Source organism: Planktosalinus lacus (genome assembly GCF_014640155.1).
Taxonomy (GTDB): domain Bacteria; phylum Bacteroidota; class Bacteroidia; order Flavobacteriales; family Flavobacteriaceae; genus Planktosalinus; species Planktosalinus lacus.
Genome location: NZ_BMGK01000002.1, coordinates 115,343 through 230,685 on the forward strand (window position 1 = coordinate 115,343; position 115,343 = coordinate 230,685).

Annotated in this window: 114 protein-coding genes, 2 tRNA genes and 1 pseudogene; 58 read left to right on the forward strand and 59 right to left on the reverse strand. The window is 38.7% G+C overall.

Translation table 11 applies throughout. The features are described 5' to 3' along the window. Positions 1-363 precede the first annotated feature (363 nt). The 4 genes from kaiC to IEV69_RS02705 are packed head-to-tail and all read left to right on the forward strand — an operon-like array spanning position 364 to position 3,696. Positions 364-1,794 (forward strand): circadian clock protein KaiC, encoded by a 1,431-nt coding sequence (kaiC, locus tag IEV69_RS02690; protein ID WP_188439228.1) that lies wholly within the window; start codon positions 364-366, stop codon positions 1,792-1,794. 7 nt (positions 1,795-1,801) lie between these two features. Further along, positions 1,802-2,092 (forward strand): circadian clock KaiB family protein, encoded by a 291-nt coding sequence (locus IEV69_RS02695; protein ID WP_188439230.1) that lies wholly within the window; start codon positions 1,802-1,804, stop codon positions 2,090-2,092. Between the two features lie 10 nt (positions 2,093-2,102). Continuing rightward, positions 2,103-2,423: a circadian clock KaiB family protein gene (locus IEV69_RS02700; RefSeq protein ID WP_188439231.1), complete on the forward strand. Its 321-nt coding sequence runs from the start codon at positions 2,103-2,105 to the stop codon at positions 2,421-2,423. Between the two features lie 7 nt (positions 2,424-2,430). Beyond that, the gene (locus tag IEV69_RS02705; RefSeq protein ID WP_229741284.1) at positions 2,431-3,696 is read left to right on the forward strand and encodes an ATP-binding protein; all 1,266 of its coding nucleotides are present in this window, start codon (positions 2,431-2,433) and stop codon (positions 3,694-3,696) included. A gap of 171 nt (positions 3,697-3,867) precedes the next feature. Here the strand turns inward: IEV69_RS02705 and IEV69_RS02710 are convergent, their stop codons facing one another. Further along, positions 3,868-4,800, reverse strand: a complete 933-nt coding sequence (locus tag IEV69_RS02710) for a peptidylprolyl isomerase (protein ID WP_188439235.1) — start codon at positions 4,798-4,800, stop codon at positions 3,868-3,870. A 102-nt stretch (positions 4,801-4,902) separates the two neighbouring features. On the opposite strand from IEV69_RS02710, the gene IEV69_RS02715 reads away from it, so the two are divergent. The 3 genes and pseudogenes from IEV69_RS02715 to IEV69_RS02725 all read left to right on the forward strand — a co-directional run. After that, a complete protein-coding gene (locus tag IEV69_RS02715; protein ID WP_188439237.1) occupies positions 4,903-5,526 on the forward strand; it encodes a DinB family protein in 624 nt (207 codons plus the stop codon). A gap of 47 nt (positions 5,527-5,573) precedes the next feature. Continuing rightward, positions 5,574-5,930, forward strand: coding sequence for an IS630 transposase-related protein (locus IEV69_RS02720; RefSeq protein ID WP_188439239.1), 357 nt, complete (start codon positions 5,574-5,576; stop codon positions 5,928-5,930). A 29-nt stretch (positions 5,931-5,959) separates the two neighbouring features. Then, a pseudogene (locus IEV69_RS02725) lies at positions 5,960-6,811 on the forward strand (IS3 family transposase); the annotation flags it as partial. Between the two features lie 71 nt (positions 6,812-6,882). On the opposite strand, the gene IEV69_RS02730 reads toward IEV69_RS02725, so the two are convergent. Next, positions 6,883-8,169, reverse strand: coding sequence for a Y-family DNA polymerase (locus tag IEV69_RS02730; protein ID WP_188439243.1), 1,287 nt, complete (start codon positions 8,167-8,169; stop codon positions 6,883-6,885). After that, complete coding sequence (locus IEV69_RS02735) at positions 8,169-8,528, reverse strand: S24 family peptidase (protein ID WP_229741287.1); 360 nt, start codon at positions 8,526-8,528, stop codon at positions 8,169-8,171. Before IEV69_RS02735 ends, IEV69_RS02730 begins: the two co-directional genes overlap by 1 nt. A 158-nt stretch (positions 8,529-8,686) precedes the next feature. On the opposite strand from IEV69_RS02735, the gene IEV69_RS02740 reads away from it, so the two are divergent. Then, positions 8,687-10,321, forward strand: a complete 1,635-nt coding sequence (locus IEV69_RS02740; RefSeq protein WP_188439247.1) for a serine hydrolase — start codon at positions 8,687-8,689, stop codon at positions 10,319-10,321. 132 nt (positions 10,322-10,453) lie between these two features. Further along, a complete protein-coding gene (locus IEV69_RS02745) occupies positions 10,454-12,514 on the forward strand; it encodes a S9 family peptidase (RefSeq protein ID WP_188439249.1) in 2,061 nt (686 codons plus the stop codon). A 238-nt stretch (positions 12,515-12,752) separates the two neighbouring features. Here the strand turns inward: IEV69_RS02745 and IEV69_RS02750 are convergent. After that, positions 12,753-12,826, reverse strand: a tRNA-Pro gene (locus IEV69_RS02750). 442 nt (positions 12,827-13,268) lie between these two features. Then, positions 13,269-13,343 (reverse strand) — tRNA-Pro (locus IEV69_RS02755). A gap of 280 nt (positions 13,344-13,623) precedes the next feature. Here IEV69_RS02755 and IEV69_RS02760 point away from each other — a divergent pair. The 11 genes from IEV69_RS02760 (at position 13,624) to IEV69_RS02810 (ending at position 21,910) form a co-directional block, all read left to right on the forward strand. After that, entirely contained in the window at positions 13,624-14,742 is a 1,119-nt protein-coding gene (locus tag IEV69_RS02760) for a PQQ-dependent sugar dehydrogenase (protein WP_188439251.1), read from the forward strand. 2 nt (positions 14,743-14,744) lie between these two features. After that, positions 14,745-15,209, forward strand: coding sequence for a c-type cytochrome (locus IEV69_RS02765; RefSeq protein WP_308420125.1), 465 nt, complete (start codon positions 14,745-14,747; stop codon positions 15,207-15,209). A 99-nt stretch (positions 15,210-15,308) separates the two neighbouring features. Further along, positions 15,309-15,920 (forward strand): uridine kinase, encoded by a 612-nt coding sequence (udk, locus tag IEV69_RS02770; protein ID WP_188439252.1) that lies wholly within the window; start codon positions 15,309-15,311, stop codon positions 15,918-15,920. A 1-nt stretch (position 15,921) separates the two neighbouring features. Beyond that, a complete protein-coding gene (locus IEV69_RS02775; protein ID WP_188439253.1) occupies positions 15,922-16,254 on the forward strand; it encodes an FtsB family cell division protein in 333 nt (110 codons plus the stop codon). Further along, positions 16,247-17,596, forward strand: coding sequence for a methylmalonyl-CoA mutase subunit beta (locus IEV69_RS02780; protein WP_188439254.1), 1,350 nt, complete (start codon positions 16,247-16,249; stop codon positions 17,594-17,596). The genes IEV69_RS02775 and IEV69_RS02780 overlap by 8 nt, the downstream gene beginning before the upstream one ends. Positions 17,597-17,637: 41 nt before the next feature. Further along, complete coding sequence (locus IEV69_RS02785) at positions 17,638-17,868, forward strand: hypothetical protein (RefSeq protein WP_188439255.1); 231 nt, start codon at positions 17,638-17,640, stop codon at positions 17,866-17,868. Further along, entirely contained in the window at positions 17,858-18,154 is a 297-nt protein-coding gene (locus IEV69_RS02790; RefSeq protein WP_188439256.1) for a type II toxin-antitoxin system RelE/ParE family toxin, read from the forward strand. The genes IEV69_RS02785 and IEV69_RS02790 overlap by 11 nt, the downstream gene beginning before the upstream one ends. 14 nt (positions 18,155-18,168) lie before the next feature. Beyond that, a complete protein-coding gene (scpA, locus tag IEV69_RS02795; protein ID WP_188439257.1) occupies positions 18,169-20,298 on the forward strand; it encodes a methylmalonyl-CoA mutase in 2,130 nt (709 codons plus the stop codon). 63 nt (positions 20,299-20,361) lie between these two features. Beyond that, positions 20,362-20,565 (forward strand): hypothetical protein, encoded by a 204-nt coding sequence (locus IEV69_RS02800; protein ID WP_188439258.1) that lies wholly within the window; start codon positions 20,362-20,364, stop codon positions 20,563-20,565. Beyond that, positions 20,543-21,025, forward strand: coding sequence for a nucleotidyl transferase AbiEii/AbiGii toxin family protein (locus tag IEV69_RS02805; RefSeq protein ID WP_188439259.1), 483 nt, complete (start codon positions 20,543-20,545; stop codon positions 21,023-21,025). The genes IEV69_RS02800 and IEV69_RS02805 overlap by 23 nt, the downstream gene beginning before the upstream one ends. Positions 21,026-21,034: 9 nt before the next feature. Beyond that, a complete protein-coding gene (locus IEV69_RS02810; protein WP_188439260.1) occupies positions 21,035-21,910 on the forward strand; it encodes an SDR family oxidoreductase in 876 nt (291 codons plus the stop codon). 4 nt (positions 21,911-21,914) lie between these two features. Here IEV69_RS02810 and IEV69_RS02815 read toward each other — a convergent pair whose 3' ends face one another. Continuing rightward, positions 21,915-22,382 (reverse strand): DUF4442 domain-containing protein, encoded by a 468-nt coding sequence (locus tag IEV69_RS02815; protein ID WP_188439261.1) that lies wholly within the window; start codon positions 22,380-22,382, stop codon positions 21,915-21,917. A 209-nt stretch (positions 22,383-22,591) separates the two neighbouring features. Here IEV69_RS02815 and IEV69_RS02820 point away from each other — a divergent pair, with 209 nt between their 5' ends. The 17 genes from IEV69_RS02820 to IEV69_RS02900 all read left to right on the forward strand — a co-directional run bounded on the left by IEV69_RS02820 (position 22,592) and on the right by IEV69_RS02900 (position 38,900). Then, entirely contained in the window at positions 22,592-22,756 is a 165-nt protein-coding gene (locus IEV69_RS02820) for a hypothetical protein (RefSeq protein ID WP_188439262.1), read from the forward strand. 1 nt (position 22,757) lies between these two features. After that, on the forward strand, positions 22,758-23,090 hold the full coding sequence (locus IEV69_RS02825; RefSeq protein ID WP_188439263.1) for a PadR family transcriptional regulator: 333 nt from the start codon (positions 22,758-22,760) through the stop codon (positions 23,088-23,090). A gap of 2 nt (positions 23,091-23,092) precedes the next feature. Next, entirely contained in the window at positions 23,093-24,865 is a 1,773-nt protein-coding gene (locus tag IEV69_RS02830) for a PspC domain-containing protein (protein ID WP_188439264.1), read from the forward strand. A gap of 10 nt (positions 24,866-24,875) precedes the next feature. Then, positions 24,876-25,598, forward strand: coding sequence for a head GIN domain-containing protein (locus IEV69_RS02835; RefSeq protein ID WP_188439265.1), 723 nt, complete (start codon positions 24,876-24,878; stop codon positions 25,596-25,598). Positions 25,599-25,729: 131 nt separating this feature from the next. After that, the gene (gene hemN / locus IEV69_RS02840) at positions 25,730-27,091 is read left to right on the forward strand and encodes an oxygen-independent coproporphyrinogen III oxidase (protein ID WP_188439267.1); all 1,362 of its coding nucleotides are present in this window, start codon (positions 25,730-25,732) and stop codon (positions 27,089-27,091) included. 18 nt (positions 27,092-27,109) lie between these two features. Then, entirely contained in the window at positions 27,110-27,940 is an 831-nt protein-coding gene (locus IEV69_RS02845) for a universal stress protein (RefSeq protein ID WP_188439269.1), read from the forward strand. A gap of 364 nt (positions 27,941-28,304) precedes the next feature. Then, on the forward strand, positions 28,305-28,811 hold the full coding sequence (locus IEV69_RS02850) for a c-type cytochrome (RefSeq protein WP_188439271.1): 507 nt from the start codon (positions 28,305-28,307) through the stop codon (positions 28,809-28,811). Between the two features lie 19 nt (positions 28,812-28,830). Further along, entirely contained in the window at positions 28,831-29,409 is a 579-nt protein-coding gene (locus IEV69_RS02855) for a fasciclin domain-containing protein (RefSeq protein ID WP_188439273.1), read from the forward strand. Between the two features lie 16 nt (positions 29,410-29,425). After that, positions 29,426-31,378, forward strand: a complete 1,953-nt coding sequence (nosZ, locus tag IEV69_RS02860) for a Sec-dependent nitrous-oxide reductase (protein WP_188439275.1) — start codon at positions 29,426-29,428, stop codon at positions 31,376-31,378. Positions 31,379-31,519: 141 nt separating this feature from the next. Continuing rightward, positions 31,520-32,140 carry a hypothetical protein gene (locus IEV69_RS02865; RefSeq protein WP_188439277.1) on the forward strand — a complete coding sequence of 207 codons (621 nt, stop codon included), beginning with the start codon at positions 31,520-31,522 and terminating at the stop codon, positions 32,138-32,140. After that, positions 32,140-32,577, forward strand: a complete 438-nt coding sequence (locus IEV69_RS02870; protein WP_188439279.1) for a nitrous oxide reductase accessory protein NosL — start codon at positions 32,140-32,142, stop codon at positions 32,575-32,577. Before IEV69_RS02865 ends, IEV69_RS02870 begins: the two co-directional genes overlap by 1 nt. Next, positions 32,574-33,809 carry a nitrous oxide reductase family maturation protein NosD gene (locus IEV69_RS02875; protein ID WP_188439281.1) on the forward strand — a complete coding sequence of 412 codons (1,236 nt, stop codon included), beginning with the start codon at positions 32,574-32,576 and terminating at the stop codon, positions 33,807-33,809. The genes IEV69_RS02870 and IEV69_RS02875 overlap by 4 nt, the downstream gene beginning before the upstream one ends. Further along, on the forward strand, positions 33,803-34,510 hold the full coding sequence (locus IEV69_RS02880; RefSeq protein ID WP_188439283.1) for an ABC transporter ATP-binding protein: 708 nt from the start codon (positions 33,803-33,805) through the stop codon (positions 34,508-34,510). Before IEV69_RS02875 ends, IEV69_RS02880 begins: the two co-directional genes overlap by 7 nt. Further along, the gene (locus IEV69_RS02885; RefSeq protein WP_188439285.1) at positions 34,503-35,285 is read left to right on the forward strand and encodes an ABC transporter permease; all 783 of its coding nucleotides are present in this window, start codon (positions 34,503-34,505) and stop codon (positions 35,283-35,285) included. The genes IEV69_RS02880 and IEV69_RS02885 overlap by 8 nt, the downstream gene beginning before the upstream one ends. A 281-nt stretch (positions 35,286-35,566) precedes the next feature. Further along, the gene (ric, locus tag IEV69_RS02890) at positions 35,567-36,289 is read left to right on the forward strand and encodes an iron-sulfur cluster repair di-iron protein (RefSeq protein ID WP_188439287.1); all 723 of its coding nucleotides are present in this window, start codon (positions 35,567-35,569) and stop codon (positions 36,287-36,289) included. A gap of 230 nt (positions 36,290-36,519) precedes the next feature. Next, entirely contained in the window at positions 36,520-38,364 is a 1,845-nt protein-coding gene (locus tag IEV69_RS02895) for a glycyl radical enzyme family protein (RefSeq protein ID WP_188439289.1), read from the forward strand. A 101-nt stretch (positions 38,365-38,465) separates the two neighbouring features. Then, a complete protein-coding gene (locus IEV69_RS02900) occupies positions 38,466-38,900 on the forward strand; it encodes an RrF2 family transcriptional regulator (protein ID WP_188439291.1) in 435 nt (144 codons plus the stop codon). Positions 38,901-38,984: 84 nt separating this feature from the next. Here IEV69_RS02900 and IEV69_RS02905 read toward each other — a convergent pair whose 3' ends face one another. Beyond that, a complete protein-coding gene (locus IEV69_RS02905) occupies positions 38,985-39,479 on the reverse strand; it encodes a hypothetical protein (protein ID WP_188439293.1) in 495 nt (164 codons plus the stop codon). Between the two features lie 188 nt (positions 39,480-39,667). Between IEV69_RS02905 and nadA the strand changes: the two genes are divergently transcribed. From nadA to IEV69_RS02925, 4 genes are all read left to right on the forward strand, one after another. Continuing rightward, positions 39,668-40,606 (forward strand): quinolinate synthase NadA, encoded by a 939-nt coding sequence (nadA, locus tag IEV69_RS02910; RefSeq protein WP_188439295.1) that lies wholly within the window; start codon positions 39,668-39,670, stop codon positions 40,604-40,606. Continuing rightward, complete coding sequence (gene nadB, locus IEV69_RS02915) at positions 40,603-42,093, forward strand: L-aspartate oxidase (RefSeq protein WP_229741289.1); 1,491 nt, start codon at positions 40,603-40,605, stop codon at positions 42,091-42,093. The genes nadA and nadB overlap by 4 nt, the downstream gene beginning before the upstream one ends. Beyond that, entirely contained in the window at positions 42,086-42,490 is a 405-nt protein-coding gene (locus IEV69_RS02920) for a c-type cytochrome (RefSeq protein WP_188439296.1), read from the forward strand. Before nadB ends, IEV69_RS02920 begins: the two co-directional genes overlap by 8 nt. A 67-nt stretch (positions 42,491-42,557) precedes the next feature. After that, positions 42,558-43,874, forward strand: a complete 1,317-nt coding sequence (locus IEV69_RS02925) for a cbb3-type cytochrome c oxidase subunit I (RefSeq protein WP_188439298.1) — start codon at positions 42,558-42,560, stop codon at positions 43,872-43,874. 8 nt (positions 43,875-43,882) lie between these two features. On the opposite strand, the gene IEV69_RS02930 is transcribed toward IEV69_RS02925, so the two are convergent. Then, a complete protein-coding gene (locus IEV69_RS02930) occupies positions 43,883-45,640 on the reverse strand; it encodes a tetratricopeptide repeat protein (RefSeq protein WP_188439300.1) in 1,758 nt (585 codons plus the stop codon). Between the two features lie 276 nt (positions 45,641-45,916). Between IEV69_RS02930 and IEV69_RS02935 the strand changes: the two genes are divergently transcribed. The 7 genes from IEV69_RS02935 to upp all read left to right on the forward strand — a co-directional run bounded on the left by IEV69_RS02935 (position 45,917) and on the right by upp (position 51,001). Continuing rightward, positions 45,917-47,470 (forward strand): thiol-activated cytolysin family protein, encoded by a 1,554-nt coding sequence (locus IEV69_RS02935; protein WP_188439302.1) that lies wholly within the window; start codon positions 45,917-45,919, stop codon positions 47,468-47,470. Positions 47,471-47,594: 124 nt separating this feature from the next. After that, a complete protein-coding gene (locus IEV69_RS02940) occupies positions 47,595-48,053 on the forward strand; it encodes a hemerythrin domain-containing protein (RefSeq protein ID WP_188439305.1) in 459 nt (152 codons plus the stop codon). Between the two features lie 38 nt (positions 48,054-48,091). Next, positions 48,092-48,400, forward strand: coding sequence for a phosphoribosylpyrophosphate synthetase (locus IEV69_RS02945; RefSeq protein WP_188439307.1), 309 nt, complete (start codon positions 48,092-48,094; stop codon positions 48,398-48,400). Positions 48,401-48,415: 15 nt separating this feature from the next. Next, a complete protein-coding gene (locus IEV69_RS02950) occupies positions 48,416-48,694 on the forward strand; it encodes a hypothetical protein (protein ID WP_188439309.1) in 279 nt (92 codons plus the stop codon). A gap of 11 nt (positions 48,695-48,705) precedes the next feature. Further along, positions 48,706-49,929, forward strand: coding sequence for a hypothetical protein (locus IEV69_RS02955; protein ID WP_229741291.1), 1,224 nt, complete (start codon positions 48,706-48,708; stop codon positions 49,927-49,929). Continuing rightward, on the forward strand, positions 49,926-50,333 hold the full coding sequence (locus IEV69_RS02960; RefSeq protein ID WP_188439312.1) for a hypothetical protein: 408 nt from the start codon (positions 49,926-49,928) through the stop codon (positions 50,331-50,333). Before IEV69_RS02955 ends, IEV69_RS02960 begins: the two co-directional genes overlap by 4 nt. 11 nt (positions 50,334-50,344) lie before the next feature. Then, a complete protein-coding gene (upp, locus tag IEV69_RS02965; protein ID WP_188439314.1) occupies positions 50,345-51,001 on the forward strand; it encodes a uracil phosphoribosyltransferase in 657 nt (218 codons plus the stop codon). Positions 51,002-51,817: 816 nt separating this feature from the next. Here upp and IEV69_RS02970 read toward each other — a convergent pair. The 27 genes from IEV69_RS02970 to IEV69_RS03100 all read right to left on the reverse strand — a co-directional run bounded on the left by IEV69_RS02970 (position 51,818) and on the right by IEV69_RS03100 (position 79,304). Further along, positions 51,818-52,531 (reverse strand): ABC transporter ATP-binding protein, encoded by a 714-nt coding sequence (locus tag IEV69_RS02970; protein WP_188439316.1) that lies wholly within the window; start codon positions 52,529-52,531, stop codon positions 51,818-51,820. A 184-nt stretch (positions 52,532-52,715) separates the two neighbouring features. After that, positions 52,716-54,185: a DUF5687 family protein gene (locus tag IEV69_RS02975; protein ID WP_188439318.1), complete on the reverse strand. Its 1,470-nt coding sequence runs from the start codon at positions 54,183-54,185 to the stop codon at positions 52,716-52,718. Between the two features lie 98 nt (positions 54,186-54,283). After that, entirely contained in the window at positions 54,284-55,354 is a 1,071-nt protein-coding gene (locus IEV69_RS02980) for a glycosyltransferase (protein ID WP_188439319.1), read from the reverse strand. A gap of 137 nt (positions 55,355-55,491) precedes the next feature. Continuing rightward, positions 55,492-55,875, reverse strand: coding sequence for a GxxExxY protein (locus IEV69_RS02985; protein ID WP_188439320.1), 384 nt, complete (start codon positions 55,873-55,875; stop codon positions 55,492-55,494). Between the two features lie 98 nt (positions 55,876-55,973). Then, positions 55,974-57,086, reverse strand: coding sequence for a glycosyltransferase family 4 protein (locus tag IEV69_RS02990; protein WP_188439321.1), 1,113 nt, complete (start codon positions 57,084-57,086; stop codon positions 55,974-55,976). 1 nt (position 57,087) lies between these two features. Further along, positions 57,088-57,639 carry a serine O-acetyltransferase gene (locus IEV69_RS02995; RefSeq protein ID WP_188439322.1) on the reverse strand — a complete coding sequence of 184 codons (552 nt, stop codon included), beginning with the start codon at positions 57,637-57,639 and terminating at the stop codon, positions 57,088-57,090. Between the two features lie 275 nt (positions 57,640-57,914). Next, positions 57,915-58,721 (reverse strand): class I SAM-dependent methyltransferase, encoded by an 807-nt coding sequence (locus tag IEV69_RS03000; RefSeq protein ID WP_188439323.1) that lies wholly within the window; start codon positions 58,719-58,721, stop codon positions 57,915-57,917. A gap of 5 nt (positions 58,722-58,726) precedes the next feature. Next, on the reverse strand, positions 58,727-59,875 hold the full coding sequence (locus tag IEV69_RS03005; protein ID WP_188439324.1) for a glycosyltransferase family 4 protein: 1,149 nt from the start codon (positions 59,873-59,875) through the stop codon (positions 58,727-58,729). Then, entirely contained in the window at positions 59,875-61,260 is a 1,386-nt protein-coding gene (locus IEV69_RS03010; RefSeq protein ID WP_188439326.1) for a CDP-glycerol glycerophosphotransferase family protein, read from the reverse strand. The genes IEV69_RS03005 and IEV69_RS03010 overlap by 1 nt, the downstream gene beginning before the upstream one ends. 319 nt (positions 61,261-61,579) lie before the next feature. Continuing rightward, complete coding sequence (locus IEV69_RS03015) at positions 61,580-62,809, reverse strand: hypothetical protein (RefSeq protein ID WP_188439328.1); 1,230 nt, start codon at positions 62,807-62,809, stop codon at positions 61,580-61,582. Continuing rightward, positions 62,799-63,929, reverse strand: a complete 1,131-nt coding sequence (gene rffA / locus IEV69_RS03020; protein ID WP_188439602.1) for a dTDP-4-amino-4,6-dideoxygalactose transaminase — start codon at positions 63,927-63,929, stop codon at positions 62,799-62,801. The genes IEV69_RS03015 and rffA overlap by 11 nt, the downstream gene beginning before the upstream one ends. Further along, entirely contained in the window at positions 63,926-64,612 is a 687-nt protein-coding gene (locus IEV69_RS03025) for a GNAT family N-acetyltransferase (protein ID WP_188439330.1), read from the reverse strand. Before IEV69_RS03025 ends, rffA begins: the two co-directional genes overlap by 4 nt. After that, positions 64,609-65,535, reverse strand: a complete 927-nt coding sequence (locus tag IEV69_RS03030) for a glycosyltransferase family 2 protein (protein ID WP_188439333.1) — start codon at positions 65,533-65,535, stop codon at positions 64,609-64,611. Before IEV69_RS03030 ends, IEV69_RS03025 begins: the two co-directional genes overlap by 4 nt. 89 nt (positions 65,536-65,624) lie before the next feature. Beyond that, positions 65,625-66,335 (reverse strand): acylneuraminate cytidylyltransferase family protein, encoded by a 711-nt coding sequence (locus IEV69_RS03035; RefSeq protein ID WP_188439335.1) that lies wholly within the window; start codon positions 66,333-66,335, stop codon positions 65,625-65,627. A 67-nt stretch (positions 66,336-66,402) separates the two neighbouring features. Then, positions 66,403-67,560: a UDP-N-acetylglucosamine 2-epimerase gene (neuC, locus tag IEV69_RS03040; RefSeq protein WP_188439337.1), complete on the reverse strand. Its 1,158-nt coding sequence runs from the start codon at positions 67,558-67,560 to the stop codon at positions 66,403-66,405. A gap of 377 nt (positions 67,561-67,937) precedes the next feature. Next, positions 67,938-68,573: a CatB-related O-acetyltransferase gene (locus tag IEV69_RS13975; RefSeq protein ID WP_308420126.1), complete on the reverse strand. Its 636-nt coding sequence runs from the start codon at positions 68,571-68,573 to the stop codon at positions 67,938-67,940. 3 nt (positions 68,574-68,576) lie between these two features. Further along, on the reverse strand, positions 68,577-69,479 hold the full coding sequence (locus tag IEV69_RS03050; RefSeq protein ID WP_188439339.1) for a sulfotransferase domain-containing protein: 903 nt from the start codon (positions 69,477-69,479) through the stop codon (positions 68,577-68,579). Continuing rightward, entirely contained in the window at positions 69,476-70,480 is a 1,005-nt protein-coding gene (locus tag IEV69_RS03055) for a glycosyltransferase family A protein (protein ID WP_188439341.1), read from the reverse strand. Before IEV69_RS03055 ends, IEV69_RS03050 begins: the two co-directional genes overlap by 4 nt. A gap of 180 nt (positions 70,481-70,660) precedes the next feature. Continuing rightward, entirely contained in the window at positions 70,661-71,551 is an 891-nt protein-coding gene (locus tag IEV69_RS03060; RefSeq protein WP_188439343.1) for a glycosyltransferase family 2 protein, read from the reverse strand. Between the two features lie 4 nt (positions 71,552-71,555). Continuing rightward, positions 71,556-72,326 carry a glycosyltransferase family 2 protein gene (locus tag IEV69_RS03065; RefSeq protein ID WP_188439345.1) on the reverse strand — a complete coding sequence of 257 codons (771 nt, stop codon included), beginning with the start codon at positions 72,324-72,326 and terminating at the stop codon, positions 71,556-71,558. 4 nt (positions 72,327-72,330) lie between these two features. Beyond that, the gene (locus IEV69_RS03070) at positions 72,331-73,413 is read right to left on the reverse strand and encodes a GDP-L-fucose synthase family protein (protein WP_188439347.1); all 1,083 of its coding nucleotides are present in this window, start codon (positions 73,411-73,413) and stop codon (positions 72,331-72,333) included. Positions 73,414-73,416: 3 nt separating this feature from the next. Continuing rightward, a complete protein-coding gene (gene gmd / locus IEV69_RS03075; RefSeq protein WP_188439349.1) occupies positions 73,417-74,538 on the reverse strand; it encodes a GDP-mannose 4,6-dehydratase in 1,122 nt (373 codons plus the stop codon). Then, a complete protein-coding gene (locus tag IEV69_RS03080; RefSeq protein ID WP_188439351.1) occupies positions 74,525-75,772 on the reverse strand; it encodes a glycosyltransferase in 1,248 nt (415 codons plus the stop codon). Before IEV69_RS03080 ends, gmd begins: the two co-directional genes overlap by 14 nt. A 3-nt stretch (positions 75,773-75,775) precedes the next feature. Then, positions 75,776-76,522 carry a glycosyltransferase family 32 protein gene (locus tag IEV69_RS03085; protein ID WP_188439353.1) on the reverse strand — a complete coding sequence of 249 codons (747 nt, stop codon included), beginning with the start codon at positions 76,520-76,522 and terminating at the stop codon, positions 75,776-75,778. Further along, the gene (locus IEV69_RS03090) at positions 76,519-77,463 is read right to left on the reverse strand and encodes a glycosyltransferase family 2 protein (RefSeq protein ID WP_188439355.1); all 945 of its coding nucleotides are present in this window, start codon (positions 77,461-77,463) and stop codon (positions 76,519-76,521) included. The genes IEV69_RS03085 and IEV69_RS03090 overlap by 4 nt, the downstream gene beginning before the upstream one ends. A gap of 29 nt (positions 77,464-77,492) precedes the next feature. Beyond that, positions 77,493-78,170 carry a glycosyltransferase gene (locus IEV69_RS03095; protein WP_373283648.1) on the reverse strand — a complete coding sequence of 226 codons (678 nt, stop codon included), beginning with the start codon at positions 78,168-78,170 and terminating at the stop codon, positions 77,493-77,495. A gap of 255 nt (positions 78,171-78,425) precedes the next feature. Continuing rightward, entirely contained in the window at positions 78,426-79,304 is an 879-nt protein-coding gene (locus tag IEV69_RS03100) for a class I SAM-dependent methyltransferase (protein WP_188439359.1), read from the reverse strand. 491 nt (positions 79,305-79,795) lie between these two features. Here IEV69_RS03100 and IEV69_RS03105 point away from each other — a divergent pair, with 491 nt between their 5' ends. Next, positions 79,796-80,890, forward strand: a complete 1,095-nt coding sequence (locus IEV69_RS03105; protein WP_229741307.1) for an OmpA family protein — start codon at positions 79,796-79,798, stop codon at positions 80,888-80,890. Positions 80,891-81,190: 300 nt separating this feature from the next. On the opposite strand, the gene IEV69_RS03110 is transcribed toward IEV69_RS03105, so the two are convergent. After that, positions 81,191-81,595: an endonuclease domain-containing protein gene (locus IEV69_RS03110; protein WP_229741295.1), complete on the reverse strand. Its 405-nt coding sequence runs from the start codon at positions 81,593-81,595 to the stop codon at positions 81,191-81,193. A gap of 440 nt (positions 81,596-82,035) precedes the next feature. Here IEV69_RS03110 and IEV69_RS13980 point away from each other — a divergent pair, with 440 nt between their 5' ends. Further along, complete coding sequence (locus IEV69_RS13980) at positions 82,036-82,674, forward strand: type II toxin-antitoxin system RelE/ParE family toxin (RefSeq protein WP_308420127.1); 639 nt, start codon at positions 82,036-82,038, stop codon at positions 82,672-82,674. A gap of 850 nt (positions 82,675-83,524) precedes the next feature. Next, positions 83,525-84,148 (forward strand): DUF6266 family protein, encoded by a 624-nt coding sequence (locus tag IEV69_RS03125; RefSeq protein WP_188439361.1) that lies wholly within the window; start codon positions 83,525-83,527, stop codon positions 84,146-84,148. A gap of 705 nt (positions 84,149-84,853) precedes the next feature. Here IEV69_RS03125 and IEV69_RS03130 read toward each other — a convergent pair. Then, entirely contained in the window at positions 84,854-85,720 is an 867-nt protein-coding gene (locus tag IEV69_RS03130) for a hypothetical protein (protein WP_188439363.1), read from the reverse strand. A gap of 161 nt (positions 85,721-85,881) precedes the next feature. On the opposite strand from IEV69_RS03130, the gene IEV69_RS03135 reads away from it, so the two are divergent. Next, the gene (locus tag IEV69_RS03135; RefSeq protein WP_188439365.1) at positions 85,882-86,193 is read left to right on the forward strand and encodes a helix-turn-helix domain-containing protein; all 312 of its coding nucleotides are present in this window, start codon (positions 85,882-85,884) and stop codon (positions 86,191-86,193) included. A gap of 917 nt (positions 86,194-87,110) precedes the next feature. Here the strand turns inward: IEV69_RS03135 and IEV69_RS03140 are convergent. After that, entirely contained in the window at positions 87,111-87,323 is a 213-nt protein-coding gene (locus tag IEV69_RS03140; protein WP_188439367.1) for a helix-turn-helix domain-containing protein, read from the reverse strand. A 174-nt stretch (positions 87,324-87,497) separates the two neighbouring features. Here IEV69_RS03140 and IEV69_RS03145 point away from each other — a divergent pair, with 174 nt between their 5' ends. Next, a complete protein-coding gene (locus IEV69_RS03145; protein ID WP_188439369.1) occupies positions 87,498-88,469 on the forward strand; it encodes a hypothetical protein in 972 nt (323 codons plus the stop codon). A 316-nt stretch (positions 88,470-88,785) separates the two neighbouring features. Here IEV69_RS03145 and IEV69_RS03150 read toward each other — a convergent pair whose 3' ends face one another. Together IEV69_RS03150 and IEV69_RS03155 are read right to left on the reverse strand one after the other, a co-directional pair. Beyond that, positions 88,786-89,709, reverse strand: coding sequence for a glycosyltransferase family 2 protein (locus IEV69_RS03150; RefSeq protein WP_188439371.1), 924 nt, complete (start codon positions 89,707-89,709; stop codon positions 88,786-88,788). Then, positions 89,706-90,512: a glycosyltransferase family 2 protein gene (locus tag IEV69_RS03155; RefSeq protein WP_188439373.1), complete on the reverse strand. Its 807-nt coding sequence runs from the start codon at positions 90,510-90,512 to the stop codon at positions 89,706-89,708. The genes IEV69_RS03150 and IEV69_RS03155 overlap by 4 nt, the downstream gene beginning before the upstream one ends. Before the next feature lie 109 nt (positions 90,513-90,621). On the opposite strand from IEV69_RS03155, the gene IEV69_RS03160 reads away from it, so the two are divergent. After that, positions 90,622-91,452 carry a sulfotransferase family 2 domain-containing protein gene (locus tag IEV69_RS03160; RefSeq protein WP_188439375.1) on the forward strand — a complete coding sequence of 277 codons (831 nt, stop codon included), beginning with the start codon at positions 90,622-90,624 and terminating at the stop codon, positions 91,450-91,452. Here the strand turns inward: IEV69_RS03160 and IEV69_RS03165 are convergent. The 6 genes from IEV69_RS03165 to IEV69_RS03190 are packed head-to-tail and all read right to left on the reverse strand — an operon-like array spanning position 91,430 to position 96,968. After that, positions 91,430-92,326: a glycosyltransferase gene (locus tag IEV69_RS03165; RefSeq protein WP_188439377.1), complete on the reverse strand. Its 897-nt coding sequence runs from the start codon at positions 92,324-92,326 to the stop codon at positions 91,430-91,432. The genes IEV69_RS03160 and IEV69_RS03165 overlap by 23 nt on opposite strands. After that, positions 92,323-93,027, reverse strand: coding sequence for a methyltransferase (locus IEV69_RS03170; protein WP_188439379.1), 705 nt, complete (start codon positions 93,025-93,027; stop codon positions 92,323-92,325). The genes IEV69_RS03165 and IEV69_RS03170 overlap by 4 nt, the downstream gene beginning before the upstream one ends. Further along, positions 93,021-93,893 (reverse strand): sulfotransferase family protein, encoded by an 873-nt coding sequence (locus tag IEV69_RS03175; RefSeq protein WP_188439381.1) that lies wholly within the window; start codon positions 93,891-93,893, stop codon positions 93,021-93,023. The genes IEV69_RS03170 and IEV69_RS03175 overlap by 7 nt, the downstream gene beginning before the upstream one ends. A gap of 2 nt (positions 93,894-93,895) precedes the next feature. Continuing rightward, positions 93,896-94,972, reverse strand: a complete 1,077-nt coding sequence (locus IEV69_RS03180) for a DegT/DnrJ/EryC1/StrS family aminotransferase (RefSeq protein ID WP_188439383.1) — start codon at positions 94,970-94,972, stop codon at positions 93,896-93,898. After that, positions 94,969-95,757, reverse strand: coding sequence for an FkbM family methyltransferase (locus IEV69_RS03185; protein WP_188439385.1), 789 nt, complete (start codon positions 95,755-95,757; stop codon positions 94,969-94,971). The genes IEV69_RS03180 and IEV69_RS03185 overlap by 4 nt, the downstream gene beginning before the upstream one ends. Continuing rightward, positions 95,751-96,968 (reverse strand): ABC transporter ATP-binding protein, encoded by a 1,218-nt coding sequence (locus IEV69_RS03190; protein ID WP_188439387.1) that lies wholly within the window; start codon positions 96,966-96,968, stop codon positions 95,751-95,753. Before IEV69_RS03190 ends, IEV69_RS03185 begins: the two co-directional genes overlap by 7 nt. A gap of 410 nt (positions 96,969-97,378) precedes the next feature. On the opposite strand from IEV69_RS03190, the gene IEV69_RS03195 reads away from it, so the two are divergent. Next, positions 97,379-98,359 carry an ABC transporter permease gene (locus IEV69_RS03195; RefSeq protein ID WP_188439389.1) on the forward strand — a complete coding sequence of 327 codons (981 nt, stop codon included), beginning with the start codon at positions 97,379-97,381 and terminating at the stop codon, positions 98,357-98,359. 489 nt (positions 98,360-98,848) lie between these two features. On the opposite strand, the gene IEV69_RS03200 is transcribed toward IEV69_RS03195, so the two are convergent. The 7 genes from IEV69_RS03200 to tnpA all read right to left on the reverse strand — a co-directional run bounded on the left by IEV69_RS03200 (position 98,849) and on the right by tnpA (position 104,660). Then, positions 98,849-100,105, reverse strand: coding sequence for a sulfate adenylyltransferase subunit 1 (locus IEV69_RS03200; RefSeq protein WP_188439391.1), 1,257 nt, complete (start codon positions 100,103-100,105; stop codon positions 98,849-98,851). Positions 100,106-100,248: 143 nt separating this feature from the next. Next, positions 100,249-100,656 (reverse strand): endonuclease domain-containing protein, encoded by a 408-nt coding sequence (locus IEV69_RS03205; protein WP_229741297.1) that lies wholly within the window; start codon positions 100,654-100,656, stop codon positions 100,249-100,251. Positions 100,657-100,799: 143 nt separating this feature from the next. Continuing rightward, entirely contained in the window at positions 100,800-101,705 is a 906-nt protein-coding gene (cysD, locus tag IEV69_RS03210) for a sulfate adenylyltransferase subunit CysD (protein ID WP_188439393.1), read from the reverse strand. Position 101,706: 1 nt separating this feature from the next. Further along, positions 101,707-102,303: an adenylyl-sulfate kinase gene (cysC, locus tag IEV69_RS03215; protein ID WP_188439395.1), complete on the reverse strand. Its 597-nt coding sequence runs from the start codon at positions 102,301-102,303 to the stop codon at positions 101,707-101,709. Continuing rightward, positions 102,293-102,736, reverse strand: a complete 444-nt coding sequence (locus IEV69_RS03220; RefSeq protein ID WP_188439397.1) for a DUF2061 domain-containing protein — start codon at positions 102,734-102,736, stop codon at positions 102,293-102,295. The genes cysC and IEV69_RS03220 overlap by 11 nt, the downstream gene beginning before the upstream one ends. After that, entirely contained in the window at positions 102,729-103,520 is a 792-nt protein-coding gene (gene cysQ, locus IEV69_RS03225; RefSeq protein WP_188439399.1) for a 3'(2'),5'-bisphosphate nucleotidase CysQ, read from the reverse strand. The genes IEV69_RS03220 and cysQ overlap by 8 nt, the downstream gene beginning before the upstream one ends. A 669-nt stretch (positions 103,521-104,189) precedes the next feature. Further along, entirely contained in the window at positions 104,190-104,660 is a 471-nt protein-coding gene (gene tnpA, locus IEV69_RS03230; protein WP_188439401.1) for an IS200/IS605 family transposase, read from the reverse strand. A 760-nt stretch (positions 104,661-105,420) separates the two neighbouring features. Here tnpA and rluF point away from each other — a divergent pair. Further along, positions 105,421-106,197 carry a 23S rRNA pseudouridine(2604) synthase RluF gene (rluF, locus tag IEV69_RS03235; protein ID WP_188439403.1) on the forward strand — a complete coding sequence of 259 codons (777 nt, stop codon included), beginning with the start codon at positions 105,421-105,423 and terminating at the stop codon, positions 106,195-106,197. A 101-nt stretch (positions 106,198-106,298) separates the two neighbouring features. Beyond that, positions 106,299-107,039: a T9SS type A sorting domain-containing protein gene (locus IEV69_RS03240; RefSeq protein ID WP_188439405.1), complete on the forward strand. Its 741-nt coding sequence runs from the start codon at positions 106,299-106,301 to the stop codon at positions 107,037-107,039. Positions 107,040-107,125: 86 nt separating this feature from the next. Here the strand turns inward: IEV69_RS03240 and IEV69_RS03245 are convergent, their stop codons facing one another. The 3 genes from IEV69_RS03245 to IEV69_RS03255 all read right to left on the reverse strand — a co-directional run bounded on the left by IEV69_RS03245 (position 107,126) and on the right by IEV69_RS03255 (position 110,549). Further along, a complete protein-coding gene (locus IEV69_RS03245) occupies positions 107,126-107,593 on the reverse strand; it encodes an Hsp20/alpha crystallin family protein (protein WP_188439407.1) in 468 nt (155 codons plus the stop codon). 193 nt (positions 107,594-107,786) lie between these two features. Next, positions 107,787-108,977: an ADP-forming succinate--CoA ligase subunit beta gene (gene sucC / locus IEV69_RS03250; protein ID WP_188439410.1), complete on the reverse strand. Its 1,191-nt coding sequence runs from the start codon at positions 108,975-108,977 to the stop codon at positions 107,787-107,789. Positions 108,978-109,094: 117 nt separating this feature from the next. Then, a complete protein-coding gene (locus tag IEV69_RS03255; RefSeq protein ID WP_188439412.1) occupies positions 109,095-110,549 on the reverse strand; it encodes a T9SS type A sorting domain-containing protein in 1,455 nt (484 codons plus the stop codon). Between the two features lie 159 nt (positions 110,550-110,708). On the opposite strand from IEV69_RS03255, the gene lysA reads away from it, so the two are divergent. Next, the gene (gene lysA, locus IEV69_RS03260; protein ID WP_188439413.1) at positions 110,709-111,917 is read left to right on the forward strand and encodes a diaminopimelate decarboxylase; all 1,209 of its coding nucleotides are present in this window, start codon (positions 110,709-110,711) and stop codon (positions 111,915-111,917) included. Positions 111,918-111,967: 50 nt separating this feature from the next. On the opposite strand, the gene IEV69_RS03265 is transcribed toward lysA, so the two are convergent. The 3 genes from IEV69_RS03265 to IEV69_RS03275 are packed head-to-tail and all read right to left on the reverse strand — an operon-like array spanning position 111,968 to position 115,323. Continuing rightward, positions 111,968-112,720 carry a DUF481 domain-containing protein gene (locus IEV69_RS03265; protein WP_188439415.1) on the reverse strand — a complete coding sequence of 251 codons (753 nt, stop codon included), beginning with the start codon at positions 112,718-112,720 and terminating at the stop codon, positions 111,968-111,970. Between the two features lie 54 nt (positions 112,721-112,774). Next, positions 112,775-113,719: an NAD(P)H-dependent flavin oxidoreductase gene (locus IEV69_RS03270; RefSeq protein ID WP_188439417.1), complete on the reverse strand. Its 945-nt coding sequence runs from the start codon at positions 113,717-113,719 to the stop codon at positions 112,775-112,777. Next, a complete protein-coding gene (locus tag IEV69_RS03275) occupies positions 113,719-115,323 on the reverse strand; it encodes a S8 family serine peptidase (RefSeq protein ID WP_188439419.1) in 1,605 nt (534 codons plus the stop codon). Before IEV69_RS03275 ends, IEV69_RS03270 begins: the two co-directional genes overlap by 1 nt. Positions 115,324-115,343: the final 20 nt, after the last annotated feature.

The window sequence follows — 115,343 nt, forward strand, 5'->3', positions numbered from 1 at the left end:
AACAACTTAATGGCAACTCTATAAAGACAGTACCTGTAAAAAACTCACTGACAAAATAAAAATTACATAACTATTTGCTTATTAGCCGTGTTTGAATGAGATAAAAAAGGGCTTATAATTAAAGTAATCTTGTTTAAGATTTTCATATACTTATCCTCTTAATAGAAAACTAAATTAGTCTCAGAAAGCCGGCAGCGCACTACTACATTGAAAAGCTTACAGTTTTTTGAATATCAGCAACTTATTCATTTTAGTGTGAATATCAATTACCAAAAAAATTAACTAAGTGATAATAAAAGCTAAGTGTTTTTAATCTACCTTGTGGTATATATTTTTCATTAATTTGAAAAATATTAAACTCTCATGGCAAAAAACAAAAAGGAAGCATTACTTAAAACGCCAACAGGCATAAACGGGCTGGATGAAATCACAAACGGAGGGTTTCCCAAAGGTCGCCCTGTTCTTATTTGCGGCAGTGCAGGATGTGGCAAAACTTTATTTGCCACCCAGTTTCTGGTAAAGGGAATTACAGAATACAATGAGCCGGGAGTATTTATGAGTTTTGAAGAATCTGCAAGCGACCTCACCCAAAATTTTAATTCATTAGGTTTTGATTTTGAAAAATTAAAAGCAGATAAAAAACTATACGTTGACCATGTGCGCATTGAGCGTTCTGAAATAGAAGAAACAGGTGAGTATGATTTAGAAGGACTCTTTATTCGTCTCAATTATGCCATTGATACCGTTGGTGCAAAACGAGTTGTGCTTGACACCCTTGAGTCTTTGTTTTCAGGAATGGAAAACATGGCACTACTCCGTTCCGAAATCCGCAGATTATTTACCTGGCTCAAGGAAAAGGGTGTAACAGCAATTATTACAGGTGAAAGAGGTGAAAGTTCGTTAACACGTCAGGGTTTGGAAGAATATGTTTCTGATTGTGTGATACTTCTCGATTTTAGGGTGATAGAACAAATTGCAACCCGCAGATTGCGTATAGTAAAATACCGTGGCAGTACACATGGCACAAACGAATATCCCTTTATCATTGATGAAGATGGTATTTCTGTTCTCCCAGTAACTTCATTAAAGTTAGATTACAAATCATCAACAGAAATTATCTCTACGGGATTAGCTGCATTAGACAACGCATTTTCCACTGGCGGGATTTATTGTGGAAGCAGCACGCTCTTAACGGGTCAGGCAGGTACTTCAAAAACAATTCTTGCCGCTCATTTTGCAATGAGCAGTTACAAACGAAAAGAGTCCACTCTCTATTTTTCTTTTGAAGAATCTCCAGACCAATTGTTAAGAAATATGGCAACTATTGGAATTGATTTAAAGCAAGCCATTAAATCAAAATTGCTTCACATTCAAGCCTCACGGCCATCACTGCAAGGTTTGGAAATGCATCTGCTGGTTTTTAATAAATTATTAGAGGAGCTCAAACCGCGCACTGTCATCATTGACCCCATAAGTAGTTTAATCACAATTGGCAACAATAATGAGGTACGGGCAATGTTGGTCAGGTTAATGGATACCCTCAAAATGAAACAGATTAATGCACTGTTCACATCGCTCACTCATGACGGTCCTTCAGAATACAACAATCCCACTGTAGATGCAGTATCTTCTCTCGCAGACACCTGGATAGATTTAAAGAACGAAGAACGAAACAATGAGAGGGTGCGCAGTTTGCTCATTGTAAAATCTCGGGGAATGGGTCACTCAAACAACCAACAGGATTTTACTATTACTGATAAAGGAATTAATTTCACAACCTCAAACAAAAAATAAAAAATACATGATAAATGAAGAAAAATGGGAACTGCGTTTATACATAGCAGGACAAACCCCTAATTCAATACTTGCTTTAAAGAACATCACTAAGTATTGTAAGGAGCATCTGGAAGGCAGGTATGTTATCGAAGTAATTGACCTCCTGAAAAACCCTCAGTTAGCTGAAGGTGACCAAATATTTGCTATACCCACCCTGGTTCGTAAAGTTCCTGAACCATTAAGAAAAATAATTGGAGACCTCTCCAATGAAGAAAAAGTTTTGGTGGGTTTAAATATCCGACCAGTATCTAATTAATTAATTTAAAATGAAAGAGAAAGAGAAAGAGAAAGCAAAAGGCAAATTAATTATCGAAGGTAAGTTGATTCTAAAACTCTATGTTTCAGGCATGTCACAAAAATCAATGAAAGCAATTGAAAATATTAAGTTGCTGTGTGACGAACATTTAAAAGGTTCTTTTGAGCTTGAAATCATAGATATTTATAAAAACCCCAAGCTTGCTTCAGAAAAACATATTGTTTTTAGCCCTTCACTTCTGAAAATATTACCCTTGCCAAAGAAAACTTTGGTGGGAACATTATCTGACACCAAAAAAGTATTGAAAGGATTAGGCATCACAATCGAATAAAGATTTTATGGAAATGGAATTATCTGTCAAACAATCCGCATTAAAAATCTCAGAGCTGCAAAGCCGCGTGGATGAATACGAGCAGTTAATTGAAGCCATTAAAAGTGGTGAAGTAGATGCCTTTGCAATAAAGACAAATAACCAATCTGAAATTTTTACACTTCGATCAGCAGATTATGCTTATAAAATGTTAGTTGAAAATTTTGGTGAAGGAGCACTTAACTTATCAAAAGAAGCACTAATTATTTACACCAATAATTATTTTACTGATCTTTTAAACCTTCCTTATGAAAACGTAATTGGAAACTCTTTTAGTCAGTTTATACATCCCGAATCAAAAAAAACATTCAATAAACTTTTAAAAAAAGGATTAAAAACCAAAGCAAAAGGTGAAATAAATTTATTAATTGCCAATAAAACAATTCCTGTTTATATTTCTCTCACATCATTATTTCCTTCAATTCCAATGATTGGTGTGATTATAACCGATTTAACCGAAAAAAAAAAGGAAGAAGAAATACTCAAAATTAAAAATGCTGAATTAGAAAAATTAAATAGTGAACTTGAAGCATTCGCTTACATTACAAGTCACGACCTTCAGGGACCGCTTCGGAAAATTCAAGTTTTTATATCACTTCTCATAGAAAAAGAAAGAAATAATTTATCCAAAAACGGTAAAGATTATTTGATGAGGGTGGAGGATACAGCAAATCGTATGCAGATACTCATTAAGGATTTACTTGCCTATTCACAAACCAATACAACAGAACTCAAATTTGAATATACTGACCTCAATCAAGTTATTGATGAAGTGAAGGATGATTTAAAAGAAGAATTGAATGATAAACACGCCACCTTTGAAACAACAGAATTATATAAGGTCAAAATCATACCTTTTCAATTCAGTCAACTCATGCACAATCTGATAGGCAACGCATTAAAGTTTTCCAATCCTTTACAACCGCCACACATAATTATTAAAAGTGAAATAGCCAATGGCATAACATTTAGCAACGTCACACTTTCCCCTCAAAAAAAGTATTGTCACATTTCTGTTTCCGATAACGGCATCGGCTTTGAATCAGAATACAATGAAAAAATATTTGAAATATTCTACCGCCATCATGGTGTAACCGAATACAATGGAACAGGGATTGGACTTGCTATCGTAAAGAAAATTGTAGATAACCATGGTGGAATTATTACTGCTAACAGCAAATTAAATCAAGGCACAACATTCGATATTTATATTCCTGCAACATTTGAAGATTAAATACCCTAAACTCCCGCGCAAGTTCTTATTGTTAAAAGAGAGAGTAACAGTACACCTGGCAGTTTATACACTTCTTTTATTCTAGTCGTGCATTACCTAAGGAAGTGAGTAGAACAAAAGATAACGAACTATTTACACTTGTCGCAACACATTAAACTAACCACTCCCTCCCTACTTAACTTTTACCAACTCCACATCAAACACCAGTGTAGCGTTAGGAGGAATCACTCCGCCTGCACCAGAAGCTCCGTAAGCCAAGTGTGACGGGATCACAAACCGGGCTTTGGCACCTTCGTTTAAAAGCATAATACCTTCATCCCAACCGGAGATGACCCTGCCCTTTCCAACCGGGAAGTCAATGGGGTTCTTTCGTTCAATTGAAGAATCAAAGACCTTGCCGTCGGTGAACATTCCGGTATAATGCACCACCACTACATCGCCCTTTTTGGGTTGGGCTCCGGTTCCTTTTTCGGTGATTTTATAGCGCAACCCACTGTTGGTTTTTTCAAAACCCTCCCCCAGGCTTCCCAGCAATTCTTCTTGTTGCTTTTTTGCGGCCGCTTCACGCTTTGCTTTTGCTCCTTCAAACTGCCTGAAGGCTTCAACGGCATTCCAGTTTTCAGCAGCATCGCCCACTCTTATGATTTCCAGTTTCTCTATTGTATCTCCTTGTGCGATGGCATCAACTACATCTTGTCCTTCAATTACTTTTCCAAAAACCGTGTGATTATCGTCCAGCCAGGGTGTCGCCACGTGGGTAATAAAAAACTGACTTCCGTTTGAAGCGGGACCGGCATTGGCCATAGACAACACACCCGGGCTATCGTGACGCAACTCGGGGTGAAACTCATCGTCAAACTGATAACCGGGGCCGCCGGCTCCGGTGCCTGTGGGGTCTCCACCCTGCACCATAAAATCGGGTATCACGCGGTGAAATGAAATCCCGTCATAATAAGGTGTTCCCTGAGGTTTGGCAGAGTTTTCAAGGGTTCCTTCGGCCAAAGCCACAAAGTTCCCCACCGTTCCCGGGGTGAGCTTGTATGTTAAATTGATGGTGATTTCACCTTTGGATGTCACTATTTTTGCGTAAATTCCGTCTCCCATTGTAAGTTTTTTTAATTAGGTGCAAAGTTACACAATTGTGTTTGTTTGTGAAACTTAATTTTTAACTATAACCGAATACATCAACCAATTAAATTGAATCGTATGAACACTCTTTTTACCACCGCCATCGCATTTTTGCTGATTGGTTTTCAGTCATCAAATGTGTATTCCCAAAAGACCACTGCCGAAGAAAATGACCAGTCATTTCTTTTGGAGTATTATCAACAAAACATCAATCAACTGAGAGCAAAAACCACCCGCCTTTCTGAAGCACAGTTGGCCTATCAGCCTTCTCCCGAAAGTTGGTCTGTAAGTATGTGTTTGGAACATATTTACCTTACAGAAAAATCGTTGGCCGAGTCTGTTCAGGCACTCTTTGAGCAGCCTGTCAACCCGCAAGACAGGGAGTTGCTGGCAGCCTCAGATGAAGACATCATGAACAACCTTGTAGATCGATCTGCCAAGTTTAAAGCCCCTGAAGTTTTACACCCCACCGGTGAATTCAAAACAGCCGAACAAGCGCTGGAAGCCATAATTGACAATCGCGCAAAGATTTTTCAGCTGATTGATGCACACTCAGTAGAAGAGATGCGCAACAGGGTGGCTGATGCCCCCTTTGGAAAAATGGATGGCTATCAGTATATACTCTTTATAGCCGCCCATGCCGAAAGACACCGCCTTCAGATTGATGAAGTGATCGCCTCAGAAGGCTTCCCGGCGAAGTAGATTGACTAAGCCTAAAATAGGTTGCCTTTTTTTCTAAATTTTTATTTATGAAAAAAAGCAATGTACAACGTGTATTTGATTTAGAGTTAAAGCTTAAATTAGTAAAACAGATAGAGAAAGGCGAACTTCGTGTCTTAGATGTTTCAAGGATTTACGGAGTAAGCCTCACAGCTGTTTACAAATGGTTAAGAAAATATTCCGAACTTTATGCCAACAAAAATCGAGTAATCGTGGAAAGTAAAAGTTTGTCAAAGAAGAACAAAGAGCAATTAGAGCAGATTAAAGAGCTTGAGCGAGCTTTGGGTCAGAAACAAATGCGTATTGATTATTTGGAGAAACTGGTCGAGACGACCTCAGATCGTATAGGGGTGGATATTGAAAAAAAGATCAAACGGCTGTCTTAGAATGGTTCAGGAAAAATAAGCAAGCTCACTGCTATAAAATGAAGGATATGTACCAGATGATAGGCCTTAGCAAGCAAGCCCACTATAAACGGGTAAGTCAATTTAAAAAACTGGATAATATCTCAAAAGAAGTTGTGGCTGCAGCACAAATACTCCGTACAGAACACAAGCGTATGGGTTGTAGAAAGATTTATGATGAGATAAAACCTATCGCCATAGGCAGGGATAAAACAGAAGCGTTACTTTTAAAAAATGGTTTTAGGATAAAACGCAAGCGAAATTATCGTCGTACCACATATGCTGGCAAAAAATGGTATCCTAATTTAATTTCCAATCTAGAAGTAACCGATGTCAATCAATTATGGGTAAGCGATATGACTTATATTTCAGTAGGAGTCAAAAAACATTATTACCTTACGTTGATACTTGATGTTTATAGTCGTAAAATTAAAGGATGGAGCTTGTCTGACAACCAGACAGCCCAATGCACTGTAATTGCAGCCTTTAAAAGAGCAATGGAAGGATTTGATAAAAAGCAAGTGAGCAAACTTATTTTTCATTCAGACAGAGGCAGCCAATACTCCTGTGATGAATTGGAAGCGATGCATATAGAAAACAATATTGATGCAAGTATGGGAGGCAAAGCTTGGGAAAATGCACACGCAGAGTCTTTAAATGGAATTTTAAAGAATGAGTATATTGACTTAGAGAACACAAATATTAAATTATTACCGTGTAGAAAACTTATTAAAAATATCATTGAAAAGTATAATAATAAGCGTCCACATGGTTCACTAAAAAATATGAAACCAGTAGAATTTGAAACTTTTGTTCAGCAGTTAACTGCTGAACAAAAACCAATATTTAAAATTAATTATTAACCAAAAAAAGGGCAACCATATTCAGGCATGCTCAGATAAAAAACATGGAACCATAAACATGGAACAACCCCCTAAGCTGGGGGTTGTTTTTTTGTGTGTATTACGGCCAGTTCATCCCAGCGGGTGGTGTATCGTGGGCCACGTTCTTCCTGTATGAGTTGCCATTCTTTTTTTCGGTTGCCACACAAAGCGGAATAGACTTTGGCTTTGCCATATTTATAATTGAGCCGGTCAAAGGTTTCCATGAGCGCCTGCACATTCTTTTTTTCAGGATGAAACAAATTGCCTTGTACAAACTCCTGCGGTACAATGCCCAGCAAGCACACGCCTACTTTTTTATAGCGGTAGCCGGGTTTGTAGATTTGGTACAATGCTTTTTTGGCTGACGCAATCAGCCTGAGGGTATCGTTGGTTGCAACAGGAAGGGTGATGGTGATACTGTTAGAATACTGAGCGTCTTTCACACTAAAGCGGTTGGTGTGTAAAAACACGTTGATAAAAGTAGCACAGGATTTCTGTGCGCGCAATACTTCAGCTACTTCAGAGATGTAATAGGCACAGGCTTCTTCGATAAGCCCAAGGTCTTCCAGGGGCCGTCCAAACGATTTGGCGGTGCCTATCCCCTTTTTGGGTTTGGGCATTTCCTGAATGCCCAGGCGGGGCCGCCCGTTAAGTTCGTCCCAGATGCGCAACCCCACTACCGTCATATGCCTGCGCACCCATCCGGCAGAGAGTTTTGTGAATTCATAAGCGGTATGCACCCCAATGGATTTCAATCGTTTGGCGTGTTGTCTGCCAATGCCCCACACGTCCTCTACCTTAAGCCATTTGAGTGCTTTGATGCGTTTCTCTTCCGTATCGATGACATACACCGTGTTGAGCTGTCTGTGGAATTTCTTGGCAATGCGGTTGGCCGCTTTGGCGAGCACTTTGGTTTTTGCAACCCCCACACCCACAGGCAGCCCGGTGTAACGATAAACGCGGTCTCTGATTTGAGCCGCATAAGCGGTTGCATCGGCAGAGATAATTCCGGTGACATCGATGAACGATTCGTCAATGCTATAAACTTCAACCTGTGGTGAAAACTGATGCAGGATATTCATGACCCGTTGTGACATTTCGCCATAAAACGCATAGTTGGAAGAAAACACATTCACCTGATGCGCCTTGAGTTGCTCCCTGATCTTAAACACCGGCTCAAACATAGGAATGTCGGTAAGTGCTTTGGCCTCGCGGTTGGCCGCAATCACACAGCCGTCATTATTGCTGAGCACCACCACGGGTTTTCCCCACAAATCAGGGCGAAAGACCTGCTCACAGGAAGCATAGAAACTGTTGCAATCAATCAGGGCTACCATTACACTTTGTGGATTATATAAGTAATCACTCCCCAGAGCACATATTCCTTGTCCAGGTTTTGTAGTTGAATCTCTCTGATAAAAAAATCTCCATCCTCCACCACGACGGCCAGCCGGTTGTTCTGAGGGGCACGTGAGCGGTCAACGATAAGCACGTCATTATCATATATACGGAATAATTCCAAATCCCTGCCCTTCACACGAATAAAAAACGTAGCATCACGGTTGTCAACCAACTCGTCGTGCAAATCAATGGGTTGCTCAGCATAATGTGTTGCAGCACTCGGAAAACCTGTTTGTTTTGAGACTTCAGGAGTGTGTCGCTGGTGCTTTTTCTTCAACTGTTTTATTTGATTCATCTCCATAGTCAAAATTATAAAATTAGGAAATATTCCATCATTTTAAAGTGTTAATTTTTGAGATAGTTATCAAAATAAAAAAGTATCTTAGGAGGTAAAAATGTAACAAGCTGACATTCATTGCGACAAACAAACCAATCAATCAAAATCATTCTATTATGAAAATTAAATCAATTACTATTCTGTGGGTACTCTTGATGAGTATCACGCTTGCTCCGGCACAATCCATTGAACAACAAATCGATGCCCTGTTTACAGAAGCCTATCCGGCTGACAAACCCGGTGCAACCGTACTCATTGCCAAAGACGACAAAGTCATTTACCGAAAGGCGTTTGGCATGGCCAATCTGGAGCTGAATGTGCCTATGAAACCAGAAAGTGTTTTGGAACTGGCTTCCATTACCAAGCAGTTTACCTCCGTTGCCATCCTGATGCTCATGGAACAAGGCAAGCTGAGCCTTGAAGACCCGCTGTCAAAGTTCATTGCCGACTATCCCAGGGGCAATCAAATCACCATCCATCATTTGCTCAACCATACCTCGGGAATTAAGAGCTATACTGATGTGGCCGAGTTTATGAAATTAGCACGAACCGACATGACCCCTTTGGAAATCATCAACAGTTTTAAGGATTTGCCTATGGAGTTTGAACCCGGAGAACGCTATGCTTATAACAATTCGGGGTATATACTTTTAGGGTATATCATTGAACAGGTTTCAGACATGAGTTATGAAGAATACATTCAGAAAAACATCTTTGACGAGCTGGGCATGAACAACTCCTATTACGGAAGCAGAAGCAGGATTATTCCCAACCGTGCCAGTGGTTATCAGCCTTCCGGCGAAAGCCATAGAAATGCTGAGTATCTTAGCATGACTATTCCCTATGCTGCAGGCTCCTTGATGTCAACCGTAGATGACATGTTTTTATGGAGTAAAGCCATTCATCACAACACACTCATTTCAGAAAAAAGCAAGCAACTGGCCTTTACCAATAACACACTCAACGACGGCAAACCAACTTATTATGGTTATGGGTGGGGTGTCAATGAACTTGCCGGATTCACTTCCATTGAACATACCGGGGGTATTTTTGGGTTTACTACATCAGGCATTTATGTGCCCGAAAAGAATATCTACTCCATCGTGTTGTCCAACGACAATGGTAATGGACCCGAGCCCTATAACCTTAAAGCAACAGCAATTGTTTTGGGCAAGCCCTTGGTTGAAAAACCGGCAGTAACCCTCACTGAAGAGCAACTACAAAAGTGGACGGGAGCCTATCAATTTGAAGAGGTCGTGCGCTTTATCACATACAACGATGGGGCGCTTTACAGCACACGTGAGGGCGGACAACCGTTTAAACTGATTCCGCTTTCTGAAAATAGCTTTCAGTTTGAAGACAGTTTCACCACCTATGACTTTTCTATGGAAAACGGAAAAAAAGTAAGCCTTTTTACTGACCGGATTAATAAAAGTAAAGGGGTTGAAACTGACAAAACCCCGGAACCTGAAAAGGAATCCATCTCATTGCCACAGGAAATTCTTGCCAGCTATGAAGGCACCTATGAACTGCAACCTTCTTTTCAAATTGTAGTAACCACCAAAGATGACCGAATTTTTGCCCAGGCAACCGGCCAGCCGCAATTTGAGATTTTCGCTGAAAACGAAAACACCTTTTTCCTTAAAGTAGTGGAAGCCAAAGTAACTTTCAATAAAAATCCTGACGGCACTGTTAAAAGCTTGACCCTGTTTCAGGGTGGACAGGAAATGGAAGGAAAGAAAATTAAGTAATTGGAACTCATTGTATACAAACCTCCATCAAACGATGGAGGTTTTTTTATGCCTTAAGGTTTCCCAGAAGTTCAGACATAAAAAATAAAATTTAGTATCTTTCCGCAATTAATAACATAATCCCATATTTTAATGATGAAAACAGTATACTCCAAACAAAATGTCCCTTCAAAGATGCTATTTATAGCATTTTTTGTTGCTTCATTTTTACTTTCCCCTTTCAACACAATTCTTGCTCAGGGTGTAACTCCTGACCACATTGCAAAAATGAAAACGGTCACCGGCAGCACCATTTCAGAGAATGGAACTTATGTAGCCTACACAGTAAGCGCTCCGGCTGATGCTTTCAAGGAAAACAAAACAAACGCAACACACCTGTATGTCCTGAACACCTCTACCGGTGAAACCAAACCTTATTTCACCTCAGGTAGCGTGAGTCAGGTAAATTTCAGACCTTCAAAAGGAACCATCACCTTCTTAAGCAAACCGTCAGGAGATGATACCAATGCGCTTTTCGAAATGAGTATAGACGGCGGGGAGGCAACAAAACTCTTTTCCCACAGCACCAGTATTTCAAACTACAGCTGGCAGGCAGATGGCAACCGCCTGGCTTTTTCGATTTCGGAAAAAGACGACAAGCCCGAAACACCACTTAGCTACTCCCCTGACTTTTATGAAGAGGATTTCAGTCAAAGAAAAGCATTTATTGTAGACCTGTCTGCTTCCAATCCTGAACCATTACAACTGAATATCGATGGCAATGTATATATGATGAGCTGGAGTCCTGATGGCAACAAACTGGCTGTATCGGCCGCCCCTACTTCATCTGTGGATGATTCATATATGAAACAAGGCATTGTAATTGTAAGCAGCAGCACACGCAACGTAATTGCTAACATTGACAATGAAGGTAAATTAGGCCAGATAGAATGGAGCCCAAACAATAGCCAACTGGCATTGAAAGCTGCAAAAGATATTCACGACCCAATTGACGGACGCATTTTAATTGTTTCGGCCAATGGAGGGACTCCTCAAATAATCAACGCAGATTATAAGGGTAAATATGAATCTATTAAATGGACAGATGCAAACACCATTCACTATTTGGCAAGCGAAGGAACAAGCTCAGTATTAGGAAGCATTCGACCTGATGGCAGTGGCAATCAACAGATTTTCAAATCTGATGCCCATAATATCACCTCCTTTTCCAGAGCTTCAAATGGATCAATGTCATTTACAGCGAGCTCACCTCAACACCCCACAGAGCTTTTTACGCTGGCAGCTACCAAAAATGCAGCTCCTCAAAAGAGAACAAACAACAATCCGTGGTTAAGTGAAGTACAACTTGGAAAACAAGAAGTGATAACTTACAAAACTCGCGATGGGGCATATGACATTCAGGGAATTTTGATGTATCCTTTAAATTATCAATCGGGTACAAATGTTCCTTTAATTACTGTGGTGCACGGTGGACCGGAAGCCCATTATACCAATGGCTGGCTCACAGCCTATTCCATACCCGGACAAATGGCAACCGCCAAAGGATATGCAGTTTTTTATCCAAACTACAGAGGTAGTACAGGCAGAGGAGCCGAGTTTGCTTATAGCAGCCAGGGCGACCTTGCCGGTAAAGAGTTTGACGATATTGTTGATGGTGTAGATTACCTGATTGAACAGGGCATCGCAGACAAAGACCGAATTGGTGTGACAGGTGGTTCATACGGAGGGTATGCTTCAGCCTGGATGAGCACCTATTATTCTGACCGTTTTGCTGCAGCCGTAATGTTTGTTGGAATCAGTAATAACATTTCAAAATGGGGAACCAGTGATATTCCTGAAGAATTGTATTTGGTACACTCCAGAAAACGCATTTGGAACGATTGGGATGGCTATCTTAAAAGAAGTCCTGTGTATTATGTAGACCGTTCTGAAACGCCTATTCTTATAATGCACGGAGCCGATGACCCAAGAGTTCACCCGGCACAGTCTATGGAGTTGTACCGTCATCTGAAAGTTAGAAAACCTGAACTTCCGGTAAGATTGATCTATTATCCCGGAGAAGGACATGGTAACCGAAATTCAGGTTCAAAATATGATTACAACCTAAGGATGTTACAATGGTTTGACACCTACCTGATGAGTGGTGATGCCAAGGCAGAAAAACCTAGTTTGGATTTACCGGTGAAAAAGTAAATCAATTTATAATATGAAAATAAAAGCCCCCAAATTGGGGGCTTTTTTTGGTAATTTATAGAACAGTTGAAATTTCAATCTGATTCAGAGAATCCTTTTTCATCAATCGCTGGAAATACTAAAGTGAAAGTTGTCGCTTTCTCACTTTTTATGTTCATTTTCGCTTAACAAAATTTTATTTTGCACGCTTCAGTGAACAAAAAAAGTGATTTACTAACGTAAATCACTTTTGTGCTTGTCGGGATGACAGGATTTGAACCTGCGACCCCACGCCCCCCAGGCGTGTACGCTACCAGACTGCGCCACATCCCGAAAATATGTTAAATAAGCTCAAATTATAATTTATTAAACAGTTAGAATATTACATCCTAACCTTCAAGTGGTGCAGCCCGCCCTGAGCTTGTCGAAGGGCCACATCCCGAAAATATGTTAAATAAGCTCAAATTATAATTTATTAAACAGTTAGAATATTACATCCTAACCTTCAAGTGGTGCAGCCCGCCCTGAGCTTGTCGAAGGGCCACATCCCGAAAAATATGTAAATAAGCTCAAATTATAATTTATTAAACAGTTAGAATATACATCCTAACCTTTAAGTGGTGCAGCCCGCCCTGAGCTTGTCGAAGGGCCACATCCCGAAAATGTGTTGGTAAGCTCAAAGTTAAAATTTTAAAAAGGATATCACCTCTAATTCATAAAGAGGTGCAGCCCGTGCTGAGCTCATCGAAGTACCACATCTAGTTCAACAAAATTGTCGGGGTGGCAGGATTCGAACCTGCGACCTCCTGCTCCCAAAGCAGGCGCGATAACCGGGCTACGCTACACCCCGAAAAATATTATTCGGTTTTTTGTCAATTTGACTGCTCAATATTTTTAAGAACAAAAACAACTTGTGTTTTTTCGGATTGCAAATATATATTTTATGTTAAGATTAGCAGGCATTTTATTTCTTTTTTTTATCTTATAAAAGAAAATAACTTTGTAAAATTAACAATGGGTATTTTTCGATTCTAACAATATAATTTTTTTTTAATACTTGAAAAATTAAGTGTTGTGATTATTAAATACAGAGACTCCTTTATAAATTAAAACGTTAAAAATAAAAAACTATGAAAATTAAAATTTTACTGCTTCTTTTTTCCGGTTGGTTTATCAGTTGTGCGCAAGTCAAGCAAAATGACATTGAAATAAAACCCCAACAAGGCTCCTATACGTTTGAAACTGTTTTTTCAAATGTAGCGATACCCTGGGGACTTGCGTGGTTGCCGGACGGATCTATGCTGGTGGGAGATAAAAGCGGTGAGGTTACACTTGTAAATGGCAACAATGAGCTTACTATTTCTACCGGTTTTGAGGATCTGTATTTAAGAGGTCAGGGTGGTCTTTTGGATATCTTGCCTCACCCCGATTATGAAAACAACAAATGGATTTATTTCGCCTACGCTTCCTCAATGGGTGAAGGTGAAGGAGGAAATACCAAGATTGTAAGAGCAAAACTTGAAGAAAATAAATTAACTCAAATTGATGAGCTTTACAAAGCATCTCCCAATTCCGCCAAGGGCGTTCATTTCGGTTCCCGAATGGTTTTTGATAAGCAGGGTTATTTATATTTCACCATAGGCGACCGAGGAAACCGGGACGAAAATCCACAAGACATTACCCGCGATGGTGGAAAAATCTACAGAATTAACGACGACGGTAGCATTCCCGGAGACAACCCTTTTGTAAATGAAGCCGGAGCAAAAACAGCCATTTATTCTTATGGCCACAGAAATCAACAAGGAATGGATATCCATCCCGAAACGGGTGAGATCTGGACCCATGAACACGGACCTAAGGGAGGTGACGAAATTAACATCACCAAAAAAGGTGCAAATTATGGCTGGCCCCTAATTACCTATGGCGTGAACTACAGTGGAACCACCATCACCGAAAAAACCCACAAAGAAGGAATGGAACAACCACTTTACTATTGGATCCCATCTATAGCCCCAAGCGGAATGACATTTGTAACAGGGGACAAGTATCCCGACTGGAAAGGACATCTTTTAGTGGGTTCACTAAAGTTTCAATACCTCGAATTGCTTAAAATAAACAACAATCAAGTAACAGAACGTCAAAAAATCGCTGAAGACATTGGAAGGTTGCGCACAGTAAAAATGGGTCCCGATGGATATGTTTATATGGGTGTTGAAGGCAAAGGAATTGTAAAAGTAATTCCTAATTAGCCTTGAATATACAACTAGTAGGTAAAATTGTTTTTACAAGCGTATTGCTGTTTGTTATTCACAAGACCCCAGTTTTTTTTGAGGAAGCAGGTCTTTATTTAAACATACCGGAAACTCAGCAACAGCAACAGGAAGTTTTAGAAGAAAGCATCAACAGAGGAAGAACCGTTTACAATGATTTTTGTGTCCAATGTCATTTACCGGATGGAAAAGGAACCGAAGGAGTTTTTCCACCATTGGCAGATTCTGACTGGTTAATGGAAAAACGAACAGAGAGCATCCATTCTGTTAAATACGGTTTGAAAGGTGAAATTGTCGTGAACGATATTCAATACAACAATATGATGCCACCAATGGGACTTCTTGACAGAGAAGTTGCCGATGTGATGAATTATATTATGAACTCCTGGGGCAATACTCAGCATAAAATGGTCACACTTGAAGAGGTCAAATCCATAAACAAATAATATTTGATCTGAAACATCTCCTTATTTGGCGCTATTACTAAAAAATAAACCTCATTTAAAAAATCAAATTATTGTTACCTTTGCCAAAACAGAAACAAAATGCTTATAATTGGTATTGCCGGTGGCACCGGAAGTGGTAAAACAACTGTGGTGAATCAAATCATCAATGAATTACCACCCAATGAAGTGGGAGTGATTTCGCAGGACTCTTACTATAAAGACACTTCTCACCTTCCATTTGAAGAAAGGGTAAAGATTAATTTTGACCACCCAAAAGCCATTGATTTCGAATTGCTTGTAGCGCATTTAAAAGAGCTCAAACAAGGAAAAACAATAGAACAACCGGTCTATTCATTTGTTGAGCACAACCGTACCAAAGAGACCGTTGCAACTGCCCCAAAACATGTGATGATCGTAGAGGGTATTTTGATACTTACACATCCTGATATTAGAGATATGTTTGACATTAAAATTTATGTACACGCTGATAGTGACGAACGGCTCATAAGAAGACTTAAAAGAGATATTGCAGAACGGGGTCGTGACCTTGATGAAGTTTTAAGCCGCTATCAAACAACCTTAAAACCCATGCATCAGCAGTTTATTGAACCCACAAAAGAATATGCTGATATCATCATTCCAACAAATCGTTATAATACGGTAGCCGTTGATATTGTAAGAACAATCATTAATCAAAAACTAAACGTTTAATTTGAAACTATCTGATTTAAAAAAGAACAAAAGCTTTCAGTTTTTTAGCAACAAATACTTCATTATTGCTATTGTTTTTGTCGTATGGATGTTTTTTTTTGATGCCAATTCTTTTTTTGTACATCAGGAGTTAAACCAGGAAATAAACGAATTAGAAAACAATAAAAACTATTTCCAAGACGAAATCACCAGAGATAAAGAGTTTCTTGAAAAACTAAAAGATGAGGATGAATTGGAAAAATTTGCGCGCGAAACCTATTATCTTAAAAAAGAAAATGAAGAGATTTTTATTATTGAACACGAGGACAGCCTAAAAAACAATCAACATGAATAAATCGCTTTTCAATAAGTTCAACCCTGTTTCTTCCAAAGAGTGGAAACAAAAAATACAAGCCGACCTTAAAGGAGCTGACTTTAATGAAACATTGCTTTGGAAATCTCCTGAAGGCATTCATGTAAAACCGTTTTATCACCGTGATGAATTAAAGGAAAACTTCTCCCCCATACCTTCTCAACCCAAAAGATGGGATGTTGGGCAGTTTATTTTTATTGATGATGCCACCATTGCAAACAAACTGGCACTGGATGCGCTTCAGCGTGGTGCAGAAGCTATTTACTTCACTGCCGAGCAGGAATTTGACATAGAAAAACTTTTTAAAAATATTCCGGTTGAAAACCATACATTTTATTTTGACTTAAAATTTCTTTCGCCGAAATCCTGGAAGCATCCAGCTTTCGCAAATGCTAATATTCACGTTTTAAACGACATTATCAACCACCACACCCAAGACGGAAACTGGCACAACAACCTAAAAGAAGATTTCAGTCATCTTGAAGAACTACTTGCTGAAACCCAAACGATTTTTGTTGATACAACGGGCTATCAGAATGCCGGAGCAACAATAACCCAGCAGCTTGCTTATGCCCTGGCACATCTCAATGAATATTTCAATGCATTTGAATCCAAACCTGCGATCCTAAAAAAAGTGATTTTCAAAGTGGCCGTGGGCAGCAATTACTTTTTTGAAATTGCTAAAATCAGAGCTTTGCGTTTGTTATATACAAGCTTAGCCAAAGAATACAGTTTCAATGCAGATTGCCACATCATAGCCACACCCTCAAAACGCAACAAAACACTCTATGACTACAACGTCAATATGCTGCGAACCACCACAGAGTGTATGAGTGCCGTTTTAGGTGGAGCTGATACCATTTGTAATTTACCCTATGATGCACTGTACCATAAAAGCAACGAATTTGGAGAGCGCATCTCCCGAAATCAATTGCTTATTTTAAGACACGAAAGCTATTTTGATTCGGTTACCAATGCTTCAGACGGGTCCTATTATATTGAAAGTTTAACAACACAATTAGCGGAAAAAGCGCTGGAAGTCTTTAAGGATATAGAAAAAGGCAGCGGATTCCTCAATCAGTTAAAAGAAGGGGTTATTCAGAAAAAAATAAAAGAGAGTGCTGCCAAAGAACAACAAGACTTTGACAAAGGCGAAAAAGTATTGCTGGGTACCAACAAACACCCCAACAAAGAAGACCGGATGAAAAATGATTTGGAGCTCTACCCTTTCGTAAAAACAAAACCAAGAAAAACACTCATAGAGCCTGTCATAGAAAGACGACTGGCTGAAAAAGTGGAACAAGAACGACTTGATAATGAGTAGTTTTCTACTCAAATGCGTATATTTGAATAAATTAAAACCCTATGGAAGCCATTAGAAAAATTGTTAAAGTTATAGACAATACTATAACAATAACGCTACCTGAGAATTTTGCAGACGGAGAGGTCGAAGTTATTGTATTAAATAATGATTCTATCTTTACCTTAAACGATACTCAAAAAGAAATTCTCAATCAACGTTTATCAGAACCTGAAGATCATTATATATCTGCAGAACAATCAATAGGGTATTTAAAAAAAAAATATGGCCTTTAAAGTCCTGGTACTTTTACAAGCGCAAAGGGAGATTGATGAAGCTATTACTTACTATGAAGAAATAAGCCCCTCAATTCCTGAAAAATTTATTGAAGATGTATCATCAGCATACGATACCCTATCCAAAAACCCTCATTATCAAAAACGTTACTTAAACTTTAGAGGATTTCCGTTGAAACGATTTCCATTTATATTGTTCTTCGACCTAAATGAAAAACAACAAATAGTAAAAATTATATCGTGTTTTCATACAAGTAAAAATCCCGATGATTATCCAAAAAAGTAACTCCTAATTTTAAAATGACTAGAAAAAACATACAACATATAAAAATCCAAAGTTCTGAAAACAAGCATCAGTCTTCAAATCAGAAATTGGAAACTGCGGAAGGCTTTTCCATAAAAAAATCCTATTCCAAAGAAGATATTGACCATTTGGAACATCTCGACTTTGCTGCGGGAATAGCACCTCATTTAAGAGGCCCCTACTCCACCATGTATGTTCAAAAGCCTTGGACTATTCGCCAATATGCCGGTTTTTCAACAGCAGAAGACAGCAATGCCTTTTACCGAAGAAATCTTGCCGCGGGCCAAAAAGGACTCTCTGTAGCATTTGATCTTGCTACCCACCGCGGGTATGACAGTGATCACGAACGAGTGCAAGGGGATGTTGGTAAGGCAGGAGTAGCTATTGACAGTATCGAAGACATGAAAATCCTCTTTGACCAGATTCCGCTGGATAAAATGAGTGTGTCAATGACCATGAACGGTGCCGTGTTACCCATTATGGCATTTTACATCGTCGCTGCAGAAGAACAAGGGGTTTCTCCTGAACAACTTTCAGGAACCATCCAGAATGACATTCTCAAGGAATTTATGGTGCGTAACACCTATATCTACCCACCTACGCCGTCAATGAAAATCGTTTCAGATATCTTTGAATATACCTCGAAAAACATGCCGAAGTTCAATTCCATCAGTATCTCAGGATACCATATGCAGGAGGCCGGTGCCACTTGTGATATTGAGTTGGCTTACACCCTGGCAGATGGACTGGAATATTTAAGAACAGGCATCGCCGCCGGAATGGACATAGACAGCTTTGCGCCACGCCTTTCGTTCTTTTGGGCCATCGGGATGAATCACTTTATGGAAATCGCTAAAATGCGTGCCGCACGTATGCTCTGGGCAAAAATTGTCAAGCAATTCAATCCGAAAAACGAAAAATCACTTGCCCTGCGCACCCATTGCCAAACCAGTGGATGGAGCTTAACTGAGCAAGACCCGTTTAACAACGTAGCGCGTACTTGTATTGAAGCCGCTGCTGCTGCTTTTGGCGGAACACAATCCCTGCATACCAATGCACTGGACGAAGCCATTGCTTTGCCTACAGACTTTTCGGCACGCATTGCCAGAAACACCCAGCTATTTTTACAGCATGAAACTGAAATTACCCGCACCGTTGACCCCTGGGCAGGCAGTTATTATGTAGAAAACCTCACCCACGAGATCGCAAACAGAGCCTGGGAGCTCATTCAGGAAGTCGAGGAACTGGGTGGCATGACCAAAGCTATTGAAGCCGGTATTCCTAAAATGCGCATAGAAGAAGCAGCAGCAAAAAAGCAAGCTCGCATTGACAGCAGCCAGGATATTATTGTAGGTGTAAACAAATACCGTCTGAAACAGGAGGACCCGCTTCAGATACTGGATGTAGACAATCAAAAAGTGCGTTTATCACAAATTGAACGCTTAAACAAGATAAAGTCTGAGCGAAATTCTGAAAAAGTAACTGCTACTCTTGAAAAATTAACCGAATGTGCCCGCACGGGTGAAGGAAATTTACTAGCTTTAGCGGTAGAAGCTGCCCGTGAAAGAGCCACACTGGGAGAAATCAGTGATGCGCTTGAAACAGCATTCGGCAGGTATAAAGCACAAATTAAATCTTTTAGTGGTGTGTACAGCAAAGAAATAAAACAAGACCCCTCTTTTGAAAAAGCACGGGAAATGGCCAATGAGTTCGCTGAACTTGAAGGTCGTCGTCCGCGTATCATGATTGCAAAAATGGGCCAGGACGGTCACGATCGTGGAGCCAAAGTAGTCGCTACGGGCTATGCCGACGTGGGTTTTGATGTGGATATTGGACCACTATTTCAAACCCCAAAAGAAGCTGCCAAACAAGCCGTGGAAAACGATGTGCATATTCTGGGCATATCTTCATTAGCTGCAGGACATAAAACACTGGTTCCTCAGGTAATTAACGAACTAAAGAAATACGGTCGTGAAGATATTATGGTGATTGTGGGTGGCGTGATACCGCAACAGGATTACCAATATCTATTTGATGCCGGTGCGGTTGCTGTGTATGGTCCCGGTACAAAAATTAGTGAAGCCGCTATTGAAATTTTGCAGATTTTGATGGATTCTGTAAATTAAAAAAGCAAGTCTTTTAATATCAAATATTTTAAGGGTAGTGAAATAATTCCTTATTTTTACAATATGGAAATCAAATTTCAAACCAAAGAAGAAAGTAAAAAGCAACAACTGGAAGAATTTTTAAAACTTTCAGGAGGTGAACGAGTTTGGCATTTCTTTTCGACGAGTGCACAAATTAACCGATTTCCCCGTAAAAACAAAATTGAAAAAACTGACAATTTTGTGATACATATCAATTTAAAGGATGCTAGCAGAAAACTGGAATAAGTCAATTGAAGAATTCATTGCTGAAGCAAACAAGCAAGAAATGGAAATGATTATGGTAGGTGGCGGTGCAGTAAACTTTCATGGCTATCAACGACATTCTGCTGATGTTGATTTTTGGATTAATCCAACAAATGAAAATTTCAAAAAATTGCTTTTAGTTTTTCAAAATTTAGGTTACAATATCAATGAGTTTCCTGCTTCAGTTTTGAAAGGTGAACAAAATATTTCACTTAAATTTTCTCCGGTTCATATCGACATAGAGTTAATTACTCGTTTTTCAGTTAATAAATCTTTCGAAGAAGCCTTTGCTGAAAGTGAGGTAGTCGAGTTTAAAGAAAATCAAAAAATATACAGATGGCGCGTTCTTTCACTTGAAGATTTAATTCTAAGTAAAGTAAAATCAGGAAGGCCGAAGGATCTATTAGACATTCAAGAGTTAAAAAAAATAAATAATATATAATCTACAAAAATGAACTACAACCAAAAAATGCTTCGCGACGATGCCCTGAAAGGAAAAACCATAGTAGTAACAGGAGGTGGCAGCGGACTGGGGAAGTCCATGGGAACCTATTTTCTTGAACTGGGTGCCAATCTGGTCATCACTTCCCGTAATCTGGAAAAACTCCAAAATACGGCTAAAGAAATGGAAGAAACCACCGGTGGAAAAGTGCTTTCAGTGGCGTGTGATGTCAGGAATTATGACGAAGTAGAAGCGATGGTCAAAGCCTCCGTTGCTGAATTTGGTCAGGTAGATGTTTTATTGAACAACGCTGCCGGTAATTTTATTTCACCAACTGAACGCCTCTCTGCCAATGCGTTTGATACCATCATCGATATCGTTTTAAAAGGAAGTAAAAACTGCACGCTGGCCTTTGGCAAACACTGGATTGATAAAAAAGAAACCAATAAAACAATTCTCAACATAGTAACAACCTATGCTTGGACCGGTTCCGCTTTTGTGGTTCCCAGTGCAACAGCTAAAGCCGGTGTTTTGGCGATGACCCGCTCGCTTGCAGTAGAATGGGCAAAATATGGCATTCGTCATCACGCAATTGCTCCGGGACCCTTCCCAACCAAAGGTGCCTGGGACAGATTACTGCCCGGTGAATTAAAAGAAAAGTTTGACCTTGCTAAAAAAGTGCCCTTGAAACGTGTGGGTGATCATCAGGAGTTAGCCAATCTGGCGGCTTATCTTGTTTCCGATTTTGCGCACTACCTCAACGGCGAAGTTATCACCATTGACGGTGGCGAATGGTTGAAAGGTGCCGGTCAATTCAATCTCCTGGAAATGGTAACCCCTGAAATGTGGGATATGTTTGAAATGATGGTGAAATCTAAAAAATAAATCTCTAATTTTTCTCTTTTTGCTTAAGCTTGATACGCCATTCAAATTGGTGGGTTGAGACAATTTCTCCTGTTGAATCCTTACCCACAGAGGTCATCCAGAAAGTGATTCCCTCACCGGTTTTTTTTGTTTCTGAAATGGCATCAAGTACTTTTTGACCGTCTACACAAGTAAACGTAATGGTACCGGTCGCTTTCTTTGAATAATTCCCTTGTAGATTGGCTACCAACATAGTTATTTTTAAATCAGTTTCCTTGATGTGCATCATCACAAGCACACCTGTACTCAATTCTGCCGCCATCGCCTGAACAGCAAAATAAATTGACCGAAATGGATTTTGGTTGATCCATCGATGCCTGACCGTAGTAGTACATTTTGTACCATCAAGCGCTTTTAACCGAACGCCACTTAGAAAAGCCGCCGGTAATTTGAAAGCTAAAAAACTATTGATTTTTCCGGGAGTAAGCTTCATAAGAGTGCTAATTTACAGTAATTCACATTAAAATCATTAATAATTTTCAATTATTGAATTGTTAATTTTATGTTAAATATTAGTACTGTGTTTTGCATAATACTGTTTTTTATACATATATTTGCATTGTAATATAATAGGTATTATAATTTCACTTTAATTAAAGAGGATTCATTCATCAAAAATCAATCAATTAAATCAATCAAAAAATGAGCACGTTAGTTAGTATTTTGTTGGCAATAGTAATGGAACTTTTAAACCCTGCAACTATTGGATCGGTGGAAATAGAAAATACACCAAACCGGATCGAAGCTGAAGAAGTTTTATATTTTTCTGAAGATTTGCCAACTGTAACCCCAATTAAAAATTGTTAATATGAACATAGAAAACACAAAAGCACAGATGCGTAAAGGAGTGCTTGAGTATTGCATCCTTTCCATCCTAAAAGATGGCGAGGCCTATACCTCAGATATACTCGAAACGCTAAAAGATGCTAAGATGCTGGTGGTGGAAGGTACCGTTTATCCCCTTCTCACCCGACTTAAAAATGCGGGGCTGTTAAGCTATCGCTGGGAAGAGTCTACTAGTGGACCACCTAGAAAATACTATGAACTTACCGAAACCGGTAGATTATTTTTAAAAGAATTAGACGGAACCTGGGATGACTTAATCCTGGCCGTCTCCAAAGTAACACGTCAAAAAAAATAACCATGAACAAAACAGTAAACATAAATTTAGCAGGAACCTTTTTCCACATCGATGAAGATGCTTTTGGAAAACTAAATCGCTATTTAAGTGCTATTAAACGTTCCTTTTCAGACCCCCAAGGGCGTGACGAAATCATAAAAGATATTGAAGCCCGTATTGCCGAACTATTTTCAGAAAAACTGGATAGCCACAAGCAGGTTATTACTATGAAAGAGTTGGATGAAGTAATCGCCATCATGGGTCAACCCGAAGATTACGCTGTTGATGAGGAAATTTTTACCGATAAAAATTATGATTCAGCAAAAAGTGAAAGCCAGTCAACTAAAGCCCATAAAAAACTGTTCAGAGACCCTGACAATAAATATATTGGTGGTGTGTCTTCAGGCTTGGGTCATTACATTGGTCTTGATGCCATCTGGATTCGTTTGATTTGGATTTTACTCACTATTTTTTCAAGTGGTACCTTTATCTTAATATATATTATCTTCTGGATTTTAGTACCCGAAGCTGTTACTACGGCCGATAAACTAACAATGAGAGGTGAACCCGTAAACATCTCAAACATTGAAAAAAAGTTTAAAGAAACCTATGACAGTGTGGCTGATAAAGTAAAAAATGCCGATTATGACGCCTATGGCAAAAAAATAAAATCAAGTTCTGAAACCTTTTTTGACACCCTGGGAAAAGTAATTATGGCTTTACTTACTGTGTTTGTAAAATTCATAGGTGTGTTGATTATTCTTGTGGCTGCGGTAACTCTGATTGGCCTGTTTATCGGCTTATTTGTTTCCGGAATGACCGGGTTTTTTGGAGCTTGGAACACAGATTTTTTACACGTGGTAAATGAATCTATTGCCCCTATCTGGCTAATTTCAGTGATGATCTTTCTAGCCGTCGGTATTCCTTTCTTCTTCCTGTTTATTTTAGGTCTTAAAATTCTTGTAGACAATTTAAAATCAATTGGAAAAGTAGCTAATCTTACCCTACTTGCCGTTTGGTTAATAGCAGTCTTTACTCTGATCACTATTGGCGTAATGCAGGCTATGGAACGCTCTAATGAAGGGAACGTTATCAACACCCAGGAATTAAACATAAAAGCAAACGATACCTTATACCTTGCAATGAGAACAAATACACAGTTTGGGAATGATGTCAGTAAAAGAGGTGGTTTCTCTTTAAAATATGATGAAAATGACAATCAGGTAATCTATTCAAATAACATCCGGTTAATCGTACGATCAACAAAAGATTCCCTGGCGTCTCTTTTAATCAACAGAAAAGCCCATGGTAAAGAGTATCTTGAAGCAAAAAACAGAGCAGAAGCCATCGAATACAATTATGTTTTTAATCAAAACAGCCTCACATTAGATGGGTACTTTCTTGCGAATGTAGAAGACAAATATCGTGATCAGGAAATTGAAATCACTCTATATTTACCGGTGGGTAGTGTTTTAAATGCAGATAACAACACCTATTCATTTCACAGAAACACCTCCGGGTACAGAGACATATTGAACAACGGTCAGGAAGGTTATTATCTTGAAATTCAAGACGGAAAAACAGTGTGTATGGATTGCCCTGAGGAGTCATCTGAATCAAATGATGACTTTGAATACTACAGTATTGATTGGGACGATGAAAACTGGCAGGAAACCTGGAAAGATGGCAATAAAATCAAGATTGACAGAGATGGAATTGATATTAACATCACCGATGAAAAAGATTCTGTGAGGGTAATGCTCAATAAAAAAGGAATTAAAGTAAAATCAAACTAAGATAACTATTATGAAAATTTTCAAACTTACATTCGCATTGGTATTGCTTGCAATTACGAGCAGTTGTGAATTTAATTTTCCATTTAATTCAATAGAAGGTAATGGAAATGTAATAAAAGATGAACGTATTTTTTCTGAAAAAATAGATGTCGTGAGAGCCAGTACCGGTCTTGAAGTAATCTTACTCGAAAGTATGGTGCAATCGGTCACAGTTGAAGCAGATGAAAACTTAATAGATGTCATTGAAACAAACTTTGACAACGGGGTTTTACACATTAAAACCAATGAAAATATCCGAAGAGCAAAGTCAAAAAAAGTGACAGTTGGCTTTGTGAGCCTTGAAGGGGTTGAAGCCAGCAGCGGAGCCAATCTAAAAAGCATATCAACAATTATTTCTGATAATTTATACCTTCAAACCAGTAGTGGCGCTCATATGGAAGTAACTGTTCTTTCAAAAGAATTGTCAGCAAAATCCAGTAGTGGTGCTGATATGAAAATCAAAGGTCAGGCCCTTAATTTCAACTCAAAAGCATCCAGCGGAAGCTCTATCAACGCCAAAGAACTTGAGGCTATTTATTGCACATCAAAAGCATCAAGTGGCGCAGATATTGTGCTAAACATAAAAAGTTCGCTGGACGCTAAAGCATCCAGTGGAGGTGACATAAAATACTATGGTGAGCCCAAAATAGTGAACCAAAATAAATCATCCTCAGGAAGCGTGAGAAAGTTGTAATTCCCAAACAACACTTAAAGATTAGCCTAATAAACACCATTGTTTATTAGGCTTTTTCATTAATTCAATATGACCAAAGTCATAGTAACTTATACAACCAAATTTTATCTTTGTGGCTGAAAATAAATAGTATGCAAAGTTTAATTGACAAATACAACGTTCCCGGTCCGCGATACACCAGCTATCCCACTGTTCCTTATTGGAATGAAAGTAGCTTTACAACTGATGCCTGGAGAAAACGATTGAAAATTCAGTTTGACCGTTTCAATGAAAACGAAGGCATAAGTCTTTACATTCACCTGCCTTTTTGCGAAAGCCTTTGCACATTTTGCGGTTGCCATAAACGCATCACAAAAAGACACGAAGTTGAAGACCCTTATATCAATGCTATCCTAAAAGAATGGCAACTATACAAGCAATTGCTAGTTGAGAAACCCGTCATTAAAGAAATTCATTTAGGTGGCGGAACGCCTACCTTTTTCAGCCCAGATAACCTGACCAGAATGATAAAAGGAATTCTCAAAGATGCTATTTTAGACAAAGATTACAGCTTCAGCTTTGAAGGACATCCAAACAATACCACCAAAGAACATCTCCAAGCACTCTATGATGTTGGTTTTAGAAGGGTGAGCTACGGAGTACAAGATTATAATATGGCCGTTCAAATTGCCATTCACAGAATTCAGCCTTTTGAAAACGTGAAAAATGTGACGGAATGGGCACGCGAAATTGGATACACATCTGTGAGCCACGATATCATTTTTGGATTGCCCTATCAAACCCTGGAGCACGTCAAATACACCATCGAAAAAACCAAAGAACTCCAACCAGACCGTATTGCATTTTACAGCTACGCTCATGTGCCCTGGATTAAAGGAAATGGACAACGGGGGTTTAGTGAAGAAAATCTTCCCGCTGCCAAATTAAAGAGAACTCAATATGAAACAGGCAAACGCTTGCTGGAATCTTTGGGATATATTGAAATCGGAATGGATCACTTTGCACTCCCTTATGACGAATTGAGCATGGCTATGAAAAACAATACCCTGCATCGCAATTTTATGGGATACACAACCACCCAAAGTAAAATCATGATTGGGCTGGGGGTCTCTTCCATAAGTGACAGCTGGACAGCGTTTGCTCAAAATGAAAAAAAGATAGAGGAGTATTACAAACTGTTGGAAGAAAATGAAATTCCAGTTTACAGAGGGCATTTGCTCACTCAAAAAGATCAAATCATTAGAAAACACATTCTCAATCTGATGTGCAACCTGAAAACAGAATGGACCTCAACAGATGAAGAAATGATTAATTTTTCTGAAATTAAGGAGAACCTTAAAGAAATTGAAAAAGATGGATTGATAAGTATACACTCAAACTCCATTATAGTTCTTGAAAAAGGAAGGCCCTTCGTCAGAAATGTATGTATGGCTTTTGATATTTTATTACAACAAAAACAACCCGAAACGCGTTTGTTTTCTATGACTGTTTAACCTATAACACTATTTATTATGAAAAAAATCATTGTACCGGTAGACTTTTCAAAGCATTCTGAATACGCTTTAAAAGTAGCCGCAGACATAGCAAGAAAAAATAAAGCAGAACTTTTCTTATTGCATATGCTAGACATTTCAGACCAAATGATCAGCATCACAGAAGCTACAAAAAGACGTGAATTGTTGTTTTTTATGCAGCTGGCCAATAAACAATTTGAAAAATTTATCGACAAAGATTATATGAAAGGCATCAAGTCATCACCCATCATCAAGCATTACAAAGTGTTTGAAGAAGTGGACAACACTGCAAAAGAAATTGATGCCGAATTTATAATCATGGGGTCCAGAGGCTCCAGTGGAGTAAAAGGTTATTTCGTGGGTTCCAATACCGAAAAAGTAGTGAGAACTTCAGACATACCGGTGCTGGTTGTCAAATCTGAAGCAAAAGACTTTAATCCTAAAACCATCGTCTTTGCGTCAGATTTTAACAAAGAAAATTTAAATGCTTTTAAAACCATTAAGCAGTTTGCAGATTCTTATGATGCCACTTTAAAATTGGTTTATGTAAACACTCCAAATGCCAACTTTAAAAACACCCTTGAAATCAGGGAGCAAATGCGTAACTTTTTAAATAAAAATTCTATTTCAAACCACTCTGAGGATATTGTTATTTTCAATGATTATACAATCACTGATGGAATTCAAAATGCAGCCTTGATGTTACAGGCAGACCTGATTGCAATACCCACACACGGCAGAAAAGGCATCAATAAAATTCTGGCAGGCAGCATCAGTGAAGAAGTTGCTAATAAATCTGAAATTCCGGTATTGACAGTAAAAATTTAAACCTACCTACTTTGCTTAAAGATTAAAAGCCGTTTGAATTCAAGCGGCTTTTATTTTTAAGGCAGTTTCAATTATTAGACTTTAATATTGAAATACAATATTTTTAAAAAAAATCCATAATTTATGATGTTTTATAATTTATACTATAAAAAAATAACAATTTGATAAAAATGAACTGTTCAATATGATAATTATCATTCTTTATGACAATAGCAGATACTATTTTTACAGCTTTTAATGAATAAACCCTGTTCTTGTTTAAGAATTTTTTTAAAAAAATATCAATATGACTACAGTCATAAAGAATGAAAACTAAACAAAATAACTTTACACCATTAAAATTTAACTATCAAATCCCATTAAAATGAAAAGTATATTAAAAACAGCCCTTTTATTATTTGCCACGATAAGCTTAATATCTTGTGGAGGAGGAGAAAAAGAAGAAAAGAAAGACATTAAAATTGGCGACTACAGTAAAAAAGAAACAAAAAAAGAGACCAAAGCCACCTCTTCTGCAGACATGATTGACATGTCAAACAAAGGAATTGGCCCTGTTAAATCGGTAACCATTGGCGATGGAATCGATGATACAATGGCAACACACGGTGAAGATGTTTTCCAAAAAATGTGTTCAGCCTGCCACAAAATGGACAAAAAATTCATCGGGCCTAAAATAGCCGATGTGACCAACAGACGTGCACCCGAGTGGATTATGAACATGATATTGAACCCGGAAGAAATGATTGCCAAAGATCCCATTGCAAAACAATTGCTTATTGAATCCAATATGGCGGTAATGGCCAACCAAAACGTCAGTGAAGAAGATGCACGCGCTATCCTGGAATATTTTAGAAAATACGACACTCAATAAATACTAAAAACAACCAATTATGAAATCAACCTTAATAACAATGTTGATGTTTGCATTAGTCTTCACAGGCTGCAAAGACAATCAACAATCATCAGAAACAACAGAAAGTTCCACTTCAATTACTGAAACTTCATCATCAAACAAAGGTCAGGCCTTTATTGAAGACGAAAACGCTGAACCCAATGCACTACAATTGGCCATCAAATCATCAGACCACACCACTTTAGTAGCTGCTGTTCAAGCAGCTGAAGTAGAAAATGCACTGGTAAATGTGGGGCCACTATCTGTTTTTGCTCCCACCAATGCTGCATTTGACAAGTTACCGGAAGGCACTTTAGATGACCTTCTAAAACCTGAGAACAAGGAAAAACTTGCACAAATCCTTATAAATCATGTGGCACCAGGCAACTACCCCATTGAAACCTTAAGAAAAAATGTTGAAAAAGGACGTACCCTTTATATGGCATCAGGAGAATATCTGCAAGTAACCCAAGAAGGTGAAGACATATATGTGGGGGGAACCAAAATTGTTGGCTCTATTAAAGTAAGCAATGGCTGGGTTCACGTTATAGAAAATATCATTTTACCAAAACAATAATTAAACCTAAACAATAATGAAAAAACTCAATTCAATTTTAGCTGTTGCTATATTCTCCCTGATAATGGTGAGTTGTGGTAATAATAACGAATCTAAACGGTCCGGAGGTGCAATGTCATCTAACGTTGCCGAAAAAGTCTATGTAGCACCTGGAGAACATGATGAATATTATGCGTTCCTTTCAGGTGGATATAGTGGAAACCTAACTGTATATGGACTTCCTTCAGGAAGGATGCTAAAGGAAATTCCCGTATTTTCTCAATTCCCTACAAACGGGTATGGATATTCTGAAGAAACAACCCCAATGCTGGAAACTTCTTTTGGTTTTATTCCATGGGGGGATGCTCACCACCCGGATATTTCCCAAACCAATGGGGAACTGGATGGACGCTGGGTCTTCATCAATGAGAACAACACACCAAGGATTGCACGTATCAGTCTTGAATACTTTGAAACAGAAGAAATCATAGAGATCCCTCATAGTGCGGGGAACCACTCTTCTTCATTTGTAACTGAAAATACCGAATATGTAGTAGCAGGTACACGTTTTTCTGTACCCTATCCTCAGGAAGATATCGCAATCGACCAAATGAAAGGGAATTTCAAAGGCCCGCTTACCTTTATTGCAGTAGATGAAAATGGTGGTATGTCCATTGATTTCCAGCTAAAAATGCCCGGATTCAATTATGACCTTTCCCACCCGGGACGTGGGGATTCTCACGGCTGGTTCTTCTTTACTACCTATAATACAGAAGAGGCCCATACCCTGCAGGAAGTAAATGCTTCTCAAAACGATAAGGATTTTATTGCTGCCGTAAACTGGAAAAAGATCCAGGAATATGTAAGAAACGGTGGCGGAGAAGAGATTGACGCCAATTATGCTCATAATGTATTCAATCATTCAACGCAAACTGCGACCACAACAATGATGAATAAAGTTCTTACCGTAGACCCAAGGGATGTGGAAGGTGCAGTTTTCTTCATGCCCACACCTAAATCCCCGCATGGATGTGATGTAGATCCTTCCGGTGAATATATCATTGGTAATGGAAAATTGTCCACAGATCTTACCATCCACTCCTTTTCTAAAATGTTGAAGGCAATTGAAAATAAAGATTTCGACGGAGATGCATACGGAATTCCTGTTTTAAACTTTGATGCTACACTCGCCGGAGTTGTTAAAGATGGTGGATTAGGACCGTTACATACCGAATTTGACGATAAAGGTAATGCATATACTACTTTCTTTATCTCTTCTGAAGTTGTAAAATGGAAGCTGGGAACCTGGGAAGTACTTGACAGACAACCAAGTTTTTACTCTGTGGGACACAATATGATCCCTGGTGGGAACTCCAGAAAACCTGATGGGAAATATATGGTCTCCTTAAACAAAATCACCAAAGATCGATACCTGCCAACCGGTCCTGAGTTAGAGCACTCTGCTCAGCTATATGACATTTCCGGAGAAAAAATGGAACTCCTTCTGGATTTCCCTACTCACGGAGAACCTCATTATGCTGCCGGTATTCATGCCGATAAGATCAAAGCCAACTCAAAAAAGATATACCGTCTTGATGAAAATAAACATGAACACGCAACTCTTAATGAATCAGAAACCCGTGTAGAACGCAATGGAAACGAAGTTCACGTGTATATGACTATGGTAAGAAGCCATTTCGCACCAGATAATATTGAAGGTATCAAAGTGGGTGACAAAGTGTATTTTCACGTGACCAACCTTGAGCAAGACTTTGATGTACCTCACGGATTTGCAATGATTGGTGCTAATAACTCTGAACTATTGATCATGCCCGGACAGACAAAAACCACAACCTGGGAGCCCACCAAAGTAGGAGTCTGGCCATTTTACTGTACTGACTTCTGTTCAGCACTTCACCAGGAAATGCAGGGTTATATCAGGGTTTCGCCTAAAGGTAGTAGCCAGGAATTAAAATGGTCACTGGATTAAATCATAAAAGTTAAATTGGTTATTAATTTTTGATTTGATGTAAAGCGGGTAGCACACCTTTATGTCTGCCCGCTTTTTTAATACAAACAATGCATTATTTAAGATTATTATTGCTTTCATATTACTAAAAAAAAGGATGTCATGAAAAAGTCTGGAATTTTAATGATAGTAGGTTCAGCATTGTTGCTGGGACTATTTTATTTCCCACTCTGGAATATCACCTTAGGAGCACCGCAATACCCCGAACCTCTGGGAATGGATATCTATATTTCAGGAATCGAAGGAAAATCAGAATTTGATATTCAGAATATTGATGGATTAAATCATTATATTGGTATGAAAAAAATACCAAAACCCGAAGAAATGTGGGAATTCAATATATTTCCGCTTGTCATTGGTGGGATGGCCGCCCTTGGAATTCTTCTGGGAATTTTAGGGTTTTTTAAGAAAATAAGCCCACACTGGTTTTTTGGATGGTTTGTGTTAATGTTGGTTCTTGGAGTCCTTGGTATGTATGATTTTAATATTTGGCTTTTAGATTATGGGACAGATCTTGACCCAAAAGCCATCATCAAACTTACAGATGCTGACGGAAATCCAATTAGCTACAAACCCCCGCTCTTTGGTTCACAAAAGATATTGAACTTTACAGCGCACTCCTATCCAAGATTGGGTGCCTGGTTAATGTTTGCGGGAATGTTCTTAACTTTATTCGCCTGGTGGGTGGGTAAAAGATCTGTTAGACCTAAAAGCAATTTATAATGAAACTTTACACCTTTCTTTTTATTGGAATGCTGCTGGCGTCCTGCAGTAATGAACCGGAACCTATTGTGTATGGTGGTGATAATTGCTCCTATTGTAAAATGACAATTGTAAGTAAAGCACATGCCGCTCAAATGGTCACCAAAAAGGGCAAACAAATAAAATATGACGCCATTGAGTGTATGGTTCAGGATAACCTTCAAAATTATGAAGTATCAGAAATTGCCATTATGCTGGTGGCAGACTATGAGCAACCGGGAGCCATGCTGACCGCTCAGGAAGCTTCCTTTGTCATTGATGAAAAAATTAGCAGCCCCATGGGGGCAAATCTGGCAGCAATGAAAAAAAATAGCAATCAGGAAGAATTTTCGGAGGCATATACCTGGAATGAACTTAAAAAATATTTCCTTAAAGAAGATCCCCAAAACCTAAAATGAAGCATTTTCTAAGTGTATTGTTTTTACTATACTTCCTTCCTTCGATGGCTGGAGAAATTAGGGTGTGTTCTTCATGTGAGATCAAAACCGTGAAACAGGCTATTGAAATGGCTCAATCAGGTGATACCATAAGTATTGAAGAAGGGATCTATAAGGAATCTGACATTACTATAATTAATAAGAGCTTACACATTAAAGGGATAAATTATCCGGTAATTGACGCCGGAATGAATGGAACTGCTTTTGCCATAAAAGCAGAAGGAGTTACCATAGAGGGTCTTAAAATTATAAACATTGGCCGAAGTCATACCAAGGATTATGCAGCCATACTGCTGAATGGAAGTCAAAATTTCACGCTAAAAAACAACATTCTTGAAAATGTTTTCTTTGGTTTTTTGATTGAGAAATCAGATAATGGGCTTATTGAAGGCAATCGTATTGAAGGTGAGGGGATTGACCAGGCAAACTCCGGAAATGCTATCCACCTTTGGAATTCTAATGAAATTACAATTAAAAATAACCACGTAAAAGAAATGCGTGACGGGATTTATATTGAATTTGGCAAAAATTGTAAGATTATCAATAATGTTTGTGAAAAAAATTTACGTTATGGACTGCATTTTATGTTTTCTGACAGCAACAGTTATATAGGAAATACCTTTGAAGATAACGGTGCAGGGGTAGCAGTAATGTTTTCCAAACATATAGAAATGAAAAAAAACCTGTTTAAGAAAAACTGGGGTCCTGCTTCCTATGGCTTACTACTAAAGGAAATTTCTGACGCGACTCTTGAACACAATATTTTTGAAGACAACACCATAGCGGTAAATGCCGATGGTACCACCCGGGTGGAATTCATAGAAAACGACTTTAAAAATAACGGATATGCCATTAAGGTGCACGGGGGTGCTTATACAACTAGTTTCACACGAAATAACTTCTTGCACAATTCATTTGACGTTGGCTATTCGGGCAGGTTAAATGACAATACCTTTTCCGGAAATTACTGGACAAATTATTCAGGTTATGATCTGGATAAGGACAACATTGGGGATGTGGCTTATCGTCCGGTGAAACTCTTTTCTCATATCGTCAACCAAACCCCTGAAGCAATTGTATTATTAAGGAGCTTGTTTATTGACATTATGGATTTTTCAGAAAAGGTCTCACCCATTTTCACACCCAAAGAATTGATTGATCCACACCCACAAATGAAAAGAATATTATGGTAACGATAGAAAGTTTATATAAGAAGTTTGGAAAAAACGAAGTGCTGAAAGGTATTGACCTCACCATCAAAGATGGGGGTATCATCGCCGTCCTGGGGCCCAATGGCAGTGGAAAAACCACCCTGATTAAAAGCATACTGGGAATGGTGATTCCCAATAAAGGAACCATTTCCATAAATGGACAAAACATCAAAAAAGACTGGAAATACAGAAAAGAAATAGATTATTTGCCTCAGATAGCCAATTTTCCGGGAAACCTTACAGTACAGGAACTTATAAAAATGATCAAGGATTTGCGTGATAAGCCTGCCAATGATGACGAATTGATTGCCTTTTTTAAACTCGAAAACTTTTTAGATAAAAAACTGGTCACCCTTTCCGGGGGAACCAAGCAGAAAGTGAATCTGGTGCTGACATTTATGTTTAACAGCCCGTTGGTTATTTTGGATGAGCCCACCTCGGGTCTGGATCCCATTTCGCTCATTCGCTTAAAAGAATGGATTCACAAGGAAAAGGCTAAAGGAAAAACCATTTTGATTACGTCCCACATTATGAGTTTTGTAGAAGAAATAGCTGAAGATCTCCTCTTTATTCTTGAAGGGAAAATATATTTTAACGGTTCGGTTCAGGAACTCAAAAAACAAACCGGACAAACCGATTTTGAACACGCCATTGCCAACATTTTAACTGAACATCATGTTTAAAATATTAAAATACAGTTTTTACGATTTATCCCGAAGCCGCTGGAGTTATGTTTATTTTTTATTCTATTTGTTACTGGGCTTTACCCTATTGTTTTTAAACAACGACCTCTCGGGAGCTGTCATCACGATGATGAATGTAATCATCGTTTTAGTACCTCTCATCGGTACCATCTTTGGAGTGATGTATTACTACGACTCCAAAGAATTCACAGAACTCCTCCTGGCCCAACCCATAAAACGCAAATCGATCTTTCTGGGACAATATTTTGGAGTGGCCATTTCACTGGCAGCCAGTTTGATATTAGGTTTAGGAATCCCTTTCGTTGCTTACGGTCTCTTTCAGTCTGGCGCCATCTGGGACTTTGTGATACTACTTGTTACAGGAGTTTTCTTGACATTTATCTTTACCGCACTAGCCTTTAATATAGCATTGTCCAACGAAAACAAAATCAAAGGTTTTGGCTTTGCCATATTACTTTGGTTATTTCTTGCCGTTATATATGACGGTATTTTCCTGATGGCACTGGTGCATTTTCAGGAATACCCATTGGATAAATTTGCCCTGATAGCCACCATGGGAAACCCTATTGACCTTTCACGCATCCTTATTCTGCTGAAATTGGACATCTCTGCACTACTGGGTTATACCGGTGCCGTTTTCAAAAACTTTTTCGGAACTTCTATGGGTACAATCCTCTCTTTAGGTATGCTTTCCTTATGGGTAATTCTTCCCGTATGGCGCATTTCCGCGAAAGCGAAAAAGAAAGATTTCTAATAAGCACGGATTGTAAGGAATTTACCGGATTAACACAGATTAGTTTTTTATTGACTTTTCCATATTTCTAACTCTTAGTTCCCAAAAGTTTACAGCTTAAGTCCATTTATAGTTTACTTTTTTAAGAAACAAACTTGAAACCTGAAACTTGAAACCTGAAACTTGAAACTTGAAACCAATATGCGCCAAGTCATAAAATAAGATAACTTCATGAATGACCTTTACAAAGTATAAAAAGGAATATATCACAACGAATGTCTAAAATCTAATTTCAAAAAACAATGGAAACTCTAAAACAAAAAACCGTAGCCGATCTGGTTACCGAAAACATAAAAACTGCCCACATCTTTAAAAAACACGGCATCGACTTTTGCTGTGGTGGAGGCATTAGCATTGAACGCGCCTGTGAAAAAAAAGGAATTGATTATGCAACCCTGGAAGAAGAGTTAAGCAAGGCATTATCTGACAATGACCGCACTTACAATTACAAATCCTGGGCACCCGATTTTCTCACAGACCATATCATCAATGTACACCATACTTATGTGGAAGAAAACTCCTCGTTATTATTACAATATGCAGACCGGGTGATGAAAGTACACGGCCATCACAACACTGAGCTGGTTGAAATCAATGATTTGGTAAAACGAGTAGTTGGCGAACTTGCCTCTCACATGAAAAAAGAAGAATTGATTCTGTTTCCATTTATTAAGAAAATGGTTGCTGCACAAAAAGAAGGTATTACCTTACCCCATCCACCTTTTGGAACCGTTGACAGCCCTATTGCAATGATGGAAGAAGAACATGATGCCGCCGGTATAATTTTCCGTGAGATTGCTGAGCTTTCAAACAATTACACCCCTCCTGCTCATGCCTGCAATACTTATAAAGCCTTTTATGCCAAACTGGAAGAATTTGAAAATGACCTCCACCTCCATGTGCATTTAGAAAACAACATTCTCTTTCCCAAAGCCAAGCAAATGGAAAAAACGATCATTCAATAAGTATAAAAGAACGTTTAAGATTCAAAATTCTTTTTGTGATTTTAATGGTTTGTGTTTACGCAAAAAGAAATGTCAAAGGCAAGGTGCAAACCTTGCCTTTGTAATGAAAACAATGGCTGTTTTTTGTTGAAAACTTTGTTAATAGTTATTTAAGATATTTTTATCTTTTATTCATTTAATGCCTAATTTTAAAATCGAGTTGCTAACCCTTAAATACCAAAATTATGGAAATGAATCAGGAAATACTATCAGACATTGTTGTACATATGAAATATGCCCGCTACCTCCCCGAGCAAAACCGACGGGAAGTTTGGCAGGAAATCTGTGACCGTTATGAAAATATGATGCTGGAAAAATACCCCAGACTCACCACTCAAATCATAGAACATATGATACGGGTGCGTGACAAAAAGGTGTTGCCTTCAATGCGTGCGATGCAATTTGCAGGCCCGGCTATCAATCGCAATCACAGTCGTATTTATAACTGTGCGTATTTACCTGTAGATGATATCTATGCATTTTCTGAAACGATGTTCCTTTTATTGGGAGGTACCGGTGTAGGGTATTCGGTTCAAAAACACCACGTCGCCAATTTACCTCCCATCAAAAAAGGAAATAAACGAAGAAAATTTTTAGTTGGTGATAGCCTGGAAGGTTGGGCAGATGCAGTCAAAGTACTGTTGAAATACTACTTTGGTATACATGAGTCTAAACCCGATTTTGATTTTTCAGACATTCGGCCCAAAGGGAGCCGCCTCGTCACTGCCGGTGGAAAAGCTCCCGGTCCGGAACCTCTGAAGATCTGCATCGCCCACCTTTCAGCTATTTTAGACCGCAAACAGGACGGTGAACAACTCACCCCTTTGGAGTGTCACGATATGATGTGCCACATCGCCAATGCCGTGCTGGCAGGTGGAATTCGCCGCTCAGCAATGATTGCCCTTTTCTCTCACGACGATGAGGATATGCTTACGTGTAAATTCGGTCCCTGGTGGGAACTGAATGAACAACGCGGGCGGGCCAACAACTCGGCTGTACTCCACCGCGAAAATATTACCGAGCGTGAGTTTTTTGACCTGTGGACAAAAATAGAATTGAGCGGCAGCGGCGAACCCGGATTTTATTTCACAAATAACATCGATTGGGGAACCAATCCCTGTTGTGAAATCGCCTTACGTCCTTTCCAGTTTTGCAACCTCTGTGAAGTCAACGTCAGCAATATCAAAAGCCAGCAGGACCTCAATGAACGTGTGGCGACAGCTGCCTTTCTGGGGACGCTTCAGGCCGGCTTTACCAACTTTCACTACTTGCGTGAAAAATGGAAAACCCATACTGAAAAAGACGCCCTCATCGGTGTTGGGATGACCGGTATTGCTTCCGGAAAACTCGACACGCTCAATCTAGACGAAGCTGCACGTGTGGTCAAGAAAGTCAACGAAGAAGTAGCTATACAGATTGACATCCACATCGCAGCCCGCACCACCACTATCAAGCCGTCAGGAACTACTTCGCTGGTGTTGGGTACTTCATCGGGTATTCACGCCTGGCACAACAAGTACTACATCCGCCGCATTCGCATTGGTAAAGATGAAGCACTTTGCAGGTATTTAACCGAACATCATCCCGAATTGATTGAAGCCGATTTACTCAACTCCAAACAAATGATCGTGTGTATCCCTCAAAATGCACCGATGGGAGCCATCACCCGTCACGAAGACACAATGGATCTATTGAAACGCATTGCCAAATTCAACGAACAATGGATTAAAAAAGGATATCGCAATGGTGAAAATGACAATAATGTTTCTGCCACCGTTTCTATTAAACCCGATGAATGGGGCAAAGTGGGCGAATGGATGTGGCACAACAAATCTTCTTATAATGGTTTAAGCGTTTTGCCCTTTGACAATGGTAACTACCAACAAGCTCCCTTTACCGACATAACGAAGGAAGCATTTGAAAAAATGGAATCCAAACTCCACACCATCGACCTGCGCAACGTCATGGAATTTGAAGACGACACCGACCTCAAAGCAGAAGCAGCCTGCGCCGGAGGGGGCTGTGCAGTAGTGTAAACAACCTCCAAATAATAAATTCCAAATTCCAATTCAACTAATATCGTTTTGGAATTTGGAATTTGAGTTTTGGAATTTTAATTTTTCGTACGTTTGTAACCATGTTTTCAAAAGCCTGTGAATACGGCATCAGAGCCACATTGCATATCGCTGCACAATCGCTGCAAGGCAAGCGCGTGGTATTGCCTGAAATTGCAAAAGCCATCGATTCGCCGGAGCCCTTTACAGCCAAAATCCTGCAGCAACTCGCCAAAAATAAACTCGTGCAATCCAATAAAGGACCCAACGGTGGGTTTTCCATTTCAGAGAAAGATTTGGAGCGCATCAAACTCAAAGATTTGGTGTTGGCCATTGACGGTGAAGGGCTATTTACGGAATGCGGACTCGGCTTAAAAACATGTGATGAACTTGCCCCCTGCCCCATTCATCATACTTTTAAACCAATTCGGACACAAATAATTGCCATGCTGGAAACTACTTCATTAAAAACACTTTCATCACAATTAGAAGCGGGTGATGCGGTTTTGAAGGTTTAATTAACTGCTTGATTTTTAATGCTATAAAAATAATATCAATAAAAATTAAGATTTATTCTTGTATTACTTTTTGAATAACAATTTTTAATCATCGTCGTCTTTAATTTTCTTTTGTAATTCTTGTTGATTAATTGTACCCTCGGGGCGTATTTCAGAGTGTCTGATCTCGCCCCCAGTATTTCCAACATCAGTTGCTGCAAATGCAGCAGCTATAACAAGAAGAGTTACCAATATATACCCATAAACAGCCAATTTCATTTTTCTGATTACTAAAATCAGCGTGACTAATGAAACCCCACCTAAAACAAGCATCATAACCAAAAATAATTCTGCAGCATCTTCGTGTGTTTCTATATATTGCTCACTAAATTCGGGTAAGTTTTCTACAGCATGCTCTGCTCCCTCACCGGTATAATTTACTATTATTGCCATAATTGCACTAAAAACAAAAATCCCCAAAGCAGTTGCTTTTATGTTTGGTTTTTTTAATAAAAAACCAAACAATAAAACAAGAGCCCCAATTGCTAAACCAATCAACGGAAAATGGTTTAATAACAGATGTAAATGCAAATCGCTCATAATAATATTTTTTTTAATGATACCCAGGATTTTCTTTCAAGTTGGTTTCAAGCCATTAAACAGATTCTATAAATGAGTGTTATTAAAGGTGAAATAACAAGCTAAAACCTTATATAAAGATAGTAAATATTTTTATTATAAGATAAAAAGGTCTTTATTTATTCTTATCTTTGCATAAATAGCATACTATGGTAGACAGACCTTATTACGTACGAAAAGAAATTAACCGATTACGCAAGAAAAAGAACGCCATCATACTGGCTCACTATTACCAGGATGAGGCGATACAGGATGTGGCTGATTTTGTGGGTGACAGTCTGGAACTGGCACGAAAAGCTACAGAAACCGATGCTGAAATCATCGTCTTTGCAGGAGTCTATTTTATGGCTGAAACAGCCAAAATCCTCAGTCCCAATAAAAAAGTGCTCCTCCCAGACCTCCTGGCCGGTTGCTCGCTCGCAGACAATTGCTTGCCTGATGATTTTGCAGCTTTTAAAGCCAAACATCCCAACCATAAAGTAGTGACTTACATCAACACCTCAGCCGATATCAAAGCAATGAGTGACTATGTGTGTACCTCTTCCAATGCTGAAAAAATCATTCGTTCCATACCGGAGGACCAACCCCTCATTTTCGCACCCGATAAAAACCTGGGCGCTTACTTAAACAAAGCCACCGGTAGAAATATGGTGTTGTGGGATGGCAGTTGTATTGTTCATGAAGCCTTCTCTCTTGAAAAACTCATTGATCTGGTAGTAGAAAATCCGGGTGCAAAAATTGTAGCCCATCCCGAGTCGGAACAAGCTGTTTTACGCATAGCCCATTCTATTGGTTCAACATCACAGATGCGCAATTTCATTAAAAACAGCACAGCCGATACGTTTATCGTTGCCACCGAAGTGGGTATTCTGCATCAGCTCAGCAAGGAAGTGTCAGACAAAAAACTCATTCCCGCACCTTCACGCGAAGACAACAGCTGCGCCTGCAGTGAATGTGCCTTTATGAAAATGAATACCCTTGATAAAGTATATCGTTGCCTGCGCGACGAAACTCCCGAAGTATACGTGGAAAGCTCCTTGGCAGTAGAAGCCCTGAAACCAATCGAAAAAATGCTCCAACTGTCATGATGATGCAAACCGATGTATTAATCATAGGTTCGGGAATTGCAGGATTGGCATTTGCCATTAAGCTGGCCGAACGCAAACCCAAAACCGATATCGTCCTAGTCACCAAAGCTGACCGCTTTGAAAGCAATACTAAATACGCCCAAGGTGGCATTGCAGCCGTCATGGACAACATCCATAGCAGTTTTGAATCCCATATAAGCGACACCCTCAAAGCCGGCAAAGGATTTTCTAATATCCAAACAGTGCGCATGGTCGTTGAAAAAGCCCCCAAACGGCTTCAGGAATTAATTGCGTGGGGGACCCCTTTTGATAAAACTTCAGACGGAAAATGGGATTATGGCTTGGAAGGCGGTCACAGCGTGGCCCGCATTCTGCATCACAAAGACCAAACCGGTCTGGCACTTGAAAAAGCACTGCTGCAACAACTCAGCCGGTTTAAAAATATTCAGTTTCAAACAGAAGTATTTGCTACAGACTTACTTGTCCAAAACAAGCGATGTTACGGCGCTCAGTTTTTAGATAAAAATGAACAATCATTTTCAATACAATCAAACATCACTTACCTCGCCACCGGTGGCAGCGGACAAGTATTTTCCAAAACCACCAACCCGCTCATCGCTACCGGAGACGGTCTTGCCATGGCTTCCCGGGCAGGAGCTGTTGTAGAACATATGGCGTTTTATCAGTTTCATCCAACCGCCCTGGTTACATCAAAAAATCCGGTGTTTTTGATAACCGAAGCCTTACGCGGTTTTGGTGCCTACCTTATCAACCACAAAGGGGAACGCTTTGTATTTAAACATCACCCTGAAGGCGAACTCGCTACCCGTGATATTCTCAGTGAAGCCATCTTTAAGGAAATGCAAAAAACAGGTCATGACCATGTTTGGCTGGACTGTCGACACCTCGACCGGGAAGCGCTCCGGTCTCATTTTCCAAACATTATACTGCAGTGTAAAAAACATGGTTTCAATCTTTTTAACGAACCTATCCCAGTAGCCCCGGCGGCACATTATCAATGTGGTGGAATCAAAGTCAATCGCGAAGGAAAAACGACTCTTCACGGCTTATATGCCAATGGCGAATGTGCATCCACAGGACTTCACGGTGCCAACCGTCTTGCCTCTAATTCATTGCTGGAAGCAGTGGTCTTTGCCCATGAAGCTGCATTGAGTGTGGCTTCCGAACTCAAACAAAACAAAACAACAGCTGGTTTCAGCGGAAGAACTGGTTCAGTTTCAAAAAATCCTGTGACCACTACAGTAAAAACAGCTCATTTGAAAAAAGCCCTTCAGGAACTGATGTATCGGTTTTACCTCAACAAAAGTCTGGAAATGCCTCTGAAGCCTTTTGGTGCTGAAATAGACAGCTTGTTTTCAGAGATAAAAAAACTTTCGGTTTACCATAAATCTTCACAATCGATATGGGAACTGCAAAACATGGCTGAGACTGCCCGATTAATTATCAACGACACCCTCTATGAATAAATGGGTTTCCATAACATTTGTGTTGTTGAGTACAGCATTTTTGTTGTTTTCGTGGAATATCTATCGGGATGAAGCGGTCTATGAAAAAAAACCGGCAGACTATGATGCCGAAATGCAAAAACAAGGCCGGTTGGTCTGGCAAAAATACAATTGCCATGTGTGTCATCAGCTGTATGGTTTGGGCGGTTTTCTGGGACCCGATTTAACCAATGTCTCTGAGAAAGGCTACCATTATGTAGATGCCTTTTTAAAAAATGGCGCGGCTTCCATGCCCGCATTCAATTTGACTGAAGAAGAAACAAACCAATTATTTGAGTTTTTAAAAGCGTCCAATGCCAGCGGCTCTTCCAATCCAAAGGAGTATAGAAAACTGTGGAATGGGATGATTGAACAGTGATGAACGATTTAATCAATTTCAGACGTGGTTGAGACGCAAAATCTTGCGCCCATAACACGAAAAATGTATGATTAAGAGTTATAAAAATATCGGTAACCTCTTTTTGATAACAGCACTGGTCTTGTTTCTGGCCAGTGTCATCTTTGGTTTTTTGGCTTCGTTACTATATCGCTATCCTGAGTTTTTAAAAGACAGTATCGGTTTGTCAGGATTGCGTCCCATGCACGTCACCGCAGCCATCTTCTGGATTTTATTGGCTGCCACGGGGGCTATTTACCGGTCGCTGGACGAAATTACCAAACAAAACAATCACAAATATTTAAAATTACTGCACTGGATACTATGGGTCATTGCACTCATCGGTATTTATTATGCCTATTTTACCGGTAACTTTGGTGGACGTGAATACTGGGAGTATCCTCCCGTTTTTGCCCTGTTAATTGGTCTTGCCTGGGTATTGTTTTTAGTGGTCTTTATTCTCAAAGTCAGGGCCATTAAAAAATGGCCGGTCTATCTCTGGATGTGGTTCACAGGTATCCTTTATTTCCTGTTTATTTTTATCGAAAACTATCTATGGGTCATCCCCTATTTCAGGGAGTCCTTTATCAAGGATATGGTCATCCAATGGAAAGCCGCCGGAAGCATAGTGGGCGCCTACAATATGCTGGTCTATGGTACCGCTTTTTATGTGATGGAACGCATCAGCAAACAAGCCAATACCGGGTTCAACAAGTGGGCCTTTGCTCTTTTTTTTCTCAGTTTCTTCAATATGCTCTTCAACTGGGGGCATCATTTGTATTTGGTACCCACCAACCCCACTATTCATTATGTGGGTTATATCGTGAGTATGACCGAATGGGTGTTCTTTATAAAAATTATTTACACCTGGAAAAAACAAGTTACTGAAGCAGAAACATATCTTCATTATTTTCCCTATCGGTTTATTCTGGCTTCAAACTTTTGGTTGTTTTTCAACCTTACACTGGCACTTTTTATGTCCATCCCGGTCATCAACCTCTATATGCACGGAACGCATTTTATCACGGCCCACGCTATGGGAACCACCATCGGCATCAATACCATGATTTTACTGGCTGCTGTTTTCTACTTTTTGTTGCCCGAAGAGGAAAACCATCATTCCCAATGGTTAAAAGCCGGATTTTGGGGTACGCAAATTTCGCTGTTGATCTTTCTGATTGCCTTAATGGGCATGGGTATCACCAAAAGCCTTTGGTTTTTTGAAGAACCCCAGGCGCCTTTTGGGGAGATGATGGAACGCTCCCGGGTTTGGATTGTTTTATTTATTGCTTCCGGGACAGTCTTGATGGGTTCGTTTGTAATTTTAATTTCAAAAATAACAGCAACATATTACAAAAGGAGCTAAGGGCTGTATTAAACACTTTTAATAAATGAAATAAGGTCTTCTTCAGAGGGAAGCTGTAATTTCTTTTTGAGTCGGTATTTTGATTTTAGGATGGTATCTGGCAGCACGTTTAATATTGTAGCAATTTCCTTGGTATTCAGGTTCATTCTTAAAAAAGAGGCCAGTCTTACTTCTTTTTCAGTAACGGTGGGTGCCTTATTTTTAAGGTTTTGTTCAAAATCTTGATGTACCTCGGTAAAGTAAGTTTTAAAAACCTCCCAGTCTTTTTCCTCTGCCATATGAGTTTTAATTAGTTGTTTCAAGCGTCTTAACTCTTTTTCAGTGGCTTCGGGATTTTTAACTACGTGATGTATGCGTTGATCAAATTCGTTGATAAAAGTGTTTTTTTGAAGAATCTGTAGTGTCTGAGAAGCGAGCTCACGTTGTTTAAAATCCAATTCTTGTTTATAAATTGCTTGTTGCTTTTCATAAGCCAGTCGGTTTCTTTTAATGCGCTGTCTGTAAACCAGTAAAATTAATCCCGCTATGGAAATCATAGAAATCAAACCTATGCCATAAAGCGTTTTATTTAAATTACTGATTTCAATTTCCTGATTTAAATTTTTGATTTCCTCTTCCTGCAATGCCAGTTCAGCTTCCTTTCGTTCTGTTTCATACTTTTTTTCAAGCTCTTTGATAGCCGCTTTGGTTTCAATTCCGCTTATGCTGTCATTCAGGTTTTGATATAGTCTGCTGTATTGATAGGCATTTTCAAAATCATTTAAATCGGTATAGACATTGGCCAAAATATCATAATTACTTGAAAGGGTATACAAAGAGCCCGTTTCCTTATTGAGTTCCAGAGCCTCCAACAAATAGGATTCTGCTTGCCTGTAATTTCCTGTTTTCTGACTCATCACCCCAAGGTTTAGCGTTGCTATTGCCTTGAGTTCGGTAGCGTTTAATTGTTCACTTAAGCTGAGTACTTGTTTAAAGTATTCGATGGCAAGTACTGTTTTATCAGTGTTTTTATACACATTGGCCAGTGCGTTGTAAGCACTCATTAAATAGTAATCCAGATTGTTTTCTTCATAAAAAGCAATCGCTTTTAGCAAGTATTCCTCAGCACGGTCAAAATCTTTTAGATGGTTGTAATTCATCCCAATATTGGTATTGAGATGGGCAACAAACTGCTGGTTGCCTTCAGCTTCATAAATGGAAATCGCATTGAAGAAATACTCATTTGATGCTTGAAAGTTTCTTACTTCAGAATTGATATTTCCCAAGGAAAGGTAATCTTTGGCCTTAAAAATTTCCTCCAGACCCAATGTATCCTTAAGGCGTAACGCATGAATAGTACTGGCAGCAGCATTTTCAAAATCTCCTTTTCTGCGGTAGTTGTTACCCAGACTTCCTAAAGAACCCGACTTGTTTTCTAAATCGCCGCCCTTGTCAAACCAACTGACGGCTTGTTTAAAGTAATATTCTGATGAATCAAGTTCAGAATTTCTGGCGAAGAAAACCGCTTTTACCTGATTCAGGTGGCCTAAACCAACAAAGTCATCATGTTCAGAAGCCAGTTCCATACTGTCAATAATTCGATCGGCACGCTCCATATCCCGGTCATACACCATACTGAAGAGCTCACGGTAAGCTTTCATTTTTACCGTAGTATTTTTGGTTTCCAAAATCACCTGTTGTAAACTGTCTATCGCATTTTGATTTTGAGATAAAACTGGAATACTGCCAACAAAAAAGAATACAATGAGTAAAATAAGTTCTTTCAAAACATGGTAATTAGCTGAAATAAAGGTATGTAAAATTTTTTTATGGCTTGAATCCCAGCGATTATTCCACTTTTGAAACATAAAATCATGGGCACTATCTAAGGCTTTTTTTAAAATTTACCACAAATACCTTTTAAACCTAGTGTAGCTTCAAGTTTCCTTAAATAGCTTCAAATAAACAATTTATCATTCGTGTCCATACTTTGTCCATCCCTCAAAATTGGCAAAAACCCTCGTTGCAAGTAGCTTTGAAAAACTATATTAAACAAACTCTTTATGAAAACTACAAGCACCTTAAAAAATTTCACAGCAATCACACTGCTTGCCCTTTTAATCATCTCATGCAGTAAGGAAGATGACTCTCAACCCATCAATGCAGATGCGGCAGATATCACCGCTTACATTCAAAGCCTGACCTACAACCCTGATGAAATGCTGAATGTTCAGGAAACCGGGGGCGCACCCAGTTTGAGAACCTTACTAAATGAAACAACAGATTATTCTCCACCCAATCAAGGCACTGTTACAGGATGTATGATTCAGGATTACAACCTGAATTCAAATTTTGATGATGTGGCTATTTTACGCCCCACAAACGGTGTGATTTTTCCCGGGGCATTGGTCGTCGGAGACCAGGGGATGCTCGATGGAGCACCCACTCCACTCTCTTTAGAAAGGGCCCCATTAACATTAAGGCTTGATCTGCCCGGTATAGGAAGCAACGGAAATATAGAAGTCAACAATCCTAACAATTCAGAAGTGAATTCACAACTGGACAATGCACTGGAGTGGTGGAATGACAATGCTTATCAACAAGGCTATGTCAATGCCTCCAACTCCTCATATCAGGCCGCAACTTCTTATTCCTCCACACAACTGAGTCTGGATATTGGCCTAAATGTTGCCTGGGCCACCGGCGATTTTGCGTCTCAGTTGAACTATGAAACCAATACCGAACGCAGGGTAGCCTCCATTGCGTTTAAGCAGGTGTTCTACACAGTCACTATGGATACTCCCCTATCTGCAGGCAGCGTTTTTGGTCCTGATGTAAGCCTTTCCGAGGTTCAAAACGTTTTAAATTCTGAAACCCCACCGGCGTATGTAAGCGCTGTTTCTTATGGCCGTATTTTGATGTTGCGCATGGAAACCACAAATATGGATACTTCAATCGATTTAAGAGCTGTGCTGGAATATTCCAGCGGTGTGAATTCAGCATCGGGTAGTGTGAATGCTACGTATGACGAAATCGTGCAAAATTCAAGTATGAGTCTTGTTGCCATAGGCGGGAATGCAGAAGTGGCACTCAGCAGTATCAACACCGCAAATATTGAAGACGGTCCCGGTTCATTAAATCATGTCATCACCGGTGATAATGCCGTCTACAGCCGGGATAACCCGGGGGTCCCCATTGGGTACACCATTCGGTACCTTAAGGACAATTCTCTGGCCAAAATGGGTTACACAACAGATTATACCGTTGAAGAATGTGGAAGCTTACCGTATCAACATCAGGAAATTACTGTGACCAACAATTGTTACCATGACACCCGCTTTCGTTTAAGGTATAAAGGACAAAATTCAACTACCAATTACAACAGCCAGTATTATGAACTCGATCAGGATGAGGTCGCTAATGTCACACCCCCCTCCGGGGCGCACGATGTGAAAATCAGAATGGAATGGCAGTGTGGTGCAGGAGACTTCAATTATTTGGCTGAATATGACTTAGGCTATGTATCCACCGAAAAATGTTACAAATTTACCGGGGGCGCGTTTTGTATAAACAGCAGCACCGGAGTGCCCAGCGTAAGTTCTACCTCTTGTAATTAGCCAATTAGACTTGATGTTCAAAAGCCGGAGATACCCTCCGGCTTTTTGTATTGGATTAATTTACACTTTACAGAATTCTTTAATTCTATAAAAACCAATACCTTTAAGGTTCAATTCAGGTTTTATGAAACAGCCCATTAAAAGACACCCCGCCCTGCAGCCCTGGAGCCGGGACCACCACCACGGACTCCTCCTTAGCTGGAAAATCAAAAAAGGATTTTCCTTAGGGATCATTCCTGAGCGCATCAAAAAATACACTGACTGGTTTTGGGAAAGCCAATTGATTCCCCACTTTGATACAGAAGAACGTTATTTGTTCCCCATTCTGGGAAGTGACAATCACCTGGTGCAACAAGCCATTGATGAACACCGGCAACTCAAAGCCTTGTTTGAAAAAGAAGATGCTGTTTCTGAAACCCTTTCAAAAATTGAACGCCTGCTAAACGACCACATCCGTTTTGAAGAGCGTGTGTTGTTTCAGGCCATACAGGAAGTGGCAAATCCTGAGGAGATCAAACTCCTGGAAACCGTTCACGGGGAAACAGAAGATTGCGAAACCTGGGAGGACGCATTCTGGAAATAAAATTGTATCTTTAAAAGTACATCAAAACAAACGCTAAAATGTCCGTTCCAAAGTCATATGATACCGTTACAGAAGCCATGGAAGATTTGATGAAAAGGGGCTATACTGCCAATTTCTCAAGTGATGAAGATAAAAACTGTTTGATTTGCAATGCGCCGGCCATAGAATTATCACCCGATGCCTTTGAAATCGACGAACTCTATCGCTTTGAGGGCAATACAGACCCCGGTGATGAAATGATCATCATGGCTATTTCATCAGCAAAACACAACATTAAAGGATTGGTTGTGAATGCATTTGGCATGTATGCCGACACACTCAAAGCTAAAATCACAAAAAAACTCTAATCTAAAACCAATCTTATGGATCTTGTTGAAACCATTGTTAACTTCTTCAAGAAACCCGAAGAAGAAACCAAAGACAGGGCTCCGGAAGGCGTTTGTGCTTTGTGTTGGGGACGTCAACAATACGACGGAAAAATCCGCACACTTTACAAAGACAAACAAATTGATGTAAACAACCACAAAGACAGTTATATGCTGGTGCAGGATTTTGTGAAAACAAACCTCGATGGCATCCGTTTAAAAAAAGGAACCCTTGAAACCTGTCCCCATTGTAACACAGATTCCAATATACACTGAGCCGCCTTACAATGAAGATTCATTTACAATCCCATACCCATTTAGCTCTTTTTTTCTTCTTGCTGGCCGCCTTGCTGGGCGCTATCCTCCGTTTGTTTGCAGTAGCTGACATCCCGGCTACTTATCGTTTTCTGGTTCATACACATTCTCATATTGCACTGCTGGGCTGGGTCTATATTGGCTTGACCACCTTGTTGTACAAACTATTCCTTGAGAAGGCAAAGGTCGCAGTTGCATACAGGCGTATTTTCTGGTTTACACAAGTCACTTTGGCGGGAATGCTGCTGAGTTTCCCATTTCAGGGGTATGCCTTGTTTTCCATCCTTTTTTCAACACTGTTTTTAATCGCTTCCTATTTGTTTGCAGGATTGTTCTTAAAGAAAACACCTGCTGAATTCCGTACCCGTTTGTCCTTCAAACTGGCGCGGTGGGCGGTGCTTTATATGGTATTTTCAAGCATTGGCCCCTGGGCTTTGGGTGCCATTATGAACACCCTGGGAAGCACCTCGGTCTGGTATAAAATGGCCATCTATTTTTATTTGCATTTTCAATACAACGGCTGGTTTGTAGTCGCTTTGCTGGCAGTGCTGGTGTTTTTACTGGAACAGGGAGACTTCACCCTCCATCCCAAAAAACAAGGTAAATTTCTCAGACTCTTGAACAGCAGTGTGCTGCTCACCTTTTTTCTGTCCACCCTTTTTACAGAACCCCACTGGACCTTGTATGTGTTGGGCGCACTGGGAGCGATTTTGCAAACCATTGTATTTATTTGGTTGTTTTTGTGGCTCTATCCACGGTGGAAACCATTTTCCAAAAGGCTCCTTCCCGGTGTGGGGCCTTTGCTGATTGGGGCCGGGGTTTTATTAGCAATAAAATCTGACATGCAACTGCTGTCAGCCATCCCCTATTTTGCAATGCTGGCTTATTACACGCCCGATTTTGTCATTGGCTATCTGCATTTGGTCTTTTTGGGGGTAGTGAGCATTGCCCAGTTTGCCTTTTTAAAACAAACAGCTTTGTTACAGCTTTCGCGAAAAGCCATGCTGCTGTACCTCGCTGTGTTTGTGGTTACCGAACTCATTATTTTCTACAAAGGGTTTAGTTTGTGGCTGGACTTTCCCTTGTTTGAAAATTATTACTTAATTTTAAGCATCGCAAGCTGTCTGTTCCCTCTTGCCCTTATCATAATTTTTATAAATACGGTATTTCAAGCCAATAAAAAAACCATTCTATGAAAACACTACTCAGTTTGTTCTGTTGTTACCTGCTGCTCACACCCTCACTTCCGCCGGTAGCGATTCCTGATGCCCATTCCTCTGCAACCATGATCAATTTAAAACTCAATGACGGAGAAAAATGGCCCACTGATGAAGTCACCACCAACCATATTCAATCAATGATTGATTTGTGTGAAGCAGCATTATCACAACGCACCTATGCCGTTGCCCCGCTTCATGAAGCCCTTACACAAGAAATTGATGCCTTGAACCAAAACACCCAAATGAGCGGTGATGCCCGGGCTCAATTGCATAATTATCAGTTAGGCCTGCGCAAACGCATCGAAGCATTGTCAGAGAACAGAGGAACGGTAGAATGGTTATTACACGAGTTAAAACGCTTTACTGACTATTTTGAATAAACACATTTACTATGCACATCCATAACCTGAACACCCAATCATCAGTCCTAAACAAATACATTGCTGAATTACGGGACATCAACATCCAGAAAGATTCGATGCGATTTCGCAGAAACATTGAGCGCATTGGCGAACTGCTGGGGTATGAGCTCAGTAAAACATTGACCTATGTTGCCCGGGAAGTAAAAACACCCTTGGGCACATCCAAGACAAAACTAGCTCAAGACCCACTGGTGATTTGTTCCATTCTCAGAGCGGGCTTACCCCTCCACCACGGCTTGCAGAATTGCTTTGACGAGGCAGAAAATGCCTTTATCTCGGCCTACAGGCAGCACACCTCAGCAACCCAATTTGAAATCAAAGTGGAATACCTGGCCGCCCCCTCGCTGGAAGGAAAAACCTTGATCCTTGCCGACCCCATGCTCGCTACCGGTAAGACGTTTGTCAACGTACTCGAAGCCATCAAACATTTGGGAACGCCTAAAAAAGTACACCTTGTTTCGGTCATTGGAGCACAACCCGGCATTGATTTTCTCAACCGTGAATTACCCGTCGATTATACCCTTTGGATAGCCACGGTTGACCCTGAACTCGATGCACACGGCTATATTGTTCCGGGATTGGGCGATGCAGGGGACCTTAGTTTTGGAAGTAAAATGCAAGGTTAGGGGGCAAAATCAAGGTTCAATGTTCAAGGTTTATTTGTTTTGAAAAGAGGGAAGAGAATTATAGATTAAGTCCTTATCTCTAGACCCTGCCGGAGGCGGGTCAAATCTTTGTGGCAAATAAAAAGAATTCCAATCTGACCCCGCCAAAGACAGGTCATACATTTGTAGCAATGAACAACAAATTCAAGTTGACCCCGCCAGAGGCGGGTCAAATCTTTGTAGCAAAAACAACAATTCCAATATGACCTCAGCGAGGTCACATATTTGTAGCAAAGAAAAAGAATTCCTATCTGACCCCGCCAGAGGCGGGTCATATATTTGTAATCAAAAAATAAAACGTATTTATTAACCCCATCGGCGTTGCACAATGATTGGACAGAATATGCGACCCGCCTGAGGCGGGTCGGCTTTATACGGGGTGTTTTTCTACTACAAATATTCGACCCGCCTTTGGCGGGGTCGTGAATTTGCTGTCACCTATTTGTAACAAGAAACAACAAACCCAACATGACCTCAGAGAGGTCACATATTTGTAGCAAGGAACAACAATTCCAACATGACCTCAGCGAGTTCACATTTTTGTAGCAAAGAGCAACAATTCCACCCTGACCCCGCCAAAGGCGGGTCAAATCTTTGTAGCAATGATCAACAAACCCAACATGACCCCGCCAAAGGCGGGTCACATATTTGTAGCAAAGAAAATTAGATCCACCCTGACCTCAGCGAGGTCACATATTTGTAACAAAGAGCAACAATTCCAACATGACCCCAGCGGGGTCACATATTTGTAGAGCAAAGAGCAACAATTAAAATTCATCATTCAACATCGGCCGGTTCCCCGCTAAAAAAGGCTTCCAGTTCTTTCATGGTTTCGGTATTGGTTTGAAGGTCTTTGACCACCAGTCCTTTTTCCAAGACCACAATACGGTTGGAAACCTCCACGGTGTGTTGCAGGTCGTGACTGGAGACCAAGATGGTAACCTCGGGTTTATCAGCCAGTGCTTTCAGGATGCGTTTTAAACGGATTTGTGTGGTGGGATCCAGATTGGCAAAGGGTTCATCGAGTATGATGACTTCCGGATTGCCGATGAGTGCCCCCACAATACCCACTTTTTTGGAATTTCCTTTAGATAAATCACGCAGGTATTTACGTTTGTTCAGGATTTCATCATTGAAAAAATCTGTAAATCCTTCGAGGAACTGATCCACATCGGCTTTGTTCCAGCCTCGCAGTTCGCCGATGAAATAAAAATACTCTTCGGGGGTTAAGTAGCCAATCAAAAAGGTTTCGTCAATAAACGCTGAAGTATAAGGCTTCCATTCCTCACTACTGCTTATTTGAATACCATTGCTGCTAATGTGTCCGGTGGTCGATTGAATCAGGTCCAGCAACAAACTAAAAAAAGTAGTCTTTCCCGCACCGTTATTCCCCACCAATCCAAAGCTCTGTCCTTTGGGAATTTCCAGTTCCGGAATATCAAGCACCTTAGTGGTACCATATGCTTTACTCAGGTTTTCAACGTGTATCATAGTGTTATATTTGTTAATTTAAATGCTGTATTTTAGGTTTCAAAGTTTCTTAGTGTACTTTAGGTAAACATGTTTCTCGCAAAGACCGCAAAGATTACCCGCAAAGACCGCTGAAAATTCTTGCATTTTTCTATTTTCTAAATTCTCACTTCGATATTCGATATTCGATATTCTCACTACGTTCCTACTTACTCTCACTATAGGCTGCAATCGTTTTATACTTTTCGGTTTTATAGATGTTTTCGATGATGGAAAACACTTTTTCCTTAAAGGCAAACCCCAGTACGCCCGTCAAGGCGACTATCAGATAGCCCGCTTCCGGACTGTGGGCGTAATGCCCTATGGCATAAAAAATCATGGGCAGCAACAGTTTGGGCAAGGCCAGCAACATGCTTTTGATGTTAAATGCCTGTTTATCGCCAAACACATTTTTGTTTTGCGTCAGGTCAATGGGTGTTTTCACATAGGCACCGGCCCACAATACCACGTGTGCATTGACACCAACATTGTAAATCGCTCCCACGATGATTGCCAGATAGACTTCCCAGCCAAAATACAGGTAAAACGAACTCAATAGCGTGGTAACAGTGGTGGCAACCACCATCAGCCACCATTTGGAATTCAGATAGTCTCTGTAGCGAATGTTCTGGCTCATCATCAGTGGATAATAAGCACTGTCCCAGCTGGGCACAAACTGCCCGAACGTAAACAGAAACCCTCCGGTGACAAACAAGCCGGCAAAGATGCGCCACACCGGACCTTCATAAGCTTCAACGGCACCGGTAAAAAAGAGTAAGCCATAAAAAATAAACAGTACACTGATGAACAAAGTGGTCTTAGAACGTTTGTTTCGCCGCAATAGCTTGATATCATTTTTCAGGAACGTACCCATCAAGCCAAAGCGATCCAGCCAGGTGAGTTGTTCAGTGGTGGCATCCTGTTGCTTAATGGACAATCCGGAGTCCAGGTACAAATGATTGAAAAAGAACCGATAGGTCAACCACATTGCTACTGCAAGCATCAAAAGCGGTAGCAGCATAGAATAAGGTTGCGAATACAACGTCTGAAATACAGGCCCGGTATACAGGGTGGGGTCAATCACTTCATAATAATGCAAACCCACCGTAGTGATGAGGATTCCGCCAATGGTATATAACAACCAGTCACGGTTGTTGATGAGTATATTGATAAAGTTATTGAAGAAAATCAATGCAAATACACTGCAAAACCACGCCAGTACGCCCACCACATCAAACCCCTGTTGAATCAGTACCACTGAAAAAGGCAGCAGGAAAAACAAATGCAACCAGTTAAAATAGGACATGATGGTTTTACCCAGGGTATAGCGCACAATGGTTTTTTTGAAAATGGGAAGGGTAAGCAATTGCCGCACATTCATCACCGGCATTTTCTGTAAAAAGAACCTGATTATCAAATCGAGTATCAAATAGTAAATCAAAAAGCGGTTGACAGTGGGGAACGGCTCCAGTTCAAATTTTTCGAGTATAAAATAACTCCCAAACCCCAGTAACAAAAACATGGCGATAAAATAAAGTGCCCCCAGCACCATAAACACTTTTAAAACCATATTGGCCTTAAAGGAAGCAGAGCGCTTAAACGATTTCCATTCCAGGGTGATGAATTTTTTGAGCATAGGATAGGGATCTATATTTTTGAATTAGTTATAGGTAAAGATACCAAAGGTTTTGTTACAAAACGACCGTTTTTTAACATCTATGATACATCCCATCACTACCCAATCAGGTTTTCATACAGCTTTATAACTTGCGGCAATACCGCTTCTTCGGTATAATGTGCTTTGATGTGTGCCTGCAGTTGCCCGGCGTCTTGTAAACGTTGTTCGGGTTGTTGGATATACTCCAGCAAGGCCTTTGCCAATGCTTCAGGAGTATTGGGTGGCACTACCTTGCCAAAGTCCTGCACCACTTCACGGCAATCCCCCACATCGGTCGTGACCACAGCCAGACCGGAGCGGGCGTATTCTAATAGCGTCATCGGCAGACCTTCCATATCTGAACTCAGTACACCAATTTCAGCCTGTTGTAAAAGTTCAAAAACATCTGCTCGTTCTCCTAAAACAACCACCGCGTCACTCAAAGATTTATCGGTAATTAAATTCTGAACCCTATCTGAATAGGCGTCATTCAACACCTTCCCTATCAATAGTAGTTTCCAATCGGGTGCTTCAGGTTGTAGTAATGAAAACGCCTGGATGAGGTTCTCATGATTTTTGGGTGGACGTAAATTGGCCATACAAACAATTGTTTTGGTAGAACCACTTCCTGAGTCCGGTACCCGAATTGCTTCTGGGTATGACACAAAATTAGGAAGGTATACACTTTGAACATTTCGTAAATATGTTTGATGCCATTGCACCAACTCCTTATTCACAGCCACTACCTTGTCAAAATAGCTTGAACACAAGACAAGTGTTTTGTTAGACCGCTTTGTGGTTTGCGTTCGGCTTCCATAATGGTCATGCCAAATGAGTTTTACTGAGGGGTTCAAGCCCTTCAACAGGGTTCCAAAGAACCAGGAAGTACTGTGCGCGTGTATGAGTTGAATCTTCTCTTCTTTAATAAGTTGAGTGGCATTGAATAGTGCCCGGAGTCCGATGGGACCTTGGCGGTTTAAAAAGCGGTAGTGTACCTGCGGGCTGATGGTCTCTTTTAAAAGGCCTTCCTCACGAGTACTCCATAAAAACACCGAACCTCCCCGTGCAGCCAGGGCGTTGGCATAGGACACCGCCATCCGCTCTGCCCCGCCGGCGTTTAAGGAATCTATAAGGTGAAGGATTTTCATGGGTTCATTTGTACTTATTCTTTAACGCCTTAAAAGGTGATGAACAAAAAGGGTTCACGCAAAGCAATATTGGTTTCTCGCAAAGAAACGCAAAGATGTTCGCAAAGAAACGCAAAGTTTACTTTAAAGTTCATTAATTACTCTTCCAGATTGTTTACAATTCTGTGAATATTACCTTTTAGAAGCTTACTATTAAAATTTATAAGTAGACCTAATTTTTTATCAGACAATTTTAAATAAGTTAATAACTGTGAAAAATGAACCGGAGCTAAAGTATCAACAGATTTTACCTCAATTAGTAATTTATTTTCTACTAACAAATCAATTCTATATCCTACTTTTAACTTTACCTCCTTATAAATAAAAGGCATTGGAACTTGTTGTAACACTTCGAGACCTTTATTTCTTATTTCATAAGCCAATGCATTTTCATAAGCAGATTCTAATAAGCCCGGACCAACATTTTTATGTAATTCAAGAGCTAATCCAATTACTAAATATGACAGTTCATTCTCGTTCATAATTTTTAAATACTATCTAAAAATAAAAAATATTATATAAATTCTTCGCGAATTCTTTGCGGTTAAACTTTGCGCCCCCTTTGCGTGAGCCCCCGCTCCTATTCAATCAAGCCCCTGATTTTTTCCTCAAAGGCTTCCAGCGTAAATTGTTGCGACCATTGTTGAGCTGCCAGAGATTGTTGTTTGATGGTTTCCATGTTTGACAGCAGGTTTAATAGCAGTCGTCCGTCCTCCTCCGGGTTTTTAGTAAGTAAGAGTCCCCGTTCCCCTTCCCCCAGCATTTCTGGTACACAGGAAACGGCTGTGGCCATAGGCACACACCCCCAAAACATCGCTTCGGCCACCGCCTTGGGCCAGCCTTCAGAAGTGGAGGGCAGGATTAAAAAGTGACCGGCTTTATAAGCTTGCTCTACGACATCTGCAGATTGGTTGCCTTTTAAAACAATGCTTCTATGGAGCTTGTATTTTTCAATATACTGTTCCAGTTGTTTGCGCTGAACCCCTTCCCCATAGAGGTCCATATTAATATCAATTCCCTTTTGTTGTAGTCGATGCACCAGTTGCAAGGCATACAAAGGGTCTTTCCCGGGGGTTAACCCTCCCACAAACAAGGCTTTGAAGGGGAGCGTGAATTCTTTTGTAATGCGTTGTTTTTTGGAGTCAGGATAGGTGGCGGTAAAAAAGGGAAGTAGGTTTTTGGAAGCCTCCGGCCAGTGACCGTAAACCATTACCTGCATGTTTCGGGTGAGGAAGGTATTGTTTAAGATCCATTTTTGAAAGCGGTAACTCAGGGGTTGTTTGGCGGCAGGATCCCAGTTCCCTGCATATTTAGCTGTTTTCTTTTTCTTCGGAAAGAAAACCTGCACCACACACCCCAGCAAACCCATATTCCCGGGACAGCGCAGGTGGATGTGGTCGGCATTTTTAATGGCATAAATTATTCGAATTGAATTAATAAATACAGTTGGAATTGCTCTTAACATATTTATAAAAGAATTTATATTAAATTCTTTTAATTCAATTGTAGGTTCCAATTCAAATGAAATTGGAGCTATCAATAATTTTTTATCTTCTTTCCAAATAGGGCAACAAAACTGAATTGAATGGGTATACCTAGCCCACAACTGCATTTCTTTTTCATAGGGTGCATAAAGAAAGTTTTCTCTTTCTTTTATCACTATTGGCGCAGATGAAATCACAACTAATCCCATTTTAAATATAGCCCTCCGAACTTTTTTCTGACACTTTAATTGCTGGAACACCCATCATAACACTATTACACTCAGTATTTGTATTTACTAAAGAACACGCCGCAATTAAAACATTATCTTTTACAATAATTTTGCCGGCAACTACAGCATTAGCCCCAATGTAAACGTTATTTCCAATTTTAGGAACACCTCGGTTATCTCCTTGTCCAGAAACACCAATCGTTACGCCTTGAGAAATATTGCAATTGTTACCAATAATTGTTTTAGCATTTAAAATAATTCCTCCAAAATGTCCAATGTAAAAAGAATGTCCAATTTGAGCAGAAGCAGGTATTGAAATTCCTGTTAAAATTTCAATTGCTTTTTGCCAAAATAAGCAGAAAATTTGCAATAATTGTTTAAAAATTGGAATTGACATTTTGTAAACAGCGTGTGCAATTCGGTGTTGAAAAATCGCCCAAAAACCTTGAGTTAAAAATACAATCGTAATAAAATTACCCCCATACTTTTTGTATTTTTTGTAATCTAACAAAAGGAGTTTTATCCAATTCATCCAGCAATTTTTTATAAAAATATTTTCTATTGAAATTTTGGCAACATCAAAGTGTAGTAATGCCTTTTTTGTGTTTTTTAACTCATTAAGTTCTTCTTAATCAACAAAACACCCTAAAATTTGTTCTGCAATATTATTGGGTCATCTGATTTACAAAATAATTTGTTATATATCAGTTAGAGTTTGGTGATAAGGATCTAAATTACTAAAAATAATGTGGGGCTCCATAGCAATTATTCAAAACCATGCACACCAGAAACCCATAAACTCTTGAACTACCCCTTACGCATCTTCATCGTCACATGCATGCAATTAAAAAGGTGCTTGTCTGATGTGGCTGATTTTTCCCAATCTTCTTCATGCCATTTTTTTCCCAGGGATTGCTTTTTGGATGAATTTAGGGGTAAAAAATACAGGGCAAAGACCCACTTGGCCTTTCCCAACAGCCCCCGGCGTTCTTCAATGATAAATGCGTTGTCAAATTTAAAATATGTTTTTTTTGTAAAAGGCCATTCCCAGGCGGCATCGCTTTGAAAGGGACGGTAAACGCTTCGGATTATTTTAAGCGGTAAACTGGTTTCCAAGGGGTCATAGCTAACAACAATCCCACCGGACTTTAGTTTTTCCTTTAACCGGGCGATGAGTACGTCAACATTTTCAAAATGGTGCAACACCCCATATGCATAGATAATATCAAAACCGGATTCGTCAAAATCTTCAGAAAGAAAATCGGCTGCGATGGCTTTGGCCGTGGGAATAGACTCCAGACGTTTATTAAGACGCGCTATGGCAAGATCACTAAGGTCAAGGCCCACATAGGCTTTGGCGTTTTCAGCAAGATACATTGATAGATTGTTACCTGAAAAACACCCTAGATCCAGGACTTTTTTATCTCTAAGATCCCCAAACCATTCCTTGTGCAAATCATATGACTGCTGCAACATGCCTGTCTCCCTGCGGATGCTCTTCAGGGTTTTTTCACGCAAGTTGGACCAAATACGCGTCGCCAGGTTTTTATTTTTGGTATTATAAAATTCCTTTTGCTTTTTGTTGGTTTCGAGTATGTCTTGTGTTGTTTTCACTTGATTTAATTTATTAATTCATTAAAAAAATCAATATTTTCTTTTATTATTTTTTCTTGATCAAAAGTTTTTACAACAAAAGCTCTGGCATTTTTTCCAATAGATTCTGCTTTATTAGGGTTACTTAATGCCCAGTTTACTTTATCGGCTATATCCTCCGGGCTGTATGGATTACAGAGCAGTCCGGTTTTTTGATGCACAATTGTTTCCGGACCCGGTCCGGTTAGAGAAAAAACTACCACTTTTTCCATAGCCATTGCTTCAGGTGCTACAAGACCCTGAGTTTCCATATGAGACGGAAAAACACAAAGTTTTGCTCCTGCATATATTTCACTTATTTTATCATAACTTACAGGACCGTGAAAAAAAACACTCTTCATATGCTCTCCAATTTGTGGAAGTGTATTTTTTTTTAAAAAGTTAATATATGAGGTATTATCTTTAAAAAACCAATCTCTTCCATAAATATGTATTTCTGCTTCAGGATTAACTTTTTTTATATATGGTAATGCTAAAATTAACTGCCTGACTCCTTTTTTTTCACACACAGTTCCTGCAAATACTATTTTATTGGGATTTACAGGTATGTTTGAATCTGGTTTAAATTTTTCAATTGATAAAGGATTTTTTATGATTCTAACAGGTTTTCCATGATAACTCAAATACTTCGAGGTGTGAATTTTTACATATTTTGAAACAGCAATAAAAGCATCAGCTTTTTTAAAAGACCTTTTTTCCTGAAGGCCTTTCCAACGATTTATTTTTCTTTTCTCTGCCTCTGCAAAAAAGTGATGCCCTCCGTGAAGTCTAATTATGTATTTTATGTTTTTCTGTTTCTTTATAAAGGCCAGCCCCAATTCAGCACTTTCAACTATGTCAATAGCTTCGTTATTATGTATTTGTCTTATTTTATCAGAAATAGATTTACTATTTAAAAACCATGTAATTCCTTTGTAATTTTTAGGTTTTAACCTGTATATTTTTAAATCATCATTCAATTCTTCCTCAGACTTGTTTTCATAATTTATCCCAACAATACTTACCCTATGGCCAAATTCTACTAACTTATTAGCAATGATTTTTACAAAAGTTCCTACTCCTCCATGCGGGTATCCTGGTTTTGGATATTCTGAAGTTATAAAACAAATGTGCATTAGCTCTTTAATAATTTATTGATTTTATTTGAAGCGTTTTGAAAATCTCCTAAAACAGCCATTTTCCATAACTCCATTCCTTTTTGGACTTTAGCATATTCAATTTTTTGAAGCATCTCACTGATTTCATTTTTGTCATTTAACCAATATACAGCCTGAGATTTAGGCATTGTTCGAAAATGTTGGAATTGATAAATTGTTTTTACTGACCATCCCGGAACAGTCTTATTTTCTTGGTCATAATTTATGAAAATACATGGTTTTTCAAACATAGCAAAATCAAATGCCATGGTAGAACCCACATTAATCACCAAATCAGAATAAAACACTGTGGATGTCAAAATTTTTAAATCGTTTTTATCCGGATAAACAGTTGTCCAATGTGTCTTTCCATCAAAACGCCAAACGGGTGCAACTTCTTTTATTAAGCCAGGGTATTTGTCAATAACGTGTTTAAAACGCCCCGATACATCTACCGGACACTGTCTTAATATAATTTGATAATCTTTATGAAGTCTAGTGGTCATAATAGCCTCAGCTAGATCATTCAAATATTTAGGATCGTCTGGCGACGTTTTCACATCATCCCCTGAAAAGCAAATATTTTTTTTTGATGTATTTAAACCATATTTACTAAAAAATTCTTCTTTTGGAATTATATTTTCACTTTTATAATAAGGTTCAAATTGTGGTGTGCCGGTAATATGAATTGTTGATTCCGGTATTTCAGGATAATATTGTTTCATCTCCTCTTTCATATGTTCAGACCATACCAAGAATAAATCTGTTCTTAAAGCCAGCCTGGCCTTGGGTAAATTGTCCCAGGAATAAATCACAGTTATAGTTTCAATACCGAGTTTCTTAGCAGCTTGCATCAATGGAGCAGCCTTAATAGCTCTTTGATGGGTGCAAAATATTTTAGCTGGTTGTTCTTTTTTTAAAATTTCTACCAGCTGAATATAAAAAGGATTGGTTTCTACTGACTGTGCATACTTTTTCTCTAAGTATAAAATAGATCTGTAGTTTTTTATAAATTTTGAAATAAATGTAACCAGAATATAAAACAACTTTTTATGCCAACTCGTATAATTATAATTCCAAGATTTTAATATGGTCTTGTTGTTTGTCAATTTGGTATTAAACCTTAATCTGGAAACACAAATTAACTCTCTGTAAAATTTTTCTAAAACAGTCTCTTTATAATTAGGAAGCTCAAAATCTCTTTTAATATTTGTAACACTTTTTATATACTCAATTGTTTCTACATCAAAATTGTGAACTATAGTACATTCCTTTTCTATGTCATCAAATACATTAGTATAAAGATAATTTCTAATCCCAATACCGTCAGGTAACATTAGAAATATTTTTTTTTGTTCAGGCATGAATATTGACAAAATATGTATTTTAATTTAAAAATTTATTTCTAAAAGAAATATTTTTGAAACTGCAAGGTATATGTTATACCAATTAAATAACAATTAATGTAAAATTGATTTTCACATTTGGTTAACCTTAATTAGTTTTTACAACGGTTCCTTTTCTATCAAAATCTTTATTTCAACAAAGTGCTTTCCTTCTATTATAAAAACACACAGGTAATATCTTTGACTGTTTTTCCATAACTGTTTTTAATGCTTACTTTTAAGGCACAAGTTTATTGCCTGTATATTTCTTATACATGGGTTTGGAAACTTAGGTACATTATTGAAAAAGTTGAATTTTATTAGTTAGATTAATGATTCCGTAAATAGAAAAAAGAATCATAATTAGTCGATTACTGTATTTTAAAATATTTGGTATTTTATGATTTTTTTCTAAATCTGAATAGAATATTATAGACATAATAAAGACAGGAGCCAACCAACGCATTTCTACATAAGAAATAATAATTAATGAAAATATCGAAATCATCATTAATGTAATGATTGGCACAAAACTAAAATTATCAACTTTTTTATGTTTAACTGTATACACTATAAAAAATAGCGTGTTTATTAAAAGTATGATCCCTAATGATCGAGAACTATATATTAGCACATATACCAGATCCTTAAAAAACTCTTTAAAAGTAACATTAAAATCGTGAATTAAACTTTTAATAATTCCATCTGGAAGTGATTCTTTTCCGTGAATCTGGATATAATTTTGAGTTTCTTCCCAAGAAGGATGTTGAAAGTTATTTAGCTCTCCCTTGTTAACCATCAATTGAGCAAGATATTGACGTTGAGACCATGACACCTCTATTCCTTTTGGCGGCTTTTTATTATCATAGGAAAAATGGCCATTTTGTAATAAAGATGGAATATTCAAAACAAATAAAAAAATAAGTAAGTATATTGGAATTTGGAGTCTCTTGGAAAACTTAATTTTTGTTTTAAAAAAAATATAAAATCCAAAAATTATAATTGGAAAATAAATAACAAATAATTCCCTAGTGAAAATACATATTACCAAAGCGGTTAAAGCAATATTCAAATGAAATGTTTTTTTAAAAGCTGCACGGTAAACTTCATTGATAAAAATTATCAAAGAGATAAAAAAAAGAGTATCATTTGTTCCATAATAAAAAAAACCTACAGTTGAAAGATAAAATATAATATAAAAATACCCTTTCAATGAAGTTCTATTATCGATTTTAAAAAAATAAAAAAAAGTTATTATTAACAGTAGAATATTAACAAACCTTAAGGCAATATATTCTTCCAAAATTAATGAAAACGGATAGGCCAACAGCATATATGGAATTGAAATACTTTCTTTAATTGCTTCAATCCAACCGATTTCTTTTATCAAAATTAAATCATTAATAAATAAACTCTCGTCTCCAGCACCAACAGGTCTATTTAGAAAGAAATAAGTAGAAACCCCTAAGTAGATTAGTAATAAAATAAAAAACGAATAGTTTATAAAAATAAATAACTTATTCTTCATATTGGTTTAATACATTTATAACTTTATCAACATCTAATTCATAATAAAATGGTAGCCTAAGTAGCCTATCAGTAAAATAAGTGCTATTGCACAAATCCCTTCTTCCATGGATTTCCTTGTAGAAAGGACTGGAATGTAAACTAACATAATGCGTTACAGCTAATATTTTATTTTTTTTTAAATGTTCTATTAATGAAGCTCGTTGTTTTAAGGAAGCACATTCCAAATAAAACATATGAGCATTATTTGTTGCATATTTAGGGATTTTGGGTGTTTTGATATTAAGAGGTTTCACCCATTCTTTCAAATTTTCAAAATAAGTGTTCCAAATTTTCAATCTTCTTTTTTGTATTTCTTCCAAATTCTCGATTTGTGCCCATAGAAATGCAGCAATAATCTCAGAGGGCAAAAAAGATGAGCCAATATCCACCCATTCATATTTATTAATTTCACCTCTAAAAAATTTTGCCCTATTTGTTCCTTTCTCCCAAATAACTTCAGATCTTTCTATGAATCGTTCATCATTAATGACAAGCATTCCACCTTCACCCGAAATTATATTTTTTGTTTCATGAAATGAAAAGGCGGCTAAATGACCTATGGAGCCTAATGCTCTTTTTTTTCCATCCTTTCCAGTATAAAAACTATCAATAGCTTGTGCAGCATCTTCAATTACAACAAGGTTATATTTTTCTGCAAGTTCCATTATACAATCCATGTCACAGGCAACACCTGCATAATGCACAGCAACAATAGCTTTCGTTTTTGATGTTATCAATCCCTCTATCATATTTGAATCCATATTCGGATGATCTCTATACGAATCCACAAAAACAATTTTTGCACCCACTCTAATGAAGGCCAAAGCAGAAGAAACAAAAGTAAAGCTAGGTACAATTACCTCATCACCGGGTTGAATGTTTGATAATATTGCACACATTTCAAGTGCATCTGTACAAGATGTTGTAAGCAGCACTTTTTTAAAACCATATTTTTCTTCAAAAAATAAATGGCATTTTTTTGTAAAAAAGCCATTTCCAGACAACTTACCAAACTTAATTGCTTGTTCTATATATACCAATTCACTTCCTGAAAGGTATGGTTTATTAAATGGTATCATTTTTTCCAAAAATGTTTAATAATAGTTTTTTTCTCAATAAAATAACCACATTTTAAATAAAATTCACACGCTAATTGATTCCTTGATTGAGTCGTAACCTTTAGAATTTTAATGTTTTTACTTAGTGCTTCATTTTCAACACTATTCATCAACATTTTTCCAAAACCCTTCCCTTGATATTCTGGATTAATAGCTATAAGGCCAATTTGAGCATATTCTTTAAAAATCTTGTAAGCAGCAAACCCTAGAATAGTTTTGTCTTTACTAATTAAAAGAATGTCATCAGCTATTTCTTTACTTAAAGAATTATCGACCCAAGTCCTGTAAAGTTTTTTAAATTCAATTTCTTGAAACTTATTATCTAATTTAAACCGGCTATAGACTCCACTTTGGTATGCTAGTTCATATACTTTTTCTAATTCAAAATTAATGTCACGTGCAGAAAAAACATAATTATTTTTTAATTGAATTCTTTTTTTTATTTCCTTCACAAAAAGAACTTTAATTTCATCATATGATTTTTCAAAACCATCAATCTCTACATCAAATTTTTCTTTTTGTTTTACATATATCAAATCATAAGATCCATCAATAGATATTAGCTCTTTTTTGGTCGTATATAATATTTCGCCAATTTTTTTATTAAAAAAATCAGAATCCCAATTTAAAAATTTTACAGTCATAATATTTCATCAATTATGTAAATTGGCCTCCGTTTAGTCTGGTCAAATATTTTTCCAATATATAAACCACAAACACCAATAATTGTAATCATCACTCCGGAAAGAAACCAAATGGAAATAATAAGCGAGCTGTAACCAAGAACTAAGATTTGATTCGTCAATGCCAAATATAAATGATATAAACCCACTAGAAATGAAATGAAAGAAATACTGAGCCCTAACTTCACAAATATTTTAAGTGGTTTATTTGAATATGATATAATGACATTAAAAGCTAGTTTGACTAGTTTTTTATAACTATAATTTGATTTGCCTTCAGTTCGTGAAGCGTGTTCAACCTCAACAGCAGTGGAATTATAACCAACGAGTTTAACGAAAAGCGGAAAAAATTGTATATAATCTGAGATTTGTAATATAGACTGAATTACTTTTTTGTTATAGATGCCAAAATTAGCTACTTCATTATCATATCGAGTATTTGTGAAGTAACTAAATATTTTTGAAAACAAAAAGGAAGAAAACTTTTTTATTATACTATCATTTCTAAATTTTCTTTTTGCTAATACAATATCATAACCTTCTTTAGTTTTATTATAAAGTTTCAAAACTTCCATTGGTTGATCTTGCAAATCGCAATCTAAAACAACAACCCACTCTCCTTTTGACTGAGATAAACCCGCTAAAATTGCCGGATGTTGACCAAAATTTTTACTTAATCGAAAACTTCTAACTTCACTATGGGTTGAAGATAGCCTTTGTAATACCTCCCAACTTTTGTCTGTGCTTCTATCATCTACAAAGATTATTTCATAGGTTTCACCTATATCTTTCATAACTCTTTGAATCTCAAAAAGTAACTTGTCTAATGATTTTTCTGCTTGATATACCGGGCTTACAAAAGAAATTTTTGGATTTATTTCCATTAGCTATTATAAATTAAAAAAATACATTTCTATAAAATTAAATTAACTTCTAGCCAAATCAATATTGGAATGAAAGTAATAATTAATTTTCATTTTAGACTCTCATTAATTAAATCCTCAGCCCGCTCCCAGTCAGCCAAAGTATCAAGATTCACATACCGCTTTCCTTTTGAAACCACATACCCTATGCTGTTTCCATACAAAGAGTTTTGTTGAAGGATCACATCAGTTTTTGTCAAATAGATACTCCCGTCCCGGAAATAGGCCTTGGGTAACTCCTGCCGTCTTTTGATGATGTCCCGGTCGCCGGTAGCACTATGCAAACAGCCTTCCTCATCGGCCTCAAACACCCAATGCGGATTGTATTCCGCCGGCACTTCCCTGACACTTACAAGGGAATCAACACCCCGGTTGATGAACTGCTGAAGGGCCTCGTCGATGCTCCCTTTTTCCCGAAAGGGCGTGGTGGGCTGCAACAAGCACACTGCATCAAAAAATTCACCCTTTTCCTTAAAAAATGCCAAGGCGTGTTGCACCACTTCCAGCGAACCCGAATTGTCTATTGCCAGCTGTGCGGGTCGAACAAACGGAACCTCCACCCCAAGCGATTTTGCCACCTCAATGATTGCGGTATCCTCAGAAGAAAGGATCACCCGCGACAATAAGCTGCTTTCCCGGACCGCTTCAACCGTATACTGCAAGAGCGGTTTGCCTCCCAGCAATTTGATGTTTTTACCAGGGATACCTTTGCTTCCGCCTCGGGCGGGAATAACAGCAAGGATGTTGGGTTTTTGGTTCAATGTTTAATTTTTAATGTTGTCAATTATTTAATTTTTGGAATATGGTGATTATCTTTTGAAATTTCCTTTAATAAACAATCGTCTTATGAAACCGCAATGGCAAGGAACTGAGCAGTGCTGCGATTGATTTTCCTGCATCACCGATGCCGTAAATATCTGAACTGTTTAAGCGACCGTTTTGAAAATGGTTTTCAACAGCAGCTTTGATGGCTTCTTTGTCATATGTCACATCCACTACATTGCCACCCTGTTGTCGGCGGTGCTGCCGGGTGCCGATATTGATTACTGGTACACCCAGAAAAGCACATTCCCGAATGCCCACACTGCTGTTACCCACCAGCCCTTTGCTGTGATAGAGTAATTCAAGAAAATCAGAGCTTTCCATATTTTTAAAGAAATGAACGTGTTCCAGTGCGTGATGTTCCCGGAAAGCGCGGATACCGGTGGACGTACCGTCTGCCCCAGCATCTACATTGGGCCAGAACCAAAGCGTGGGAATTTTCAGATGGTTTATGGCTTGTAAACTCGCTTCAACCTGCTTTCTCGAAAGCGCATACTCATGGGTGACCGGGTGCTGCATCACTACTATATAGCCGTTTTCTAAAGCAGGCTGTGCGCCCACACCGCCATATTTTTTATATGGATTAAACGAAAGGCCCTTGCTTTGCAGTACCGGCGCAGCAAGGTCTATGGATGGGCACCCCGTATTAAAAACCATCCCAGCATCCTCGCCTAGTTTGAGTACACGTTTCTCGGCATCTTCAGAGGCCACAAAATGGTAATCGGCCAATTTAGTGATGGCGTGACGCACTTTTTCATCGATGTTTCCGGTGACCTCGCCTCCTTGAATGTGTGCCAATGGAATATTCATATAAGATGCACAAATGGCTGTCGCCATGGTTTCAAAACGATCGGCTACTGTGACCACAATATCAGGACTCAGATTGTCAAAAACGGTAGACAATTCAAGAATACCAATCCCGGTTGTTTTAGCGGCAGCAGTCAGGTTTTCACCTTCCAGTACATTAAATACCCTGGCATCAATGTTAAACCCATCTTGTTCGATGTAATTGACAGCTGATCCATAGCGATCCAGTAAGGCAGAAGCCGCAACAATAAGCTGCAACCGAAGGTTAGGATGGGCTTCAATAGCGGTTAAAACAGATTTTACCCTACTATAAGATGGACGGGCGGTAATCACTACAGCAATATTTCTTTTAGACATAAGGAGGTATCTTATAGCGATAAAAATAAAACATTCCTATTGAGGAACGGACACTAAGACCTTTTTTTTTGTAAAAATGTCTTAACAATCAGTTTAAACTTGATTTGATCTCCAAAAGTTAATTTTAAAAAAAGAAAATAACAAATTCAATAAATTGTACAGTGAACATAGTTGATCTAGGTATAGAAATAAGAATACAATTGCTAATGAAAATGATGTCAACAATTTGAATGCTCTTAGAAGTAGTAGAATCGATTCTAAAAATAAGAATTCTTCAGAAGTCCTCAACTACAATGAAGTGGGATGTTTAGATTAGAATAAAACATCTTTTAGGGTTTTGAATAAAATATGTCTTTAAAGAGAATAGGAGGGTATAATTAATTTATTTCTGTTTTATTAAGATTTTTAAAAAACAAAGGTTTAATCTTTTCAAGTTCAGTATTTGACATATCCCACCATGACAATTTTTCTATTTCCTCAATCGTAGAGTCTTTAAAACGCATTTTTATTATTTTAGCAGGCACCCCTGCTACTATTGAATACTTAGGAACATCCTTTGTCACAACTGACCCCGCTGCAATCACGGCACCATTTCCAATTGAAACTCCTCCCAGAACACTGACATTTTGACCAACCCAAACATCGTTGCCAATAATCGTTTTTTTATTTGTTTTGAGTTTTAATAATTCACCGTTAAATAGCTGTTTATTCACATAAATAGATAAATATTCAGTGGGATGGTTAGTTGTTATTATACTTAAATAGGGTCCTAGCTGACAATATTTTCCAATTGTTACTTTACCATGAATTGTCGAATTATAACCTAAGGTAGAATTTTTTCCAATTTTTATTTGACCACTGAAATTACAATTATTAGCAACTAAATTACCACCTTCAAACTTGACGTTTTGAAGCCCTTTTACCAACCCGTTAACTTTAACTTTACCTTTTTGTTCAAAACGATTATAATTAAGAACCTTTTCAATAATTTTAAATATCAATTTCCTGATCATAATCTAAAACTTATTATAAAACCTTTCATAAATTGGGCTGGTTAATTTAGCAATTCGCTGTTGTTCCTCTTGGCTTAAGTTTTTTTTCCATTTAATTGCATTTGTTAGTGAATCTCTAAAATGCTTACCATGATCTTTTGCCTTTGTTGATTTCTGAATATAATCTTTCACTTGATTAGTAAAAGGTAATTCTAAATATTCAAATAACTTTTGAAATTCTATAATTGGATTTAAAGATAAAGTTTCATGGGTAATAAAGTACCATTCAGGGTTTTTTTCCTGATATATACCAACCTGTGCATAAATGATTTTCCATAGTAAAGCAGCATTGTCAACTATATCTTTCTCTTTTATATCTTTTTGATATTGAATCACCTCGTCTTTAAGACTTTCCAATCCATCACTAAAAAAAATTGGTTGTCTAAGAAAGTCATCAAAATCAAACCACCAGTTTTTATCTTTTATACTTAATGCAAAAGCGGCAGGGTGCCTAATAAGAATAACAGGGTTTAAATCAAACTCTTTGACCAACCAAGGAACTGAAAAAACAGCTATAGGGTCTTTTATCATTTTTATTGGCCTCCAAGCTCTACGTAATCTTTTTTTATTTGAAATTAAAATACTATGCCCTTCATAACTTTTGTAAGAATTAGTTATTAAATAAAAGAAATTAGTATTCAAGTAATATTTAATCAGTTTTCTTACTTTAATTTGAAGTCCTATTTCACTTCTTTCAGTAACCTTTGGAAACCAATAGTCTAGATCAATTATTTTATATCTATTAATTCTGTTAAGGTTAAAAGGTTCAATAATATTGTCCACCTTAGGGTGGGCGCCTATTACATTCCCTACCCAAGTTGACCCTGAACGGGTTGCGCCGGTGATTAAAATATTCTTTCCTTTCATTTTTCTTTTTTTAAACCTAAAAAATCAAATAATACTGGCCTTACAAACTTGTTCAAAAGCAATCTGTTAACAATAAAATGCTTTATAAAATAAGGTATTTGAATTCGTTTAGAATTTGGAATTTTTAATTCTTCTTTTTCAGAACTCTGTATCTTTAAAAATTCCTTTTCAATCCAATTCTCCGGTATATTACCAATATGATAAGCATAATTACCTACCGTTGCTAATCGCCACAACCCTGCTTTTTCTAAAGGTTGATCTATATAATCCCTGTCTGCAGAAGCTGCATAAGCTAATTTGCTTTTTTGATTAGGAGTGTGTTTAAAAACCTCTTTTCGAAGAGTGGATACAAAATGACCACATCCCACAATTGCTGAAAACCCTTTTCTTGAGACTGTCAATTGGTTCTCAAGAAACTGTTTATTCTTATACATAGAGCTTTGTCTTCCAATACTATTAGCAAACTGTAACATCTCTTCTTGATCACAAAGTGATTGAAATTTTAAATTTCCTTTTAATAATGCATCAAAAATAGTATTTGAAGTGTGGGTCATAAATAAAGTTCCGTGTGGAACGGGTGAAACCATACCGGCTTCCGGGAAATTGACAAAAACTTTTTCGACTTCCTGAATCCAACCGTCCTTAAACAAAACATCCCCATCTGTGATAGTAATTAAATCCTCTGAAGTTGTTTTAGCTATGGATATAACCGCATCAATTTTACCTATATTGGATTTAAAATGAATTAATTGATCAATTTTTCCTTTAGTATACAGCTCTTGTAAATAAGTAGTTATTTCTCTACAGCTTCCATTATTTACTACCGTTATAGCACTTTTTGCGTGAATTGTTTTTAAGAGAGACTCTATACATAGCTTTGTGAAATTTAAACCAAATTTGAAGTAATCATTTAAATGTGGCACATATATAGGCACAATTATGCGATGATAAAATTTATCTTGAATGTGTTTTCCTTTCTCCGGATTTGAACCAACTCTCATAATTATGAATTTCTAAAATATTTTTTTAATGAATTCCGGTCTAAAATTAAAAAATTGAAAAATAACCAGCTTATACTGATGGTCAATTTATAATTTCTCAGAGGTATATACAGCAAGATTAAAGAAATAAAATATATTTTAAAGAGGTGTTTAATTTTGAAAATTCAGATTTGAAAATATTTATTTAAAAAATAATATATAAATTATCATTTTTAAATTGTTTTTTTTAAAAAGCCAAAATATATCTAACTGGAACAATTTTAAAACTCCCTTTAAAGGGTATTGTTTTAACAATTTAATTTGACTTTGACAAGTATTATTAAGTAATTGATTATATTGTTTTTTTGTTATTCGATTTTGATTATACTGATTGTTTAATATTTTTTTTAGATATAAGGGAAGATTTATATATTTATCATTAGCTGTTGAAATGTTTTGATCATGTTTCCTATATAATGCTAAGGGTTTATCACAGTAATAAAATTTTGTAATAAATGAGCACCGTGTCCAAAATTCAACATCTTCAAGTGCTGAAGGAATACTTTCATTAAAATAACCGACTTGTTCAATTACTGATTTTCTTACCAGGGGTGTTGGCATCATCAACGTCCAATTACCCAACATTTTCATAGAAACATCTCCATGTTTTAAATTATATGTGCCTGGTCTTCCTATTATGATATCTTGCAATTTTCCATTTTCATCTATTACCTGGCAAGGTGAATGTGTTAAACCAAAACTTAAATTTTCTGAAAGGATATTCACTTGTGTTTCAATCTTGAAAGGCATCCACAAATCATCATCGTCCAGAAATGCTATGAATTTTCCTTTTGCTTTTCTTATACCAGTGTTTCGTGGTTTAGCAGGTCCACCACTATTAGGTATTTTTATATAGGATACATTGGTATATTGTTTGCAAATTCTTTGATTTTCGTCAGATGATGAACCATCATCAACAACCAAAATTTCAATATTTTTATAGGTTTGATCAGCTACACTTTGCAATGCTTGTTTTAAAAATGTACCCCTGTTATAGGTGGGTATAATAACACTTACTAATGGCTGTATCATGATGTTAACCCATTCTTTTTTTTATTCGTTTCCAAATGCCGTGGAATGTGTTCCTGCGACATTTGTCCAGTTGGGCAGTTTGCTTTTTAAGCTGCTTCATATCATCATAATACAGACCATAAAGCTCTTGAAACATTCGCTCATCTTCAACAAACTTTTTGTTTTTATGAGCAGCATCATTGCTATAACCTGTTAAATCAAATAAGGTTAACGGGTATTGAATATGTTTAAAAGTAAACCGCCCACTTAAAAAGCATTTCAAATAAAACGCCCGGTCACTCACCATTTTGAAAGACTCGTCATAACCACCAATATGTTCAAATACACTTCTATGGAACAAGGTGCTTTGATGGGGCAGCGAAGTCTTCATAAAATAGTAAGGTGTTAAATGGTCCGGATAGATTTTCTCTCCATGTTCAAACGTATAATCCCCATAGACTATATCACCTTGAAAATCTTTATGATTAATAAAATTATCCAAGGCTGTTTCTGATGTCAGACAATCACCACTATTTAAAAAAAGAAGGTATTCACCTTTTGCACGGGCAATTCCTTTGTTCATGGCATTAAATATGCCATCATCGGGTTCACTCACCCAATAAGTAAACCGGTTTTTATGGTTTTCTATCACTTCCCTGCTTCCATCAGTAGACGCCCCGTCAATAATCAAATATTCATAATCGGTAAAGCTTTGACAAAAGACTGAATCCAGGGTTTTTTGCAACCCTTCACGGTTGTTGTAATTTATGGTGATAATAGATAGAATTTTTTTCATAATATTATCTGTCGATATACCATTTATAAAGTTCCCTTAAGCCCGCCTCAAGTGTCCTTTTTGATTTCCATCCCAGGGAAGATAATTTGCCCACATCTGTTAGTTTTCTAATTGTCCCGTCGGGCTTTTCTGTATTATAAGTAAAATCACCCATAAAGCCAGTTTCATTTTTTATCAAAACGGCTAAATCTGAAATTGAAATATCTGAACCGGTCCCTATATTCAAGTGGGAGTTTTTAATTTCTTTGGTATCTGAAATACAATCACTAAAATTTAATGTATTCATTATAAAAACACAAGCATCGGCCAAATCTTCAGACCATAAAAATTCCCGCCTTGGTTTTCCACTGCCCCAAATTTCTATGGTTGTTTTATTTTGATGGTAATCAATTCCTACATTTTTTAAAGCATTTAAAATGTTTTCTTGTGGTTGATTTCCGTTTACACCATTCACAGGAAGCAGGTTTAAATCTTTACGAATGGCATCCCAATTGTTATTTTCCAATAATTTCCCAAGATGGATTTTTCGTAAAAGGGCTGGTAGTACATGTGAAGAGTCAAAATCAAAATTATCTCTTGGACCATAAAGATTGGTGGGCATTACCGAAATAAAATTGGTGCCATGCTGAATGTTGTAGCTTTCACACATCTTCATCCCGGCAATCTTAGCGATGGCATAAGGTTCGTTAGTGTATTCCAATTCACCCATAAGCAGGCTTTCTTCTTTTATAGGTTGTGGTGCATTTTTGGGATATACACAAGTACTACCCAAAAACAGAAGTTTTTTAACTCCGTGTAAATAGCTTTGATGAATAACGTGGTTTTGAATCATCAAGTTTTCATATATAAAATCTGCTCTATAGGTGTGGTTGGCTGCAATTCCACCCACTTTAGCTGCAGCGAGAAATACAAATTCCGGTTTTTCAGTTTCAAAATATTGCTGCACAGCTACTCCATTTGTCAAGTCCAATTCATCCTTTGATTTGACAATCAAATTGCTGTATCCTTGAGCCATGAGGTTTTCATAAATGGCACTACCTACCAAACCTTTGTGACCGGCAACATATATTTTGGAGTCTTTATTCACAGTTTATTCAAAGTAATTTTTTGTTTCAAACCCCCCTTTTTTGAGGTACTTCTCCTTCTGCATTAATACCAAGTCGCATTCCATCATTTCCTTAACGAGATCCTTCAAATCATATTCCGGCACCCATCCCAGTATATTTCTAGCTTTGGAAGAATCACCAACAAGTAAATCGACTTCTGTGGGACGAAAATAATTTATATCTACTTCCACCACAACTTTCCCTTTCGATAACTTGTATAACGGATTTTCACATTTTAGCACTATGCCCTTTTCATTCTTTCCTTTACCTTCAAAAACGATAGTTATCCCTACTTCCTTAAATGCCAATTGAATAAATTTTCTGACGGTGGTGGATTTTCCGGTAGCAATCACCCAGTCCTCAGCTTTGTCATATTGAAGCATCATCCACATCATTCTCACATAATCTTTAGCATGACCCCAATCGCGACTTGCATCAAGATTTCCAATATATAGAGTGTCCTGGAGTCCCAAAACTATTTTAGAAACAGCCCGGGTAATTTTACGTGTTACAAAGGTTTCTCCTCTTATGGGAGATTCGTGATTAAACAAGATACCATTGCAGGCAAATAAATTGTAGGCCTCACGATAGTTTACAGTTATCCAGTAGGCATACAGCTTTGCAACCCCATAAGGGCTTCTGGGATAAAAAGGTGTTTGTTCATTTTGTGGAACTTCCTGAACTTTACCATACAATTCAGAAGTGGAAGCTTGATAAATTTTAGTCTTTTTCTCTAATCCCAATAATCTCACAGACTCTAGTATTCGCAGTGTTCCCAACCCGTCAACGTTGGCTGTATATTCACTCATTTCAAAAGACACTCCCACATGGCTCATAGCAGCAAGATTGTATATTTCATCAGGTTGTATTTCCTGAATTAAACGCGTGATGTTTGAAGAGTCGGTCAAGTCGCCATAATGGAGAAAAAAGTTTCTGTTTTCTTCATGAGGATCTTGGTACAAGTGGTCAATGCGATCTGTATTAAACAATGAAGTACGTCTTTTCAGTCCGTGCACGTTATAACCCTTATGCAAAAGAAATTCGCTTAAATAAGCTCCATCTTGTCCTGTTATTCCTGTAATTAAGGCTGTTTTATTCTTTTTCATTATTGAGTTCATTCAAGTTATCATATAATTTTTGATACTGTTTAACAACCGTATTAAAATGAAATTGGTTTTGAGCATAACCTGTTATTTCTTCGCTCATAAAAGAATTGTTTTGATTTAAAAAACTCAAAATGGCAGTGGCCAGAGAGGTGCCTGTAAATTCTTCAGCTAAGATACCGGTTTTTTCTTTATAAAGGTGTTCAAAAGTACCACCGGAGTTAAAAGCAATCACCGGCAACCCGCAAGCCAGGGCTTCAAGCAAAACATTGGGCAGGTTATCTTCGCGGCTGGGTAAAACAACTGCATTGGCCAGATTGTATATTTCTGCCATTTTATCGGGTTGTAAGATTTTACCAAATTCTCGCAATTGGTGATGTTTAAACTCAGGCAATTCTCCCTTACCAATGGTTAGAATCTTAAGTGGCGTTTCAATGTTTTTTAAAGCTTCAAACAGTAAGTCCATTCCCTTACGTGGACTTTTGAGTCCATCAGCAACAAAAAGCAAGACAAAAGCATCTTTATCAAGATCATACTTGTTACGTAATACAGCTTGGTCCTGGGGGAAAAATTGATCAAAATCAAGCGTATTGGAAATGCAAACCGATTTAAAATGATTGAACACTCCGGAATCGCGGGCATGGGAAAGCATCCAGTTTGACGGACATACAATGGCGGCATTTTTAACACTTTTTAATGCTCCCTGTTTTAATGCTATAATCTCTTTATCAAGTTTTCCGGCTATAGAAGCATTGTTTATCATATCCCCTTTGTAATGAAAGAGTCCTAAAAAAGGGTTCATATCGTGTAAAGTCCAAACAAGAGGCTTTTTTAGGTATTCAAAAAAGGTGGGGTAGTCTATCAAGCCGGCTACCCAGTGCAAATGAATAATATCTGCCTTTTGAACCAAAGGATGATTCATCAAATCAAACCGGCTATAGGGCAAAGTAGCTATTTCAAAATGCATTAGAGGTTTCAGTTTGTTAAAAGCATTTAGGTGTTTTTCTTTTTCACCCGGAAATAACATTTTCTTTATTTTAGTAAGTGTTCTTGAAAATAAGCCGGATTTTTTATACCCAAAAAAAGGGTCTTCTATTTCAATCCCTTCAAAATCAACTGTTTTATTTTTAGACAAAAAAGCCACTTCCAAACCCGTTTGTTGCATCGCTTTGAACAAACGCTCTGCGGCAATTCCTGCGCCACCCTTGTTACTGTATGTGATGTGAAGGATTTTCAAGGTTTATTTTTGTTTAAATAGTTTATAATATATTTTTCTTAAAAACTCTTTGCCATATCTTTTGAGATATTTTATTGAATATCCATAAAAAAAATAATCATTTAACACCTCTAATAGATTTTTAAAGTATTGTTTTGTTGTTTCTTTTTTATGGGGTTTCCATGAATGATTCCATAAATGGACGGCCAAACTTTTTTGTGTAATAAAGTTGCTGTAATCTTCTATACTGTGTCCATAAGGCATTGCATAAAATACCTCAGCCGGAAAGATGATATCCTCTTCAACTGTCATATCAAATACATAGGAAGAAAACGTATGCGTAATTACAGGCGGAGAGAATGAATCAAAATTCCTGTCATGATAAAATTTAAGCATAAACTCAAGGATATAATTCCCTGAAATTGAACCAAATATTGCAAAATTTATTCTTCCGGGTGCTTCTTCACCAATAAAAAAACGATTGTGTAACAATGAGTTTATGGGTTTTAGCAAGAGCATATCAGTATCTAAGTATATACCTCCCTCCTTATAAAGCACCAGTGCCCGAATATAATCTGCAGCAAATGCATATTGTTTTTTTCTAAGGGCATTTCTGAAAAAGGGTGTGTCAACATGCCCGGTGTTGTCTTCATTCCACTCTTTTATTCTAAAATTTGGGCAATATTGACTCCAACTTTCAATACATTTTTGAACCAATCGCGGTTTTGGTTTTTTGCCAAACCAACAGTAATGTATAATTTTTGGAATCATCCCCGTATTTTTTTTAGCAACTGCCAAGAAATTACTCTTAGTAACTTGATTAAAAAAACAATTTTAAAAGTTAGGGGCAATTGATTTTTATAATACTTTAATTCTAAATAATTACGATTATTTTTCATAAATGAAAGCCATATATCAAGCAACCAATTATATTTAGTATCATAGGTTAGCTTTGAATCGAGTAACATGTGAATTTGATTAATTACTTTAACATTTTCTAAAAAGCGGTTGTATGTTTTAATTGCTTTTGTTGCCGTAGCAGAAGTTTTATGGATGCGGATATGATTATAATGTTTTGCCACATAAGCAACTTTACCTTGTTTAAAAACCTGTGCCCAAAACCACCAATCACCACAGTAACGATACTGAGTTGGTATTTCAATATCAACAAGTAGTTCTTTTTTAAAAATTGCTGACGATACATTTATAACCGGACACTTATATTTGCCAAAATTTTTTAAGAGTACTGCTCCTTCTTCTACAAAAGATTGCTCCCATTTTGATTTACTTAATGAGTCCCACCAGGTATTATGAAAAGATTTTGTTTCGGTTTCAAATATACTATTGCAATGGGCCAGTACAATTTTATCATGTTGATGCATTGCTAAAACCAAGCTTTCCAAAAACGCTTTATCTGCCCAGTCGTCGCTTTCGGCAATCCAAATGTAGTCTCCTGTTGCTAAATTAAAACCTCTTTGCCACAAACCAAATGGAGAACCACTATTGGTTTTGTTTACTATAATTTCTTTAACTTTCTCATTTTGCTTATAAGATTTTAACACTAAATCACTTTTATCAGAAGAAGCATCATCTAAAATAATTATTTCAAAATTTTGATATGTTTGGTATAAGATACTGTCAATTCTTTTATTTATAAAGTTTTTATGATTATAACAGGGAACAATTACAGATATTAATGGGTTAAAAATCATTTTGTTGTTGTTAATTTCAATTTACTTTCTTAAATCTCAATATCATTTTTATTGCCAAAATCTCCAAAATTATTTATTTGTATATAAGGTTTATAAATCCAACGTTTGTGTTTTAATTTTTTAAACAAGCTAATAATTATTCTAAAATCACTTCCTTTCCAACAATCCCAATACGCGTATTTTTTATAGTCACTATGAAATGCAACACAAGGTGCCCCAATTTTTGACATTTTTATAACTTTTCTATCCATTTGATCTTCAGGCGGAAGTAATTTACCATCAGGATATCGCATACGCCAAATCAATAAGGTGTTTTTTTTACAACTGTTAATTTCATTTACAATTTCAGCTATTACCTCATTGTGAAGTAGCATATCGTCATCATCTAAAAAGATTATCCAACTTTTTTTTACCATTTCTAAAAGTGTATTGCAATACAAATTATAGGGTGCAAATTTAAAATGGCCGTTTTTTGTATTATCCTTCGGCTCAACAACTATTGGAGATACTTTTAAATACTCAATTTTTTTATATTTTGAAAGGTATTCTAAATCCTTATCATTATCATAACTTACTATGTGCCGAATGTTTTTATATGTTTGATTTTCAATAGATTTCCTGCATTTTTCAAAACCCAAAGGACGATTTGATGTTCTTGTTAAAATGGTTATTAAAACTTTTTTTCTGAATAGCTTTGTCAATTTCATAAAACTTTAGGCTTATAAAAGTTCTAAATTAATACAATTATTTCAAATGAGGTCTCCTAATTAAGCTACGTATGGTTGTAAGTGGGGATGATTATGGAAATAGTGGTTGGTTGTTCGTTCCTAGCTTAGGAATAAATTGAAAAATAGGAAAAGTATGCTGATTTTTGAGATGGTGAGTTTCTTTAACGCAAGACGGGTTATCGATGAAAGGTGTTAGTCTAGTAGTAACTTGTAATTAGCAGTGGTCAGGTTTAATTATGAGATTCCAGAGATTTCTGTCTTTGCGGCAATAGGTTTTCTAAACACCATCGTCTGGGCTTTTGCAAAATAGCGTTGCACCCATTGCGGGAAACGTGCTTCCCATCGGTACGCCTTTCTTCTAAACGCCCGGTTGGTTTTGCTGTTGGGAAACAAGCGGTTAAAACGCTCGATAAAGCCAATGGGGATGATCTCGACTTCCTGAAAATACTGCAAGCCCATTTTTTGATAGTGGCTGCTACTGTTGCTGCGGTCAGGGTGCGGGTCAGCAGCTTTCCAGATCGCAAATTTCTTGAATTGTAAACTGGAGGGCCTGCCGGGTACCGGGACCATCCACCGCAACCCATCCAGTAGCTTACTATTGACAGCCGGCTCTACAAAACGCACTTCGCCTTCAGGTTTTAATAAATAGGCTATTTTTTGGTAAAAAGCCGCTTCCTGCTCATGGGTCAAATGGTGTACAAAGGCTTTGCCAACTACCAAATCAAAACTACCGGGCGGGAACTCCTGTTTTAAAAAATCGCCCTGGATAAATGTAATGGGGATATCCGTTAGTGCTGCTTCATTGATTTTAGCAATAATCTCACCACTCTTATCAGCAATGTCATTGGCCGTTACTGCTGCTCCCAAGCCTGCCATCACAGCCGATAAAGTGCAATCGCCACAGCCCAGTTCGAGTACCTTTTTTCCGGAAAGTTGGTTTTTAAAATGATTCCGAAACATCGCCACCCAACTGGTATCGGTCGTCGTGGCATCGGCTAAAAAAGCCTCCAGGTTCTTTAGTTTCTGTTCAATACCCTTAATGGAAACCGCTGCATACCGCTTGTTATAGTGGTTTTGATTTTTTTTTGTGATGTCTATGTTGGTTGTTTCCATGGTATAAATTGATTGTGTAAAAATAGGGAAAGTTTTCGGGTTTGCGGGTGTTCGGGTTGGCGGGTGTACGGGTTATCGGGTATGCGGGGTTGCGAGGTGGCGGGTTGTTTACTCAGTCGTGGGGTTGCAAAATTCTTAATTCTTAATTCATTCCTATCACTGACCCTATAGCATAAAGCTTATAGCTTACAGCATACAGCTTAAAGCCACACATACGCGTGTACGTTTGTCTAAAATTTAACATATTTCCTTGATACCGCTACAATATCCCTATCTTTGCAGGGAACTTAACAATCTTTAAAATGATGAGAAAATTTACTTTATGCCTTTTGTTTGTGTTTGGGACACTCACAGTAGGGGCGCAGGAAACAAATTACAACCAATGGTCTATCGAGCTCCAAGGAGGTGCCCATAAGGCGGCCACTCCGTTTTCACCCGGCTACTATGCCTCCACGCCTTCCTTCTGGCAAGGCGGACTGGGCGTGCGCTATATGTTCAATGAAAAGTTTGGTGCCAAGCTGGACTTCGGCTACAACAGCATTGAAAGCGATGATAACAGTATGCCGTTTAAAACCGAATACTACCGGGCCAACTTACAAGGAGTCATTAACTTAGGGTCTATCTTAGGCTTTCGGGAATGGTGTGACTATGTCAATGTATTGATACACGGTGGTTTTGGCTATTCAGCCAACAAACCCAAAGAACCCATAGAATTTGACAGTGCCGACAATATGCTGAACATTATGGCTGGAATTACCCCACAGCTGCGTTTAGGAAAAAGCATTGCCCTCACCGGTGACCTCAGCATCCTGGGCCACGTGCGTCACAATACCCCTTGGGACGGTGCCATGCCTTTAGATCAGGTGGTGAGTGACAATCAAACACGTGGTTTAAACGGTTATATGGTGAATGCCTCAGTGGGGATTACCCTTTACCTGGGTCAACATGACAAACACGCCGACTGGTATTCTGAAGAGCAGGCCATTTACAGCCAACTGGATTCACTGGACGAGCGTTTAAGCAAAGTGGAAACCGATCTGATTGATACAGATCAGGATGGCGTGCCCGATTATCTGGACCGCGAGCCCAACACCATTAGCGGTGTCGCAGTAGATACCAAAGGACGCGCGATTGACGCCAACAACAATGGCATCCCTGACGAAATGGAAAGCGCACTGGATGAACGCTATGCGAAAAAAGCAGCCCTTGATCAAGCTGCGCAGTCCGGTTCCTTAAATATCAAAGAACTCATCGACAGCGGATATGTAAATGTATATTTCCGCTTCAACAGCGACCAACCGGAAACCTATTCTTTACAGGCCGTCAACTACCTGATTACCTACATGAAACAAAATCCGGGTGCCCAAGCCGAACTGATTGGTTTTGCAGACGAAATTGGCAATGCCCAATACAACGCCCAGTTGTCTGAAAGCAGAGCCAATAAGGTAAAAGAACTGATGGTAGCCGCCGGCATCGACGGCAACCGCCTGACAGCCCGTGGCGGTGGTGAAGATGATTCAGTCAACAGAGACTCCGCACAAGCCCGCCAATTGGTGCGCCGTGTGACATTTAGACTGTCGAATTAATTCGATTTGTTTTTATAAAATAACAATCCCCGTGGTTTTTATGCTGCGGGGATTTTTTTGTTTCGTCCGCTTTTGCCCCGGCCCGCCAAAGGCGGGAGGCGGAAAAATATAAATGATATTAAAAAAAAATAAGCGAGCGCCACACCCTTTAGGGATGGGGCAATGGCGCGGGATTGAAGCTCAAACAAACAGACGAGGATTAGGGAAAAGAAGGTCGGCGGTTGAAAACTCAATTTGATAGTTGAAATAAACCCGGCACCGAAGCGCCACACCCTTTAGGGTTGGGACAATGTTGCGGAATTATTTATCAATAATTTCTTTGGCAAGTTCTCTAATACCTTTTAGAACCTCATCTAAACTACTTTCAACTTTCTCATTTGTAAATCGAACCACTTTTAATCCTTGAGATTCTAAGTCAAATGTTTTTTGTTTGTCGATAACTTTTTGTTCTTTAGTTTTGTGATATGCTCCATCAATTTCAATAACAAGTTTAAGTTTGTGGCAATAGAAATCAGCGATATAAAGATGGATTGGATGCTGCCTCCTGAATTTAAACCCATCAAGTTGATTATTTTTTAGCGCTTCCCAAAGCAAAGTCTCAGCATTAGTCATTTTATTTCTAAGCGATTCTGCTTTTGAAAAGGAGCTGGTAGGAGCACCTCTAAACATACTCTCATCATGATATGGGTTTAATTTTTTTGACATTTATTCTAAGTGTGGTTTATCAAATTTAAAAAAAAATCTTAAAATTTATCCAACCCTCCTACCCGCCAAAGGCGGGCCAGGGAAAGGGAGGGTTGGAGGAGTTTCGTCAGCTTTGCCCCGCCAAAGGAGGGTACAGGAGGAATCTAGATTTGGAATGTCATCAATAAGTTGTCATTCGCAATGACTCCATATTTGTCTTCCTGAGCTTGACAAAGGGTCGAAAGGCAAGTTCCAAGCGATATTTGATCCATTAACTAGCATAGCATTAACTAAAATCAGTAATCAGTTTATTTTTAAAATTGTATCAGTAAAAACCTGCATAATCAGTGTCATCCGCGTGCCACCCTAAGCTAATAGTTGATTGTTATGGTGCATTTATACCAAACAAAATCATCCAACAAAAATTTGGAAAATGTTATCTTTTGAGATAACTTTGCTGAGTGAGCAGAAAGATTATCTTCTATGAGAACCACTTTATTGAGTTTTACCAAAAGCAAGATCAAAAAGTCAAAGGTAAAATTCAATATGTTTTCGAACTGATTCAACAAGTAGACCGAGTTCCTAAAAAGTTTTTAGACCATATCACCGGAACTGACGGACTTTATGAGATTCGTGTTGAATATCAATCGAACATCTACAGGATTTTTTGCTGCTTTGATAAAGGACAACTTGTTGTACTCTTTAACGGGTTTCAAAAAAAGACACAAAAAACACCGCAAAATGAAATTGACAAAGCGGTACAATTAATGAATCGATATTTTAGCAAAAAAAATAAGAAAATGAAAGATTATAAAGACATACAGTCATTTGACGAGCTAATCGAACTTGAACACGGAAAAATTGGAACTGAAAGTCGTAACAAATACGAAGAAGGTGCTCAAATGTTTATCATTAGTGAAATGCTTAAATCGGCTCGAAAAGAAGCAAATATGACACAAGAACAATTGGCAGATAAGTCAGGAACCAAAAAAAGTTACATATCGAAACTAGAAAATGCAAAAGGAAATATTCAGCTCTCAACTTTAATCAGAATTTTTGAGCAAGGTCTGAACAGAAAAATCGGACTAACCTTTCTATAACCGATTAAAAAACGACACATAGAATCCCCGTGGTTTTTGACTGCGGGGATTTTTTTTGACTTAGGACGGTAATATGTAAGATTTAAGATTTAAGACGTAAGACGATAAGACGTAAGACATAGGACTTTAGCCTACACATATGTGACCCGCCTCTGGCGGGGTCAAAATGGAATTCATGCTCTTTGCTACTACTACTACTACTACAACAACAAATATGTGACCCCGCTGGGGTCAAATTTAAATCGTTGCCCGTTGCTACAAAGATGTGACCCCGCTGGGGTCAAATTTGAATCGTTGCCTGTTGCTACAAATATATGACTCGCCTTTGGCGGGGTCGCATATATTTTGAATATTTCAATAATATGGCAACCCATTCCCAAAACGTACAAACACAAAAAGGCAGGATCAAGTGTGGGGTTTAAATTGGAAATGATTTTTCATTCTTACGAAAACCCATTCAACCTCCGTATCCGCCTGAGGCGGAGAAGGAGGGAATTGCTACTCAGAAATCATATTGATAGACAAACAATACTGGTAGGATACTCCCTATATAAATTCGTTTATCTTTCGTCCATCCTTCGAGTCTCTTCCGTATAAAGTCCCTATTTACGCAAGATAAACGTTGTTTACTCGAAGGATGCACGTGTTAATATAGCCTTAACCCTTGCTATATCTATACTCAAAGATACCATTATTTTGGGAAATTAAACTATTTGTTTTATGTTTGGTGGAGTATAACCACGTTTTCATTTGCTGTTTTGGGTATTGTTTTGTTTCTGTAGCGGGATGGTAATGAAAACCTTAAAAACCTACTGTTATGGCAATTATTACAGAAAATCCGTTGGGTAGCATGTCCGGAAAGCTTGGGGATGCGGTCCTGAAAAAGTACAAAAAAACCAATAAGCAGGTCATCACTATCAAACCGGATATGAGCAGGGTGAAGCCCTCCCCGCTTCAAAAGTTCCAGCGTTCCAAGATGAAACTGGCTATGGATTTTCTATCGCCTTTAAAAGGCTTGATCAAAGAGGCTTTTATGCCTTTTAGAAAGAATACCTACGGTTTTGATGCAGCCAAGTCCTATTTTATGAAGGAAGCCCTTTATCCTGCCGAGGAAGGAGGTTATGCCATTGATTATGCCAAAGTCCTCGTCACTTTTGGTGACCTGCGTATTCCTGAAGGAATCTTGATTGATGTGGATGAAACAAGTGAAAAACTGAATATCTCTATTCATTGGGAGGACAATACGCACCAGGCGGTGGCCTATCCCGATGACCGCTTGCTACTGGTGATGAATGTAACGGGACGCTCCCGCTTTATTTACTATAAAAACAAGGCCCACCGCGAGACGCTTAGTGCAACAATCTCCTTATCACAATCCAAAGAACCCGTAGAATATCAGCTATGGATGGCCTTTGTACGCCCCGAGGAAAAACGGGCTTCGCCCAGTGTGTATTTAGGGACGGTGAATGGGTAACTCCCCCCTTCTCCGCCTCAGGCGGATACGGAGGGTGAAAGGTTGACTGGTATGTAAATGAAGAATTAATAATGAATAATTAAAAATGACTTGATTGTTTCAAAATGGTCAACTCTGATCATGTAGGCTGTAGGCTGTAGGCTGTAGGCTGTAGGCAAAATAAAAATTAAGAAATAATCATAAATAATAGTCAACCTATATCAGGGAAGTAAATGGTGGGTGATGGGTGATTAGTAATTAGTGATTAGTTTTTTAACACTAACCCCTAATCACTAATTACTAGTTACTTTTATCTGGTTGACTCCCTCCTTCTCCGCCTCAGGCGGATTCGGAGGGTGAAAGGTTTACTGGTATGTAAATGAAGAATTAATAATGAATAATTAAAAATGACTTGATTGTTTCAAAATGGTCAACTCTGATCATGTAGGCTGTAGGCTGTAGGCTGTAGGCTGTAGGCTGTAGGCTGTAGGCTGTAGGCTGTAGGCTGTAGGCAAAATAAAAATTAATAATGAAAAATTATCAAACTATATCAGGGAAGTTCAAATTGCGCAGTGGCCTCTCCGCCTATGGCGGATCGGGGGGTCTGCGGAGGGTGAAAGGTGGATGAATGAAGAATTAATAATTAACAATTAAAAAATAAAAAATAAAAAAGGTCAACTCTAATAAGGGACGTAAAGCCTATGCGTTCATAATATTTTATCCAGCTTATGTTTGGAGACCGGCAATTTGATTCCGGAGCAGTGTTTCCGTTTTGGAATAGAGTTTATAACAGCGTTCTACAAGCACAAGCAATTGGGTATGGGTAAACTGTTTAGGATGCATAGCCCGCAGTGATTGTGGGGAGGTGTGTAGCATCGAAAGGATGGCTTGATCTTCCTCAGTCTCATTGGGGAACACCTCGTTTACTAGGGGTGTACAATGTGCACACAATGAAAAAAGGTGGTCTAAATGAAACTGATTGGGGTGATACCCCAAACAGGCGTAAATGATGGCCAGGCAAAGCTGTTCTAACCCTGAACGCATCAAACTTACCCGCAAATGCCCTCCTTCTACTCCCGTGATCGCATCTTCCAGTTGAAACAGTTGCTGCGCATTGTATAAGCGCCGTGTGGTGATTTTTTTTACGTGTGAGGCTTTTAAGCTATACACTCGGGTATCTGAATGCACTGCATTCCAAGAAGGGTGTGCATACAACAACCGACCCTGCTTCAGGATGTTGTGGAACAGGAACCCGTTTTTGGAGGTGGCTGCCCGTACTTGTGAAGGGGTATGTAAAAGCAATGACACATTGTAACGCCCCCGGGTTTGTTTCTCAATAAGGGCACTCAAATGGGTGGTAGCCCGGGGAGGGATTTTTGTGGGTATCACCAATAAGTCAAGGTGAATCCTTTGTTGTGCACGCTCAGTGCCGGGAACGATAAAACTTGTTTGTAACCCATTTTGTTGACGCAAACCAAAACAATACAACGCCCGGATATCCAGTTTGGACTTTAAGGTTTTGACTACATCAATGAGTTCCACACTCAGGCATGAAAAGGGGTGTTTTGGTAGTGTTTGAGCAATTGTTTCCATAAGTATACAGGTTTAAATGAAAAAGTACCGGAATTCACAAAGTTTAAAAACAAAGAAATTGTTAGTATATTTGTAAAGGTCTAGGAAAACAATCAACTGTTTCCTATACAAAACTAATTTACAACTTTATGTTGTATATAACAAACTTTTTAAGATAAAAAATGCCGGTTGGACAAAAAATAAAGAAGCACCTGAAAGCGCGGGGCATTTCCATCAAGCAATTTGCTGAAGACCTCGATGAAAACCGTTCGTTGGTAAGTAATTACCTCAACGACAAATCAAAACCCTCCGTCAAGTTTCTGTATAAAACCATCGCCTATTTTCCTGACTTGGATTTGAATTATTTGTTTCGTGACCATTCAGAAGTTAGTGAAACCGCTCCTGTCTATGAGACCCCGCCTGAAAAATTGATTCGCGAAATTGAAGAACGTCTTAACGAATTGAAACTGCAGTTAAATAATAAGGACCTTTAAATTTGAAATTCCAAATTACAAGTACCCAACCTACAGTAAACTTTCCGCCTTGCGCTTCAAAGCTTCAAGCGACGAAGCGGTTGGCGAAGCAAATTCCAAATACCAAGTACCAAGCACCAAATTCCAAGCACCAAGTACCAAGCACCAAGTACCCAACCTACAGTAAACTTTCCGCCTTGCTCCGCCAAAAGGCGGATCCAGGGCGCCTACGCTATCCACCTTCTCCGCCTCAGGCGGATTCGGAGGATAAAAAGCTTCTGCGACAGCGTGCGACGAAGCGGTTGGCGAGGCAAATTACAAGTACCAAGTACCAAATTCCAAGCACCAAGCACCATACGAGGGCCCCGGCTGAACTGAGCGTTAGCTAAATTCCAAACTTGTCTTCCGAAGCTTTAGCGTAGGGAGATTCCAAATTCCAAATACCAAATTCAAAACTCATAATTCCCCAAATAATCCTTATTTTTAACCCCACCTTCTCCGCCTTTGACGGATACGGTGGGCGAAGCCCAAATCTGACAGTAACACCCTTGAAAGAAACTGATACCCCAGCCGCACCCCTGTGTCCCTAAAGGGATCCACCGCGCATAAAAAATTCCAAATCTAAAACTCCAATCCCAAAACCCGCAAATCAACAAATATGCAAATTCGCAAATCTGCAAATTCCAAGCACCACACGAGGCCCCCGGCTGAACTGAGCGTTAGCTATATTCCAATTTGTCACCCTGAGTTTATCGAAGGGCAAATTCCAAATAAGCCTAAAGCAAATTCAAAATTCAAAATTCAAAACTCATAATTCCCCAAATAAGCCTACAGCCTACTGCTTATAGCCTAAAGCTAATTCAAAATTCCAAAAATCAAACTTTAAACCCGAAACCTTGAACCTTGAACTCTGAACCTTGAACCTTGAACCCAAAACCCTATTTTGTCTTAACAAGCAAGTCCCTGATATCGACGTCCAGTATTTTTGAAATGGTATAGAGTACTTCCAAAGGGGGTTGTGCGTTGTTGTTGCAGTAATTGGTGACGACTACATAACTCCTGTCTATTTGCTCAGCCAGCCAGGTTTGGGTGCGTCCCTGCTCTTTCAGTATGGCTTTGATCCTGTTTAATTCCATCTTTTTTTTATGCATAGCTTTTTCAAATATAAGGTTTTTTTTAAGCCCTGTTGTACTCCCCCATTTTAAGTGTGTTAAATTATAGTATAAAAATATATTGTAAAATAATATTTTTTAATATATATTTGTATTGTAATACAATACATATTTATATTGAAGTACTCACTGCATTTATTAAACCAACGCCTTATGAAAACAACTTCCACTTCAGAAAATGCTGCTACAGCAGCCGGCAAAACAACTGTTCAAGCGTCTGTTTTGCACACCAAAGACACCTTACTGAAAAAAATCATTGCCTATCTGCGGCTTCACCATCATTTGGACGCTGCCTTTTTGATCAGCAAGCAAACCCACAGTAAGGAGACCCGATGTTACTTTCCTCCCAGGGAAACATCCCTGAAACGGGAATATACCTATACCCTTTTTCTCATTACTGCCAAACCCCTTTACACTGGTAATGGCACCAACCCCGCCCAACTTATGGATGCCCTTTACAACCACACCCAAAACAGGGCTAAAGTGTATCTGATTGCCTATTCAGCAACAGAGTTTGAAGCAAAAATAACCTGTGGAAATAACTTTCTTAAGCATATACTCAATTACAGCCGGTGCGTTTATACGGTTACTGACAAATGGTTACACTTTAAATCAAACAAAATAAACCGTCATGAACAAATTGTTGACAAAATAACCAGGCACTGGGAAACACGTATTGAAAGAGCAAACTACCTGATGGAAATCACCGGCTGTGTAGGTACTTATGATAATCCAATCGCGCATTTTGAAGTATTGCAAAATGTACTCAGGCAAAGTTGTTTGGGATTAATTTATCTGTTTTGGGAGTATAAGCCCTCTTATGCCGCACTTCCTTACCTTCTGCATCTGTGTAGTCATTTTGGTGATTTCCCTAAGCAATTGTTTCACAACAATACCTATGAAAACCATCTTCTCTACCACCATCTTATTAAAGCAGACCAGTATATGAAATTTAAAGTGAATACCCCCTTAAGTTTAGAACAAGCTAATAAAGCATGGAAAAAATGTCAAACATTTCTAATGGAATCGCAAAACATCGCTGACCAACAGCTCTTACTTTTGGAAAAAGAACGTGAAAGGTATATGGATAGATTGTTTAACAGAAAAAACCAACAATCCATTTAAAGTCCTGCTAAAGGTCATGGGCATTGAAAATACCCCGTGTTTAGTAAGCACGCATCAGATGGGTAACCAAACCGTACTCATTCGTTTTCAAACCAGTAGATAGTATGAAACACATTTTCATTGTTTTGAAGATTGCATGTGGCATTGGATCAGCCCTGCCGGAATTTACTTAGCATTGTTATGTGAAAATGTGAGAACTCTGTTACTTAAATCATCCTTAACAACAGTAACTTCAATGTGTTTCTTTAGGTGGAAGTACGCTAGGTATGTTTTATAGGTGATTATGAGAAGATTCAATTTTGCGGTTCTTTCTTTATTATAAGTAATGTTCCCCTGGTTCTATATTTTTTTTACGGCTAACTGCAATTGGCTCAATTAATGATTTCAAAAGTGTTAGTTGTGTTTTGGTTTTTGAGGCATTTGAAAACTGCAGTTTTAAATAGTGTCTCAATAACTTTTTCTTTAATTGATTGATTTCTTTTTGAATTGTAAACTCTTTCTTGTTTACATCTCCATAAATCAATTTATAGCGTCTTTCAAGTTGCTTATAATAGGCATTACTATATTTCATTATCGGCTTGATTACTCTGTCTTCCCTATCATGACGTAAAAAAGTGTCAAGAACAATCCCTATTTTTAAGCCATGATATAAAACACGCTGGCAATAGTTATCATCCTCCCCATAATGAAAAAAGATTGGATCAAAACCGCCCACAGTTTCTATACATTCACGAGATAGTAACCACCCTGCAGCGTTGACAAAGGGCACTTCATACAGCTCCCCTGATTTGTCAATAAGTAGGTCTGACATTAATTTAGGGGCTTTTTGAAAACTGATGTAGTTGCCAAAATTTCTATCCAGCACATTGCCTTTTCCATTAAGATGAATGGGACTCAAAATACCAAATTGCGGATTGACTTGTTGTTTTTTGACAAGAACTTCTAAACAGTCATCAACCAAATAAGCATCCTGGTTCAATAAAAATATGCTTTCTGCTCCATGTTTTAAAGCATACGAAATACCCACATTGTTGCCCTGACCAAAGCCTATGTTTTTGTCTTGGGGCAATAGCGTAACTTTTGGATAATTGGATTGTATGTGAGCAACTGTTTTGTCTGTTGAAGCATTGTCAACAACTATTACCGGATGATTGCCGGCGCTTTGCAAACAGCGGTCAATCCAGGGCATGGCGTTGTAGGTGACGGTTACAATAAATATTTTTTTCGTTATGTTACTCATTTACCGGAATTAACAATTAATGACTTTATCCATTTTTTAAAAAAATACAAGGTGCTTCTAAAAGGACTTTCATTAAATTCTGCTAGTTCTTTGAAATTTTTATTAAAATAAAAAAAATAATAATCACAATATTTTTTCCTTATATAACTTTTATTAGCAGCAAACATTTCAGAGTTAAATGAATTTATCATTGAATTTTTAGAAACCCTATAATCAAAAGTAATTTCATTTAAATGTTTAAAAGTCGTTTTAATTGAACCAAATGCAAGCCATAAATCCCAATCTTCATTCCCCTGATAGGGCATTTTAGTATCATAACCATTTACATTCTTCCACAATGATTTTCTATAAACAGCACAGGCATCTATATAGTTTTTTATTAACATTTGTTCAAAATTATATTGATTAATAATCCACTCTTCTTCTTTTTCTCCAAAAAACATCGCATTTCCATGGACTACACCAACGCTTGGCTCTTGGTCCAATATATTTATAGCTTTTTTAGTGAAATCAGGTCTTATTTTATTGTCAGAATCTAAAGGGAGGATATAGACACCATTTGATTTTGAAATTCCAAAATTTCGGGCATCGCCTAAACCACCGTTTTCTTTTTTATAGTATTTGAAACGAGAATCTTTATCTACCCAATCTAATGCAATTCGTTCTAAACCATCTGGAGAACTGTCATTGACAATAATGGCCTCCCAATTTTCAAAAACTTGTGTTTTAACAGAAGTTAAAGTTTCTCCTAGCGTTGACTCAGTATTGTAGCAAGGAATTATTATGGATAACTTGGGTGTCATATAAATAATTTAAGGCAAGATATAACTTGTCATTAAATAAAAAAAGTGTACTAAAGATTTGAATCAAATTATTTAACTAATTTAGTTTTCTCAACTTTTTTTTGTTTCAATGGCTAGATATAATGAACAAAATATTATTTTTTTACATCTTCCAAAAAATGGGGGTAATACACTTCACGGAATACTAGATATATTGTATTCTAAAGAAAACACCTTTAGTATAAAAGTAGTTGATAATACTAAACTAAATATCTCTGAATTCAAGGAGCTTCCTGAAAAAGAAAGAGCTAAAATAAAATTATTAAAAGGTCATATGTATTTTGGGCTTCATAAATATCTAGTAGGTCCTTCTGATTATTTTACCTTTTTAAGAAAACCGGAAGACCGAATTGTTTCATTTTATCATTATGCAAAAAGCCGACCTCAACACCGGCTATATAATCAAATTAAAGACAATAATTGGTCCTTAAAGGAATTTGTAGCTAATTCTATCGATGAAGATGTTCATAACGCTCAAATAAGATGGATAAGTGGTTTAAAAGGTGCAAGTGAGCAAAAAATGCTAGATAAAGCAAAAAAAAATATTGACCAACATTTTTCATTTGTTGGACTTCAAGAACAGTTTGACATTTCTTTAATTATCTTAAGTAAATTATATGGATGGGGGTTACCTTATTATAAATATTTAAACAAAGGAACTCATCATAATAAAAAAAAATCAATTGATTTAGAAACCAAAAAAATAATTACCGCTAAAAATTATGGAGATGAGCAGTTATATTCCTATGTAGAAAAACTTTTTTTGGAATATCAAACAAAAATTAAAGGATTATCTTTTCAATTGAAGTTATTATGGTTGAGTAATAAACTCTATTCAAATCCATTTGGAAAAATAATTTTGCAGCGCGTGGTAAACATTAACTCTTCAAAGGATACCTAAAACTTAAATATAATTTATATAAATATTGCTTCCATTCAAACTTTGGGTATTTTAGCTTAGATAAATTTTCAATTTTATATTCTTGCTTTTTGACTACAATTTGCTTCTCTTCTTTACTTAGAATTGGATAAATAATAGAATAAAATGTTAGATAATTTTTATCTTTTTCTTTTTTGTTGAACTTTGAATAAATACCTTTTTCATGAATTCTATAAACAGACATGACTTCATTCAAACATTTAATGCTTCCACCATTTAAGGTTAATATTTTATAGAGTCCTAAATCTCCAAATGGGATTTTTGTAAACCAAATAGGAATTGAAAACTTAATTGGCTTCCTAAACACAACACTCGAAGTGGTAATAAAATTGTGATACCTCAAGAGATCAGAATATTTAAATTCAAAAAAATCCGAAATTTCAGGAATGGGATGAAGCGATAAAGAATTGTTTTCACGCAATAAATTTGCACGATGAAAACAAATAACACACTCCTTATTTACCTCCAAAAAATCTACTTGCTTTTGCAATTTTAACGGGTCTGTCCAGTAGTCGTCGCCATCTAATAAAGCAATATATTTACCTTCACAATTATTGAGAATATCGATAAAATTATAGATTCTACCTTTCTTTTTTCTTACTTTCCAATATGAATCATAAGGTTTTCTATCTAAAATTTTGAATGTTATGTTTTGTGTGTTTGAATACGATTTTACAATTTCTAAAGTTCGATCAGTCGAAAAATCATCACCTACAACAACCTCAATGGGAAAATCTGTTTTTTGAATCAGAATACCTTCTATAGCCTCATTAATATAATCTTCATTGTTGAAAATCATAAACCTAATACTTAATAGAGGTTTTATTTGATTCATTTATTTGTTATTTTATAAAAAAGCTGTCCTTCAAAAAATGTATCTTTTATTTCACCAGTATTATAATCAAGAAACCAGGTTTTTTGAATTTCTAAGTTCAAATTTTTAACGTAAGATGTTAAATCAAAAGGGTTATGAATAAAAACTTTAGTTTTCTTATCACCTTCACCAATATGAAAAACTCCATTATTATCACTAGGACTTAAAAAATCTATCTTCAGGTTTTTCATAACGTTTGAATAACCGTAATGAGTAATGTTGTATCTGTTATTTACATCTAAATAAAAGACTCCTCCACTGTTTAAACGTTTTTCAATTATCTGAAAAAATTGCTTTCTTAAGGTATTTGAATTTATATGGCCAATTACATTCCACAAACAGGTAATTAAATCAAATTTTCTGTCAGTTTTATAATCAAAAAAAGAATTATTAGCTATAGTTAAATTTTTAACTGATTTGATTTGCTCCAGCATTTTTGAACTATCGTCAACCAATGTCGAATTTAAGGGATTCAATGAATTAATCATTTTGAGACTTCTTCTGCCATCTCCTGAACCAATGTCTAAATAATTATTGATTTTTTTATTCTTATTTTCTGATATAATAATATCATCAACGGCGTTTAAATAATTTATTCTCTCTTTAGAGATTAATGTATAATCCTTGGCAATTACATTGTAATATTTTTTTGAATCTAACATAAGTAACCATGCTTTTCAAGGGTTGCTTTTGCAATATTGTTGAAAGTTTTAATATCCATTTTTGTAAGGTCCTTATTAAATTTACCGATGTTATTAATATCCGGGGGTTGCATTAATTTTTCTTTCCAATTCAAAAACTCAAGCGGTTCAATATTTGAAGACTCATTTTTATAATAAAACAATTGATTGTCCATAAAGTCTAAATTCAGTTTATCTAACACTTTTTTTGTGGTCAATTTTAAATTTCTAACTAAATCTTCATAATAAATTGTTATTTTATTATCAGAATGTATGGTATCTAAGAACCTCTCTATAGATGCTATGTTTGTTTTCCAATCTTGCGCTATGACTTCAATTTTATTTGACAGCTTTGGGGCATATTTGTGTTTCAACTCCTTTTTAGCCAGATTTTTATAAGAACAAGCAATATCTCTACCATCTCTAATTATATGAACATAGAGCGCGTTTGGATAATAGTGTTTAATCCGTTCAAGTTTGTCTTTCCATAAACTATTCTTATCTCCCCAATAAAAAATTTGTTCAGTGCTATTTCTGGAATAAAAATAATATATAAGACTAGTTAAATGTGCATAGTTTTGAATTTTTTCTGATTCAAGAAATCTGATTAATTCAGATTTAGAAATATTCCAAGTTTCAAACTTTGTTGAATTAAATAAGTCCTCAATATATTGATGTAAATAATCATCTTTCCAATTACCATATTTTTCTTCTAACCAAAGAAAAAAATGAGATTCAGGTGGAATAGAAATACGGTCGTTGTTGTGAAGTATAAGTCTCAAAAGTGATGTCCCAGATCGTGGGTTTCCTAAAATAAAAATTGGCTTATCCCATATAAAGCTTTTCATTTTTATTCTTTAAGATTGTTTATAATACGAACCACCAATTCAATTTCGTCAGCAGCTAAACCTTTGTAAATAGGCAAACATAGTATTCTTTTAGAAATATCTTCAGAAACTATCATTTCTTTATACTGTAAATAGTTTAATGTATTTAATGAAGGGTAAAAATACCTTCTTGTATTAATTTGTTTTTCTGTGAGATTAAACATGAGTTGTTTTAAGGTCTCTTCAGATTTTAAAATAATAGGGTAATAACTATAATTCCAATAAGTTCCTTCACGTAATGATATCCTTCTTTTATCATTAAAATTAATTGTTGAGTTATAGGTGTCATATATTTGTTTTCTTTCTTCTATTAACGAATCTACATAGGGTAAAACAGCTAAACCCAATGCAGCTTGAAGTTCACTCATTTTAGCATTTATTCCAACATCAAAATATTGCTCAGGTTTAAAGTGTCCAAAATTATGACTGTAAAACATCAAGTCATTTAATTCCTTATTTTTTGTAATCCAACATCCACCCTCACCCGTATGAAAGAGTTTCGTAGCGTGAAAGCTACAGGTACTTACATCGCCATAGGTAAAAAGGGATTCACCTTTGTAGCTCACGCCAAAAGCGTGGGCAGCATCATAAATCACTTTGAGTCCATGCTTGTAAGCAATGGCCTCAATTGCTTCCACCGCACAAGGGTTGCCAAAGACATGGGTAGCGAGAATGGCCGTCGTTTTGGGCGTAATCGCAGCTTCAATCAACCGTTCATCAATGGTTAAATACTCCGGGTGGATGTCCACAAACACCGGCGTACAATGTTGCCATACGATGGCTGCTGTGGTGGCAACATAGCTAAAGGGAGTGGTAATAATTTCACCGCCCTTGCCCAGCAGCTCGAGTGCAATTTGCAAGGGTACTGTCCCGTTGTTGGTACAGGTAAGGTTAGGTACTTCTAAATAGGTTTTTAGTTTGCCTTCAAGTTCCAACACCAGTTCGCCCCGGTTGGTCAACCACTGCTTGTCCCAGGCGCGCTGTAGAATGGCGCGGTACTCTTCTATGGGTGGGAGAAAAGTTTTGGTGACGGTGATCATTTTGTAGTAAATTGATAATTCTTATCTAATTTTCCATTTTTTTTAATAAAAACAAATTCACAAAGCCAAAGAATTTTATTCTCAAATGGTCTGTTTAAGTCAGTAATATCAAAAAACATAAATCCTTTTTCATCTAAGAAGTTTACAACCTCCTTTACATTATTTGGAACTCTTTTGTTCATAACACCAACTTCAACTAATATGATTTCAATTTCAATTAAATACTTACCCGCTCCTTTCAGTACTTTTATATCAAATCCTTCAGCATCAATCTTAAGGATATCAGGTAAAGGTAATCTATGTTTTTCAATTACATTATCCAATCGATTTACCGGTAGTTCTATTTGTTTAAATCCGAGATTATTTGCTTCTGTTCCACTATAAGAAAAACTTCTACCATCATCCCGGCTATGTAATGTAAAACTCATTGTGCTTTCTGTATCCCCTATACCAATATTAAATAAAGTAATGTTTTTATCTAAAGGTATATTTGTTGAAATATCATTTTTAAGTTCTAATTGGGGTTCAAATAGATAATATTGAGCGTTTGGAAAATAGAGTAAACATTGTTTTGTCCATGTGCCTTTATGAGCACCTACATCAAATATTACTTCCGGATTAAAATTTTGGTTTTTTAATAACGTAAAGAAATTGTGCAATAAATTATTCTTAGAATATTCATCTTTTCGACTAGGCTTGGCTCTTAATAGTTTTAAATGAGTAGACTTTTTAATAATGGTGAATCCCAAAAAATTAAAAAACCTCTTTAGTATCTTTTTTACCATGTTGTATTTATTTCAGTAATTTTTGCATCAAGTAGAAAAGGAGTCCACATTTGTCTGTTATGGATTATCCTAAGTGAAATTGCCTTATGTTCTTTGTAAAATACATTATTCTCTAGCTTTTCAGATGCCGTGAAGGTTATATAATATATCCCCTTTGACAATTGTAAATTACTCAATTGAATTGTAACTCTTAATAAATTATCATCAATTTTATCAATATTAAAAAGATCTTGATTTTCAATAATTGCTTCTGCTACACCCCTTTGCTCTTTATCATACACTGCTAAAGAAATATTAGGGACTTTATCATGGTCTATTAATCTTATTTCAAATGTAATTTTAATTGAACTTCCCCATTCAACATCATATAAATTTTCAAAAGGTTGAACGCCTTCAACAAAAGAATTCGTTAGTTTTATATTTCCGGAATCAAATACAACATTTGATTCTTGACCAGTATAAAACCTTTGGTAATATAAATCAATTCCTTCAGAAACCTGATTACCTTGAAACAAAGCCTTTCCTGACTCTAACATCATTATACTTGTTGCAACTCTGGACACCATGGGCATATTGTGTGACACAAAAATCACAGCAGTTCTGGGTAAAATGGTATCAATGGTTTTGAAACACTTCAACACAAACCCTAGGTCGCCCACCGCCAGTACCTCATCAATAATCAATACATCCGGCTCCATTTGTGCTGCCACGGCAAAGCCCAAGCGCACTTTCATACCGCTGCTGTAATTCTGTACGGGCATATCGATAAAGTCTTCCAGCTCGGCAAAGGCAATGATGGCATCGAGCTTGCTGTCAATCTCCTTTCTGCTAAAGCCCAGGATGGCGCCGTTGTTGTAAATGTTTTCGCGTCCGGTCAAAATGGGGTTAAAGCCGGCACCCAGTTCAATCAAAGCGCCCACCCGGCCTTTGATGGTGACCTTTCCGGCATCGGGGTTGATGAGTCCGTTGAGTATTTTAAGCAGCGTACTCTTCCCGGCCCCGTTATGGCCAATAAGTCCTAAGCACTCGCCGCGGCGCAATGTAAAACTAATGTCCTTCACCGCCCAAAACTCCTTGTCCCGCAACAGGCGTTCGTTCTTATTGCCCGTCACCCCGCTCCACAGGTCCTTGACGCCATACCAAAGGCTGGTCTTGAGGTCTTTGCAGAACTTTTTGGAGAGGTTTTCAACGATGACCAGGGGTTCTTCCATGGATGTTTTGATTGTTTTTGGGGAGGTTGTTTTTAAAAGTCGAAGATAAAAAGAAATTTTGAATTTGCTGTAGGTTTTAAGCTGTAGGCTTTAGGCTTTAGGCATTAGGCTGTAGGCTTTAGGCTGTAGGCTTTAGGCTTATTTGGAATTTGAGATTTGACACGAGCGAAGCGAACTGGCGAAGCAAATTTGGAATTTTTATACGTGGTGGATTTGGGTTTAAAAATAAGGTACCGATAAAGTTGTACCACAGAGTTTCACAAAGAAGCACAAAGTTGCACAGAGGTTTTAGTAAAGATTCAATGCGCAGTAGACTCTCTGCCAATGGCAAACCGGGGGGTCTGTAGCTGGGGTTATTTGGAATTTGGAATTTGGAATTTGGTGCTTGGAATTTGGTGCTTAAATGCGCGATGGACTCTCCGCCTGTGGCGGACCGGGGGGTCTGCAGCTGGGCTTATTTGGAATTTGATACTTGGTGCTTGGTGCTTGGAATTTGTAATTTTTCTATCTTAGCACCCATTAACCATTCACTTAATAACCAATATCCAAATTTGGAAACCCGTATTTACCAAAAAGAAAGTCAGCTAAAGCTTGGGCGGATGCTGAAGGAGAGTTTTAAGGACATTAAAAGCTCCCGTTTTCTCGCGTGGCAACTGGCGGTGCGTGATATCAAAGCGCAGTACCGGCAGTCTTATTTTGGGATTTTGTGGGCCTTTGTGACGCCACTGGCCACAGCCCTGGTGTGGATTGTACTGAATGGTACCGGCACCGTGCGGCTCTCTGATACCGGGATTCCCTATCCCCTGTATGTGTTTACCGGAACTTTGTTGTGGTCGATTATCACCGAGGCGATCAACTCCCCGATGGCAAGCACCAATGCAGCGCGGGGCATCCTTTCTAAAATCAATTTTCCCAAAGAGGCCTTGATCCTCTCGGGTATTTATAAATTATTGTTCAATACCTCCATCAAGATCATCCTGCTGCTCATCTTTGTGTTTCTATATGGCGTGGGACTGCAGTGGAGTTTATTATTTTTTCCCCTAGCCATCATCGGCGGACTGCTGATTGGTACAACCCTGGGGTTGTTTATCACCCCCCTGGGATTGTTATATAAGGACGTGGGGAAGATTATTGGTTTTGCGATGCAGTTTTTGATGTATATCACCCCGGTGGTCTATGCCATCCCCAAAGACGGCATTATGAAGACAATCATGGAACTCAACCCCCTCACCCCCATCATCCTCACAGGTCGTGACCTCGCGGTGGGTAACTCTCCGGAATATTTGACTTACTTTCTGATTGTGATTGCAGCCTGTATCCCGTTGTTTGTAATTGCGTTGTTGTTGTATAGGATATCGATTCCGGTGTTGGTGGAACGATTGTCGGGGTAATTGTTCCATTTTTATACAAATATGTGACCCGCCGGGGTCAGATTGAAATCATTGTTCTTTGCTACAAATATACGACCCGCCTCCGGCGGGGTCAGGGTGAAATTCTTGCTCGTTGCTACAAATATGTGACCTCGCTGAGGTCAGGTTGGAATTCTTGCTCGTTGCAGCTACAAATATGTGACCCCGCCGGGGTCAAATTGGAATCATTGTTCTTTGCTACAAATATACGACCCGACTTTGGCGGGGTCGGGGTCAGGTGGACTGAGTGATTGGTGACTACTTATTTTTACTAACACAAACCCCTAGTTACTAATCACTAGTTACTAGTTACTATTAACTGGTGGACTCCCTCCTTCGGTAAACCTTCGGAGGGTGAAAGTTGACTAATAAACAAAATAATTGGTCAACTTTAATCAAATACATTCAACAAATTATCCCTTTAAAATTCGCCCCATTCGCATAAATTCGGATACATTCGGATCATTCGGATTATACTACCATTCCCGCTGCCACTGTTTCGTTGGTGGTTTCATCTATTAAGATGATGCTGCCTGTCATCCGGTTGTCGCGGTAGGAGTCCAGCATAAACGGACGTGTGGTTTTGATGGTTACCCGCGCAATGGCATTCATGGTCAGGTTTTTGTTTTCGGTATTGCGGGCGTAGGTATTGATGTCTATTTGATAAACCACTTCCTTGATCATCGCCTTTTGCTCGTTGGTGGTTTGCATCAGGCTGTATTTAGCCCTTGGCCGCGCCGGTTGGTCGTTGAGCCAGCACAGCATCACGTCAAACTCCTGATGCATTTCAGGCTGGTTGTTGGTCTTGACAATCATATCCCCCCGGCTGATGTCGATATCATCTTCCAGCGTCATCGAAACTGACATAGGTGCAAAGGCTTCCGAAACCTCCTCCTCACCGGAATTGATGGAGGCTATCTTAGAAGTAAAGCCCGAAGGCAACACCGTGACCGCATCCCCCACCCGGTAGATGCCGCTGGCAATGCGCCCGGCATACCCGCGGTAGTCCAAAAAGCCTTCCCGCTGCGGACGCAACACGGTTTGCACCGCAAAACGCGCGTCAATTTTATTGGTATCACTACTGATGTGCAGGGTTTCCAGTGTGTGTAACAAAGGCGAACCCTGATACCAATTCATCTGCTCTGAACGGTTCACCACATTGTCGCCGTTCAAGGCGCTGATGGGGATAAAACGCACATCCTGTACATCGAGCTTGGACGAAAACACCTCAAATTGTGAAACGATGTCGTTGAACACCGCTTCCTGATGGTCTACCAAGTCCATTTTATTGATACAGACAATCATATGCGGTATCTGTAGCAACGAAGCTATAAAGGCATGCCGTTTGGTTTGTTCTATCACCCCGTGACGGGCGTCGATCAATATAATGGCTGCATTGGCCGTAGAAGCACCGGTCACCATATTGCGGGTGTATTGTATATGACCGGGTGTGTCGGCAATGATGAATTTACGTTTGGGCGTGGTAAAATAACGGTAGGCCACATCGATAGTGATGCCCTGCTCCCGTTCATCTCGCAGTCCGTCAGTAAACAATGCCAGGTCTACCCCCTCGTGTCCTTTGCGTTTACTGGTTGCCTCTATCGAAGCGAGTTGGTCTTCAAAAATAGACTTACTGTCATACAACAATCGCCCAATGAGCGTGCTCTTGCCGTCATCAACTGAACCGGCGGTGGTGAAACGTAGTAGTTGGTTGTTATTTAATTCCATTTTCTTTTCTAATATAATTACACGGATTTAAAGCGGATTACGCGGATTGGCAAATTTACCCCGCACTGACCCCCCGTCCCCGCCTTAGGCGGGGAGAGCAAAAGCACGGAAATTTATTTCATCCCTTTTTCACTTCATTCTTTTTATGATTGCGGAGTTGCTCGCTGTTTAATTTCATTTTTAATCTCCAGAAGAACTTGATCTAACTCGTTAAGGACTTGTTGGTTTGTAAAACGAATAACATCAATTCCATTAGAGTTTAATATTTCTGTTCGTTCCTGGTCAATTTTTATTTGTTTTTTTGTTAAGTGAATTTCTCCGTCCACCTCAATCACTAATTTTAAAGAATGACAATAAAAGTCTGCTATAAAATTTTGCAACGGATGTTGTCTTCTAAACTTATAACCTTCTAGCTTATTCATTTTTAATTCTTCCCATAATGCTTTTTCTGCCTCAGTCATATTCAACCTAAGTTGCTTTGCTTTATTAAAAGTGTTTTGTGTGGCTCCTTTCCACATACTTTCATGGTGATATGGATTTTGGTCATTCATTTAAAAAACATTATTAATATAATTTAATTTTAGCAAAAGCCCCCCCTTTAGGGGGCCGGGGGGTACTTTCTTCCTTGAATAGTATTTTATTATTTTCCATTTATAATTCGTGTAATTCGGATTAATTCGGATAATTCGGATTATCAGAAATACCCCTCCCGCTTTCTATCTTCCATTGCGCTCTCGCTGCGTTTGTCGTCGGTGCGGTTGCCGCGTTCTGTTTGTCGCATGGCGGCGACTTCGGTGACGATTTTTTCGAGGGTATCGGCGTCTGATTCGATACCGCCGGTGATGGTGATGTCTCCCAGGGTCCTGAAACGGATCTTTTTTATTTCTATGGCCTCACCGGGTTCCAGCTTTAAATGATCGGAAACGGGAATCCAGGAATCATTGCGCCACACCACTTGTCGCTCGTGGGCGAAATAGAGTGATGGAATGTCTATTTGCTCCCTGAGGAGGTAGTTCCACACGTCCATTTCGGTCCAGTTACTGATGGGAAAGGCCCTGAAGTGTTCGCCTTCAAACTGTTTTCCGTTGAACAGGTTCCACAACTCGGGTCGTTGGTTTTTGGGGTCCCACTGGCCAAAGTCATCCCTGTGGGAGAAAAAACGTTCCTTGGCGCGTGCTTTTTCTTCATCGCGGCGCCCGCCGCCAATGGCGCAGTCAATTTTTTGAGCTTCAATGGTGTCCAGCAACGTGGTGGTCTGAAGGATATTGCGGGTGGCATTTTTACCACGCTCCTCCGCTACCCTACCCGTATCAATGGATTGCTGCACAGAACCCACCAGCAACTGCAAACCCTTTTCTGAAGCCAGCCGGTCACGGAATTCGATGGTTTCGGGAAAATTGTGCCCGGTGTCAATATGCAGTAACGGAAAAGGAACCCTGGCCGGATAAAAGGCCTTGTGCGCCAGGTGGGTGACCAATATAGAATCTTTACCTCCCGAAAACAGGATGACGGGGTTTTCAAATTGTGCCCATACTTCGCGCAATACAAATATGGCTTCTGATTCTAGTTCGTCCAGATAATTGAGAAAATATTTACTCATACTATTTTTTTTCGATCAGTGATTGTACAAAGGTAAGTACTTTTTTGACGAGCTCAGGCACGGGTTCCTCCTCAGTTTTGAGAATCAGGTCCGGTTGAAGGGGTGCTTCATAAGGCGCATCGATGCCCGTAAAGTTTTTGATTTCACCGGCCCGCGCTTTTTTGTAGAGTCCCTTGGGGTCTCGTTGCTCGCAGATATGCAGCGGTGTATCGACATAAATCTCAAAGAAATCGGTCTCGCCAATGATGTTCCTTACCTGTGCCCTGTCTTTATGGGTGGGGGAAATAAATGCTGCCAGGGTGATGATCCCGGCATCGACAAAGAGTTTTGCCACTTCAGCAATGCGCCTCAGGTTTTCAGTGCGGTCGGCTTCAGAAAAGCCCAGCCCTTTATTGATTCCGCCACGAATGTTATCACCATCCAGGGAATAGGTGTGCATGCCTTTTTCAAACAAGGCTTTTTCCACGGCATTGGCAATGGTGGACTTGCCGGAGCCCGAAAGTCCGGTAAACCACAGCACAAAAGCGGGATGCTGATGTGAATAGGCCCGGTCTTCTCGGGTGATGCTAAACTGATGGGGAGTGATGTTACTGTCCATTTTCTGAAGTATTTTGTCGTTTATTTAATCCGAATGATACGCGGTACCACACCCGTTCGTGGAAGTAGTAGAGCAGCATCTTGGTGAGCAGTTCGGCGACCCCTATCTGTACACCCACCCAGGGATTGCCGGTTATGAACCAGGAAATCAGCATGGTGTCCATCGTTCCCACCACCCTCCATGTGAGTGTTTTTGCCAGGTGACGCTTGCGGCTTTCCCTCAGCAAACCGTTTTCGGAAAGGTTGATTTTATACCATAGCCGCTCGTGGAGGTAATACAAAAGCATTTTAGTGAGTACCTCGGCCACACCAATTTTTAATCCGGTCATGGGATTGCCGGAAATCCACCACGCCAGCAGCATGGTGTCCATGGTGCCCACAACGCGCCAGGTCACTGCTTTTAAAATATGTCTTTTATGGGACTGATCACTCATGGCTTACCAAAAAATGATTGTTTAAGAGGTTCTCTTTGTTGTAACGCATTTCGTTTCCGGTGGTCCTGTCCTGTACCCGGACGCCCACTGCTTTGCAAATGGCGTGTCCGGCCGCGGTGTCCCATTCCATCGTAGGAGCAAAACGCGGATAGACATCGGCCGCCCCTTCGGCGATGAGACAGAGTTTTAAGGAGCTGCCCCTGGAAACGATTTCGATTTCCTTTCCCTTGTTTTTCATTTGCTCTACAAAGTCCAAGGTGGCCTCATTCATATGAGACCGGCTGCCTACCACCCGTATTTTTCCGGGGACTGATTGCGGTGCTATGGGGGTCGCTTTCGCGAACAGCGTTTCAGGCGTGGAATCTGCCTCAACGGCGACCCTGTAAGCTTTTCCTTCTTCTACGATTGCATAGTATAAGAGATTTTCGGCGGGGACCAGAATGACTCCCATCACGGGTGCTCCCTGAGAAACCAGCGCAATGTTTACTGTAAACTCGTCATTTTTCTTAATAAACTCTTTGGTGCCGTCTAACGGATCGACAATCCAGCAGCGTTCCCAGCCGGTGCGTTCTGAATAGGGCAATTGTTTGTTTTCCTCACTGATGATGGGGATGGGTGTTTGGTTGAGTAAATTGACAATCACGGTATTGGCCGCCTGATCGGCTTCTGTGAGCGGGGAGGCGTCTTCTTTGTATTCCACTTCAAAATCGCGGGCATAGATGTGCATAATTTCTTTTCCGGCAAGAAGGGCCGCTTCAACAGCAATTTTGAGGAGTTTGTTCATAGTTCCGGTCAATTTATGACAAATGTATTATAAACGAATGTTTTTTTAGGGTTGATTTTGTCATCATTTTTGCAATAGGGCAAAAATGCCGCCAAAAGAGATGGAAGATGTTTTATCGTTTGTTACAAAGATGCGACCCGCCTTTGGCGGGGTCAGGGTGGAATTCATGCTCTTTGCTACAAATATGTGACCTCGCTGAGGTCAGGGTGGAATCGTTGCTCGTTGCTACAAATATATGACCCCGCTGGGGTCATGTTGGAATTGTTCTTCTTTGCTACAAAGACCCCGCTGGGGTCAAATTGGATTTGTTGCTCGTTGCTACAAAGATGTGACCTCGCTGAGGTCATGTTTGATTCGTTGTTCCTTGCTACTACAAAGATGTGACCCCGCTGGGGTCAGATTGGAATCGTTGCTCGTTGCTACAAATATATGACCCCGCTGGGGTCATGTTGGAATTGTTCTTCTTTGCTACAAAGATGTGACCCCGCTGGGGTCAAATTTGGATCGTTGCTCCTTGCTACAAAGATGTGACCCGCCTCCGGCGGAGTCAGGATGAAATCGTTGCTCGTTGCTAAAAATAGGTGACAGCTAATCCACGACCCCAGCGGGGTCGTATATTTGTAGAAAAACACCCCATATAAAACCGACCCGCCTGAGGCGGGTCGCATATTAAGGGGTGTTTCCATACCATTCAAACAAATATTGCTCTTTGTATTCTATTTCAAACTCTTTTAAAAACTCAATATATTCCTCTTTAAAACTTTTCTTCCTATGATGTTCTTTTTGATTCAACACATAGTTGACCACCGTATCAATATCTGAACGTTTATATGTAAATGCACCATAACCGGATTGCCATTGAAAAGGATAATTGCTGAATCTTCTTTCATTCATAAATGCATTTGAAGCCTTTTTTATTTCACGAACCAGATCGGAAATGGAGTCGCTTGGATGTAAACCCAAGAAAATATGTATATGGTCAGGCATCCCATTAATTGCAAGCATTTTGTGTTTACGGTTTTGAATAATGCCGGTGATGTATTTATACAATTCATCCTCAAAAGCAGAACGGATTAAAGATACTCTTCCCTGAACGGCAAAAACAATTTGGACGTATAATTGTGTGTATGTGTCAGCCATCGATTATGATAAGGTCACATTGGTTTTATAAATTTATAAAAAATGTATCGTTTTTTAAATATTGTTGCTACAAATATGTGACCTCGCTGAGGTCAGATTGGAATTGTTGCCCGTTGCTACAAATATACGACCCCGCTGGGGTCATGTTGGAATTGTTCTTCTTTGCTACAAAGATGTGACCCCGCTGGGGTCAAATTTGGATCGTTGCTCGTTGCTACAAATATATGACCTCGCTGAGGTCGGATTTGAATCGTTGCCCGTTTCTACAAATATGTGACCTCGCTGAGGTCAGATTCGAATCGTTGCTCGTTGCTACAAATATGCGACCCCGCTGGGGTCGGATTTGAATCGTTGCTCGTTGCTACAAATATGTGACCTCGCTGAGGTCAAATTCGAATCGTTGCCCGTTGCTACAAAGATGTGACCCGCCTCTGGCGGGGTCAAATTCGAATCGTTGCTCGTTGCTACAAAGATGTGACCTCGCTGAGGTCATATTGGAATTGTTGTTCTTTGCTACAAATATTGACAGCTAATTCACGACCCGCCTTTGGCGGGTCGCATATTTGTAGTAGAACCCCCCGTATAAAGCCGACCCCGCCAGAGGCGGGTCGCATATTAATCTAGACATATGATGGTGTCAATCTTCACAGATTATTCTATATTATTCAATAACGCCCGAAAGCACCTTTGATTCTTTATCTAACAATAAACTCCTGTCTTCATTCTTCAAACTTCAGTATCTTTGCCTTAAAACACGTCTATGGAGTATCATCCTGATTCGATTCGACTAAACAAAGCCATGAGTGAAAGCGGCTATTGTTCCCGCCGGCAGGCTGACAGCCTGATTGAACAGGGTCACGTGGCCATCAACGGAGAGACCGCTACCCTGGGCGACCGTGTGATGCCCGATGACACCATTACTGTGAAGGGCAAACCCATTAAGGGAACTGACCAGGAAGTCTTTATTGCTTTGAACAAGCCTGTGGGAATTACTTGCACGACTGACCGGCGTGTGGAAGGGAATATCGTGGATTTTGTAAACCATCCTGAACGCATTTTTCCCGTGGGGCGGCTGGACAAACCTTCTGAAGGCCTGATCTTTTTAACCAACGACGGCGATATTGTCAATAAGATATTGCGTGCCGGCAATCAACATGAAAAAGAATACATCGTGACCGTGGACCGCCCTGTTACTGACGAATTTGTCAAACGCATGAGCCATGGCATTCCCATACTGGATACGGTCACCAAAAAGTGTGTCGTAGAACGCGTGAGCCGTTTTGTATTCAGAATTATATTGGTGCAGGGGCTGAACCGTCAAATCAGGCGTATGTGTGAATATTTGGGTTATGAAGTCACGGCACTGAAGCGCATAAGAATTATGAATATTACGCTGGACGATTTACCTGTAGGCACCTGGCGTGACCTGAGTAAAGGGGAGTTGGATACAATTAAAAAAATGGTTCAAGAATCTAAAAAAACTGCGGCGGCAGAATCTATGCCACAAAAAATCCAACCAAAAAGAAGAAAAAAATAATTAAATTATGTGACTTTTTTTATATCTTGTTGATAGAAAACAACTTATAACTAATAATGCTACTTCTTCAAAATTTAAACTCTTCCCGAATTACGCTTTGCATGACAGTTATTCTCTGTGTGAATTTTTTTTTCGCACACAAACTTTATGCACAAGACCCCATATTGTTTGAACATACTTGGTATCTCGAAAAGGTTTTTGATGGGGAGGATGAATTTTATATTGCGGATTACACCAATTATACAGCGACAACAGAGTTTTTTGAAGAAGAAAATTACATTTTTGTAAAGTTGTGTGATTTTGACTGGCTTATGAGTACCCCTGAATATTTTCCTAATAACGAACATGGGTTTACGCTAACAACGTTTGATTATAATGTATTTGCAACCGATTCCGATGAATTACATTACAACCCAGACTTTTCTTTTATTCGCAATAAAATGTTTACTGTATTTTTTGAATGGCCCGAGCCTGTTCTCTTTTATAACCCTTTTACTTACACGTTCACTCAAACTGGCAATGAGGCACATCTTGTAATTGAAAATGTAAATGGCAAGAAAGCTTATTACAATAGTTTTCCATTATCAACACAAGATTTGCAAGAGCAAAAATTAGTTGTTTACCCCAATCCTGTTCAGGAAAAACTTTTTATATATCATTTAAAAGCCGACGTATCTTACTCCGCTAAAGTGTACAACCTTAACGGAAATAAACTATTTGACTTCCACTTAAAAAACAGTCAAAGTCAAATAAACCTGCAAAGTATAAAACAAGGCATTTACTTTTTGGTAATTGAAAGTGAGAATGGCATGAAATTTACAGAAAAGATTATCAAAAGATAACAAAAAAAGACTGCCCCCCGATTGCGAAGGGGACAGTCCAACTAACTAACCAACCAAATTATTGAATTTCGCCGGGTGGCGAAAAACTATGAAACTGCAATCATTCTCTTAGGCTTTTGCTTACTTTCTTCTCGTTTGGGCACTTGTATGCTCAAAACACCGTTGTCGTAAGTCGCCTTAATTTTTTCTTGCTCTACCGTTTCGGGTAGTGTAAACGCTCTTTTAAAAGCGGTGTAGTTAAACTCTTTGCGAGAGTAACGGCCATCATCTGAAGATTCTTCATTTTCAGATTTTTCTTCTGATGAAATGGTCAGTACATTCTGATCCAATTCAATGTTGAAATCTTCTTTTTTCTTTCCGGGAACGGCTACTTCAACCAGAAAGTCGTCGGCTGTTTCTTTGATGTTCACGGCAGGTAATGTGCTTCCAAAAGTAGACACATCTGCCAGGCGGCTGTCGTTGAATAAATCTTCAAAAATTGAAGGCAGCCAGCCGTCCATCGGCCGCCATAGGCTTGTCGACGGCGATGCTTGATTTCTCTTAACTAAACTCATAACATTAATTTTTTAAGGTTAGACATATTTTTTATCTGAACCATCTAATGCAAATAGAGTTCCATTTACAAAAGTAAGTCATAATGTCTTGATTTAGTGTTAATAAGGTGCCAAAATGTCAATATGAAATCATAAAAAAATCCCGGATTTATTGAACCCGGGATTTGCATCTTGTGTGTATCTTGGTGTTTGCTTATGAAAGCACTTCCTGTACCTTATCAGCTGCTTCCTGAAATTGTATGACAGAATGTACGTTGAGTCCGCTATTGTCGATCAATTCCTTGGCAATATCGGCATTGGTTCCCTGCAAACGCACGATGATGGGTACTTTGATTTCGCCAATGTTTTTATAGGCATCCACAATTCCCTGTGCGACTCTGTCACAGCGAACAATTCCTCCAAAGATATTTACCAGGATGGCTTTTACTTTGGGGTCTTTTAAAATGAGTTTGAACGCTGATTCCACCCGTTCTGCATCGGCTGTACCACCCACGTCCAGGAAGTTGGCCGGCTCACCACCTGCCTGTTTGATCAGGTCCATCGTAGCCATTGCCAAACCGGCACCGTTGACCATACACCCCACGTTTCCGTCCAGGTCAACATAGTTCAATCCTTTGGCCCTTGCTTCCACTTCGGTGGCGTTTTCTTCACGCAGGTCACGCATTTCTGCATAGTCTTTATGACGGTACAGCGCATTGTCATCAAGTGTTACTTTAGCATCCACGGCTATGATTCTGTCGTCGCTGGTTTTCAACACCGGGTTGATTTCAAACAGGGACGAGTCAGATTTTTCATAAGCTGTGTAGAGTGCGGTTACAAACTTGGTCATTTCTTTAAAGGCTTTGCCCTCAAGACCTAGATTGAACGCTACCCGGCGTGCCTGAAAGGGCAGGATTCCCACTGAGGGATCAATTTCTTCGGTAAAGATCAGATGGGGTGTTTTTTCTGCTACGGTTTCGATATCCATCCCCCCTTCGGTAGAATACATAATCATATTTTTTCCTGTAGCGCGGTTGAGCAACACACTCATATATATTTCGCTGGGCTCACTGTCACCCGGATAGTACACATCTTCTGCTACGAGCACCTGGTGTACATGTTTTCCTTCTGCAGAGGTTTGTGGGGTGACCAGATCCATTCCAATAATTTGTCCGGCGACCTCCTCTACATGTTCAATTCCTTTGGCCAATTTGACACCGCCCCCTTTTCCGCGGCCACCGGCATGCACCTGTGCTTTGATAACATACCAGCTGGTGCCGGTTTCATCGGTTAATTTTTTTGCTACTTCTACTGCTTCCTGTGGGGTTTGTGCCACATAACCACGTTGAATGTCAACGCCAAAGCTGTTTAATATCTGTTTTCCTTGATACTCGTGTAGATTCATAGTGAAGGCTTTGTCTTTTAATAATTAAGGTGCAAAAGTAAGAAAAGCTACTTAGTGAAGCAATGTTTTTTCTATTTTAAAAATATTGGAATGACATTTAAAAATCAACAGGCTTTGTTATCTTTTTAAAAGCTTAAAGGTCTGTGAACTGTCAGCTATTTTTAGGAAATAAACCCCTGCATTTACATGGCTCAAATCAATTAAAGGTGGGGTTTGATTGAAGTGACCTGAGCTGACTTTTTTGCCCAAACTGTCAAAGATTTCATAGGGTGTGTTCATAAGGGGAGTACTACTTTGGATATAAAAAATACTGTTTGACGGATTGGGAGTGACCACAACATTATTTTTTTCAAAGTCTGGAACAGTCAGGGGGTCATTGTTGAAGCGTTGAAGGACAACATTTCTGATGGGACTGTACCAAATATCACTGCTAACCATCAACATCTTGCCGTTTTGTAAATGTTTTATATGTTTATCACCTAGAGTCGCTAAATAGAGTGAATAAAAACCAAAGCTGGTATCACTGGTACCATTTGCATAATATCTTTTAAAAATTGGGATCATTCCGCCTTCAAAATCTGAGATACTGGCATCTACTATAAACCTTTGATTTTCTTGAATATAACCACCCGAATAGTTGTTTAACACACCATTATTCGCGAAACTTTGTATGATTTCTCCCTGAGGGTTTATTTTTATAGTCTTTTTTATCATAGTTTCGGTGTTGTAATCAAAGTAATTACCCCCAATTAGAAAATCGCCATTATTAAACACATTGAAATTTGTATTAAACTCTTCCTCTATCGGAATTTCTATCATTCCGTTGCTTCCAAAAGTTGTATCAATTTCTCCATTTAATAAAAAGCGGTAAATGTATTTTGACCCTATGTCGTTGATGTAATATTTTACGTCTGCATATAGATAATCATCTGTTTTTTTAATAGTTGAACCACTCATTGAGACATTTCCCAAAGAATGCATGACAACACCATCATTGCCAAAAGTAGTATCGGGGGTTCCGTCATCAAAAAACTTCATAAAAAGCAAGTGTGGAATTCCTTCTACGGTTTTTAATCCATAAATATAAAAGGTAAGATCATCATTCAGGATTATTGAATAATAGGACCCTCCATTTAAAAAAGGTTGTAAAATACCATTGTCTCCAAAATCAACTATCTGAGTGCCCGCTTCAGTATATTTTGAGATTGTATAGGTATTGTTTTTTAAGCTGTAAATAAAAAAGCTATTATCAGACAGAACGTTGATTCCTATATGAAAAAAATCAGGATGTGTGATGTCTACTACTCCATTAACACCAAAATCTGAATCTGGAGTACCGTCTTCGTTAAACGAAAAAACTTCGGTAACATAATCATTTGAAGTACTCTCAAAACTTATTAATACTAAAAAATCACTTTCTGATTTTTCATCAATGCCCCATACGCTGTGCTCGTCCCCTGACAAATCAAGAATTACGATACCATTGTCTCCAAAAGACAAATCAGGACTACCGTCTTGAGGATAGGCCCAAAAGAACAGTAAACAGCTACAAAAACCAAGTATTTTTTTCATTCTACTGAAGTAAATTAGATGAACCGGTTCTAAAAAAGGTAACGGAATTAATCAGTAAGATATAAAAAATTATTAAAACCACGTGGTCTGTTTTTTTTACAGCTGAATACCCCTTATTTTTGCGCGCTTATACAAGAATTCATTCAATAACTTAAAAAAATGACAAATCAAGACCTTTTAAAAATTGCCGGGGACTATGGAAGTCCTGTGTATGTGTATGACGCCGAGAAAATTGCTTCTCAGTATAAACGCTTAACCACTGCATTTAAAAAGGTCAAACAGTTGAAGTTGCATTATGCCGTCAAGGCCAACTCCAACATTTCGGTTTTAGGTTATTTACGTTCACTGGGGGCTGCCCTCGATACGGTTTCTATACAGGAAGTGCAACTGGGTCTGGAGGCAGGATATGCTCCGGCTGACATCATCTACACGCCCAATGGGGTTTCGATGGAAGAAATTGAAGCTGTAGCGGCCCTGGGCGTGCAAATAAACATTGACAATCTATCCATACTGGAGCAGTTTGGTACCAAACATCCTAACATCCCGGTGTGCATACGCATCAATCCGCATGTCATGGCCGGTGGCAACACCAATATTTCTGTGGGGCACATCGACTCCAAGTTTGGTATTTCGATTCATCAAATGCCGCTCTTGTTGCGCATTGTTGAAAACACCGGAATGCACATCAACGGAATTCATATGCATACCGGAAGTGACATTCTGGATATAGATGTGTTTTTATATGCCAGTGAAATTTTATTTGACGCTGCCAAAAATTTCAAAACGCTGGAGTTTATTGATTTTGGAAGCGGTTTTAAAGTGCCTTACAAGGAAGGTGACATACAGACCAACATAGAGGAACTGGGCAAAAAACTCAGCAAGCGTTTCAATGATTTTTGTTTGGAATACGGTCGTGACCTGACCCTGGCTTTTGAACCGGGAAAGTTTCTCGTGAGCGAAGCCGGCAAGTTCCTTGTCAAGGTAAACGGAATTAAACAAACTACGTCCACTGTTTTTGCACAGGTGGACAGCGGGTTCAATCACCTGATACGTCCTATGTTTTATGGGGTAACGCATTATATAGAAAACATATCTAATCCCAAAGGCAAGGAGCGTTTTTACTCGGTAGTGGGTTATATTTGTGAAACCGACACCTTTGCCAACAACCGCCGGATTTCTGAGATCAGCGAGGGTGATCTGCTGGCGTTTCAAAATGCCGGAGCCTATTGCTTTACGATGGCCAGCAACTACAATTCGCGTTTCCGTCCGGCGGAAGTGCTGTGGCTGAATGGCGAGGCCCACCTCATCAGAAAACGGGAAACCCTGGAGGATTTATTGAGAAATCAAATATTGCTATCAGTTGACTAAACAAGACGACCCTTTCAGCTCTTCATAAATGAAACTGAAAGGGTTTTAGTTTATTCAAAGCTATACAACAGCCCAGTGGAAAGTTCATAAAATGTATTGGGCACATTGGTCGCCGGGGTAGCATCAAAGGTGAGGGTATAAGAAACTTTCAGTGAGAGCTTTTCAACGATTCCCAATACAAAGGAATTTTCTGTGGCAATTCTGTAATCGCCCATCTCTTTGAGTACCGGCTGGTAATAGGTTGTACTCACAAATGATATGTTATCTGTGGGGTACAGGCTCATAGAAAGATATGCGCTGGCCCTCCAGTCGCGGTTGATGATGAGGGTCTCTTCATTGAGTTCCTCGTGTTCATACATCAGCAAACTTCCTACATACAGTCTGTATTTATCGAGCCCTATGACTTTAAATCTTGGTCCCGTTCCTGCCAATCCCCTAAATTGAATTTTTGCGATGGAATTGTATTGTGATTGTACAAAAGCTTCCCACACAAAAGCGTCCCTGATTTTATAGTTGTAACGCAAATGCTGAGAGCCCTGATTGAGAAAACTCTCGCCACCGGAGCGTTCAAAGCCCAGGTTATTGACAAAGAGTGCCAGGTGTTTGTTCATTTTGTACTGAACGTGAATGTTGTTTTTTAGCCGAATGAGGGTCTTGGTGTTTTTGGTCAGCGAAAAGGTAAGGCTGGTGTTCCCACTCCATCCCGAGGTGTCAGTTACCTTGCGAAGGGATTCTACATTGATGATTTGTGAAAATGTAAGAATGGGTATAAAAAATAAGGTGATGAAAAATAACGTTCTCATTTAAATAATTTTTCAACCCTTCAAGGGTTCTAAACCCTTGAAGGGTTTATCAATTTACAATTTATAAACTTCATTTTTAGCAGCTTCAAATTCAGCTACCATCTCCCGGACAATTTGGGCGGCGGGCTTGATGTCGTGTATCAGTCCTGAAATTTGCCCGATTTCCAACTCCCCTTCTTCCAGGTCGCCTTCAAACATTCCTTTTTTGGCACGTGCTCTTCCCAGCAGATCCCGGAGTTGGTCAACACTTGCTTTTTGGGCATACAAGGCCTGTATATCCTCATAAAATTTATTTTTAATGAGTCTCACCGGCGCCAATTCTTTTAGAGTCAAAATAGTATCTCCTTCTTTGGCCTGCACCACTGCTTCTTTGAATGCGCTGTGTGCCGATGATTCTTCACTGGCTGCAAAGCGGCTCCCCACCTGCACGCCGTCTGCTCCCAGCACCATTGCGGCCAGCATGGCTCTTCCGGTGGCGATTCCACCGGCAGCGATGAGCGGGATTTGCAGTTGTTCTTTTACCATAGGGATGAGTGTGAGCGTAGTGGTTTCTTCCCTTCCATTGTGGCCACCGGCTTCAAAGCCTTCTGCTACAACAGCATCCACCCCGGCCTCCTGCGCTTTTAGGGCAAATTTGACGCTGCTCACCACGTGTACTACTGTAATTCCTTTTTCCTTTAAAAAGGAGGTGTATGTCTTCGGGTTTCCGGCTGAAGTAAACACAATGGATACCCCTTCTTCCACGATGATTTCCATAATCTTTTCCAAATCAGGATAGAGCATGGGCACATTGACAGCAAAGGGTTTGTATGTTGCCTGTTTACATTTTTGAATATGCTCCCTGAGCACTTCGGGATACATAGAGCCGGAACCTATAATTCCCAGTCCGCCGGCATTGCTCACGGCTGATGCCAGTCGCCAGCCGCTGTTCCAGATCATGCCGCCCTGAATGATGGGGTATTGAATATTGAATAGTTTAGTAATTGGGTTGTGTGTCATTATTCTTTTAAAACTTTAATGGTCTGAACCTGTGATGCTGACTGCACCTTTAATAAATACACTCCAGCTGCAAGGGTCTCCACGGGAATCCTGTTGGTGTTTTGATTGAGTGTGGTTTCAAAAAGCAAGCTTCCGGAGGTTGAATACAACCCTAACCGGGCTTCTGTGATGGTATCAGGAAATTCGAGGTTGATAGTGTGCGTAACCGGATTGGGATAGATCCGAAATGGGTTTGACACAAAAGCATTTGTACTGAGGAGCGTTTCCAATGCGGTTTCAAAATTGGGAATTCCATACCCCATCTTGTCAGTGGGGTTGTTAAAAAGGTGTGCCGATTCCCTGAGGAGTTGCATCAGTTCGTCATTATTATATTCAGGGCGTGCCTGCCACAAACAAGCGACCAATCCGGCAGTGATGGGTGAGCTAAAGGAAGTACCGCTGTTTGAAACAATTTCATTATCTTGATTGATGACATAGGCCGGTGCTCCCTGCGCCATAATATCGGGTTTAACTCGTCCATCGACTGTGGGTCCTTGCGAGCTAAAGCCGGCAGCATTTTCATTCTCATCAACAGCACCAATGGTGAGCATTCCGGGGGAATCTCCGGGAGTTCCTATCCAGGGAAAACTTCCGTTTCCACTGTTTCCTGCGGAAGTAACGAGCAGGAGCCCTTTGTCAAAACCGTGATTGGCACCCCGGGCACCAAAGGTGGTTTGACCGTCTAAGTCTTCATAGGTATGTGAATAGGCCGGATTGTCATATTCCCTGTAACCCAGAGAGGTATTCACCACGTGGACCCCCAGACTGTCGGCTCGCTCCAGTGCTTCTACCCAATAAGCTTCTTCTACCGGGGTTTCTGAAGAAACATCTTCAGTAATGAATAAGTAATATGAAGCATCAGGTGCGGTTCCTGCAAAGTCATTTTCAAGGAGTCCTCCCATGGTACTCAAAACACGGGTGCCGTGTGTATGGCTGCCATAAGATGTTGTTCTGTTTACAAAATCATAGACTCCCAGTATTCTGTTGTCATCTCTTATATAAGCAAAACCTGTTTCAGTATCCACCCCTTCAAAACCACTGTCCAGCACAGCGATGACCATGCCTTCACCAGTGAACCCTTCAGTGTGCAATACATCGCCTGAGAGCATTTCAATTTGATTGGTGGCCAGGCCGTATTCGAAGTTTTTGGCAGTACTTTCCAAGGCAAATTTATCCTCCAGCGGCTGGGTGCCCGAAACAAAATTGAGGGATTTATCAGCATACTCAATGTGCTGAACAAAAGCCAGGTCCAGCAAATTTTCTATCTGACTTTGTGAGCCACGCACATAGGCACAGTTCATCCACTTTGACTTGGCGTGGACTGTAATACCGGTTTGATTTTTAAGTTGGGTGATGTAAGCCTCGTTTACCGGCACATCGCGTTCATCCACCGGGATGTTGTGTAATGCTTTGCGGTCGACGGCAGCCTGCGTAAGGATGGTGAGCGGGTTATCGATGGATTGCTCAACATTTTCCTTATCGGTGAAAAATACCCAGGCATCTTCCACTTGCGCGAAAAATAGCTGTGAAATTAATAAGGTAAAAAAAAGGGCGGTGTATTTCATGAATTTTATTTAAGATTCTC

Bases quoted from the DNA above. Each gene is read 5' to 3' on its own strand.
- kaiC (WP_188439228.1), top strand. From the start codon at position 364: ATGGCAAAAAACAAAAAGGAAGCATTACTTAAAACGCCAACAGGCATA.
- IEV69_RS02695 (WP_188439230.1), top strand. From the start codon at position 1,802: ATGATAAATGAAGAAAAATGGGAACTGCGTTTATACATAGCAGGACAA.
- IEV69_RS02700 (WP_188439231.1), top strand. From the start codon at position 2,103: ATGAAAGAGAAAGAGAAAGAGAAAGCAAAAGGCAAATTAATTATCGAA.
- IEV69_RS02705 (WP_229741284.1), top strand. From the start codon at position 2,431: ATGGAAATGGAATTATCTGTCAAACAATCCGCATTAAAAATCTCAGAG.
- IEV69_RS02710 (WP_188439235.1), bottom strand. From the start codon at position 4,800: ATGGGAGACGGAATTTACGCAAAAATAGTGACATCCAAAGGTGAAATC.
- IEV69_RS02715 (WP_188439237.1), top strand. From the start codon at position 4,903: ATGAACACTCTTTTTACCACCGCCATCGCATTTTTGCTGATTGGTTTT.
- IEV69_RS02720 (WP_188439239.1), top strand. From the start codon at position 5,574: ATGAAAAAAAGCAATGTACAACGTGTATTTGATTTAGAGTTAAAGCTT.
- IEV69_RS02730 (WP_188439243.1), bottom strand. From the start codon at position 8,169: ATGGTAGCCCTGATTGATTGCAACAGTTTCTATGCTTCCTGTGAGCAG.
- IEV69_RS02735 (WP_229741287.1), bottom strand. From the start codon at position 8,528: ATGAATCAAATAAAACAGTTGAAGAAAAAGCACCAGCGACACACTCCT.
- IEV69_RS02740 (WP_188439247.1), top strand. From the start codon at position 8,687: ATGAAAATTAAATCAATTACTATTCTGTGGGTACTCTTGATGAGTATC.
- IEV69_RS02745 (WP_188439249.1), top strand. From the start codon at position 10,454: ATGATGAAAACAGTATACTCCAAACAAAATGTCCCTTCAAAGATGCTA.
- IEV69_RS02760 (WP_188439251.1), top strand. From the start codon at position 13,624: ATGAAAATTAAAATTTTACTGCTTCTTTTTTCCGGTTGGTTTATCAGT.
- udk (WP_188439252.1), top strand. From the start codon at position 15,309: ATGCTTATAATTGGTATTGCCGGTGGCACCGGAAGTGGTAAAACAACT.
- IEV69_RS02780 (WP_188439254.1), top strand. From the start codon at position 16,247: ATGAATAAATCGCTTTTCAATAAGTTCAACCCTGTTTCTTCCAAAGAG.
- IEV69_RS02785 (WP_188439255.1), top strand. From the start codon at position 17,638: ATGGAAGCCATTAGAAAAATTGTTAAAGTTATAGACAATACTATAACA.
- IEV69_RS02790 (WP_188439256.1), top strand. From the start codon at position 17,858: ATGGCCTTTAAAGTCCTGGTACTTTTACAAGCGCAAAGGGAGATTGAT.
- scpA (WP_188439257.1), top strand. From the start codon at position 18,169: ATGACTAGAAAAAACATACAACATATAAAAATCCAAAGTTCTGAAAAC.
- IEV69_RS02800 (WP_188439258.1), top strand. From the start codon at position 20,362: ATGGAAATCAAATTTCAAACCAAAGAAGAAAGTAAAAAGCAACAACTG.
- IEV69_RS02805 (WP_188439259.1), top strand. From the start codon at position 20,543: ATGCTAGCAGAAAACTGGAATAAGTCAATTGAAGAATTCATTGCTGAA.
- IEV69_RS02810 (WP_188439260.1), top strand. From the start codon at position 21,035: ATGAACTACAACCAAAAAATGCTTCGCGACGATGCCCTGAAAGGAAAA.
- IEV69_RS02815 (WP_188439261.1), bottom strand. From the start codon at position 22,382: ATGAAGCTTACTCCCGGAAAAATCAATAGTTTTTTAGCTTTCAAATTA.
- IEV69_RS02820 (WP_188439262.1), top strand. From the start codon at position 22,592: ATGAGCACGTTAGTTAGTATTTTGTTGGCAATAGTAATGGAACTTTTA.
- IEV69_RS02825 (WP_188439263.1), top strand. From the start codon at position 22,758: ATGAACATAGAAAACACAAAAGCACAGATGCGTAAAGGAGTGCTTGAG.
- IEV69_RS02830 (WP_188439264.1), top strand. From the start codon at position 23,093: ATGAACAAAACAGTAAACATAAATTTAGCAGGAACCTTTTTCCACATC.
- IEV69_RS02835 (WP_188439265.1), top strand. From the start codon at position 24,876: ATGAAAATTTTCAAACTTACATTCGCATTGGTATTGCTTGCAATTACG.
- hemN (WP_188439267.1), top strand. From the start codon at position 25,730: ATGCAAAGTTTAATTGACAAATACAACGTTCCCGGTCCGCGATACACC.
- IEV69_RS02845 (WP_188439269.1), top strand. From the start codon at position 27,110: ATGAAAAAAATCATTGTACCGGTAGACTTTTCAAAGCATTCTGAATAC.
- IEV69_RS02850 (WP_188439271.1), top strand. From the start codon at position 28,305: ATGAAAAGTATATTAAAAACAGCCCTTTTATTATTTGCCACGATAAGC.
- IEV69_RS02855 (WP_188439273.1), top strand. From the start codon at position 28,831: ATGAAATCAACCTTAATAACAATGTTGATGTTTGCATTAGTCTTCACA.
- nosZ (WP_188439275.1), top strand. From the start codon at position 29,426: ATGAAAAAACTCAATTCAATTTTAGCTGTTGCTATATTCTCCCTGATA.
- IEV69_RS02865 (WP_188439277.1), top strand. From the start codon at position 31,520: ATGAAAAAGTCTGGAATTTTAATGATAGTAGGTTCAGCATTGTTGCTG.
- IEV69_RS02870 (WP_188439279.1), top strand. From the start codon at position 32,140: ATGAAACTTTACACCTTTCTTTTTATTGGAATGCTGCTGGCGTCCTGC.
- IEV69_RS02875 (WP_188439281.1), top strand. From the start codon at position 32,574: ATGAAGCATTTTCTAAGTGTATTGTTTTTACTATACTTCCTTCCTTCG.
- IEV69_RS02880 (WP_188439283.1), top strand. From the start codon at position 33,803: ATGGTAACGATAGAAAGTTTATATAAGAAGTTTGGAAAAAACGAAGTG.
- IEV69_RS02885 (WP_188439285.1), top strand. From the start codon at position 34,503: ATGTTTAAAATATTAAAATACAGTTTTTACGATTTATCCCGAAGCCGC.
- ric (WP_188439287.1), top strand. From the start codon at position 35,567: ATGGAAACTCTAAAACAAAAAACCGTAGCCGATCTGGTTACCGAAAAC.
- IEV69_RS02895 (WP_188439289.1), top strand. From the start codon at position 36,520: ATGAATCAGGAAATACTATCAGACATTGTTGTACATATGAAATATGCC.
- IEV69_RS02900 (WP_188439291.1), top strand. From the start codon at position 38,466: ATGTTTTCAAAAGCCTGTGAATACGGCATCAGAGCCACATTGCATATC.
- IEV69_RS02905 (WP_188439293.1), bottom strand. From the start codon at position 39,479: ATGAGCGATTTGCATTTACATCTGTTATTAAACCATTTTCCGTTGATT.
- nadA (WP_188439295.1), top strand. From the start codon at position 39,668: ATGGTAGACAGACCTTATTACGTACGAAAAGAAATTAACCGATTACGC.
- nadB (WP_229741289.1), top strand. From the start codon at position 40,603: ATGATGATGCAAACCGATGTATTAATCATAGGTTCGGGAATTGCAGGA.
- IEV69_RS02920 (WP_188439296.1), top strand. From the start codon at position 42,086: ATGAATAAATGGGTTTCCATAACATTTGTGTTGTTGAGTACAGCATTT.
- IEV69_RS02925 (WP_188439298.1), top strand. From the start codon at position 42,558: ATGATTAAGAGTTATAAAAATATCGGTAACCTCTTTTTGATAACAGCA.
- IEV69_RS02935 (WP_188439302.1), top strand. From the start codon at position 45,917: ATGAAAACTACAAGCACCTTAAAAAATTTCACAGCAATCACACTGCTT.
- IEV69_RS02940 (WP_188439305.1), top strand. From the start codon at position 47,595: ATGAAACAGCCCATTAAAAGACACCCCGCCCTGCAGCCCTGGAGCCGG.
- IEV69_RS02945 (WP_188439307.1), top strand. From the start codon at position 48,092: ATGTCCGTTCCAAAGTCATATGATACCGTTACAGAAGCCATGGAAGAT.
- IEV69_RS02950 (WP_188439309.1), top strand. From the start codon at position 48,416: ATGGATCTTGTTGAAACCATTGTTAACTTCTTCAAGAAACCCGAAGAA.
- IEV69_RS02955 (WP_229741291.1), top strand. From the start codon at position 48,706: ATGAAGATTCATTTACAATCCCATACCCATTTAGCTCTTTTTTTCTTC.
- IEV69_RS02960 (WP_188439312.1), top strand. From the start codon at position 49,926: ATGAAAACACTACTCAGTTTGTTCTGTTGTTACCTGCTGCTCACACCC.
- upp (WP_188439314.1), top strand. From the start codon at position 50,345: ATGCACATCCATAACCTGAACACCCAATCATCAGTCCTAAACAAATAC.
- IEV69_RS02970 (WP_188439316.1), bottom strand. From the start codon at position 52,531: ATGATACACGTTGAAAACCTGAGTAAAGCATATGGTACCACTAAGGTG.
- IEV69_RS02975 (WP_188439318.1), bottom strand. From the start codon at position 54,185: ATGCTCAAAAAATTCATCACCCTGGAATGGAAATCGTTTAAGCGCTCT.
- IEV69_RS02980 (WP_188439319.1), bottom strand. From the start codon at position 55,354: ATGAAAATCCTTCACCTTATAGATTCCTTAAACGCCGGCGGGGCAGAG.
- IEV69_RS02985 (WP_188439320.1), bottom strand. From the start codon at position 55,875: ATGAACGAGAATGAACTGTCATATTTAGTAATTGGATTAGCTCTTGAA.
- IEV69_RS02990 (WP_188439321.1), bottom strand. From the start codon at position 57,086: ATGGGATTAGTTGTGATTTCATCTGCGCCAATAGTGATAAAAGAAAGA.
- IEV69_RS02995 (WP_188439322.1), bottom strand. From the start codon at position 57,639: ATGAATTGGATAAAACTCCTTTTGTTAGATTACAAAAAATACAAAAAG.
- IEV69_RS03005 (WP_188439324.1), bottom strand. From the start codon at position 59,875: ATGCACATTTGTTTTATAACTTCAGAATATCCAAAACCAGGATACCCG.
- IEV69_RS03010 (WP_188439326.1), bottom strand. From the start codon at position 61,260: ATGCCTGAACAAAAAAAAATATTTCTAATGTTACCTGACGGTATTGGG.
- IEV69_RS03015 (WP_188439328.1), bottom strand. From the start codon at position 62,809: ATGAAGAATAAGTTATTTATTTTTATAAACTATTCGTTTTTTATTTTA.
- rffA (WP_188439602.1), bottom strand. From the start codon at position 63,929: ATGATACCATTTAATAAACCATACCTTTCAGGAAGTGAATTGGTATAT.
- IEV69_RS03025 (WP_188439330.1), bottom strand. From the start codon at position 64,612: ATGACTGTAAAATTTTTAAATTGGGATTCTGATTTTTTTAATAAAAAA.
- IEV69_RS03030 (WP_188439333.1), bottom strand. From the start codon at position 65,535: ATGGAAATAAATCCAAAAATTTCTTTTGTAAGCCCGGTATATCAAGCA.
- neuC (WP_188439337.1), bottom strand. From the start codon at position 67,560: ATGTCTAAAAGAAATATTGCTGTAGTGATTACCGCCCGTCCATCTTAT.
- IEV69_RS13975 (WP_308420126.1), bottom strand. From the start codon at position 68,573: ATGATCAGGAAATTGATATTTAAAATTATTGAAAAGGTTCTTAATTAT.
- IEV69_RS03050 (WP_188439339.1), bottom strand. From the start codon at position 69,479: ATGAAAGGAAAGAATATTTTAATCACCGGCGCAACCCGTTCAGGGTCA.
- IEV69_RS03055 (WP_188439341.1), bottom strand. From the start codon at position 70,480: ATGAGAGTTGGTTCAAATCCGGAGAAAGGAAAACACATTCAAGATAAA.
- IEV69_RS03060 (WP_188439343.1), bottom strand. From the start codon at position 71,551: ATGATACAGCCATTAGTAAGTGTTATTATACCCACCTATAACAGGGGT.
- IEV69_RS03065 (WP_188439345.1), bottom strand. From the start codon at position 72,326: ATGAAAAAAATTCTATCTATTATCACCATAAATTACAACAACCGTGAA.
- gmd (WP_188439349.1), bottom strand. From the start codon at position 74,538: ATGAAAAAGAATAAAACAGCCTTAATTACAGGAATAACAGGACAAGAT.
- IEV69_RS03085 (WP_188439353.1), bottom strand. From the start codon at position 76,522: ATGATTCCAAAAATTATACATTACTGTTGGTTTGGCAAAAAACCAAAA.
- IEV69_RS03090 (WP_188439355.1), bottom strand. From the start codon at position 77,463: ATGATTTTTAACCCATTAATATCTGTAATTGTTCCCTGTTATAATCAT.
- IEV69_RS03095 (WP_373283648.1), bottom strand. From the start codon at position 78,170: ATGAAATTGACAAAGCTATTCAGAAAAAAAGTTTTAATAACCATTTTA.
- IEV69_RS03100 (WP_188439359.1), bottom strand. From the start codon at position 79,304: ATGGAAACAACCAACATAGACATCACAAAAAAAAATCAAAACCACTAT.
- IEV69_RS03105 (WP_229741307.1), top strand. From the start codon at position 79,796: ATGTTCAATGAAAAGTTTGGTGCCAAGCTGGACTTCGGCTACAACAGC.
- IEV69_RS03110 (WP_229741295.1), bottom strand. From the start codon at position 81,595: ATGTCAAAAAAATTAAACCCATATCATGATGAGAGTATGTTTAGAGGT.
- IEV69_RS03125 (WP_188439361.1), top strand. From the start codon at position 83,525: ATGTCCGGAAAGCTTGGGGATGCGGTCCTGAAAAAGTACAAAAAAACC.
- IEV69_RS03130 (WP_188439363.1), bottom strand. From the start codon at position 85,720: ATGGAAACAATTGCTCAAACACTACCAAAACACCCCTTTTCATGCCTG.
- IEV69_RS03135 (WP_188439365.1), top strand. From the start codon at position 85,882: ATGCCGGTTGGACAAAAAATAAAGAAGCACCTGAAAGCGCGGGGCATT.
- IEV69_RS03140 (WP_188439367.1), bottom strand. From the start codon at position 87,323: ATGCATAAAAAAAAGATGGAATTAAACAGGATCAAAGCCATACTGAAA.
- IEV69_RS03145 (WP_188439369.1), top strand. From the start codon at position 87,498: ATGAAAACAACTTCCACTTCAGAAAATGCTGCTACAGCAGCCGGCAAA.
- IEV69_RS03150 (WP_188439371.1), bottom strand. From the start codon at position 89,709: ATGAGTAACATAACGAAAAAAATATTTATTGTAACCGTCACCTACAAC.
- IEV69_RS03155 (WP_188439373.1), bottom strand. From the start codon at position 90,512: ATGACACCCAAGTTATCCATAATAATTCCTTGCTACAATACTGAGTCA.
- IEV69_RS03160 (WP_188439375.1), top strand. From the start codon at position 90,622: ATGGCTAGATATAATGAACAAAATATTATTTTTTTACATCTTCCAAAA.
- IEV69_RS03165 (WP_188439377.1), bottom strand. From the start codon at position 92,326: ATGAATCAAATAAAACCTCTATTAAGTATTAGGTTTATGATTTTCAAC.
- IEV69_RS03170 (WP_188439379.1), bottom strand. From the start codon at position 93,027: ATGTTAGATTCAAAAAAATATTACAATGTAATTGCCAAGGATTATACA.
- IEV69_RS03175 (WP_188439381.1), bottom strand. From the start codon at position 93,893: ATGAAAAGCTTTATATGGGATAAGCCAATTTTTATTTTAGGAAACCCA.
- IEV69_RS03180 (WP_188439383.1), bottom strand. From the start codon at position 94,972: ATGATCACCGTCACCAAAACTTTTCTCCCACCCATAGAAGAGTACCGC.
- IEV69_RS03185 (WP_188439385.1), bottom strand. From the start codon at position 95,757: ATGGTAAAAAAGATACTAAAGAGGTTTTTTAATTTTTTGGGATTCACC.
- IEV69_RS03190 (WP_188439387.1), bottom strand. From the start codon at position 96,968: ATGGAAGAACCCCTGGTCATCGTTGAAAACCTCTCCAAAAAGTTCTGC.
- IEV69_RS03195 (WP_188439389.1), top strand. From the start codon at position 97,379: ATGGACTCTCCGCCTGTGGCGGACCGGGGGGTCTGCAGCTGGGCTTAT.
- IEV69_RS03200 (WP_188439391.1), bottom strand. From the start codon at position 100,105: ATGGAATTAAATAACAACCAACTACTACGTTTCACCACCGCCGGTTCA.
- IEV69_RS03205 (WP_229741297.1), bottom strand. From the start codon at position 100,656: ATGAATGACCAAAATCCATATCACCATGAAAGTATGTGGAAAGGAGCC.
- cysD (WP_188439393.1), bottom strand. From the start codon at position 101,705: ATGAGTAAATATTTTCTCAATTATCTGGACGAACTAGAATCAGAAGCC.
- cysC (WP_188439395.1), bottom strand. From the start codon at position 102,303: ATGGACAGTAACATCACTCCCCATCAGTTTAGCATCACCCGAGAAGAC.
- IEV69_RS03220 (WP_188439397.1), bottom strand. From the start codon at position 102,736: ATGAGTGATCAGTCCCATAAAAGACATATTTTAAAAGCAGTGACCTGG.
- cysQ (WP_188439399.1), bottom strand. From the start codon at position 103,520: ATGAACAAACTCCTCAAAATTGCTGTTGAAGCGGCCCTTCTTGCCGGA.
- tnpA (WP_188439401.1), bottom strand. From the start codon at position 104,660: ATGGCTGACACATACACACAATTATACGTCCAAATTGTTTTTGCCGTT.
- rluF (WP_188439403.1), top strand. From the start codon at position 105,421: ATGGAGTATCATCCTGATTCGATTCGACTAAACAAAGCCATGAGTGAA.
- IEV69_RS03240 (WP_188439405.1), top strand. From the start codon at position 106,299: ATGACAGTTATTCTCTGTGTGAATTTTTTTTTCGCACACAAACTTTAT.
- IEV69_RS03245 (WP_188439407.1), bottom strand. From the start codon at position 107,593: ATGAGTTTAGTTAAGAGAAATCAAGCATCGCCGTCGACAAGCCTATGG.
- sucC (WP_188439410.1), bottom strand. From the start codon at position 108,977: ATGAATCTACACGAGTATCAAGGAAAACAGATATTAAACAGCTTTGGC.
- IEV69_RS03255 (WP_188439412.1), bottom strand. From the start codon at position 110,549: ATGAAAAAAATACTTGGTTTTTGTAGCTGTTTACTGTTCTTTTGGGCC.
- lysA (WP_188439413.1), top strand. From the start codon at position 110,709: ATGACAAATCAAGACCTTTTAAAAATTGCCGGGGACTATGGAAGTCCT.
- IEV69_RS03265 (WP_188439415.1), bottom strand. From the start codon at position 112,720: ATGAGAACGTTATTTTTCATCACCTTATTTTTTATACCCATTCTTACA.
- IEV69_RS03270 (WP_188439417.1), bottom strand. From the start codon at position 113,719: ATGACACACAACCCAATTACTAAACTATTCAATATTCAATACCCCATC.
- IEV69_RS03275 (WP_188439419.1), bottom strand. From the start codon at position 115,323: ATGAAATACACCGCCCTTTTTTTTACCTTATTAATTTCACAGCTATTT.